This window comes from Mesorhizobium sp. M1004 (assembly GCF_040318795.1).
GTDB lineage: Bacteria > Pseudomonadota > Alphaproteobacteria > Rhizobiales > Rhizobiaceae > Mesorhizobium.
The window spans coordinates 1-115,343 of record NZ_JAMYNB010000005.1; the positions used below are offsets into that span (position 1 = coordinate 1).

90 protein-coding genes and 1 pseudogene (1 of these 91 running past the window's edge) are annotated in these 115,343 nt (G+C 60.8%); 54 read left to right on the forward strand and 37 right to left on the reverse strand.

The features are described from left to right. Nucleotides 1-1,019 precede the first annotated feature (1,019 nt). From NKH54_RS11610 to NKH54_RS11625, 4 genes are all read left to right on the forward strand, one after another. Nucleotides 1,020-1,199: a hypothetical protein gene (locus NKH54_RS11610; protein WP_023715472.1), complete on the forward strand. Its 180-nt coding sequence runs from the start codon at nt 1,020-1,022 to the stop codon at nt 1,197-1,199. 320 nt (nt 1,200-1,519) lie between these two features. Next, nucleotides 1,520-3,823 (forward strand): peptidase domain-containing ABC transporter, encoded by a 2,304-nt coding sequence (locus NKH54_RS11615; RefSeq protein ID WP_023730059.1) that lies wholly within the window; start codon nt 1,520-1,522, stop codon nt 3,821-3,823. Between the two features lie 84 nt (nt 3,824-3,907). Then, nucleotides 3,908-5,269, forward strand: coding sequence for an HlyD family type I secretion periplasmic adaptor subunit (locus NKH54_RS11620; protein WP_353028253.1), 1,362 nt, complete (start codon nt 3,908-3,910; stop codon nt 5,267-5,269). Between the two features lie 28 nt (nt 5,270-5,297). Then, nucleotides 5,298-7,031: a tetratricopeptide repeat protein gene (locus NKH54_RS11625; RefSeq protein ID WP_023730061.1), complete on the forward strand. Its 1,734-nt coding sequence runs from the start codon at nt 5,298-5,300 to the stop codon at nt 7,029-7,031. A 909-nt stretch (nt 7,032-7,940) separates the two neighbouring features. Here NKH54_RS11625 and NKH54_RS11630 read toward each other — a convergent pair. Next, nucleotides 7,941-9,449, reverse strand: a complete 1,509-nt coding sequence (locus NKH54_RS11630; protein ID WP_353028255.1) for a phosphomannomutase/phosphoglucomutase — start codon at nt 9,447-9,449, stop codon at nt 7,941-7,943. A gap of 353 nt (nt 9,450-9,802) precedes the next feature. Between NKH54_RS11630 and NKH54_RS11635 the strand changes: the two genes are divergently transcribed. Next, nucleotides 9,803-10,048, forward strand: coding sequence for a DUF6894 family protein (locus NKH54_RS11635; RefSeq protein ID WP_156941379.1), 246 nt, complete (start codon nt 9,803-9,805; stop codon nt 10,046-10,048). 388 nt (nt 10,049-10,436) lie between these two features. Here NKH54_RS11635 and NKH54_RS11640 read toward each other — a convergent pair whose 3' ends face one another. After that, nucleotides 10,437-11,837, reverse strand: coding sequence for a hypothetical protein (locus NKH54_RS11640; protein WP_353028256.1), 1,401 nt, complete (start codon nt 11,835-11,837; stop codon nt 10,437-10,439). Between the two features lie 597 nt (nt 11,838-12,434). Here NKH54_RS11640 and NKH54_RS11645 point away from each other — a divergent pair. The 3 genes from NKH54_RS11645 (at nt 12,435) to NKH54_RS11655 (ending at nt 15,691) form a co-directional block, all read left to right on the forward strand. After that, entirely contained in the window at nt 12,435-12,659 is a 225-nt protein-coding gene (locus NKH54_RS11645) for a hypothetical protein (RefSeq protein ID WP_023730066.1), read from the forward strand. Nucleotides 12,660-13,187: 528 nt separating this feature from the next. Beyond that, a complete protein-coding gene (locus NKH54_RS11650) occupies nt 13,188-13,937 on the forward strand; it encodes a LuxR C-terminal-related transcriptional regulator (protein ID WP_353028257.1) in 750 nt (249 codons plus the stop codon). A gap of 326 nt (nt 13,938-14,263) precedes the next feature. After that, nucleotides 14,264-15,691, forward strand: a complete 1,428-nt coding sequence (locus NKH54_RS11655; RefSeq protein ID WP_023730068.1) for a glutamate-1-semialdehyde 2,1-aminomutase — start codon at nt 14,264-14,266, stop codon at nt 15,689-15,691. A gap of 301 nt (nt 15,692-15,992) precedes the next feature. Here the strand turns inward: NKH54_RS11655 and NKH54_RS11660 are convergent, their stop codons facing one another. Genes NKH54_RS11660 through NKH54_RS11670 form a run of 3 tightly spaced genes read right to left on the reverse strand, consistent with a single transcriptional unit; the run spans nt 15,993 to nt 18,750 of the window. Further along, nucleotides 15,993-16,646, reverse strand: a complete 654-nt coding sequence (locus NKH54_RS11660) for a PIG-L deacetylase family protein (protein WP_023730069.1) — start codon at nt 16,644-16,646, stop codon at nt 15,993-15,995. Further along, nucleotides 16,643-17,458 carry a sugar phosphate nucleotidyltransferase gene (locus NKH54_RS11665; RefSeq protein WP_023730070.1) on the reverse strand — a complete coding sequence of 272 codons (816 nt, stop codon included), beginning with the start codon at nt 17,456-17,458 and terminating at the stop codon, nt 16,643-16,645. The genes NKH54_RS11660 and NKH54_RS11665 overlap by 4 nt, the downstream gene beginning before the upstream one ends. After that, nucleotides 17,455-18,750, reverse strand: coding sequence for a class I SAM-dependent methyltransferase (locus tag NKH54_RS11670; protein WP_023730071.1), 1,296 nt, complete (start codon nt 18,748-18,750; stop codon nt 17,455-17,457). Before NKH54_RS11670 ends, NKH54_RS11665 begins: the two co-directional genes overlap by 4 nt. Nucleotides 18,751-19,066: 316 nt before the next feature. On the opposite strand from NKH54_RS11670, the gene rfbC reads away from it, so the two are divergent. Then, nucleotides 19,067-19,618: a dTDP-4-dehydrorhamnose 3,5-epimerase gene (gene rfbC, locus NKH54_RS11675; protein ID WP_023730072.1), complete on the forward strand. Its 552-nt coding sequence runs from the start codon at nt 19,067-19,069 to the stop codon at nt 19,616-19,618. On the opposite strand, the gene NKH54_RS11680 is transcribed toward rfbC, so the two are convergent. The 5 genes from NKH54_RS11680 to NKH54_RS11700 form a co-directional block, all read right to left on the reverse strand. Then, on the reverse strand, nt 19,613-20,929 hold the full coding sequence (locus tag NKH54_RS11680; RefSeq protein WP_353028258.1) for a DUF4910 domain-containing protein: 1,317 nt from the start codon (nt 20,927-20,929) through the stop codon (nt 19,613-19,615). The genes rfbC and NKH54_RS11680 overlap by 6 nt on opposite strands. Before the next feature lie 5 nt (nt 20,930-20,934). Next, the gene (locus NKH54_RS11685) at nt 20,935-21,996 is read right to left on the reverse strand and encodes an NAD-dependent epimerase/dehydratase family protein (RefSeq protein ID WP_023730074.1); all 1,062 of its coding nucleotides are present in this window, start codon (nt 21,994-21,996) and stop codon (nt 20,935-20,937) included. 200 nt (nt 21,997-22,196) lie between these two features. Then, nucleotides 22,197-23,531, reverse strand: coding sequence for a glycoside hydrolase family 140 protein (locus NKH54_RS11690; protein ID WP_353028260.1), 1,335 nt, complete (start codon nt 23,529-23,531; stop codon nt 22,197-22,199). 33 nt (nt 23,532-23,564) lie between these two features. After that, nucleotides 23,565-24,995, reverse strand: a complete 1,431-nt coding sequence (locus NKH54_RS11695) for a DUF4214 domain-containing protein (RefSeq protein WP_023730075.1) — start codon at nt 24,993-24,995, stop codon at nt 23,565-23,567. Between the two features lie 240 nt (nt 24,996-25,235). Then, nucleotides 25,236-26,306 carry an acyltransferase family protein gene (locus NKH54_RS11700; protein ID WP_023730076.1) on the reverse strand — a complete coding sequence of 357 codons (1,071 nt, stop codon included), beginning with the start codon at nt 26,304-26,306 and terminating at the stop codon, nt 25,236-25,238. Between the two features lie 286 nt (nt 26,307-26,592). On the opposite strand from NKH54_RS11700, the gene NKH54_RS11705 reads away from it, so the two are divergent. After that, complete coding sequence (locus NKH54_RS11705; protein ID WP_353028261.1) at nt 26,593-28,050, forward strand: oligosaccharide flippase family protein; 1,458 nt, start codon at nt 26,593-26,595, stop codon at nt 28,048-28,050. A gap of 66 nt (nt 28,051-28,116) precedes the next feature. Here the strand turns inward: NKH54_RS11705 and NKH54_RS11710 are convergent, their stop codons facing one another. The 4 genes from NKH54_RS11710 to NKH54_RS11725 form a co-directional block, all read right to left on the reverse strand. Next, nucleotides 28,117-29,046, reverse strand: a complete 930-nt coding sequence (locus NKH54_RS11710; protein WP_353028262.1) for a glycosyltransferase family 8 protein — start codon at nt 29,044-29,046, stop codon at nt 28,117-28,119. A gap of 80 nt (nt 29,047-29,126) precedes the next feature. Next, nucleotides 29,127-30,107, reverse strand: a complete 981-nt coding sequence (locus NKH54_RS11715) for a glycosyltransferase family 2 protein (protein WP_353028263.1) — start codon at nt 30,105-30,107, stop codon at nt 29,127-29,129. Between the two features lie 96 nt (nt 30,108-30,203). After that, the gene (locus tag NKH54_RS11720) at nt 30,204-31,517 is read right to left on the reverse strand and encodes a polysaccharide pyruvyl transferase family protein (RefSeq protein ID WP_353028264.1); all 1,314 of its coding nucleotides are present in this window, start codon (nt 31,515-31,517) and stop codon (nt 30,204-30,206) included. Between the two features lie 259 nt (nt 31,518-31,776). After that, entirely contained in the window at nt 31,777-33,042 is a 1,266-nt protein-coding gene (locus NKH54_RS11725; RefSeq protein WP_023730081.1) for a glycosyltransferase family 4 protein, read from the reverse strand. Nucleotides 33,043-33,232: 190 nt separating this feature from the next. On the opposite strand from NKH54_RS11725, the gene NKH54_RS11730 reads away from it, so the two are divergent. Beyond that, complete coding sequence (locus NKH54_RS11730; RefSeq protein ID WP_353028265.1) at nt 33,233-34,372, forward strand: glycosyltransferase family 4 protein; 1,140 nt, start codon at nt 33,233-33,235, stop codon at nt 34,370-34,372. Here NKH54_RS11730 and NKH54_RS11735 read toward each other — a convergent pair. Next, on the reverse strand, nt 34,357-35,586 hold the full coding sequence (locus NKH54_RS11735; protein WP_353028266.1) for a glycosyltransferase: 1,230 nt from the start codon (nt 35,584-35,586) through the stop codon (nt 34,357-34,359). The genes NKH54_RS11730 and NKH54_RS11735 overlap by 16 nt on opposite strands. Before the next feature lie 257 nt (nt 35,587-35,843). Between NKH54_RS11735 and NKH54_RS11740 the strand changes: the two genes are divergently transcribed. Together NKH54_RS11740 and NKH54_RS11745 are read left to right on the forward strand one after the other, a co-directional pair. Beyond that, nucleotides 35,844-36,716: a glycosyltransferase family 2 protein gene (locus NKH54_RS11740; protein WP_023730084.1), complete on the forward strand. Its 873-nt coding sequence runs from the start codon at nt 35,844-35,846 to the stop codon at nt 36,714-36,716. Nucleotides 36,717-36,730: 14 nt separating this feature from the next. Beyond that, nucleotides 36,731-38,041 (forward strand): polysaccharide biosynthesis/export family protein, encoded by a 1,311-nt coding sequence (locus NKH54_RS11745; protein WP_084569915.1) that lies wholly within the window; start codon nt 36,731-36,733, stop codon nt 38,039-38,041. Nucleotides 38,042-38,609: 568 nt separating this feature from the next. Here NKH54_RS11745 and NKH54_RS11750 read toward each other — a convergent pair. The 3 genes from NKH54_RS11750 to NKH54_RS11760 form a co-directional block, all read right to left on the reverse strand. After that, nucleotides 38,610-39,413 carry a sugar transferase gene (locus tag NKH54_RS11750; protein WP_353028267.1) on the reverse strand — a complete coding sequence of 268 codons (804 nt, stop codon included), beginning with the start codon at nt 39,411-39,413 and terminating at the stop codon, nt 38,610-38,612. Between the two features lie 150 nt (nt 39,414-39,563). Continuing rightward, nucleotides 39,564-41,420, reverse strand: a complete 1,857-nt coding sequence (locus tag NKH54_RS11755; RefSeq protein ID WP_353028268.1) for a GumC family protein — start codon at nt 41,418-41,420, stop codon at nt 39,564-39,566. Between the two features lie 177 nt (nt 41,421-41,597). Beyond that, a complete protein-coding gene (locus NKH54_RS11760) occupies nt 41,598-41,936 on the reverse strand; it encodes a hypothetical protein (RefSeq protein ID WP_353028269.1) in 339 nt (112 codons plus the stop codon). Nucleotides 41,937-42,661: 725 nt separating this feature from the next. On the opposite strand from NKH54_RS11760, the gene NKH54_RS11765 reads away from it, so the two are divergent. From NKH54_RS11765 to NKH54_RS11800, 8 genes and pseudogenes are all read left to right on the forward strand, one after another. Further along, nucleotides 42,662-44,929: an AGE family epimerase/isomerase gene (locus NKH54_RS11765; RefSeq protein ID WP_502907515.1), complete on the forward strand. Its 2,268-nt coding sequence runs from the start codon at nt 42,662-42,664 to the stop codon at nt 44,927-44,929. Between the two features lie 867 nt (nt 44,930-45,796). Further along, nucleotides 45,797-46,513, forward strand: a complete 717-nt coding sequence (locus NKH54_RS11770; protein ID WP_352637689.1) for a Crp/Fnr family transcriptional regulator — start codon at nt 45,797-45,799, stop codon at nt 46,511-46,513. 1,180 nt (nt 46,514-47,693) lie between these two features. Next, a pseudogene (locus NKH54_RS11775) lies at nt 47,694-48,046 on the forward strand (hypothetical protein). Nucleotides 48,047-48,281: 235 nt separating this feature from the next. Then, the gene (locus NKH54_RS11780; RefSeq protein WP_023693482.1) at nt 48,282-48,758 is read left to right on the forward strand and encodes an Hsp20 family protein; all 477 of its coding nucleotides are present in this window, start codon (nt 48,282-48,284) and stop codon (nt 48,756-48,758) included. A 74-nt stretch (nt 48,759-48,832) separates the two neighbouring features. Continuing rightward, nucleotides 48,833-49,342 carry an Hsp20/alpha crystallin family protein gene (locus NKH54_RS11785; protein WP_023696160.1) on the forward strand — a complete coding sequence of 170 codons (510 nt, stop codon included), beginning with the start codon at nt 48,833-48,835 and terminating at the stop codon, nt 49,340-49,342. A gap of 169 nt (nt 49,343-49,511) precedes the next feature. Beyond that, nucleotides 49,512-50,180 (forward strand): NADH dehydrogenase ubiquinone Fe-S protein 4, encoded by a 669-nt coding sequence (locus NKH54_RS11790; RefSeq protein WP_352840017.1) that lies wholly within the window; start codon nt 49,512-49,514, stop codon nt 50,178-50,180. A gap of 203 nt (nt 50,181-50,383) precedes the next feature. Continuing rightward, entirely contained in the window at nt 50,384-50,881 is a 498-nt protein-coding gene (locus NKH54_RS11795; protein ID WP_023710477.1) for a 2,4'-dihydroxyacetophenone dioxygenase family protein, read from the forward strand. Nucleotides 50,882-50,951: 70 nt separating this feature from the next. Then, complete coding sequence (locus NKH54_RS11800; RefSeq protein WP_245263955.1) at nt 50,952-51,689, forward strand: SDR family oxidoreductase; 738 nt, start codon at nt 50,952-50,954, stop codon at nt 51,687-51,689. A 1,355-nt stretch (nt 51,690-53,044) separates the two neighbouring features. On the opposite strand, the gene NKH54_RS11805 is transcribed toward NKH54_RS11800, so the two are convergent. Further along, nucleotides 53,045-54,139, reverse strand: coding sequence for a mandelate racemase/muconate lactonizing enzyme family protein (locus tag NKH54_RS11805; RefSeq protein ID WP_023726630.1), 1,095 nt, complete (start codon nt 54,137-54,139; stop codon nt 53,045-53,047). A 187-nt stretch (nt 54,140-54,326) separates the two neighbouring features. Here NKH54_RS11805 and NKH54_RS11810 point away from each other — a divergent pair, with 187 nt between their 5' ends. From NKH54_RS11810 to NKH54_RS11835, 6 genes are all read left to right on the forward strand, one after another. Beyond that, a complete protein-coding gene (locus NKH54_RS11810) occupies nt 54,327-55,076 on the forward strand; it encodes an FCD domain-containing protein (protein ID WP_023682469.1) in 750 nt (249 codons plus the stop codon). Further along, nucleotides 55,073-56,692 (forward strand): GMC family oxidoreductase, encoded by a 1,620-nt coding sequence (locus NKH54_RS11815; protein WP_353028271.1) that lies wholly within the window; start codon nt 55,073-55,075, stop codon nt 56,690-56,692. The genes NKH54_RS11810 and NKH54_RS11815 overlap by 4 nt, the downstream gene beginning before the upstream one ends. Nucleotides 56,693-56,795: 103 nt before the next feature. Then, nucleotides 56,796-57,776 (forward strand): ABC transporter substrate-binding protein, encoded by a 981-nt coding sequence (locus NKH54_RS11820; RefSeq protein WP_023672664.1) that lies wholly within the window; start codon nt 56,796-56,798, stop codon nt 57,774-57,776. Between the two features lie 60 nt (nt 57,777-57,836). Then, nucleotides 57,837-59,381, forward strand: a complete 1,545-nt coding sequence (locus NKH54_RS11825; RefSeq protein WP_023682466.1) for a sugar ABC transporter ATP-binding protein — start codon at nt 57,837-57,839, stop codon at nt 59,379-59,381. Then, on the forward strand, nt 59,378-60,382 hold the full coding sequence (locus tag NKH54_RS11830; protein ID WP_023682465.1) for an ABC transporter permease: 1,005 nt from the start codon (nt 59,378-59,380) through the stop codon (nt 60,380-60,382). The genes NKH54_RS11825 and NKH54_RS11830 overlap by 4 nt, the downstream gene beginning before the upstream one ends. 3 nt (nt 60,383-60,385) lie before the next feature. Further along, nucleotides 60,386-61,351 carry an ABC transporter permease gene (locus tag NKH54_RS11835; RefSeq protein ID WP_023672667.1) on the forward strand — a complete coding sequence of 322 codons (966 nt, stop codon included), beginning with the start codon at nt 60,386-60,388 and terminating at the stop codon, nt 61,349-61,351. 199 nt (nt 61,352-61,550) lie between these two features. On the opposite strand, the gene NKH54_RS11840 is transcribed toward NKH54_RS11835, so the two are convergent. Beyond that, entirely contained in the window at nt 61,551-62,951 is a 1,401-nt protein-coding gene (locus tag NKH54_RS11840) for a Do family serine endopeptidase (protein ID WP_353028273.1), read from the reverse strand. 445 nt (nt 62,952-63,396) lie between these two features. Between NKH54_RS11840 and NKH54_RS11845 the strand changes: the two genes are divergently transcribed. The 3 genes from NKH54_RS11845 (at nt 63,397) to NKH54_RS11855 (ending at nt 65,620) form a co-directional block, all read left to right on the forward strand. Continuing rightward, a complete protein-coding gene (locus NKH54_RS11845; protein WP_023682462.1) occupies nt 63,397-64,008 on the forward strand; it encodes an ATP-dependent Clp protease proteolytic subunit in 612 nt (203 codons plus the stop codon). 69 nt (nt 64,009-64,077) lie between these two features. Beyond that, nucleotides 64,078-64,506: a GFA family protein gene (locus tag NKH54_RS11850; protein WP_050485925.1), complete on the forward strand. Its 429-nt coding sequence runs from the start codon at nt 64,078-64,080 to the stop codon at nt 64,504-64,506. Between the two features lie 46 nt (nt 64,507-64,552). After that, on the forward strand, nt 64,553-65,620 hold the full coding sequence (locus tag NKH54_RS11855) for a M42 family metallopeptidase (protein WP_023682460.1): 1,068 nt from the start codon (nt 64,553-64,555) through the stop codon (nt 65,618-65,620). Between the two features lie 129 nt (nt 65,621-65,749). Here the strand turns inward: NKH54_RS11855 and NKH54_RS11860 are convergent, their stop codons facing one another. After that, entirely contained in the window at nt 65,750-66,574 is an 825-nt protein-coding gene (locus tag NKH54_RS11860) for an SIR2 family NAD-dependent protein deacylase (RefSeq protein ID WP_023682459.1), read from the reverse strand. Between the two features lie 935 nt (nt 66,575-67,509). Here NKH54_RS11860 and NKH54_RS11865 point away from each other — a divergent pair. Both NKH54_RS11865 and NKH54_RS11870 read left to right on the forward strand, forming a co-directional pair. Then, the gene (locus tag NKH54_RS11865) at nt 67,510-67,680 is read left to right on the forward strand and encodes a hypothetical protein (protein ID WP_023672674.1); all 171 of its coding nucleotides are present in this window, start codon (nt 67,510-67,512) and stop codon (nt 67,678-67,680) included. Between the two features lie 39 nt (nt 67,681-67,719). Continuing rightward, nucleotides 67,720-68,217, forward strand: coding sequence for a hydrolase (locus NKH54_RS11870; protein ID WP_023682458.1), 498 nt, complete (start codon nt 67,720-67,722; stop codon nt 68,215-68,217). 197 nt (nt 68,218-68,414) lie between these two features. On the opposite strand, the gene NKH54_RS11875 is transcribed toward NKH54_RS11870, so the two are convergent. The 3 genes from NKH54_RS11875 to cphA are packed head-to-tail and all read right to left on the reverse strand — an operon-like array spanning nt 68,415 to nt 72,912. Next, nucleotides 68,415-69,239, reverse strand: a complete 825-nt coding sequence (locus NKH54_RS11875) for a cyanophycinase (RefSeq protein WP_023682457.1) — start codon at nt 69,237-69,239, stop codon at nt 68,415-68,417. Then, nucleotides 69,236-70,135, reverse strand: coding sequence for an isoaspartyl peptidase/L-asparaginase family protein (locus tag NKH54_RS11880; RefSeq protein ID WP_023682456.1), 900 nt, complete (start codon nt 70,133-70,135; stop codon nt 69,236-69,238). Before NKH54_RS11880 ends, NKH54_RS11875 begins: the two co-directional genes overlap by 4 nt. Next, complete coding sequence (gene cphA / locus NKH54_RS11885; protein WP_050586853.1) at nt 70,135-72,912, reverse strand: cyanophycin synthetase; 2,778 nt, start codon at nt 72,910-72,912, stop codon at nt 70,135-70,137. The genes NKH54_RS11880 and cphA overlap by 1 nt, the downstream gene beginning before the upstream one ends. 658 nt (nt 72,913-73,570) lie before the next feature. Here cphA and sdhD point away from each other — a divergent pair. Beyond that, nucleotides 73,571-73,960, forward strand: coding sequence for a succinate dehydrogenase, hydrophobic membrane anchor protein (gene sdhD / locus NKH54_RS11890; protein ID WP_027050929.1), 390 nt, complete (start codon nt 73,571-73,573; stop codon nt 73,958-73,960). Between the two features lie 103 nt (nt 73,961-74,063). On the opposite strand, the gene ctaD is transcribed toward sdhD, so the two are convergent. Continuing rightward, the gene (gene ctaD, locus NKH54_RS11895) at nt 74,064-75,722 is read right to left on the reverse strand and encodes a cytochrome c oxidase subunit I (RefSeq protein WP_023682453.1); all 1,659 of its coding nucleotides are present in this window, start codon (nt 75,720-75,722) and stop codon (nt 74,064-74,066) included. Nucleotides 75,723-76,034: 312 nt separating this feature from the next. On the opposite strand from ctaD, the gene NKH54_RS11900 reads away from it, so the two are divergent. The 5 genes from NKH54_RS11900 (at nt 76,035) to NKH54_RS11920 (ending at nt 81,064) form a co-directional block, all read left to right on the forward strand. Next, nucleotides 76,035-76,862, forward strand: coding sequence for a DUF2243 domain-containing protein (locus NKH54_RS11900; RefSeq protein WP_023696175.1), 828 nt, complete (start codon nt 76,035-76,037; stop codon nt 76,860-76,862). Nucleotides 76,863-76,892: 30 nt separating this feature from the next. Then, the gene (locus NKH54_RS11905; RefSeq protein WP_023693465.1) at nt 76,893-78,269 is read left to right on the forward strand and encodes an NAD(P)/FAD-dependent oxidoreductase; all 1,377 of its coding nucleotides are present in this window, start codon (nt 76,893-76,895) and stop codon (nt 78,267-78,269) included. Nucleotides 78,270-78,512: 243 nt separating this feature from the next. Then, on the forward strand, nt 78,513-80,024 hold the full coding sequence (locus tag NKH54_RS11910; protein ID WP_023693464.1) for a protein adenylyltransferase SelO: 1,512 nt from the start codon (nt 78,513-78,515) through the stop codon (nt 80,022-80,024). Between the two features lie 651 nt (nt 80,025-80,675). Then, nucleotides 80,676-80,861, forward strand: coding sequence for a hypothetical protein (locus tag NKH54_RS11915; RefSeq protein WP_023688550.1), 186 nt, complete (start codon nt 80,676-80,678; stop codon nt 80,859-80,861). Between the two features lie 2 nt (nt 80,862-80,863). Next, nucleotides 80,864-81,064: a hypothetical protein gene (locus tag NKH54_RS11920; RefSeq protein ID WP_081727376.1), complete on the forward strand. Its 201-nt coding sequence runs from the start codon at nt 80,864-80,866 to the stop codon at nt 81,062-81,064. Nucleotides 81,065-81,664: 600 nt separating this feature from the next. Here NKH54_RS11920 and NKH54_RS11925 read toward each other — a convergent pair. Both NKH54_RS11925 and NKH54_RS32495 read right to left on the reverse strand, forming a co-directional pair. Further along, nucleotides 81,665-81,823, reverse strand: a complete 159-nt coding sequence (locus NKH54_RS11925; protein ID WP_023672685.1) for a hypothetical protein — start codon at nt 81,821-81,823, stop codon at nt 81,665-81,667. Nucleotides 81,824-82,008: 185 nt separating this feature from the next. Continuing rightward, nucleotides 82,009-82,515 (reverse strand): DUF982 domain-containing protein, encoded by a 507-nt coding sequence (locus NKH54_RS32495; protein WP_373432840.1) that lies wholly within the window; start codon nt 82,513-82,515, stop codon nt 82,009-82,011. On the opposite strand from NKH54_RS32495, the gene NKH54_RS11935 reads away from it, so the two are divergent. The 5 genes from NKH54_RS11935 (at nt 82,501) to NKH54_RS11955 (ending at nt 90,137) form a co-directional block, all read left to right on the forward strand. Further along, a complete protein-coding gene (locus NKH54_RS11935) occupies nt 82,501-83,562 on the forward strand; it encodes a glycosyltransferase family 4 protein (protein ID WP_023672687.1) in 1,062 nt (353 codons plus the stop codon). The genes NKH54_RS32495 and NKH54_RS11935 overlap by 15 nt on opposite strands. A 43-nt stretch (nt 83,563-83,605) precedes the next feature. Continuing rightward, nucleotides 83,606-85,768, forward strand: a complete 2,163-nt coding sequence (locus NKH54_RS11940; RefSeq protein WP_023688553.1) for an amylo-alpha-1,6-glucosidase — start codon at nt 83,606-83,608, stop codon at nt 85,766-85,768. A 144-nt stretch (nt 85,769-85,912) separates the two neighbouring features. Then, on the forward strand, nt 85,913-87,694 hold the full coding sequence (locus tag NKH54_RS11945) for an alpha,alpha-trehalose-phosphate synthase (UDP-forming) (RefSeq protein WP_027049439.1): 1,782 nt from the start codon (nt 85,913-85,915) through the stop codon (nt 87,692-87,694). Continuing rightward, on the forward strand, nt 87,691-88,479 hold the full coding sequence (gene otsB / locus NKH54_RS11950; RefSeq protein ID WP_023672690.1) for a trehalose-phosphatase: 789 nt from the start codon (nt 87,691-87,693) through the stop codon (nt 88,477-88,479). Before NKH54_RS11945 ends, otsB begins: the two co-directional genes overlap by 4 nt. 200 nt (nt 88,480-88,679) lie before the next feature. After that, nucleotides 88,680-90,137, forward strand: a complete 1,458-nt coding sequence (locus NKH54_RS11955; RefSeq protein WP_023693457.1) for an NCS1 family nucleobase:cation symporter-1 — start codon at nt 88,680-88,682, stop codon at nt 90,135-90,137. 110 nt (nt 90,138-90,247) lie between these two features. Here NKH54_RS11955 and NKH54_RS11960 read toward each other — a convergent pair whose 3' ends face one another. From NKH54_RS11960 to tpiA, 5 genes are all read right to left on the reverse strand, one after another. Then, nucleotides 90,248-90,784, reverse strand: a complete 537-nt coding sequence (locus NKH54_RS11960) for a DUF1697 domain-containing protein (RefSeq protein WP_353028274.1) — start codon at nt 90,782-90,784, stop codon at nt 90,248-90,250. A 24-nt stretch (nt 90,785-90,808) separates the two neighbouring features. After that, complete coding sequence (gene pyrG / locus NKH54_RS11965) at nt 90,809-92,446, reverse strand: CTP synthase (RefSeq protein WP_081725397.1); 1,638 nt, start codon at nt 92,444-92,446, stop codon at nt 90,809-90,811. Nucleotides 92,447-92,600: 154 nt separating this feature from the next. Further along, nucleotides 92,601-93,719 (reverse strand): L,D-transpeptidase, encoded by a 1,119-nt coding sequence (locus NKH54_RS11970; RefSeq protein WP_023738727.1) that lies wholly within the window; start codon nt 93,717-93,719, stop codon nt 92,601-92,603. Between the two features lie 201 nt (nt 93,720-93,920). Next, nucleotides 93,921-94,409: a preprotein translocase subunit SecG gene (gene secG, locus NKH54_RS11975; protein ID WP_353028275.1), complete on the reverse strand. Its 489-nt coding sequence runs from the start codon at nt 94,407-94,409 to the stop codon at nt 93,921-93,923. A gap of 181 nt (nt 94,410-94,590) precedes the next feature. After that, a complete protein-coding gene (gene tpiA / locus NKH54_RS11980) occupies nt 94,591-95,361 on the reverse strand; it encodes a triose-phosphate isomerase (RefSeq protein WP_023819952.1) in 771 nt (256 codons plus the stop codon). A 147-nt stretch (nt 95,362-95,508) separates the two neighbouring features. Between tpiA and NKH54_RS11985 the strand changes: the two genes are divergently transcribed. The 5 genes from NKH54_RS11985 to NKH54_RS12005 are packed head-to-tail and all read left to right on the forward strand — an operon-like array spanning nt 95,509 to nt 100,953. Continuing rightward, a complete protein-coding gene (locus NKH54_RS11985) occupies nt 95,509-97,404 on the forward strand; it encodes a peptidylprolyl isomerase (protein WP_353028276.1) in 1,896 nt (631 codons plus the stop codon). Between the two features lie 31 nt (nt 97,405-97,435). Continuing rightward, nucleotides 97,436-98,446, forward strand: a complete 1,011-nt coding sequence (gene trpD / locus NKH54_RS11990; RefSeq protein ID WP_353028277.1) for an anthranilate phosphoribosyltransferase — start codon at nt 97,436-97,438, stop codon at nt 98,444-98,446. A 3-nt stretch (nt 98,447-98,449) separates the two neighbouring features. Next, the gene (gene trpC, locus NKH54_RS11995; RefSeq protein ID WP_353028279.1) at nt 98,450-99,262 is read left to right on the forward strand and encodes an indole-3-glycerol phosphate synthase TrpC; all 813 of its coding nucleotides are present in this window, start codon (nt 98,450-98,452) and stop codon (nt 99,260-99,262) included. 2 nt (nt 99,263-99,264) lie between these two features. Continuing rightward, on the forward strand, nt 99,265-99,747 hold the full coding sequence (gene moaC, locus NKH54_RS12000; RefSeq protein ID WP_352915680.1) for a cyclic pyranopterin monophosphate synthase MoaC: 483 nt from the start codon (nt 99,265-99,267) through the stop codon (nt 99,745-99,747). After that, nucleotides 99,748-100,953, forward strand: a complete 1,206-nt coding sequence (locus NKH54_RS12005) for a molybdopterin molybdotransferase MoeA (RefSeq protein WP_353028280.1) — start codon at nt 99,748-99,750, stop codon at nt 100,951-100,953. It abuts the gene before it with no gap. 44 nt (nt 100,954-100,997) lie between these two features. Here the strand turns inward: NKH54_RS12005 and NKH54_RS12010 are convergent, their stop codons facing one another. Beyond that, the gene (locus NKH54_RS12010) at nt 100,998-101,834 is read right to left on the reverse strand and encodes a hormone-sensitive lipase (RefSeq protein WP_488473701.1); all 837 of its coding nucleotides are present in this window, start codon (nt 101,832-101,834) and stop codon (nt 100,998-101,000) included. A 160-nt stretch (nt 101,835-101,994) separates the two neighbouring features. Between NKH54_RS12010 and NKH54_RS12015 the strand changes: the two genes are divergently transcribed. Both NKH54_RS12015 and kynA read left to right on the forward strand, forming a co-directional pair. Beyond that, nucleotides 101,995-103,620 carry an AMP-binding protein gene (locus NKH54_RS12015; RefSeq protein WP_353028281.1) on the forward strand — a complete coding sequence of 542 codons (1,626 nt, stop codon included), beginning with the start codon at nt 101,995-101,997 and terminating at the stop codon, nt 103,618-103,620. Next, nucleotides 103,617-104,453: a tryptophan 2,3-dioxygenase gene (gene kynA / locus NKH54_RS12020; RefSeq protein WP_031262369.1), complete on the forward strand. Its 837-nt coding sequence runs from the start codon at nt 103,617-103,619 to the stop codon at nt 104,451-104,453. Before NKH54_RS12015 ends, kynA begins: the two co-directional genes overlap by 4 nt. A 105-nt stretch (nt 104,454-104,558) precedes the next feature. On the opposite strand, the gene kynU is transcribed toward kynA, so the two are convergent. Then, a complete protein-coding gene (gene kynU, locus NKH54_RS12025) occupies nt 104,559-105,803 on the reverse strand; it encodes a kynureninase (protein WP_502907504.1) in 1,245 nt (414 codons plus the stop codon). Nucleotides 105,804-105,971: 168 nt separating this feature from the next. Here kynU and NKH54_RS12030 point away from each other — a divergent pair, with 168 nt between their 5' ends. Continuing rightward, nucleotides 105,972-106,736, forward strand: coding sequence for a GntR family transcriptional regulator (locus tag NKH54_RS12030; protein WP_353028282.1), 765 nt, complete (start codon nt 105,972-105,974; stop codon nt 106,734-106,736). A gap of 203 nt (nt 106,737-106,939) precedes the next feature. Continuing rightward, a complete protein-coding gene (gene lexA, locus NKH54_RS12035; protein ID WP_023724387.1) occupies nt 106,940-107,722 on the forward strand; it encodes a transcriptional repressor LexA in 783 nt (260 codons plus the stop codon). Here the strand turns inward: lexA and NKH54_RS12040 are convergent. Together NKH54_RS12040 and arr are read right to left on the reverse strand one after the other, a co-directional pair. After that, nucleotides 107,716-110,172 (reverse strand): ComEC/Rec2 family competence protein, encoded by a 2,457-nt coding sequence (locus NKH54_RS12040; protein WP_353028283.1) that lies wholly within the window; start codon nt 110,170-110,172, stop codon nt 107,716-107,718. The two genes, lexA and NKH54_RS12040, sit on opposite strands and share 7 nt — an antisense overlap. Before the next feature lie 112 nt (nt 110,173-110,284). After that, the gene (gene arr, locus NKH54_RS12045) at nt 110,285-110,701 is read right to left on the reverse strand and encodes an NAD(+)--rifampin ADP-ribosyltransferase (protein WP_023696562.1); all 417 of its coding nucleotides are present in this window, start codon (nt 110,699-110,701) and stop codon (nt 110,285-110,287) included. A gap of 462 nt (nt 110,702-111,163) precedes the next feature. Between arr and gltX the strand changes: the two genes are divergently transcribed. Together gltX and gltA are read left to right on the forward strand one after the other, a co-directional pair. Further along, complete coding sequence (gene gltX, locus NKH54_RS12050) at nt 111,164-112,588, forward strand: glutamate--tRNA ligase (protein ID WP_023726645.1); 1,425 nt, start codon at nt 111,164-111,166, stop codon at nt 112,586-112,588. A gap of 181 nt (nt 112,589-112,769) precedes the next feature. Next, entirely contained in the window at nt 112,770-114,101 is a 1,332-nt protein-coding gene (gltA, locus tag NKH54_RS12055; RefSeq protein ID WP_023671037.1) for a citrate synthase, read from the forward strand. 150 nt (nt 114,102-114,251) lie between these two features. Here gltA and lpxB read toward each other — a convergent pair whose 3' ends face one another. After that, nucleotides 114,252-115,343 carry the 3' portion of a lipid-A-disaccharide synthase gene (gene lpxB / locus NKH54_RS12060; protein ID WP_023700725.1) on the reverse strand. 87 nt of this gene lie beyond the right edge of the window, so 1,092 of the gene's 1,179 nt are visible here — the last part of the coding sequence; the start codon falls outside the window, past its right edge; the stop codon is at nt 114,252-114,254.

A 115,343-nucleotide genomic window follows, 5' to 3' on the forward strand; every position in this document is an offset into this window, starting at 1 on the left:
GCTCTACTGGAGCGACTGGCTCGACCGGAGCGACTGGCTCGACCGGAGCAACCGGTGATACCGGCGCGACCGGTGCAACGGGCTCGACTGGCTCGACTGGTGCCACCGGAGCCACAGGTGCGACCGGCGATACGGGAGCGACGGGTTCGACCGGCGCCACCGGCTCTACCGGAGCGACAGGCTCGACCGGCGCCACCGGCTCTACTGGTGCGACAGGCTCGACCGGAGCAACCGGTGATACCGGCGCGACTGGTGCAACCGGCTCTACTGGAGCGACTGGCTCGACCGGAGCGACGGGCTCAACCGGAGCAACCGGTGATACTGGAGCGACGGGTGCCACCGGCGCGACTGGTTCAACTGGTGCAACCGGAGCGACCGGAGCAACAGGTGATACCGGGGCGACTGGCTCGACCGGAGCAACCGGCTCTACTGGAGCGACTGGCTCGACCGGAGCGACTGGCTCGACCGGAGCAACCGGTGATACCGGCGCGACCGGTGCAACGGGCTCGACTGGCTCGACTGGTGCTACCGGAGCCACAGGTGATACCGGGGCGACAGGCTCGACTGGTGCAACGGGCTCTACCGGATCTACTGGTGCGACCGGCGCCACAGGTGCAACTGGCGACAGGGGAGCGACAGGTTCGACTGGTGCAACGGGCTCCACGGGAGCAACCGGTTCGACCGGAGCTACTGGCTCGACTGGTGCAACAGGCTCTACTGGCTCGACCGGAGCGACTGGCTCAGCCGGATCGACGGGAGCGACCGGAGCGACCGGCCCGGGCGGTGACACAGGTGACCACCACCATGGCAATAACGGCTTTGGCAACGGAGATCAGGATGCACCTGGTAATTCCGGGAACCATAACAATGCCGAAAACGGTCCTGGTCACAAAGCCAACGTCACGACCAATACGCTGGGCCTAAAGGACTCGACGCAGTTCCTGCGATCCGGCTCGACCGACAGTGGTGCCGTCAGCCATGCGTCGTTCCGGCAGCTTGTTGGCCTGGCGGCCAGTTCGGTGACGACCGACCTCCTGAATGTCCTCAATACGATCAGTGGATTTGGTCAGAACCAGAACAAGCCGTTAGGTGCGAGCACCGACCTGATCTCGGACAAGACCAAGCAGGGCGCCGGCTACGCCAACACCGACGACACAGTGAAGAAGGCTCTGAAGGATATTCTGAAGCCGCATGAGTGAGCAGTGAGTGAACCTGGACAGGAAATGGTCCAGATTAAACCAGGCGCGCGGGCTTCGCTGGAAAGCGGACCCGCGCGCTGATCATTCCAGGTTATTGGGTTCCCGACCATGGTCAGCCACCATGACCACACAGGACGAAACGTACGCGCGGACTTCGCGGGAGAGCGGAATTCGCGCGTTCATCATTTCCAAACAGGGATTGGCATCAGAGTCGCGTGGCCGGTCGGTTCGAAGTATAATGCGGCGTTGCCGGAAACCTCGGCAAATACCTCGGCTTGGGCATTTTCGAACCCTCGCCCTGCGTACCGGATGAGAAGTCCATGGTAAACGTGCCCGTAAACGCCGAAAACCAGCCGGCCTCGATCCGTGCCGACGCCGAAGGCGACGTCGCAGCGCGCCAAGCGGGCGGCCACAACGCGGCGACGCGGACCCCCGGCGGTCCCGCCGAGCGCGACCAGATCGGGCCACGCATCAAGGCAGTACTGCAGGCCGCGCGTTATCATGGCGTCGAACTCGACCCCAACGAATTCAGGACCGCGAGGGCGGTTCCGACCGCTACCGATCTCTCCGAATGGGCGCAGACCGCCGGCATGTGGGCGCGTGCCCTGCGTATCCGCTGGTCACATCTTTTGCGCTTCCAGGATACCGGACCGGTCGTGCTGTTGTTCAGCGATGGCGGCGCGGCCCTCCTGACCGGAGCGAGTGCGGAGCGCAATGTCGTCTTCCTCAAAAGTGCCGACGCGCCGGACGACGGTGAGGCCACCCCCATCGACGAGCTTCGGCTGTCGCGGGTGTGGACGGGCGAGGCGGTGCTGCTGCGCGCGACACGGTCGCACGTGGCGGCGGATGCGCCTTTCACCCTTCACTGGCTCACCCAACTGGTGCGGCTAGAAAGCCAGCCCCTGCGCGACATAGCCATTGCCTCGTTCACGCTGAGCATTCTGACCATCCTGCCGCCACTCATCGTAATGACGCTGGTCAACAAGGTGCTGCAGTTCAACAGCATCTCGACGTTGCTGCTCTTGTCTGCGGTGATTGCCGTGGTCTTCGCCTATGAGACACTTCTTGGCCATGCGCGGCGACTGATCATCAACGTCGTCGGCGCCCGTCTGGACACCAAGCTGCAGTTGCACGTCTTTAGCCGGCTCTTGCGCCTGCCGCTCGACTATTTCGAGCGTCATCCGGCCGGCGAGACGATGTATCATCTGGCCCAAGTCTATCGTATTAGAGAGTTCCTGACCGGAAAACTTCTCAGCACGTTCCTGGATCTGATCACATTGTGCGTGCTGATACCGGTCATGTTCTACATCAACGCCACGCTCGCCTGGGTGGTAATGGCGTGCGCGGCCGTGATCATGCTGATCATCCTTGCCTTTCTCAGACCGCTGCGCCGCAGATACCAGCGAGTGGTCGAAGCCGAGACCTGGAAGTCGGCAGCGCTTGGCGAGACTGTCGTCGGCATCAAGACAGTGAAGGCGCTCGGCCTCGAGCCGCAGCGCAAGGCGCTCTGGGATGAGCGCGTAGCGGAAGCCGGAAAGGCTCGCCTCGCATTCGGGCAGCTTGCAAGCTGGCCGCAGACGCTGGTCACGCCGATAGAACGCGTCATGGTGCTCGGCACCATGCTGATCGGCGCCTATCTCGCATTGAACGACCGCTCGGGCTATATGGTTGGCAGCCTGTTTGCCTTCATGATGATCTCCCAGCGCGTAGCGCAGCCGCTGGTCGGCCTGGCCCGACTGGTTGAAGACTACGAGGAGGTCGGTGCAGCTATTGGCGAGGCGGCCTCGGTTCTCAACCGGCCGCTGGAGAGCAGTTCGAATTCCACCGGCCTGAGACCCAGGCTTGTGGGCGAGGTCACTTTCAGCGACCTGACATTCAGCTACATCGCTACAAAGACACCGGCGCTTGACCGGGTCAGCTTCCACATTCCCGCCGGCAGCATGTTTGGCATTGTTGGGCGTAGCGGTTCGGGAAAATCAACGATCGCGCGCCTCCTACAGGGAATCAACCGCGACTACAGTGGCTTCCTCAAACTTGATGGCGTCGACCTCAAGGAGATCAACCTACGCCATCTTCGCCAAGGGCTCGGCGTGGTCCTGCAGGACAATTTTCTCTTTCGCGGGTCGATCCGCGATAACATCATCGCCGGGCGTCCAGGCTTGACGCTTTCCGATGCCATGCGCGCCGCGCACCTCGCCGGCGCCCAGGAATTCATCGAGCGCATGCCCAATGGCTATGACACCTATATCGAGGAAGGTTCGCCCAATTTGTCAGGCGGTCAAAAGCAGCGGCTGGCGATCGCACGCGCCCTCATCCACGACCCGACCATTCTCATCCTCGACGAAGCGACCAGCGCGCTCGACCCGGAGAGCGAGGCAGTGGTAAGCGCCAATCTTATGCGCATCGCCAGCGGCCGCACGATGATCATCGTTTCGCACCGGCTGTCCTCGCTAACAGAATGCGACAACATCCTTGTTATGGATCAAGGTAAGGTCCTTGACGTCGCGCCGCACTCGACACTGCTCGAGCGCTGCGCGCTGTATCGCCAGCTGTGGTCGCAGCAAAACCGGCACCTCGACGGCCGTCATGGCCGCCCGGTCGCCATCCCACCGCGGTTGGTTTGACGATGCCACGACTCAGATGCGCTTCAGGTCCGGTAACCCATGAGTAGCACCTCTCTCATCACCCTCCCCTCTCGGCGGCATCGGATGGAAACGAGGGATCTGACGACGCCAGCCATACTCGAATTCCAGTGGCCGTCGACGGCTGTCGCCAATGCTCCTATTCCGCAGGCGGCGCGGCGCATCGTCTGGATCATCGCGAGCTTGGTCATCGCGCTGATCGCCGTGGCCGGACTGATACCGGTCGATCAGGTTGTAACGGCCAGAGGACTCGTGGTGTCAAAATCGCCCAATATGGTCGTGCAGCCGCTGGAGACGGCGATCGTGCGCTCGATCGACGTTCGTGAGGGACAGCACGTGCAGGCCGGTCAAGTGCTTGCTCGCCTTGATGCGACTTTTGCTTCTGCCGATCTGGCGTCGCTCGGGATGCAGGTTTCGACACTTGAAGCTGAAGTCGCGCGGTTGAAAGCGGAAGCGGACGGCCAGACCTTCAACTATGACGGTCTCGACCCAAGCTGGACCTTGCAGGCATCGATTTTTGAGCGCCGCAAGGCGGTCTATGACGCCAAGGTCGAGAATTTCGACCGGCAGCGCGACGAACTCAGTTCCGTAATCTCGCGGTCGCTATCGGATGCAGATGGCTACCGCCAGCGGCTCGCGGTCGCGGGCTCGATCGAAGAGATGCGCAAGCAGCTCGAAGCAAGGCAGGTGGGCAGCCGCCTCAACACGCTGCTCGCCGAAGATAATCGCGCGGAAATGTCCCGGGCGCTCGGCAATGCCGAGCAGACCGCGCAAGCCGCAAAGCTCCAGCAGGCGGCGGTGGCCGCCGAGCGCGACGGCTATATTCAGGGCTGGCGAGCGGATGTTTCACAGAGCCTATCCGAAGCCAGTTCGCGCATGTCGGACGCCCGTGAACTTCACAACAAGGCAAAGCTGCGTAAGCAATTGGTCGAGCTGAAGAGCGAAGCAGACGCGATCGTTCAATCCGTGGCCAAGGTCTCGGTCGGTTCGGTCCTGCAGTCCGGCGAGCGCTTGATTACGCTGGTGCCGGCCAACGCGCAGCTTGAAATCGAGACAAACATCGTCGGCCGCAGCAGCGGCTTTGTGCATATCGGCGACCCGGTGGTCATCAAGTTCGATACCTTCCCCTATTCGCAATACGGCCTTGCTCATGGCACCGTGCGGACGCTCAGCCCTGATTCCTTCTCTGCGCAGGATCAGGCGCGCGATCCGAACAGCTCACTGGCCTTGCTGCCTTCGGACGCCGAACCGTTCTATCGAACGCGGATTTCCATCGACCAGGTCGCCCTCCACGACGTGCCTGCCGGTTTCACCGTGAGCCCTGGCATGCCGGTGACCGCCGATGTTAAGGTCGGCCGCCGCACAGTGCTCAAATATATTCTCGGTGTGATGCTCCCGATCGGCCAGGAAGCCATGCGGGAGCCATAGCGCAGGGTGTTTTCGGAGGCTCGGATCGATGACAATCCTGGATCGGCTGACTGTTTTTGCCTCCCCGGCGGCAGCGTTGCGCCGAGCGATCCAGCTCTCTGACAGCGGCAAGCCCGCAGAAGCCTTTCCGCTGATGGCGACCGCGGCGCGCGCGGGGGTCGTCGAGGCCGAGTACCGGGTCGCGCGTTGCTATCTCGAAGGCTCGGGTGTGCCGCCAAGCCGTAAGGAAGGGGCGCGATGGCTGCTGCGGGCAGCCAACCACGGGAGCGCCGATGCGCAAGCGCTGCTCGCTGCTCTCTACCTGACCGGGCTGGTGGCTAAGGAAGGCGACGGAAAGGGCTCCGAATCCGACCAATTGTTCATGGCGGATTCCTCGGGCAAACCGGACTTCACAGCGGCGTTCGATTTCGCCACCAAGGCGGCTGAGGCGGGCTCGGCCACCGGACAGGCGATCCTCGGCTATATACTTACCAGCGGTCCCAAAGCAATGCGCAATGCAGATGCGGCGCACCGATGGTACGAGAAGTCGGCTTCTGCCGGCTGCGCCGAGGGGTGTCTCGGCTTTGCCCTGTCGCTCGCCCGTAGTGGCAAACGTGAAAACAGGGTCAGGATTGCAAACGAGGTAAGACGCGCCGCCGACGCCGGTCTGCCGACCGCAATCTACCTTCTCGCGATCCTTACCGAGCATGGGCTCGGCGTCGTGAGCGACATCAACGCAGCCGTTCAACTCTATCAGGCTGCTGCAGAAAAAGGCCTTCCCTCCGCTCAGTTCCGGTTGGGAATGGCACTGATTGATGGTGCATTTGTCGACCAGGACATATCTGCTGGAGAGGCGTGGATGCGGCGCGCTGCATTGGCGGGCAATATTGAGGCTGCCTATCTCCTTGGCGATCGCTATGTGAAGACGCAGCGGCCGGATTTTGCAGAATCCGCAAACTGGTATCGGCGGGCGGCCGAAGCGGGCCATCAGGCCGCCGCCCGCGCTTTGGCCTCGCTTTATTTGACGGGCAACGGCGTGGCTCAGGATCTCGAAGAAGGGGCACGCTGGCTGCGCGCCGCTGCACTTGGCGGCAATCAGGAAGCACAGGTCGATCTCGCCAATCTTGTTCTTGAAGGAGCCGGCGAGCCGGATGATCGTGCAAGCGTTGCCGGATGGTTCGAAGCGGCCGCTTCATCGGGGGACCTGATCGCCGCATTCAATCTTGGGCTCTGCTTCGCCAATGGCGTTGGCGTCCGCCAGGACGAGGGCCAAGCGGCGCAATGGCTAAGGCGCGCGGCTGAAGGTGTCGCCGAGGCGCAATATATGTACGCCCGTCTCCTGCAAGATGGACGCGGCGTGGTGACCGACCTATCGCAGGCCCGCCTCTGGTTTGCTCGGGCGGCCAATGCCGGCCTGCTCGACGCCCAGGTGGCGCTTGCCGAGATGCTGCTCAATGGCCGCGGTGGCGCGCGTGAGCCAAAGGTTGCTATGCAGCTGTTCCAGGGGGCAGCCGCCGACGGCCACGCCGGGGGGATGTTTGCACTTGGTGCGCTGTACGCAGCCGGCCAGAGCCTACCGATCGACCAGGCGGAGGCGCAGAAATGGTACGCCGCCGCTGCTGGACGTGGGCACGGCCAAGCCCAACTCATGCTCGGGCGTTATTTGTCAAGGGGTATCGCTGGGGAGCGCGATCCTGCAGCCGGTCGCCTTTGGCTCGAGCGAGCGGTCGCACACGGTATCAATGAAGCGGCCGAAGAACTTGCCGAGCTCGCCTCTGGTTGAGCCTTGCCAAGCCTTGCCAAGAACAATCAGGCCCATCAGCGGGATTGCCCGCGTAGGCGCCTTGAGCTTTCTTCTTTGAGAACCCCACAGATTGTGCACAGTTCCTGCCCGGATTGCACTCCGTGAGCGATGCTGCCCCGGAAATGGCAAGTCTCAGACGGCTGGTGCGCCGTTCATAGTCCGCCGGACGAGAAGTCCATATCAAACAAAGAGTTTCAGATTTCTTGTTTCCGCCCACTTGCCCCATCACGCGGCCAAAGCTGATGCTCACATAAAACTACCCGTCGCGCGGCCAGCCCTATAGGGGAGTACAGTTCCAGGTGACGGTTGACGAATGAGGCCACCAGAAGCAAGTAGATCCCGGAGTTGGTCGGCAAAGGTCGACCGCCAACGCAAATGCACTGCCGATCATTTGCTTCGGGATGCACGATCCAGCTGTGCCCTGCCCCCAAACAGCAGAGCGAAACGGTAGAGTTTAGTCCGGGCCTGACCTGTTTCACGGTCTCGTATTAAAGGGCGGCAGAGCGCGCGCGAAAGTGCTTCCGCTCGCCGTTCGTCAATCTCCAGCATCACATTCTCGCACGTGTCTGAAACCCCACAACCAGGGCAGGTCAAGCGATTGAATCCTTGCGTCTCATCGCCGACAAGAGGAAGTTTGCACCTATTGCAGCCGAACTGCGGTGTGTATCCGATCACGGTGGGTCTCCCAGCGGCGGCCAAGATTTCACCGGACGCCGGGATAGGCTACGCAATTACTGGGCCACACGCAGGTGACCCACCACGGTACACCTTTGGCGTCGCGAGCTTCACCAGAGCGCGCACTGGACTGCGAGAATTGCAAGACCCCACAGTCCCGATCGATCAGGCAGAAAAGTGCGCCCAAGTCCCAGCCTGGCTCCTTACGCCTTCTCAGAAAGTCTGGTTGTAGGCGCCCACTTCCGGACTGCGGAGCAGCACGGCGTTGACGGCCTCGAACATCTCCCGGCGACGCAGCGATGAAACCGGGCTTTCAACAACCACGACAAGCTCAGGCTTGTTCGATGACGCACGCACCAACCCCCAGGTGCCATCCTCGGCGACGAGGCGCACGCCGTTTATGGTGATCAGATCAGCGATCTTCTGGCCGGCGAAGGTCGCATCGTCCCGCTTCATAGTCTGGAACTCAGAAACCACCCGCTCCACGACGCCATACTTCACGTCGTCCGCGCAGTGCGGCGACATGGTTGGCGTACCGAAGGTCAGCGGCAGCGTGCGGTAAAGGTCGGCCATCGAACTGCTGGGGCTGCGATCGAGCATTTGGCAAATGGCGATGGCAGTGATCAGCCCATCGTCGTAACCGCGACCAACAGGCGGGTTGAAGAAGAAATGCCCGGATTTTTCGAAGCCTGCAACGGCCCCTAGCTCGGCGACACGACGCTTGATGTAGGAGTGCCCGGTCTTCCAGTAATCGGTGACCGCACCATTGGCTAGCAATACGTTATCCGTGCGGAACAGGCCGGTGGACTTGACGTCGACGACGAAGGTCGACCCGGGATAGAGCAGCGAAATATCCCGCGCGAGCATCACACCGACCTTGTCCGCGAAGATTTCGTTGCCCTCATTGTCGACAACGCCGCAGCGGTCGCCATCGCCATCGAAACCCAGCCCAAGATCGGCGCCGCTCTTCAGCACCTTGTCCTTGATAGCATGCAGCATCTGCATGTCTTCGGGGTTTGGATTGTAGTTTGGAAAGCTATGATCGAGTTCGACATCGAGCGGAACCACCTCGCAGCCGATCCGTTCCAGCGCTTCAGGCGCAAAGGCGCCAGCAGTGCCATTGCCACAGGCGACCACGACCTTGAGCTTCTTCGAGATACGCTTGTCCCGGGTCAGATCGTCAAGATAGGTTTCTCGGAAATCGGAAACGAAATCATAGGAGCCGCCGCCAAGAAGATCGAAGTCGCGGGCCAGGACAATTGTCTTCAGCGCTGTCATCTCCTCGGGACCGAAGGTCAACGGCCGCGCCGCACCCATCTTGACGCCGGTCCAGCCGTTTTGATTGTGCGAGGCGGTGACCATGGCGACCGACTGCGTGTCGAGCGCGAACTGGGCGAAATAAGCCATCGGCGACAAGGCTAGACCGATGTCCCTCACCTTGGCGCCAGCGGCCATCAACCCGGAGACGAGTGCCAGCTTAATAGACAGCGAATACGACCGGAAATCATGCCCGGTGATGATCTCGGGTCCAGCGCCGAGACGGCGGATCAGAGTGCCGAGCCCCATACCAAGCGCCTGGACGCCGATCAGGTTAAGTTCGGGCGCGACCTGGCCAAACCACCAGCGCGCATCATATTCCCTAAACCCGGACGCCTTGATCAACGCCGAAGTTTCAAATTCGAACGTGTTGGGCCGGGCTTCGTCTACAAAACTCAGAGGCAAGACAGGAAACTCCGAACGACACAAATGCGGTTGGCGAGGCGGTAGCTTACCAGAACCGATCTTCAGGCCTACCTATCAGTTTGGTTGACCCTTTCACGACACGGTGGTCCGGCGAGCGTTGTTGTCGGCTAACGACTGGATCGCCGCCCTCCAGCGGCTCGCGACGTCGTGTTTTCTGCCGGGCATTATCTTTTTTAATATTTTGTGATCGCCCTGAGTCGAGTTCTCCACAGCCGCGTCCAATTGACCATCTGCAGTTGCTAGAATGCTGCCGAAGAATGCCTTAAACAGTCGCGGCCCAGACGGAAACCTTCTGCTCTGACGAGCACTTTGTTATTAAGCACGGACGCAAAATGCCGCTGTTTTTCTTCGATGTCCGGGACGGCAAATCCCATTCTCCCGACACAGAGGGCACCCACTACGATGGGGCGCTTGAGGCCCGGGTAGACGCAGTTAGAATGCTGGTCGCCATGGCACAGGACGAAGTTCAGGGCGAACTTCAAAGCAAACTTTCGGTAACTGTTTCTGACGAGAGCCGTCGACCCGTCATGGAAGCAAATATCGACTGCAGCATAAAAGTCTTCGAAAACTCCCAATAACTCTGGCTACTTCGCTCCTTGGGATGGCCCTCGCGTTACGGCACCGATCACTTTAGATGTAAAATTCACGCCGCGCTTCTCGAGCGGAGTAGCCGGACCTCCTGATCCAGCGACATGACCACATTGGGCGCCGCTTTGCCGCCGATGCCCAAGCAATCCTTTTGGCAAAGATAGATCAGCGAAGATGACGCGCTTTGTGGTTTGTTGTGGGACGCAACCGCTTCTGCAACTCTTCGATACAGCAGTACCACGCTTCTAATGCGGTTTGGCGGCAGCCCTTCTGCTCTTCCAGGCAAACGCCGCGGCAGGGATATGGCATTCGAGCGGGCGGCCGTCCGTTAATCGACATTGCCGTCGACATTGAACAGAACTGGCCCCTGGCACATCACTAGGAACCTTTGCCGCCGCGAAGCCAATTCGGCTGAACCTGAGTACACGACTTAACCGTGCCGTGGCCCGACGCCGGGGCGTTTCGTTCGACCATGACGCGCCGAGCACGGGCTCTCGTGGCGCAAACGACTGCAAGTGCGATGAAGAAGAGGAGGCCTGGATCAGCGCTGCCACCCGACACCGACATTGCAATTATGCTTGCAAGGGCAGCATTCCTGACGCTCGCCACGACTGCATCTGTCTCTGGATCCGCCCATTCCCGAAGCGCGCCCAAGCCCCTTGCCACGACACAGAGCAGGACAGCTATCATCAGCGATCCGAAGAAACCCAACTGCGAAAGGACTGCGATCGGCCAACTCGATGCCCTTGAACTGCCGAAACCAACGCCCAGTCCGCTGGTATCGAGAAACGACTGCAGGCTCTTCACATTCCAATAGGTTCGCTCATGGCCTGATGCGGAATCAGCTTTGTTGATGATGGTGCTGTTGATCAGGCTGACGAACGGATCCAGCGCGTCGGCTTTGTAAAGACCAATGCCCAGTATGGCGGTCCCGCCCACTACCATGAGAGCTATTATCAGTATCTCTTCACGCGCAACTTTTCCCCTCATGACTGAGGATAGCATAGACAAAGCAACGGGAATGCATAGCAGTGTCAGCCCGACGTAAGCGGTCGATGAGGTCGACAGAATGGACAGGAAGAGCAGGATGCCAGACAGCCATTTAGCAAGCTCTGATTTCGTCTTTCTCCAGTAGCTGTAGCAGAATGCCAGGCAGGCGAGAGAAACGCTGGCGAACGAAGAGGCCTCCGAAAAAGGCCCGGTAATCCGCACGAATCCTACCTCCAGCGCGTTCGATATGATCGCATAGTTGGCGGTTCTGACCGGGGCCAGCAGGTCTCCCGCTCCCATGTTCTTGCCGATGAAATCGATCAACCCCATCCCCGTATGCAGGCCGCACCACAAGAAGAAGCCGCGCCGGATTTGGACAATCCGGTTGGAGTGCAGCAGCAGGGCACAAAGGGCTATCGCAGCTAGTCCACCAAGAATGAAATAGCCCGTCTGAGAAATGTTGCCTGAAACGGGCGCCAAAGAATCTTCCACGACTGTGCCGCGGGTCTTGGACTGCACGAATACGGCGGTCTGCCCCGCAAAGAACCTAGGAAACAGCCATGATCCGATAATGGCGTAAAGCATGAGGCTTGTAAGAATCCAGACCGGCCTGATGGTTCCGAACACCAATCCAAGATCAAACCAGACACGACGTCTCGCGGCGACAGCTGTGACGAGCAAGCCGGCGAATAGGGTGTAGATCAACGGGGATGACCCACCCAGAAAGCTCAGGGTCCCGACGGCCGTCGCGCCGAAAGCCTGGGAAGCGATCAAGCCGATGATCAGCATTCCCCTCGAATAGTAGGCAACGACCAAAATAGCCGCGCATATTAGCAGTCCCGGCAAAGATACCTGCATGCCGCTCGAGTTCCCGCTTTGGTTTGGCTACGTGACGCGGATACAGCAAGCTGTCCGATCGCTGATCTTTCGGCAGGTGAATATCCCGGGCAAGAGAGTCAAAGGGGGTAGCCTTGACCTGCGAAGGGCGATCGCACAAATACTCCCTCACCTGCCTTTCGTTTCATAATGAAGCCGGCGGAACGATCAGCATGAGCTGCAAGCTGAATGGCCGAAATGTCCGGGCTGCTGTCAGCGTCGCCTAGAAGGGCACAGGTGGTGGGATTGGTCCTACAGGCAGGAGGGCGCGGCGGTAGAGTGGTTGTGATGTGACGACGGCGCCCTGATTTTTCCTGTACCCTCCTGCAAATGGCTATCCCTTGGTCCCGGCACGCCTCCCAAAGAACGGGTCGACCAGGGAGGTCGGTCGTCTTACTACAATCGCAAGCAGTTTTTGCTTTCAGCCGAAAACCTGTGTTGATGATGAGGGGATGGGAGGCTGGCAACGGGCGGGTTGTTTAGAGTTCCATCTAAAGGAGGAGAGGAGATATGACCACCCAGGTTGTGTATCGCATGTTTGGGCCCAAGCAGGTCAGGCAACTCAAGGAAGTTTACGAGTGTGCCCGGGCCGTGAAAGCCAAGTACCCCGAGGGCCATATTGCCAGCAAAGCCGCCAAAAGGCTGATCGACGCCTTCGAAGCCGAAATCCACAATGCCGGATCCGTTCTGGATGTGTCTTGGCTGACGGAGGCTGATGCTCAGGGAACAGCCTGAGCCCGACCTTCATGACGCGCAGGACTGTGGCGTGACGCAGACGCTGGCGTTTAGATATCGCTGCCGGCAGCTGTGTCACCAGCGCGGCTGTTGGAGATAGGATGCAAGCAGCCTCAGTTCCGTATTCCGGGTGAGGACCTGGCGAGGCGGAGCCTCGCCGGATCGGTTCAGAACGAGAGCATTGTAGGTCGCGCGATATTCTATGCCCACAAGATTTATCGGCTGGCCAAAGTCACGTCTTCCGTCTTTATAAAATGGCAGCACCGCGGCGGGGCTGCCCCTCAGCAGTTTTCGCCGAATCAAAAATTTACCAAAAATTAACTTATGTTAGCTCCCGCTTGTGAATAGCCCATAAGCTACTGAGGTTGTTCTAGTTGGGATTAAGGACAGCAGTGGGCCGCAGGTTGGGCAATCCCGGCCAAAGCTCTCACAACGGGCGGGCATTAACTGGACTTTCTGAAGTACCGAACAATGAGGGGCCAATTGGCCGCCGCAGGGCGGTTTTGTGGGAAAAGGGTGGGTAAGAGTATGGGTTCTACAGTAGAACTGGAAAGATACACTTTAGCAAATCAGGCAGAAATCCAGGCAGGCGGGACAGGAGAAGTCCACGAACAACTAAGCAGGGAATGCCTCCTCATCTTGGACGGAAGGGCTCTGGACCGCGAATGTCTTGCATCGGCCCTTGAAGACCACGGGCTCGGCATGGCCATAGAAGCCATGGGTTCGATAGATGAGTGGCGCGTGAGAGAGGGGATGAGCGTTGCAGCCATTCTTTTCAACCTGGGCGGCCGGAAAGTCACCGACCATGGCATCGCGGATCAGATCAGGCGCATTTCGTCAGAATTCAAGTCGGTACCTGTGGTGATCTTGGCCGACACAGAAGACCTTGCACAGATACTGACCGCTCTCGAATGTGGCGCGCGTGGCTACATTCCGACCTCCGTCGGGATCGACGTCTGTGTCGAGGCCATCAATCTTGCGGCGGCAGGAGGCATCTTCGTTCCGGCAAGTAGTGTCCTGTCCATGCGGCACCTGATAGATTCAGGCACTCGTGAAACACCTTTGACGGGCATGTTCACGCTCAGGCAGGCTGAGGTCGCCCAAGCGCTCCGACGCGGCAAGGCGAACAAGATCATCGCCTATGAATTGAACTTGCGAGAGAGCACCGTGAAGGTGCACATCCGCAACATCATGAAGAAGCTCAAGGCGACCAACCGCACGGAAGTCGCCTACAAAGTCAATGATCTCTTCGCGGAGGGGACTTCGGCTGAAAGCTGATTGCAGTTAACGCGGCCCTCCTTTTTCGGAGGGCCGCGTTCACACTGTCCTGCCTCAAACCGCGGTTGCTCGCGAAAGTCGAAGACTTTAGACGGAGACAATGGCCACGCTCCGCACGTTACCGCCCGGAGCGCAAAACCCGCGCCGCATGACGGGATGCTCCAAACCGTCTGGATTCAGCCGATCTGCAGTCCTGAAAATCGTCATGGGGCGCCAAGGCACAATCGCACCGTCCATCCACCAAAAGTGCTAAACCGGTGACCTTATGGAGAGCGCGAAAGTCCGGGGTCGGACATCTAGACTTCTACCAAACTGGAGTGGTCCGCATGTCTGAGCAAAGCCTCTGTTTTCGCAAATCCGCACGCCTTCAAGAACGCGGCCGTGAACTGATCCCGGGCGGCAGCCACACCTATGCGAAGGGCGAGGATCAGTATCCCGTTCTCGCGCCGGGCTTCATCGAACGTGGTCTGGGGTGCCACGTCTGGGATGTCGATGGTAACAAATACATCGAATACGGCATGGGCAACCGTTCCGTCGGGCTGGGGCATGCCTACCCAACTGTGCTCAGAGCGGTGGAGACGGCACTCGGGAGCGGCTCCAACTTCACGCGGCCCGCAAGCATCGAAGTTGAGTGCGCCGAAACGTTCCTGGAACTGATCGGCGCGCAGATGGTAAAGTTCTGCAAGGACGGATCGGACGCGACTTCAGGGGCCGTCCGCCTTGCCCGCGCCTACACGGGTCGTGATCTCGTCGCATGCTGCGCCGACCACCCCTTCTTTTCGACGGACGATTGGTTCATCGGGAGTACACCGATGAATGCGGGAATTCCGCAAGCGGTCCGAAACCTGACCCTCACTTTCCGCTACAACGACATCGCCAGCGTAAAGGATTTGTTCGAGAGGCACCCGGGCAAGGTCGCCGCCCTAATCCTCGAACCTTCTCGTGGCGACGATCCGGCGGACGGCTTCCTGCACAACGTCCAGCGTCTTTGCAAGGAAAACGGCGCGCTGTTCATTCTCGACGAGATGATCACCGGGTTCAGGTGGCATGCAGCGGGAGCACAGAGGCTCTATGGCATCGAACCGGACTTGTCTACATTCGGCAAGGCCCTGGGCAACGGATTTTCGGTCTCGGCCCTGGCAGGCAAACGCGAATATATGCGGCTCGGTGGGCTCGAGCATACGGACCGCCCGCGGGTGTTTTTGTTGTCGACCACTCATGGGGCGGAAACCCATGCGCTGGCCGCGGCAATCGCGACCATGCGGACTTATCGGGAACAACCCGTCATCGAACACCTGCACCGTCAGGGAACGAAATTGAAAGATGGGATCACGGACATTGCCAGAAGCCATGGAGTCGATAAGCACTTCAAGGTTGTCGGCCGTCCCAGTTGCCTAACATACGCCACGCTCGACCAAGACGGCAAGCCCTCGCAGACCTTCCGTTCCCTGTTCCTGCAGGAGACCATCAAGCGCGGTGTGCTCATGCCATCGCTCGTCGTCAGCTACACTCACGACGACGCGACCTTGATGAAAACCATAGATGCCGTTGATGGCGCGCTAGCCGTGTACGCGCGGGCCCTGGAATCGGGAGCAAGCCACTTTCTGGTCGGCCGCCCCTCGCAGATTGTCTTTCGCCGCTTCAACGATAGCGATGAACTGGCACACATTCCAGCAGCTTCGCAGAACACTCACCGAACAGCCAGTGTGACCAATCGGCAATCAGAAACCCACCGCCTCGTGGCGACCTCATGACGTAGCGAGACCGTGCTTTTTTCCTGTCTTGATGCGTGTCGGCACCACGAGGATGTTCCCGAACGCAAAGCGCCAGCTTCCAACATGCAAAACGCGCGGAAAATGAAGGGCGATCCGAGCGGGCTCGCTTATCCGCATGTCGACCTTCAGCGGTGGCAGGCTCTGCGCAACTTGCACACCCGACCCGCATCGAACCTCGTGCCCCGACCGATTCGCAGCCCGCAGCCCTTCTCAGAATCATGTTCCCTTGGATTGGGTAAGGAGCCCGACCTTCGATAAGCGCTCAAATTCAAAAAGCCTGCTAAAGAAGTCTGGCCTTTCTGAGCGTAAACGCCTCGGCGAAATGTTCGGGCGCCCGGCACTCCATCCCGCGTAATCTTGCGAGCGCGGCGAATGTCTCACGGTCGAACCAGTCCTTCGAGCGCTGCGTCCCGAAGTGCTCGTGCAGAAGCTCGATCTTGCGTTCCAGCACGGCGGCTGTAAGCGGCACGTAGGCATTTGGCTGGCAAAGATCGCCGTCCCATTTGGGAATCTCATATTCGATCACGAGATGATCGCGGAAGACATTCCAGGTCAGTTGGTTGACCTCGCGGTGGTCTTGATGGGCATCGAACCTCGCGTGGGTCAGCACCAGGTCCGGCTGGACGCGAGATCTTAATTTTATCAGCCACTGCTTTATTGCCCTGCTGTGGGCCGGAAAGTAGCTGTCTTCGAAGTCTGCGATGTCAACTGTGGACGACTCCGATCCTTTCAGGAACGCTTCGGCCGAAGCGCTGGCCTCGGCCGCCCGCTGGCCGCCGGCGCTTAGTACACACCAGTGTACCTTAAGTTTGACCTCAGACGCGATCAGCTCAAGGATAGTGCCCCCGGCGCCGATCTCGATGTCGTCGGAATGGGCACCAAGGCAGAGGATCGAGAGTTCCTCCCCGCGACGCGCGAGGCCAAGCCCTCTCATGACGCGGCCATCACCATGCTGCGCCTGGCTTTTTCGGCGGTGACCTTTCTATTCCACGGCATGTCGCCCCGCTCGACCATTTCTTCGAGCGATTGCCAATCGCGCAGCGTATCCATCGACCGCCAGAAGCCACCGTGCTTGTACGCCATAAGCATGTTGTCATCGATTAAGCGTCTGAAGGGTTCAAGAACGAGCTCCTCGCCCTCGCGCATATAGTCGAAAATTTCGGGGCGGAACAAAAAGTAACCGCCGTTGATCCAGATTTCCGAAGTATCCGTCGTGCGGAACTCACGCACACGACCGTCTTCTGCGATATCGGCCAAATGGTATGTCAGTGGTGCGCGCACCGCGAGAAAGCAGCCGACCTTGCCGCTGGCTTCGAATTTCGCGATCACGTCATGGAGATCGACATTGGTCAGGCCATCGGAGTAGTTGGCCAGGAACATTTTTTCGTTCCTGACTTGGTCCCTTGCGGCCCAGAGGCGTTCGCCAATATTCCGCCAGACCCCGGTATCAAGCAGGGTAATGCTCCAGTCCTTGACTTGGTCGCCGAGCAGTCTTACGTCCTGACCTCCCTGCGTGACCACGCAATCGGAAAAGGTCTGCGGCCGTGTGTTGAGGAAGAACTCCTTGATGACATTGGCTTTGTAGCCTAGGCATAAGACGAATTCGTCGTGTCCATAATCGCTATACCACTGCATTACGTGGCGCAGGATCGGCTGGTGGCCAAGCGGGATCATCGGCTTCGGGATGCTGTCGGAATAGTCCCGGATCCGGGTCCCGCGACCGCCGCAGAAAAGGACAACTTTCATTTCCGTACCTCCGACGGGTCGATCACCGCCACAAAAGGAATTGGGACCACAAACCTTGCACCCCAGGCAGCGACATGGTGCATCTGTTCAATGATCTCGTCCTTCAGGTTCCACGGTAGTATCAGGATGTAGTCTGGCCGGACCTCGTCGATTGCCTCGACGGATTTAATCGGAATGTGCATTCCCGGGGTGAAGCGGCCATGCTTGTAGGGATTGCGGTCGACGGTAAAGTCAAGGAAGTCGGTGCCGATGGCGCAGTAATTGAGTAGCGTGTTGCCCTTGCCCGGTGCGCCGTAGCCGCAAATCTTCTTACCCTCGCTTTTGGCCGAGATAAGAAACGCCAAGAGGTCACGCTTCGCGCGCCGAGCCTTCTCGCCGAAGGAGGCATAGGTAACCATCTCCGTCAGACCGTGCTGCTTTTCGCGGTCGAGAAGTTTGGGCACACTGTCATCCACGCGCCAACTACTGCCCTCATGGGCGAGATAGACGCGCAGGGAGCCGCCATGGGTGGACAACTCCTCGACGTCGATCAGCCGCAGTCCGTGGCGAGCCGCCATCATCTCGATCGTCAGCAGCGAGAAATATGAAAAATGCTCGTGGTAGATGGTGTCGAACTGGTTCTCCTTCATCAGCCGCTCGATGTGTGGAAACTCTAGAGTGACTACGCCCTCCGGTTTGAGCAGGATCGCCATCCCAGCGACGAAGTCATTGAGATCTGGCACCTGCGCCAGGACGTTGTTGCCGATGATGAGGTCCGCGCGAAGTCCTTCGCACACCATTTGATTTGCCAGCCTGACCCCGAAGAAGTCGACCCGGGTGGACACGCCCTTCTCGATCGCGGCGCGCGCGACATTGGCTGCCGGCTCGACGCCCAGCACAGGAACGCCGAGTGGCAGAAAGTGCTGCAGCAGGTAACCATCGTTACTGGCGAGCTCCACCGCAAGGCTGTCGGAGCCAAGCCCAAGACGCCTTGTGATCGCCTGGCAATACACTTTCGAATGAGCCACCCAGCTCGTCGAGAACGAAGAGAAGTAGGCATATTCGCTAAAGATCGTCTCGGGGCTCATATACTCCTTGAGCTGCACCAGATAGCACGTGTCGCAGACAAGCACGTTGAGGGGATAGTAAGGTTCCATCTGGTCAAGCTGGTCGGCCTGGAGGAAGCTCTCGCAAGGCGGCGACATGCCCAGATCGACCAGAGTATGGCGCAGGCGCGACCCGCAGAGCCTGCAACCGACTTTCCGGCTTGCCGCACTATGATCGCGAACGATTTCGACTGCCTGGATGTTCATTCCCCTGCTCCTGGTTTGAAAAACGGAGACGCCGTGCCCTACGCAGAACCTATGCCTGCCGCGCCTCCGAAGGCAGATGGCCACAGGTTAGAATCCCAGCCCCGCCTGGTTCGATTTGCCTATCCGTCGGGTGCCTTAATCCTAAAAGCGAGCGGGTGGCGGCAACGCCGTCGCTAAGCCCGCCGAAAGGGTAAAGCTGTCATCTTGATGTACCGCTATCGGAGAGGCCACCTAAGGCTTAGGTAGCCCTTCCAGCGTGGGCTGGCGACGCTGACAATTGGCGCGCCGGTCTCGCTCGGCACCGGGGATCCAAGGCATGCAGTTTACCGAAACGGGGCTTCAAGGTGTCTGGCTGATTGAACCTACACCGATGGTTGATGACCGTGGTTTTTTCACCCGTCTTTTCTGCGAAAAGGAGATGGCTGATTGCGGTCTCGCGACCCGCTTTGTCCAGCACAGCCGGTCCTGTTCGGTCAAAAAGGGAACTCTCAGGGGGTTACACTACCAAGAGGAGCCCTACGCCGAGGTCAAGCTGGTCTCCTGTGTCCGCGGCGCGATTTTTGACGTCGTCGTGGACCTGCGTCCGAATTCGCCCACACGCCACAAGTGGCTTGGCTTCGAGCTGACGTCCGAAAACATGAAGCAGGTCTATATCCCTGCCGGATTCGCCCACGGCCTGCAGACCCTTACAGATGGCACCGAAGTCTCGTATCTCATATCGCAGTTCTATACGCCCAACGCGTCGACGGGCGTCCACTACAATGACCCGACCTTTTCGATCCGCTGGCCATTGATGCCGACAGCAATGTCGGAAAGGGACAAGACCTGGCCCCTTGTCAGACGACGAACCGACGCATCGGTCTCATGAGGCTGCTGACAAAAGGCCATGTTCCGATAGTAGTCTCGCGGAGGCCGCCAGTTCCTTGAACGGCAAGTTCGAACGCTCCGCCATGGAGAGAAGCGAATGCTGCCCGTCGGCGAGGTTTAGCACCCATAGCAGCGAGATCGAGGTTGCGCCCGACGACTTCTGCCCTCCCACTGCTGCATAAAGGCCGCGCTTGCCGAGTTGCGGTTCCCCCTTCGGCAAAAGGTTCAACGGCGTCCAGTCCTCTTCGACGATATCGATTACGTCCGTGAGAACGCGGAAGGAATCCTCGAGATGCTCCGGCCTGATGAAGTCAAGATTGTCGGCCGACGTATGGTATTCGGGAAATGTGCCGTGGACGCTCCGCTGGAACATGCCGACCGGAAGATTGAAGCCAGGCGAACAGTATTGCCTCTCGTCATAGCCATAAGGCGAGAAATCCATCAACTTTGCCCCCGCTTGTCGCCCAAGCACGTGTGCCATGGCGCGATCGATAAAGGCATCACCGCGGCGGCTGCGCTTGTATACCGGGCTTCCTGCGTCACCAACGCATGACAGCACCAGACCGTGGTCGATGAGACATGTCCGGTTCTCGTTGCGCGACAGCCAGGCAAGCGCACCGATCGTGCCCGGGGCGAATAGGAAACGATAGCTGTATCGTGTGCTCCTTCCCTTAAGACTTCTCGCGAGCGCCGCCAGCACGGCCAGGCTCGAACAGTTGTCGTTGGCGAGTGAGGGATGGCAAATGTGCGCTGAAAACAGGAATTCCCGTTCTGTTTGCCCGCGGTGCAGGTATTCCCCGTAGGTGAGGCTTCCGTCTTTGAGTTCGGCATCGATCTCCACCCGATACAGACCGTCCGGCATGTTGGCCACACGGTCATGGGCGGCGCAGAAGCCCCAGGTCGGGGTGTAGTAGGAGGTGCGGTAGGGAATCACCTGCGGCTGTTCGGGCAGCGTATGGATATGTGGCCTCAATTCGTCGAGCCGCAGGATCCCCTTGAAGGGCAAGCTGTAGTTGACAATGTGCAGGTTGGAGTCCGCAAAATCGACCACCGTTTGTCCGTCCGGGCCTGTGATGCTTGCCGAGCGGATGTTCCATTCCTTGGGGATGGTCCAATCGAAAACCTGCGTCCCTGTCGGCACTTCGTGCCGTTCCAAGTCGATGTGCCCTGACATTACGTCCAGCGTTTGTCGCACGCCGTCTCCGCTAATGCTCCTGCAGATCGGAAACAGACGTTGGACCAGGGCATAGATTTCGTCACCGACGCCGGTTGGCGGCGGCGAGCTGAGCCCCTCGGGGTTCACCTGTTTCATCCGGCTTATCCGGCCGCCGCCTCCAATGTCTTAGAGGCTCCAGCGACCCGCATCCGCTGGTCCAGGAGTCCACTGGCCAGGAGATGTCTGATGTGACCTATACGCTGGAAGCGAGGCCCTTCGAATTCCTCGAGGGTGACATTCGACTTTCGGTAGGCATGGTAGAGCTGCACGGCCCCTTGGCGCGCATCCCATTGCGGTTTGGAAGCAGGAAGTACAAGCGCGATCTTGTCGAAGTTGACGCGATAGGAGCGCTTGTCGGGTCCGGCATCGGACGCGAACTCAAGCCGGCAATCCGGTACGACCTCGGCGACAATCTCGGCGATGTCCCGGATCCTGTAGTTGTGGTCCGTGCGTCCCACATTGAAGGCCTCGTTGTGAATGGTCTCGCGGGGCGCTTCCAGCCCGGCAATAAACGCCCTGGAAATGTCCTCGATGTGAACGATCGGCCGCCACGGCGTTCCATCGGACTTCAGCAGGATGACGCCCTTGGTGACTGCCCAGGCGACGAGATTGTTCAGCACGATATCGAAGCGGAGACGGGGAGAGAGGCCGTAGGCCGTGGCGGGGCGGAAATAGGTGGGAGAGAAGCTGCTGTCAGCCAGTTCGGAAATATCCCGTTCGGAAAGCACCTTGGACCAGCCGTAAGGCGTGACCGGATTCAGCTCGCCCGTTTCGTCGACCATTCCGTCGCCCGCCTGTCCGTAATTGCTGCACGATGAGGCAAACAGGAAGCGCGACACGCCGGCGTCCTTGGCCGCCTTCGCGAAGCCGACGCTGCCCTTATGGTTGATTTCGTAGGTGATGTCCGGATCAAGGTCGGAGAGCGGATCATTGGAAAGAGCGGCAAGGTGTATGACGGCATCGAACCCTTCTAGGTCGCGCGGGTGCACGTCCCTGACATCCTTTTGGATCCACGCGATTGAAGCCCGCTCGCCCCCCGCTGCAAAGGTGCAGCGCCGGTAGAGATCGCTGTCATAGCCCGTCACCGAATGCCCGGCACGCAGCAGCATCGGCACCATCACCGAGCCGATATAGCCTTGATGGCCGGTTACCATGACTTTCATCGCGCACCTCTTCTCAAGCCGATAGTGATCGCCAGGAAGCTACTTGGCCTTGAAGGAATGGGGGAGAACGCCAATGGACGACCAGCATGCCCTGTTCGAGGAAGCGTCGCCGCCGCCTACCGCTTTTACAGTGGGGCTCGTCTACACCTTCCGGAGGAGTTGGCGCAGCCTACCTTTGGGTTGCCGCACGCCGTCCGCGTTCATTGGCTTTGCGCCACGGGGCTTTGTGGTATGAGTTCCAAAATCCAGTCCCTATATCCACGGCTGTTGAGTTCCTGCGGCTTGAAACCTGTTCGCTGCGCCTTGAGGGGCGAGCCTTCGACTTCCGTCACTTCCCCGCTCGTGGGATCGCGCCAGAGGGCGCGGACAGAAGTCGCCGAAATCCGAGCAAGGTTTACGGTGATGGCGTCATTGGTGGGCATGTAGACGACGGCATAGGAGCCGTCCCCTGCTGTGGCGGCGACTGCTCTGCCCATGTCATTGCCCATGCCATCGACCAGCAATCTGTTCTTGTTGTCAGGTTCAAGAAGCCACCACTTTCTCGACGAAAAGAAAGCGAAAAGAACCTCCATGCTTTTTGCGCCGGGACTGTCGAGAGCCTCCTTCCACCCCATGGTTGGCCGAAACAGGCCAGGCCCCTCGAAATGCCAAATTGGGTTGTTGCCGTAGAGGTGGCCAAAAGCGCCCGAGAGGATCGCCTGGTAGGCCTGAATTCGGATTCGATACTCATCGGCGCCGTATTCGAATTCGTAGGCGGTCTCCATAAGGAAGAAGGGCATGCCCCTGCTGAGATTGTACTCCCTGATCGCGGACGTATAGACCGGGCCGTATGTGAAGACGTTGTTTACCTTAAGCCATGGTTCGCGGCCCCAGAAATCGAGCGGCACCGTATCGGAACCGCCGTGCACAGTGCTGAGGGCATCGGGATCCTCTTCCATGATGCCCTTGGCAAGAGCCCTGACGAGATCCTTGTCAGCAGGGTCGTAGTCGCCGCCATTAACCCACATGATGTTGTCGAAGTGCCGGTAGCGCCGCCCGATAAAGTGGCCGAAGGTGTTAAGCCTACCTCCTCCCGCCGCGGACATTTCCTGATACCAACCATCTGTGCCACCACCATATCCAAGATATGCCGGAGCGAGCAGCACCAGGAATCCAAGGTCGCATGCCTTCTGCAGAATGCGGTCGGCATGAGCAAAATACGCGTCGTTGGGAGCAACGAAATCGCCGTTGTCGGTGAACGGCTTCGCGCCATATGCGTTCGCAGGCGCGTTTCGGGAGAACCGGTGTTCGAGAAGGTTGACCAGCACGGTGTTGAACCCGCGCGCCTTGCGGTCTTCCAGGTAAAGATTCGCGTCCTCTTCAGTCAGGTCGCCGATCAGCGACCATGGCGAGTCGCCTTGCATGAAGAACGGATGGCCGTCCCTATCGACCGGGTAGCGCTTTCCAGGTTCGACGCGAAGCGGGAATTTTGCTCCGATCTCGCTTCCGCAGGCCAGGCTTCCCGTCGCCACAGCGACCAGAAGGGCGCCAGCCAAGAAAAGACGCTGTGCACACCGTGCTGACATCGTTCACCCCGGGTTCGGCACAACGGACACTTCCCGAATGGCAGCGTGTTTGGCATTGAACTCGCTTGAGTTGATGATGCCCAAGGCCACGTCTTCACGTCTCATGGTCCCGGCACGCAATTGCCGGGCATAGGTTTCCATCCCATAGTCATCGGCGGGACGGTCCAGCAGCAGCAGGTAAAGAAAACTGATATAGGCGCGGTCGGTCAGGCCGATCGTGGCATATCTGGTCTCGAAATCGTCCGTGCGCATCATCTCTATGATTATGCCTGCGAGTGTGCTCTCCCCGCTCTCGAGCGCTGCCGACCACCGATCCAAGCTGGCACCGTCACTCTCGTGTCGAAGTACGAGGCAGTAAGCGAAGGCTGCCTGCCTGACATATTCGGACTTGTTTGCGGCTGTGCTCTCGGGATCGCACTCGCGGTTAGGCTTGGGCAGCGGCTGCGGGCCCCGTGTGAAGTCACGAACCGTCTTGTAGGCAGGCTTTGGCTCGCCGATCCTCCATTTGCCGTCGGAAGCCGCGATGAGCCGCACTAGGCCCATATTGGCTTCGAAGCTGGGTGCCCAGTAGGTTTCATCGAACAGTTCGTAGATTTGCGCAGACTCGACCTTGTACTTCTCGCCGAGTTGGCGAAGGCGCGCCATCGTCTGCTTGATGCCGTCGGCCTGCTGCCGCTCGCTGCGCTGACTGCCATAGGGATTGTTGAATTCTGTCACCCATATCGGCTTGCCGTAGCCTGATATTTCGCGGAAAGCCCATTCCGGATCATCGCCATACATGTGCCAGACCGAGATGTCCCAAACGATCCCGTCCTCTTTCATCCGCGCGAACGCGCCTGTGTGGCCCCATCCGGCGGTGCCGATCGCCTTGCGGATGCCGGGATCGGCCCGTGTCATCCCTTCCGACAGGCCCTTTAGCGCGGCACTCACCTTGACCCAGCGCGGGCCATAGTAGTCTAGCGCTCCCGTTCCCGCCCCAGGCCCCCATCCACATGGATACTTAGAACCGTCGTCGCGGTTCTCGCACGGCTTTATGATGGCAAAGTTCTCTAGCTCGTTGCCAAGTTCCCAAACGCGGATATCGGCCTTGAACCTTGTGCCGAGGGCAATCGCCAATTTCCTAGTCTTGGCATGGATCTCGTCTGGACTGTCCTTGTCCAGATCGATGGCCGGCGTGAGGACCGGCAGGATCTCGATCCCCCTTGCCTTTCCGGCGCCCACGAGTTCGGCAAGCACATTTGCGTCGTCCTCGCCCGTCACGTTGACCCTGTAAGACTTCAGACCAAGGTCCTTGATGAAATCCAGTTGCTTTTCAATGGCGATGCCCGGATAGGCAGTTATTGGATGGCCATTCACGCCCCATAGGACGTCGGCGCAAGCGGGCGCGGCTGTCGCCACCAGGAAAACCGCGGCGGCTTTGAAACGAAAGGTCATGGCAAGACTCGCCTCCCGGTGAAAAATCCAGGCTCGATAGTCGGGAGGGCCACCGCTTGGCGCAATCTGCCAATAGGGGTGAACGGAGGCTTCGCCCTACCCCTTTCGGAGGTCGATGCCTACCCTTGCGAAACGGTTCTAGGTCGCGTCTGCCCTGTCGTTCCGTTGGCCTGCGGATAACCTGACATTCCTTGCGGCCCGATCCGCCGCTATACACGATCATAACGCCAGTGACCCGACTCACAATGATACATTTTTTGCCTCTAGAAGCCCGCGCCCTGGCTGGCGGCTCGTGAGCTTGCGGACGAAGTGAAGAGTTGGCCTTTCCACAAAAATGTGTGCCACTACACCGACAATAAGGCATAAGAATACAACTGCGGGAACGAAGCCGACTTGTGACATTCCTCCGACAAATGTCGACTTGATCAGCCAACCATATGCGATCATGACAAATACATGGGTCAAATAGAGCGCATAAGATGCATCACCGAGCAGGACTGCTGCACGTCCAGCTTTCGAGTGCGGTAGCTTGAGCTTCAGAAATGCAGCCACTATCACAGCTGCCGGAAAACCCCACACGACGAGCCGAAAAGCTTCGGACATGGAACCAGTCTGGTCCGCAAATATGGGACCAACAACAATGACTAGAAGCGCGAGAACGCTCAGCGCGATCGGGACGTTCCAATTCTTGGCGGAAGAAAACAACAAAGCCAGAGCAATACCAAAACAAAATTCCAGCACTAACGGACTGCAAATGAAAACCGAGAAGGTCGAATCCCGAATTAAGTGGCCCACCAGGATCCCGCCCAGCATAATGCAAACCGTCGAGATCGAGGTTCGGAGCTTTTTCCTAAAATTTAGGCAAACCGCAAAAATTATGTAGAAATATAGCTCGTACGAAAGAGTCCATGCAACATATACTAACTTGTCGCCCGGGAGAATAAATATGGAATTTATCAGCGTGTACGAATCAACATGTTTGTTCTTCAGGAACCCTATTGTGCACATCGCCACGATGGCAGCGCTGCAAATCCAATATAACGGGAATATGCGCGTTAAACGCTTGACGAAGAAACGTGACGGAGATTCCGAAGACCGGCTGGGCGGAAAACTCACGTACACCATGATAAATCCGCTGATTACAAAGAACAGATCTACTCCCGCTCCTCCAAATGAGCGCGTCCACGCGGGGCTGAACCGCCCAACGCCCGATCCATCCGACATGTCGAGCGTGTGGCGAAAGATGACGCCAAAAGCGGCGATGGCGCGAAGTAGTTGAAGTCCATATATGTCGCGATTTTGTTGGTCCATCACGTTCCGCCGGATTCAGAACAATATGGAGCACCCTAGGTGCCTCCTGTGGTAATTCCAACGCATACCTCCGGTGGATAAGGTTAGGACTTTTTTGCGCCCGGTTTTAACCAGCCCGATCAAACTGACTGATGGGCGGCGCGGCCAGAGCACTCGATGGTCTGTCTTTCTGCTACCACTTTAGTCGGTGGTCCATCCCTAGCCTATTGGACGTCCTGACCTTCCACCCTGTTTAAAGGACTATCCATGGTGGCGCACGCGGCCGCGCCGCCGGGAAAGGACATCTATGCTTTCGGTCAAACGCGCACTGTTGATGAGCGTGGGGGAACGCTACGTCTTGCTCGTGATGAACTTTATCAGTGCAGCCTTCATCTCCCGTATTTTGACGCCCCAGGAGATCGGCGTATCGGTGATCGGCATGGCCATTTTGGCGATAGCCCTGTCCATAAGGGAGTTCTCCAGTTCGAGCTTCCTCATCCAGCGCAAGGAACTGAGCCGCGAGGATATTCGCGGCGCTTTTACAGTGACGTTCATCCTCACCGGCTCCATTGCCGCCGCCCTCGTCGCCGCTTCACCATTTCTCGCCTCGTTTTACAACGAGCCGAACCTCGTTCCCTATTTCAGGGTCATCTCTGTCTGCCTCTTCGTCGACGCCTCGTTCACCTTGATAACCGCTCTCTTGCGGAGGGAAATGCGGTTCGGCAAGATCGCAGCGATCGACATAGCGGGAGCCGTGACAAACTGTGCAGCGACGATTGGACTGGCATTGGCAGGCTTCAGCTACATGAGCTTCGCTTGGGCTTGGCTGATCGGCAGTGGTATTGCAGCGGGCCTCGCCTTCGCGCTCTGCCCCCATTTCTGGATGTTCAGGCCATCCCTGGCCAACTGGCGCGGGATGATCTCATTCGGGGGATACAACGGTGCTATCGCAATACTTTTCCGCATGTTTGACGCCCTTCCGCTGCTCCTCCTGGGCCGCTTCGTGTCGCCGAATGCAGCAGCCCTGTTCAGCAGGACGCTCTGGATCGGGCAGATACCCGACAAGCTAGTCATCGGAGGTGCGATAGCGGTCGTACTGCCCGCCTTCTCGGCCGAGGCCAGGCAAGGCAGGGATTTGAAACGTCCATATCTTTCCGCCCTTTCCCTTATCACCGCGCTTCACTGGCCGGCGCTCCTGGTGCTGTCGGTTCTGGCGTACCCGACCGTCGACATCGTGCTCGGTCACCAGTGGACCGAGGTCGCGCCGCTGGTCCAAATCGTCGCGATCGCGCTGCTTTTTTCCTTCAGTTTCGAACTCAATTACCCGGTAATGGTAGCCATGGGAGCGATCCGCGACTTGTTCATCCGGGCGCTGATCGTCTTCCCGTTTTCAGGCATTCTCCTCTCCCTGGCCATTGTCTTCGGCGGATTGCAGGCAGCGGCCTGGTGCCTGTTGATGACCGTTCCGTTCCAGGCATATCTTGCCCTCAGCTTCGTGCGACGCAGGCTGGGACTGAGCCGCAGGGACATCGCCGCGGCGTTGTGGAAAAGCGCCGTCGTCGCTTTTGCGAGCGCGGTCCCACCCCTGGCAGCCATCGGGGTATCCGGTTCCGGATTCTATCTTTCCACCATGGAAGCCATCATAGCGGGATGCTTGGCGTTGGGGGGATGGGCAGCCGGATTGATCATCACGCGACATCCTCTCCTTAACGAGATCATCAAGATTTCCCCTGCACTCCGACGTGCGCGGGTTTCAGTGGGTTGATCGGCAGCTCCCGGCACGCGAGACGCAGTCTCGCCACCCGGGTACTGCCGATAGGGACGGAACACATCATACTGCCAGAAATTGGTCAATCAGCCGCGAAATCTTGTTTCGCTCGGCACTCCTACGCACTCGATTGGCCCAGTACGGCAAGGTCAAATAGGGCGGCGGAATCTCCAGACCGAGTTCCCCGCACTCACGCGCAATGCGGCCGAGCACGGACCGCTCCTTGCTGTCGATACGGTGCGCGCTCGCCGGGAGGAATTTTTCCGGTCCCGTGTAGTGCCGGATCAATGCCCGATCCCAATAACTCGTCTGGAATGCCGACTTCTGCACATTGAATTCCACAGGCAGCGTCTCCCACCTCCGATTGGCGGCAATGTTCAAGGCGCATTGGTCGATGTGGATGCATGACCCGTTCCAATAGGGACAAAACTCCGCATGTGTCTGGATGAGGGAATCGTAGCGTTCAGGAATTCCCGAGCAAATCCATCGGGAGACGTTCAGGATAATCAGCCCGGAGTTGAAGTAGCGCCGCTCCAGCCCGTGCTTTTCGCAATTTTCGAAAAATGCGGGATTGTCGAAACCCGTGGATATGGACAAGTCAGGCACGGCCGCCAGAGGTTGTGTTTTCGGGGCGGCATCTGCCAGATCAAGGGGCCGCATGACGAGCGTATCATTGTCAAGGTAGCAGACGACATCATGTTCGCCCGAAACCGTGGCGATGGCTTCGATTTTTTCATATGCCGTCGATGTTATATGGCCATGACCGGGCAAACCCCGGCCGGCGGTTGAAAGGGTGTGGGTCGCCAGACGATGGCCCCTCGCCTGGAGCACCCCGAGCACCGCCGGTGGTGGAGCCGAGCGGAATCCGGATTGAACGATATGGATGTCTATCTCTCGCGCATGGCTCAACCCCAATGCCACGGCGCTGGCATAGGTCAGGTCGTCGCGCCTGCCGTCGGTCAGGTAAATGACACCGATGCGCTTTCCGGTCATGGGTTATCCTCCGCGCGGATGAAACGGGGCTTTACGACCCGAAGTGTGCTCTGGGACGGGGCTACCTGCCTGCTGCGTCGCTACCAATGTCGGCTCCACGCCTCCGCAAGGCGCGATCGGATGTGGGCTACTGGATTAGGCAGACGGACCAAGTAGTCGATCGGCGGGACGTAGGCCAGGCTGGGCGAGAGTTCCGTCGCAAACCGCAGGAGATCAAAACCAGCTGCCCGCTGGCCGCGGGCGATGTGCGATAGACCAGACCAGTATGCCCGCTTGCCGAGGTTTCGATAGACGCTTCGCCGTAGGTGTTCCGCCCCAGGCATGCAGGCTGCTTCGTGCGAAAAGAAGCTATCGAATGTGAGCTTCTTCTCGACAATGTCGCGCTTGAAGTCTTGCCAGAACACCGCCGACAGATTCGCGCCGTGCACCCTCCTTATTCCATGGATCGCGTTTGTTACCGCCGCCCTGCGATTGAGCGAAAGCCGCAAGAACATCTCCAAGTCCTCGCTGTAGGCTATCTCCGACCTGAAATGGCCGACCCGTTTGAGATCGGAGGTTCTGATGAGCGCTGCGCCACCCCCGAAAAGAACCTTGCTTGGAAGGGACCGCTCCAAAGCGAACGATTCCGTCAACAGAAATCGCCAGTCGCCGACGCCCGAATTCTCCACGACCGGGAAGGGTGACGCCTCATGCCAAACCAACTCGGCTCCGCACGCAAAGGAAACGTCGTGTTCTTTTTCGAGGACCGAGAGGGCGCGCTGAAAACCACCCTCAACAAGAAGATCGTCGGCACAAACTATGGCAAAATACTTCGATCCAGCCCAGTCTACACCTTCGTTGCACGATGCATGCAGGCCGAGATTTCTCTCACGTGCGATGACTTTTATGCGCTTGTCCCGCTTGGCCAGACTCTTTGCAACGTCGACACTGTCATCTGTGGAAGCATTGTCGACGATCAGAATCCTGATGTCTTCCACCTGCTGCCGCACGATACTTGCGACAGCCTGGGGCAAGTAGCGCCCGTAGCAGAAATTTGGAATCACAATGTCGATCAGTGGCATGGATCAGCCTTCGCAAAGTTGTTGGGCCTAGAAACTTCTCGAGACGGTAACCTAATTCGGTTTGCATCCGCGGATCCGTGCCTCGCCCATGCGGACTCAGGTCAACATCACTGGGCGAGACACTGCACGGGCAAACACCTGTGTTCGCAGGAGAACTTCCTGATCCTCAAGCTGTTGCCTGTATCGCAGTACGGTTTCGCGCACCTGCCGCGCTCGCAATTCCTTTTCCGCCAGGAGTGCATCCAGCCGCGACTCGAGCCATTCTACGCTGAAGGTTTCTACGCTGGTGCAAAAGTCCGACAGACCGGTATCGGCCGCAAGAGCATCATGCTTTTCGAGGTATCCCAGAGATATGACTGGAAGACCCACCCGCAGGGCACAGACGACATTGTGAAATCGAGTCGCGACGACAACGTCGGTCATCTGCATTTGCGCCATAACGTCATGAAGCGATGCAGACCGGGTGTAGACGACTCCTGCCAAATCAGCATCAGATAGGAGGCCCCGAAGTTGTTCGATGACATCGACCACCGCCACCTCGTCATTGTCCTGGCCGAGGATAAGTCGAACGGCAAAGCCCCGCATCACGATGCGTGCGACAAACTCCCCGAGCTTGGAAATATATGCGTTGTAGATCAATGCGCTTCCGCCCGTGCGGCCTCGGTAGTTCATGACGCCCACGCCAACGACGGTGGCTGCCGATATCTCGCGCTCGACCGGTGGAACTGCGAGGCCAAAAGCAAGATCGGGGAAAGTCCGATCGCTTGCGACATTGACGCCGAGGGATCGGACGAAATCGCGCGAAATTCCGTCCCGAAACGAACGGTATGATGCGCAGCGCGCGGCCCAGGCAAAGAACACACGACTGAGGGGATGGTAAGCAGGCCCGGCTCCAATGCTCGCAAATGCGACCACGCAGCCACGCAACCTCGCCATCAGCAACCATTTGGCAAAAAGGTAGGGCATGCCAAATGGTGTGTCGCCGAAATCATCGAACGCACCGGTTCCGGGTAGCAGGACGGCATGAAAGCCACGGAGCTTGAGAAAGGCTCGGACCGGTCCCAACATCTTGTACGGAGCCCGACCCAGGGTGCGGTTCGCCCGATTGAGCCAACGCGCCTTGATATCTGGCCGCGTCAGCTTGATGGTTTCTATCCCGAAGACTTTCTTGACGGATTCGGGCGATGTGCAGATTACAGCAAGCTCAGCTTCGGGGCAGATTCGCCGAAGCGTGCCAATCATCGCCTCGAGCGAACCGTCATTGCCAAAATTTCCAACACCGAACTGCCCTATTAGAGCGATCCGCAATCGCCTGCCACTCGTTGCAGTTGGATGCCCCGTGCTGTCCTTGGCGCGATGATGCTCGTAGGGTTCAAGCACGGTTCCAACTTGCGCATTCTGAGACTGCATAACGAAGCGTTCGCTCTCAATTTTCGATAACAGAAGTTCAGGCGTTAATTCGGTCTTTGCGATCGGTTTCGATCGCCAACACCCTAGAATCATACCCTCGTTTCCGCGCTTCAACTTATGGGTTGCGAGACACCCCTTTTTGGCTGAGGCGTTGCTTCTGGGAGAGACCTCCTCTGAGAGCAACGCCAATTTCCTCCGACTTGGAAGGATCCAGAAAGGTTGACTTCTTCAGAGGGGCTTGTTCCAAGATCGCAACCGTTCAACTGTCGAATTCTCCGAAATCAGCATCGACCTGAACCATCAGCTCGAGGTATTTCCAGGCGATCCACCGCCAGGAATAGCTATGAGCCCTGCGGTGTCCCTTGGTCACAAACCCCTCCCGCAGGCTAGGATCCGTCATCAGGCGGCGGATGGCTTCGGCCCATGCATTGACATCGTCGGGGTCGGCGTAGAGCGCCGAATCCTCGCATATTTCGGGCAGACACGGCGAGGTTGAGGCCACGACGGGGCAGCCCGATGCCATCGCTTCTACGGCGGGCAGGCCAAAGCCCTCGATCCGAGAGGGGAACAGGAAGCACAGGGCACCTTCGAGCGCCTTCTTGAAATCGTCGTCAGCGATCCGCCCAAGAAGAACGATGTTTGCTGGCAGTTGTTGGACGTGGCGCAGGATCGTGGTCTCGTCGACGTCGCCGGGCATCCAGAGGTCGAGGCCCATCCCGTCGAGAACCGGGGCGAGTCTGGCAAGAAGCTCCATGTTCTTGTATTCTAGATCATTCCTGCCAAGGCAAAGGACATATGGCCTACCCCTGTCGACGGCCAGTGACGATTTCCTGGCATCCCACCTCTTAGCATGGTCGCTGCCGTTGTAGGTGACAACGATATTTTCCTCTCGTGCTATCCCGAATTTGATGAGGTGACTCCGCGCCAGTTGCGAGACCGTTGTGATGCGAGCAGCGCGCCTGCCGAGCGCTGGAAGAAGGAGGCGGTGTGCCCAGCGGAAGCCGCGCGCATAGCTCGACGGCATCAGCCTGGTGTGCATGTCATGGATGCATGCGATCTGTCGCCTCAGCATGACGGGAGCGAGGTTGCAGAAACTCAGCAATCCCCCGGGCACGTGCCAGGGCAACTGCGCCTGCACCCAAAATTGCGGAAGTCGTGGCCTGTTGAATTCCGGAACGATCCGTACGCTGATGGAATTGAGGGGAAAGGGTTCGGCAAGCGGAAGTGGGATCACAAGATCGATTTCCAGATCGCGACCAAGAGGATGCCCTTCCGAAATAAGGGCGTCGAGAGCCATGGTCACCTCGCGAGCATAACGGGCTACTCCGTTATGGCGAAGCGTCGTGAAGTCTCCGTTTATCGTCCAGCGCCGCCTCGCCCCCTCTTGATCCGCCGACCTTTGCTCAGATTTTCCGACCAGGTATTTGGAGTCTTCGCCAAGCGATCCTGCCAACAGCTTTCCGGCGTGACCATTCAACTGCGTTGGTGACGGCGATTCCGTCGCCTCGAATTCGAAATTCCCCATATCCCTCTCCGGTCCACCCACACCCGTGCTCAGATTAACATTGTCGGCGGTGCAAGGCCCCCAAACGTTTGAGGTAGGTATTGCGCCGCCCTCGCCTAGCCGGATGACCCCCTCTCCACCGAGATGACCTAATGGCCGTAGTGACCGCGCACGTTTCGCCGCTCAAACTGAACGTCTCAAAGGTAATGGCATGGCACGACGCTGGACGATCAACGGGCGCTTTCTTTCCCAGGCGACAACGGGCGTCCAACGTTATGCGCGTGAGGTCGTCCGTTCGCTGGACAATTTGATTCAAGAGCGGGTGCCACTCGCTCGCGACCTTCACGTCCAGCTGCTCTGTCCACCTGGATCCGCGAACTTCCCCCTCTTTTCCGTCGAACGCCGCGAAATCGGCGGCGCGGTCGGGCATGTTTGGGAACAGGCGCGACTTCCCTTCGCTCTCGAGGGCGGCGGTCTGCTCAGCCTCTGCAATACCGGACCGCTGCTTTCCCGTAAGCACATCGTTTGCATTCATGACGCAAACGTCTGGAATGCGCCACAGAGCTATTCCCGTGCCTTCAGGAACTTCTACAGAACGTTGTTGCCATACCTCGGCAAGACGGCATGGGGCATTTCGACCGTTTCCGATTACTCGCTGGGCGAGCTGGTCCGCCGCGGTGTCATCCCCGCGCAACGGGCCTTCGTAGCCCCCAACGGCCATGAGCATGCCTTGCGATGGGCGCCTGAACACTCGATCAGGACACGACTGGCGGCATCGCCGGAAACCATCGTCATGATCGGCAGTGCCGCACCTCATAAGAATATGAGACTTGTCCTGAACATGGCTGACCGCCTTGCTGAAGCGGGGCTCAGGATCGCGATCGTTGGGATCTCTGATACGCGGGTTTACAGGTCAGGTGCAACCAGCGCCAACGCCCAGAACATCCATTGGCTCGGGCGCATTGCCGATGGCGAGTTGGCCGCCCTTCTCGCGGACTCGTTATGCCTGGCTTTCCCCTCCCTCACGGAGGGCTTCGGCCTTCCCGCGCTAGAGGCAATGGCCATCGGCTGTCCTGTGGTGGTTTCCGACCGCGCCAGCCTGCCTGAAGTCTGCGGCAATGCAGCGCTGTTTGCATCCCCTGACGACCAGGACGCATGGTTCAACAGTTTCGTGCAGCTTCGCAGTTCTCGATCCCTGCGGGGGCAGATGATAAGCAAGGGTAGGGCGAGAGCCGCGGCATACAGCTGGAGGGCGACGGGCCTGCGTTATCTCGAGGCGATGGCGGCCGCAGACGGCGTCGACATGGAAATAAAAAGTCGTCAGGGCTCGCGAATTCACATGATCTCGTGAAGGACCTGGACGGCGCGCACCGATTCCAGGATAGCGCTGTCGAAGTTCTCCTCAGAAAAGCGTCCGGCATTCTTGGCGCAGGCGCTGGGCGCTATGGCATGGCTGTTTTGTTCGAATCGTTCGACAGCCTGCTTGAGGTGATCGACGGTCTGGGCCTTGAACAGTACGCCTGTCGGCTCGTGGGATGATCCCAGGCGTTGCACTATATCAACCGCCCCGCCACGGCCGAATGCGATCAGCGGCGTTCCACAGGCTTGCGCTTCGGCCAACGCAATGCCGAAGTCCTCGCAGCCAGCGAAGACCATGGCCTTTGCCCGCGCCAGCGTATCAACGTATTCTTTGCGGGGTAGGAAGCCGGAAAACGTGATGTTGGACCCAGCCAGCGATCGCAAGCTGGCGGATTGCTGTCCTTCGCCAACGACAACCAGCCGCCGCGACGGCATTTCGTTGAAGGCCCTGATGACCAGGTCGGTGCGCTTGTACGGGGCCAGGAAAGATGCCGAGACGTAGTAGTCATCCTTGTCCTCCACACATGGCAGTTCCGCCAGAGAGACGGGCGGGAAAACGACTCGTGCGTCCCGCCCGTAGATGTGCTGGATCCGGGAGCGGACATAATTCGAATTCGCCAGCATCAGGTCAGGACCATGCGCGGTCCTGGTATCCCACGTCCTCAGCCGGTGCAGCATGTAACGATAGAGCATTCCCTTGGGACCGAAGCCCAGATTTCCCTGCTGAAGATACGAGAACTGCTCGTCCCAGGCATAGCGGACTGGGCTGTGCACGTAACATAGATGCGGCTGATCCGGCCTCGTGATCACGCCGCGCGAAAATGCGGCCGAAGATGAGATGACCGCGTCGTAACCTGTCACATCGAACTGCTCGATCAGGAAGGGACAAAAGAAGAAGAGAGACCGGTAGAATTTCCGCACCATGGGGATACGGTTGGCCGCCGACGTATGGAATTCCACGTCCCTGAAATATTGCTCCTTAACCTCCGCGGGCAAGAAATCGAAAAGCGTGAAGACTTCGGCGTTCGGAAACTGCTTGCAGATTTGCGCTAGAACCCGCTCTCCTCCCCGGAAATTTGGGCACCAGTCGTGGACGACCGCTATTCTTGCGTATTTGTCGACGCTCCCGAGCGCGGGCGGCAACTTCTCGATTGGCAAATTGACCTTGGCGGCGATTGCCAGGTCGGAAGAACGTTCCTGGAGCATGGTTCCCCTCTTGCCTCAAGCCAGCAATCCTCATCCCGACAGTCTCCTTTCCATGTCACGGCTCCTGCAAGTTGTCCGATCGGTTACAGATTGCCCGGGGCGCGGGACGGCCTAATGCTTATGGTTGTGGGACTTGCACCCGGAATACGCCAAAAGCCTATGTTCTGAGGTAGACCACGGTTGTCCCTAGTCTTTTATGCAGGCTGTCCAGGTCTGTTCGCCGTTGTAGCGTCGGGAACGCCGAACATGGACCAGGCATGAGACTCGCAGTGATTATCCCAACCCTTGGCCGCCCCGGGCAGGTCGCGCGCCTGCTTGGCTATTTGCGTGGCCAGCAGAGACTTCCCGACGAAGTCATATTGTCGGCGCCCGACGCGACGCATGTCGAATTGCCGGGAGACTGCTCCTTTCCTGTATCGTGTGTTTTCGGGCCGAAGGGGTTGGCCGCCCAGCGGAACACGGCTCTTGCACCGTCGCTGGCGCGTTTCGACATCATCACGTTCTTCGACGACGATTTCGTCCCATCGGCCGAATACCTGAAGCAGATCGAAGAAGCTTTTATGGCAAATGACGGATGGGCGGTGGTGATGGGCAGGGTCGTCAGAGATGGGGCCACCAATGCTGGCCTCACCTGGGAAGATGCCGAAGCCGCTTTGCGGGCAGCCGAGGGCATCAGAGATGTTGGACCCTCTGTGGTTGACCATGTGGGTGCATACGGATGCAACATGTCCCTCCGTTCCTCGCTTGTGGGTGATTTGCGTTTCGACGAGCGCCTCGTGCTATATGGCTGGCAGGAAGACATCGACTTCACCAGCCAAATGAGATCCAAAGGGCGTGTCGTCTGCGTGACCTCGATCACGGGAGTCCATCTAGGTATCAAGACAGGTCGCGTCAGCGGAACCCGATTAGGCTACTCCCAGGTTGCGAATGCGATCTATCTGATCAGGAAGGGGTCCGTGCCGGCCTCTTTCGCGCTTCCCCTTATGCTCAGGAATATTGCGGCCAACGTGGCAAATAGCCCTTGGCCCGAGCCGTATGTCGACCGACGGGGCAGGCTCAGGGGTAACCTGCTCGCCATCTTGCACGCGGCCATTGGACGAATCGAACCCGAGTACATCTTGAAACTTTGACGACGGGAAAGACAATGCGCAGATGGTTTTTGACGATGGCGTCTGCTTCACTCGCTGCGGCGACCGCCGGCCTCCAGCCTTCGGCGGCCGCCGAGTATCTCCTCGGACCTCAAGACAAGGTCAGGCTCAAGGTTTATGAATGGCGAGCATCACGTGATGTGATTTTCGAATGGACGTCTCTCAACGACGCTTTCGTGGTGGGCGCCGACGGGACCCTGTTCCTTCCGTTTGTCGGGCAGATACGCGCGCAGGGCACCGCTCCCGGTGATCTCGCACGCGCCATCGGCGATCGGTTGATGCAGAAGATGGGTCTCGGCCGCCAGCCGGATGTCGCCGTCGAGATCGTGCAGTACAGACCGTTTTACATCGTCGGCAATGTCAAGGCCCCTGGGGAATTTCCTTATCGGCCCGGGCTGACCGTGCTGCAGGCGGTGGGGATCGCGGGCGGTTTGCCAATACGCGAGGACGACATATCGAGGCTCGGGCGGGAAGTCATCTCGGGCCAGGGCGAGGTGGGCCTACTGGCGCTGAACAACGTCAGCCTTCTTGGCCGCAAGGCGCGCCTTGAGGCCGAACTGGCCAGCAGCGACGAAATCTCTTTTCCTGCGGAATTAAAGGTTAGGGCTTCCAACCAAACAGTCGCGTCGACAATGGACCAGGAGCGGAGGATTTTTGCCATCCGCAAGGATGCGCTGACCACACAGCTCCGCTCGCTGAACGATCTCAGAGAGTTTCTGGAAAAGGAACTGGACTCCCTTGGGCAGCAACTGACGTTCCACGACAAACAGATCGAGTTGGTTCAGAAGGAACTCGCGAGCGTTTCGACGCTTGTCGCGAAGGGGCTGGCAGTTGCACCGCGCGAGCTTTCCCTGGAGGGGACGGTTGCGCAAATGCAGGGGGACAGACTGGCTGCCGAGACCTCGCTCTTGCGCGTGAGGCAGGAGATTAGCAAGACGGACATAGAGATTCTCGACCTCGGCAACCGTCATGCCAGTGAAGTCGCTGAAAGTTTGCGGGAGACGCAGATGCAGCTCAATGAAGTAACCAGCAAAGCCGATACCGCGGTGCAGTTGCTCCACGAAACCGAGATAGCAGTCCCCGCCTTGCTCGCCCTCAGGCAACGCTCCGAAAGTGCCAAGCCTGTCTTCAAGATCGTTAGGACGACGGATAGCAGCACTGCGGAACTCCCGGCCGAGGAAACGACACCAATCGAACCCGGCGACACAGTGAAAGTCGAGATCCCGTCGCCGGAGTCAGGTTTGGCTATCCTCCCGGCAGGCGGTGGCCTTCAGGCCGAAACGGTCCCGATCCAGGGCATCAATTGATCAAGTCTCCGATTGCGCCAGGTCTACTGATCCGGCTCGCTGATCAAATCAACCCCGAAACCAATGCTCGACGCTCCCGATCGCGGACGCATGATGGCATGAGGTATTGGGCACTGTAACCTTGGCTCGCCGAAACCGTTCCCGAACAAGAGGCAGAGGCAAGGCTCAACCCATAAGCTGACCATCTACGCAATGCCATCCGGCCACTTGCCATGATCTTTGAGGCCGCATATCAGTGAGCACCCTGGGCCCTGAGGCCCCGGACGGAACCCTCTGCCGCAGTGAGCTGATCCGTCCTGCGGGTGCCCTGGAGATTTCGGTGCTCATGACTATAATAGCCCTAGCGGCTGCAGGCGTTCTGATGGGGCTGTGGTTCAAGGCTCCCGCCCTTATCGCGGCGACCGCACTGCTCCTCATTGGAAGCTTCGCCTGGAACGGATTTGGATTTCCGGGCCATGTGACCGTCTTGAAATTCCTGATCCTGGCATTTGTATTGGCAGGCGCATACACAGTAGGGCTGTTTCTCTCCGTCCGTTGGACGCAAACCGGGGGGTGATATGTCCGGACTTCAGCAAGCCCTGTCGAAGCGCATCACCGCGAAGACAGTCCTGAACAGGATCACGATGTCGAACCAGACCGACCAGTTCCGAACATACTGGCTATCCAGCGCTACGCGCGTGGCATAATCCACGCTGCTTCTTCCGCTCACCTGCCACAAACCGGTCAGTCCCGGCCTCATGCGAAGATATTCACCTACGTGGTCGCCGTAACGCTCGAGTTCCTCCTTCACGATGGGCCTTGGCCCCACGCAGCTCATATCGCCGCGAATGATGTTATAGAGCTGTGGGAGTTCATCGAGGCTCGACTTTCGCAGCATTCGCCCGAGGAATGTCACGCGGGGGTCGTCCTTTATCTTGTGGGTCTTCTCCCACTCCATTCTCATATGAGGATTGGCTTCGAGATAGGCTTTCAGAACGTCTTCCGAATCGGCGACCATCGAACGGAATTTGTAGCAATTGAACGGCTTCCCGCCGAAGCCGACCCGGCTGTGCGAGAACACCGCCGGGCCTCCTGTCGTCATCCTGATTAACATAGCAACGACGATCATCACCGGCGCGGCCCCGACAAGCGCCGTGACCGCTATAATCAAATCGAGCATTCGCTTCAAGAGACCTCCGACAGGAGGATTAGTCGAGCCTGCCCTAAGGGTGGGCGGCAGATCCATCCACAACGCCCCGCCATTTTCATGGTCTGGGGCGGAAACAACATGCATGACCGGCCGGTTGTCGACTGCCATCGGCATCGATGGCTGGCCCCAAATCGGGGGCGCGAGATGTGACTGCTTCTCTAAGGCGTTTGTCATGACGATCATTGTTTTGATTTGCTCGACTCTGACACTTTCCCAATCTCGGAGGCTGTCGGCAAGAAAGGCAAAGGAGGTAGCGCCACACTCTCCCCACACTACCACTAATGCCGAGGAGTGACCCTCTCGCTTTGCCAGCAGTCGAAGGCGGTCCCCCTGTCAAGCCTTGTGGTGAATGGATGTCATCGCCCGAGCGTTCGCCAGAAGCGCACCAAGCACATGCGTCCTGCTGGCCTGCAACGTCCGGACCAGTTCGCGCAGCGTCTCGACGTGTGTCTTGCCCCATTCGGCAACGATGACGACACCGTCCAGAACGGATCCGACAATCAGTTCGTCGGCTCCCGAGGCTAGTGTCGGCAGATCAACGATGACGACGTCATAGGCGGCAAGTTCGCAATTGGCGAGATCAAAAGCTGTAAGCTCCGAGAGGAATGCCTCCATATTGCGTGGGATCAACAGATTTCCGCCGTCCACCACCGAACTGGGAAGCATGTCGAACGGCCGCCCAGGAGCGCGCACGATATTGAGTCGAATTGGGTCCTGGCTCTGTTTGTCGTACGCAATCGAACGGCCTAGCAGCCGCATGGTCGTGGCCGACCGGCGAACATCGGCGTCGATCACCAATGTCTTCAGGCCCGACATCGAGTAAAGCGTGGCGAGATTGCTGGCGACGGAGCTCTTGGGGCTGGCGTTGGACACGGCAGTTAACCCGAGGAATTTGACTTGATGGTTGGTCTCCGCAAGGCTGATTTCGGTCCGTGCTTTCCTGAGGCACTGGCTGTATCGTGAGTGGGGACGTCTTTGCACCTCGTCAACGTGACTGGAACCCATCCGCCTGCTCGTCAACGGCAACTCTCCGATGCATTCGATACCCAGGTTATCCCGGATGTGTCGTGGCGATCGGATGGTCCAATCGAGCATCTGCCTCACAAGCGAAACCCCGATGCCGAAAATGGTTCCGGCGATCGCGGCAAAGGCGAGCACCAGTTTCGGCCTTGGAGCGCTCGGAAAAAGCGGCGCTGTCGCGGCCGTGATCACCCTCGCGTCGGCGACCGGATACGATTGCTGGCTGACCGAATTGGTGTAGGCCTGGAGGAAGCTTTCGTACATCTTCTGATAGGTTTCGGCGGTCACCTCGAGCTCTTCAAGCGTCGGCACAGCGTTGACCCCGTCAATCGAATTGCCTTCTTCGCTTTTGGCTTCGTTGACGACGCTGTAGTCGTGCCGAGAACGGAATTCCTGAGCCTTCGCCATCGCCGCGTTCATCTGAGCACGAAGCTGCTGAAGACGCTTCTCGAGCCACGCGCCACCTTCTCTTGCGCCGTCAGCCTTGGTTTCGATCTGTTCACGCACAAAGGCATCGGCGGTGGCGTTCGCAATATTGGATGCACCCTCGGGATCAACAGACGTGAATGAAATGTCTATCGCGTAGGAAACACCGACCCTGCGGATATCGAGGCTGTCGCGGAAGGTCGCCATTGTGCGCCGGAATTTTTGGTAGTCGGTCAGTGACGGGGTGGGTTCTGGCATGCCGAAGCCGAAATAATCCAAGAGCGACGTGACCCTGGTGCTTTTCTGGACTCCGAAAGCCTCAACCAGGACGGTTTTTAGCTTTCTGAATCTCTCCGCTAAGATCGGAGCGTGTGGACGATTGAAGTTGGGGTCTTCCACGAGTTTCAGCTGGTCGATGACCATCGCGGCTATTTTTTCCGACTGCATTACCGCGATCTGGCTTTCCACCTGCGCGGTGTCCAATGATAGATTTACTTCTCCGCCCTCCTGTAGATGTTGGGGCAATTTCGGCTCGATCAGGATCTGCGCGCTGGCGGTAAAAACCGGATCGGTGGTCGAGTTGTAGAACCACGCTACCAAGAGCGCGATGCCAAGGCAGGCAATGATCGTTGCGACGTAACGCGTCAAAAACCTTGTTATATCAGCGAGGCCGATAAACTCCTGGGCTACCGAAACCTGCTGGTTCGTTGTAGTCGGCCATTGGTGCGGCAACATTCGGTCCATTCAACTTCTCCTGCAGCCGTGCGGGAATTCGAGCGCGCCCGCCGTCCTGACACAGGCGAAGCATGATGTCCGGCCGATTTCTGCATTAAAAGCTGAGGCCCCGCGAAACAGATTGCGGCAAAAGACTACGCCGGCGGGAGGGAAGGTAAAATGCCGCCAATTGGCGTAGGGGCTACGTCATATGGGAAGGAGGATGCACTGCAGTTCCGCTCGCGTCTTTGAGAGAAATGACATCTGCTGTTCCAACGAGACCTGCCGTCTGCGGTTCAACATCACGCTGCGTGTGAGGGTATCAATCCTCGCGGACATGCTTTCGAGGTTTTCGCCGTTTTCCATCGCCTGCAGAGAGAACGCGGCGCAGTCCGTCATCGTTTTCCCTAATGGATGAAGGTGCGTCGCTTCCCGGACGACTTCGACCTGAATGTCTTCAAGAAGGCAAACTAGGCGTCCGAAACGCCTTTCGTCGACATATCCGACATATTCGCGGAACGGCAACCTGAATGCAGTAAACAGCATCTTGCAGCCCAGCCTTGATTCAGCGCCCGAGTCGGACGCACGCTCCAGAATACAAAGCCTCCGCGCTTGGGCGCGATACATCCTTTTGGCCGTCGATTGGCATAGCCTATTGGATGACGGCATGCGAATCTGGGCCTCAGGGCCTACCCGAATTCCTGACGAAGCCGGCGACCGACAGCGTGCTAAGGGTTTCGATTATTCTCGCGGCGCAATTTTCGGAGCGGAACGTGCCCTTCAAAAAAGTTAGCCAAGTCAGACCGAATAGCGTTCGTCTCCGCAATCAATGCTCTCATCGATCTCACCGGTTCGCGGGAACACGTGTGCTGATTCAAGACTCGATCTCATGGCCGCGCAGGCGCTTGGCATGGGGTTTGGCTTCGTGATTGCTAACTGGGCTGGGGGTCGAGCGTCGTCACGGGCCATCACTTTGGCAGCCGACTCATGGTCGTCAACATGGCGCCTGATCGGCGCTGTGTGTTCAGAGGTCGGAGTGGCGTTTTCTGCCAATGCCTGCTTCGCCGAATTCGCTGTCAATTCTCAACCGGTGACCATGGTCACGGCTTCGTGCCGATTCCTGTTGCGAAGCTCCGTCTCGTTGAAACGACCGTGCGAGATGTTCGATGCTCTCAATCTGCTTCCGCGCAAAAATCAAGAGGTCGGGAGCCTGTAGCCAGGCATTTCTGAGAAGGAACTGGATCGTGGCATACAAGCTGGTGAGTTTTGTCATGAGTGGGGGCGTGGGCGCGCGCCTGTGGCCGCTCTCGCGGGAAGACAATCCCAAGCAATTCCACGACCTTTCGGGCGACGGGTCAATGCTCGCAAAGACTGTCCGGCGTCTCAAGGCGCGGCCCGAGAATCAGACACCGATCTACTTGATAGCTTCCGAACGACATGCCGATCGAGTCATCTCAGACGTCGCTTCGCTCGGCCTGAACGGCGGCAGACCGATTTTCGAGCCTATCGGTCGCAATACCGCCGCGGCGGTCGCCATAGCCACCCTGCAGACGATCTCGGAACATGGCGGCGACGCTCTTGTGCTCGTGGTCCCCTCCGACCATGAGATATCGACCGAAGCGCAATTCTGGGACACCGTCGAGTCGGGCGTTTCTGCCGCCGATTCAGGAAGCATCGTTGTCTTCGGCATCAAGCCAACGCATCCCGAAACCGGATATGGCTACATCGAGGTTGCAGCAAACGACGATCGGGTGGCTGCGGTTTCGCGCTTCGTCGAGAAGCCAAATGCCGAGACAGCGCGCGGATACGTGTCGTCAGGACGATTCTACTGGAACGCAGGCATTTTCCTGTTTCGCGCTGACGCGATGCGGCGGGCATTTCTGGATTTCCAACCGGACATCTGGAACACTGCGGAGCGGGCACACAAGACCGCGCGGGTCGACCTCTCCGGTATCTATCTGCCCCAGGGCTTTTACTCGGCCGTTCCCTCCACTTCAATCGACTATGCGGTCATGGAGCATGCACGCGATATCGCGATGGTTACGGCTTCCTTTCGCTGGAACGACCTTGGATCGTGGCAATCGCTGCTCGAAGCCAGCCCGACGGACGGGGACGGCAATGTCGTCATGGGCGACGTCGTCGCCATGAATTGCGACACTTCCTACCTTAGAAGCCAAGGAAGGCTGCTAACGGTCGTCGGAATGAAGGGGGTGGCGGTAGTGGCGACACCGGATGCGGTATTCGTCGCCCCCGTCAGCCACAGCCAGGACGTGAAGATGGTCGTAGAGCAGCTTGAAAAGAGCGGACGGCTCGAGACGAAGTACACGGCATCAGAAGACCGGGTCATCATCAGCGGTTCGTGGCGCAAACGGGTCGAACATTGGCTCTTCAATGAGACCCTGCCGCTGTGGTCCACCGCGGGGGTCGATGATGTGTACGGGGGCTTTCACGAGGCTCTCGGTTTAGACACGAGGCCTTTGGGCAGGCCCAAACGCATGCGGACGATGGCTCGCCAGATCTACGCTTTTGCTGTGGCCAAGGAACGCGGATGGGCCGGACCGGCCGACAAACTGATCAACCATGGCATCGACTTCATTGCGAAACATGGGCGTACCAACCGCGGCGGCTGGGTGCGCACGTTAAACGCCAATGGCACCGTGGCTGACCCTGCGGAGGACGCGTACGATCATTCCTGCTTACTCCTAGCGCTTTCCCACGCTCACCGATGCGGCCATCCCGACGCCTTGCAACTGGCAAATGAGACATTTCACTTCATTGACACCCATCTCGAAGACCATTGTCTGAACGGCTTTCTGGAGACCTCCGGCTCGAATGGTATGCGATTTTCGAACCCTCACATGCACATGCTGGAAGCCTTCCTTGCCTGGCATGGCGTTACTGGCGACCGGACATATCTGCGTCGGGCCGCACGCGTCGTTGATCTCTTCCGCTGCCATTTCTTCGATCAGGAGAGCTGGACTGTAGGAGAAAATTTCGACGTCGACTGGCTGCCTTTGCCTGGAGAAAGCGGACAACGGACCGAACCTGGCCACCATTTCGAATGGGCCTCACTCCTCATCGATTTCGCACAAGCAAGTGGGCAAAAAGATTTGGCCAATTACGCACGAAAGCTCTATTCGTCAGCGATCGCCAGCGGATTGAATCGTGCAACCGGTCTGGCTTATGCGGCTGTGTCGCGGCAAGGAATGCCCATCGACCGGCTGTCCCGCAGTTGGCCACAATGTGAGGCCGTCAAAGCTGCCATTGCCTTGGACAAGATGGGCGGCCCTGATCTAAAACCAGAGATCGAAGCTCGTGTCGCCCGCCTCTTTCGATGGCATATTGATCCCGCGCCTCTTGGCTTGTGGATCGACAGGATTGACGAGCGCGGAAGGTCACAGGCAACGGAGGTTCCCGCTAGCATATTCTATCACTTGGTAACGGCGCTGATGCAGTATCTGGACAAGACCGAAGGCCAAATCGAACCTTTCCGGCTGTCAGCTTTGGACGAGGGCAAGAGCGTCCTGGCGCGAGCTTAGTGCCACACCTGTGCGACTTTTCGTCATCATCAGGCCAGGATTGGGGAAACTTCGACCGAGGCAGAACCGATGCCCTAGCCTACGTATCTGAAGATGAAGAGACCCATCCAGGAAGGCAAGCGGCGACACCCGCCAGTTGGGCAAGAGAGGCGACTGAATTTCTGCAAGATAGAAACTTTTCGACCTTTTGCGAATGCGACGTCCGTCGCGATAGCGACATTGTGGTGTCCCAAGGTTGACGTACCAGCTACGGCTAATTCGGTATGTTTTGCCTCTGTGTCGTCGCTGCAAAGCGGGATAGCTTAGTTATTAGACTTGTCTAAAGACACACATCGATTGAGCCCTCCAACCTCTCCCGTCTCGGGCGCGATCAAGTTCTCGAAGCGAGGTGATTTTGACCTACACAACCTTCTTGTCCGGACAGTTTGAGAAGTACTATGGCAAAAAAGAAATCGCGTACAAGGCCCAACAGTGATCTCTTGAAACTACTAGCCACCAGGCCACGAGCGGTTGCCCTTGCTGCTCTTCACGTGAGTGAATCGGTGCTACTTGAACTTGAGGCATCGGATTTATTGTCCTCAGCACAGATCAGGGGACTGCTCAAGGATGCATCGAGGACCTTGCGGAATGCCGCCGGTCAAGTGGACAACCGAAGCTGCTTCATCGCCAGCGAAATAGTCGAGTCCATACGAGAAAACTTTACAAAAAACAAAACGTAGCCGCGGTTTTTCGCGCGATTCCATTCTTTGCTTTCGCGTGCAGACGTTTACAGATCCTGCCGGCGACGCAGAATAGGTACTCATCACATCAAATTTGATGTACATTTGACCCCAAGGGGCAGAAAGGAAGACATTGGGCGGGTTGTGAATGTCGAACGTTACACATTCTTTGCGCGGAAACGAGAAACGGCCCTCATACATCGGGTTTAACGATGACGATGCGGCGCTCATAAAGACGCTGGGGTTCGTGCCGAAGCGCTATTCTCCGGAGACGGTCATCTTCAGTCAGGGCGAGGACAACGATCGCGTATTCATAGTCGAGTCGGGCTGGGGTTGCATTTCTCACCAACTCGCAGGCGGGCAGCGACAGATTCTGGATTTTGCCCTGAGAGGCGACATAGTCCTGTCCCGGTCGTACACGGGTGGCGCTCTTGAAACGTTTGTTGCTCAAACTGAACTGTGCGTCTTGGTGGCGTCAACCAAGACATTTACTCTCGCGGCTATGAAATCACCCCATCTTTTTTCCCTAGTTGTGGAGGCTCTTGGGCACAACGGAGCCGTCATCGCTCAACATCTCACCAATGTAGGACGACGCAGCGCGTTAGCGCGCACAGCGCATCTGTTCCTCGAACTGAGAACCCGTCTGGAACTGATAGGCGCTGTCACCCACAACAGCTATGAGTGCCCCCTGACCCAGTACGATCTCGCGGACGCCCTGGGCCTTACTCCCATTCATGTCAACCGGATGCTCCGCGAACTTCGCGAGCGTAAGTTTCTCGAATTCCGACAAGGCCGTGTCCGCGTGCTCGATTTGCTGAGCATCACAAAATTCGCGGGCTTCGAAACCCGATATATCCGCGATTGAGCATCTATAGGAGAGACTGCGCTCCCAGTCCTGGGCAAGAGCGCATTGCTGGCAGTTGCGCCGCCAAGGTACGTCACCTGACGGGTCACAACCTGGGAAATGGCCGGTGCGGTTTGCGGTTTGGGGTAAGTGTCCGCACCGGCCGTTGCGGTGGGGCATTGAGGTTCCTCCCGCAGGATTCCGGATCTCCAGGCCCTTCGTGAAACGCCGCTGGTTGAGACTCCCCCTTTCTTGTGAAATCGGCCCGGTTGCGGAAAAAGGATTGGAAAGCTCTCTCCCATGCGGGCAAAGCGCGTTTACCGTCGCGGCGCACCCGAAACACGCGGGGAGCCTCGGGCCATGCTTGGTGTCGCCGCCGCCAAGCTTGATGAGCGACCCGAAGTATCCGATCGCACATGCTGAATCTCCAATGTCGCAGTTTGAGCTACAGGAACACGCAAATTCGGGCTGAGGCGCGACCCAAAAAGGGCGAATTAGATGCCTTGAGGACCGCGGACCGTCACGGCGGACATCCGCGTTGGAGCGGTCAATATCGTCGGCAAAAGAGCGTCCGAAAAAGGGCTATCGGCGACTCTGTCGTGGGAACGAAAAAAGAAGAGAAGCAGAACTTTCGTGTGCTATTTTTGCACACGAACTCCATTAACCATTTGATTTTACTTAGATATCTTCCCCATCCATCATCGGTGCAATAGCCAGTCTATGATCTTGATTCTTCAGCATCTGTTTAACATCAGAACCTTAGAACCTGCCGCACGCGCTGCGTCAGCGAGACCTTCCTGCAACGCGACGTTGCGCGGCGCCGGGGCACCGACACCAAGTCGATCGCAGTGAGACGCCGACAAAGCCCTGTTAGCGCGCCTGAAGCCTTCGGCGAACTCATCGACCTCCATATCGACGACATGTGCGATGTAGGCAAGTCCCCTCGCCGCTCCAAGGCCGCAGCCCTCGCTATGCTCCGAACATCTGGGGAAGTGCAGCATCGCCACCCTCGATCGCGAACGGCTCGTTCGCTTCGGTCGTGATCGAGCCGCCCAGGGTGCCGGACGATGAGTCTCGGTATCGACATCACCTGGGGAAAGTCGTTGAGCGTCGTTCCTGGATGATCTGCCTGGTCGTGATCGACAGCCGCTGGCGAGAGCCGCCAAACACGCATGAGATTGTCTGAAGCGGAGGACCATCCATGGAAGGACCCATTTCGAGCTATTTTGCATCGATTGAACCCGTGGCCCCCGACGTTTTCTGGACCGCTTGCTGCATCCGGCGCGGCATTTCAAACATCCCCACGACGTTTTGGCCGACGTTGCCCTGGCTGTTCAGGAGTAGCGCGCCATTCTTTCGTCATGGGCGTCGGATGCCTGCGCCGTAGAATCCGTGCCAGCGCTTCGCATGCTGCCGGGAGCGGGTGAACCGGTCAGCTTCGACACGATCATGGATGCGTTGCAACAGTTGGATCAATCGGATGAGCGTGCCGGTCCTGACTGCAGCGACAGCGCGGCAGTGGCCGCGTTCGTACCATTCGTCGATTGGATTTAAGGGCGACGTCGTTGTTCTTGCACCATGGACCCGTCGGCGAGTGACCCCGCCGGCGGAAGGGGTGGCATTGGTGCGTTCGCCCAGATTGCCGATGAAAATTTTCCTATTCTTGCTCTTGAAGGTGTAAGTCGCGATTCTAAATGATGGTCGCCGGCCGCCCAATGGGGCCGGCAACACCAGGCGGCAAGGCTCTTGGCGCCTTCTGTTGTCCATGTTGCTCAAGGAGGATGTGGCTATGAAGACAAACCTCGATTTTACCCCTCTATACCGGTCCAGCATCGGCTTCGACCGCATGGTCGACATGCTTGAAAGTGCGAGCCGTGTGGCCTCGTTCGACAACTGGCCGCCCTGCGATATCGCCAAGGTTGATGATGATCAGTATCGCATCACGATGGCGGTCGCCGGTTTCTCGCAGGACCAGCTGACCGTCACCCACCAGCCCAACATGCTGGTTGTGAGCGGGTCGCAATCCGGCGATGAGAACGGCCGGTATCTGTACCGCGGCATCAACGGGCGCGCTTTCGAGCGTCGGTTCGAACTGGCCGATCATGTCAAAGTCGAGGGCGCCAGCCTTGAGAACGGGCTGCTGAGCATCGATCTCAAGCGCGAGGTTCCCCAGGAGATGAAACCGCGCAAGATCGAAATCTCCAGCGGGGCTCCCATGCCGAAGATCGAGGCGCCCAAGGTCGAGACCGACAAGCTGGCCGCCTGAGCAATCCACCATGAAGGCTTTCGCTTGAGCCGGGCGTCCCGCCCGACTCAGAGACCTACAAAAGGAGAAAGACAATGAGCGTACGTGACTTGATCCCATGGGGCCGGGGCAACGGAAACTCGGCGCCCAGTCTCTTCCCCGACGGAGATCGAGACCCCTTCGTCTCCCTCCACCGGGAGGTAAACCGGCTGTTCGATGACGCCTTCCGCAGCTTTGGCGCCAGACTGCCGGCCTTCGGTCCCTCTTTCGCCGCCAGTTGGCCGAGTGTCGAAATCTCCGACACGGACAAGGAAGTCCGCGTCACGGCGGAAATACCTGGCCTGGACGAGAGCGACATAGAAGTCCTGCTGGAAAATGGGGCGCTCAAGCTTAAAGGCGAGAAGCGTTCCGAGACCGAGGACAAGGACCGGCAGTTCTCCGAGCGCTTCTACGGTCGCTTCGAGCGCCTCATTCCGCTCGGCTACGAGGTTGAAGAAGACAAGGTCAACGCCGCCTTCAAGAACGGGGTGCTGACCGTGACGTTGCCCAAGACCGAGCGGGCGCAGGCGAAGGCCAAGCGGATCGCAATCAACGGGAAGAACTGACGGATGCAGTATGGGTGGCGGCCCTTACGGCCGCTGCCCGTGCGACCCTTCATAACGGGAGGGACAGGCAATGGAGACAGTTCAAAGCAGCGACAACAGAAACCTAACCAAGACGTCCGTCCGGCCGGACAATGACAATCGGCCTCGTCTAGACGGGCCGGCTTTGTCAATGGGACGGTCAGTGTTTCCGGACGGCGCAACGGCGCGGATCTACCAGCCATGCCGCCCGGCCATGACCTCGGCAAAGCCCCGCAAGGCCTGGCGATTGGTCTTCGAACGCCGCACAGCCCCGTTCATCGAGCCGCTGATGGGCTATACCGGTGGCCGGGACACCCTGACCCAGGTTGAACTGAACTTTCCGACGCTGGAAGCGGCGATCCGTTATGCCGAGCGTCAAGGCCTCAACTATGTCGTGCAGGCTGCACCTCCTGCTTCCCAGGCCAAGGTCACGCGCCAGCATGCATCGGAGGAGAAACAGGCCTTTTCCGACCTGGTTTGGCAGCGGCTGCAGTTGGCTTGGCTCCAGGCAAGCCACGGCTATGGCGCCGGTGCACAGGCAGCGCACATACAGACGGCGCTTTCGGAGCCCGAGACATTCTACGCCTCTCCGATGGAGGTTGTGGATGACCCAGTGCTAGCACCCGACGAGAAACGCGCCGTGCTCAAGAACTGGGCCTGGAACGAGTACCTGATCGACCTGGCCACCGCCGAAGGCATGCCGGAAAATGCACGCCCGTCGCGATTGGACGAGGTCGAACTCGCCTTGCTGGCCTTGGAAGTCCGAAACCGGGGCTTCCAGACCAGGACCAGCCCGGTGCACTCCCGGATAGCCGCATGATAAGGCAAGAAGGAACCCACTGATCGTCTTCGACGCCCAACGGACCATCCCGAAACCCTTCCCGCTTGCGGTCGCGGCAGCGGGCGGGCGCGCGCCGACAACTTTCCCAATGCGTGGGCGCCCGATTGCGCCTCGGCAGAACTCGGCCCAGTTGTTAGGATCGCGCTGATATGGACTCCAATGAATTGGCGACAGAGGTTCCTATGTATCAATCCTTCAACGGCTCCGCCCATCCCCTGGCACCGAAAGAGATCGCGATCGCCGCCGTCCCCGAAGACGAGCGTGTCTGGGTCCCACAGGCGGAGGGCGTGTGGTTCCGACCACTTATGCTCAACACAATGCAAGGGCAGTGGTGCAATCTGCTCCGCGTACGCCGGGCCGGGATATTAAGCCGTCATCTGCATCCGGCCCCCGTGCATGGCTATGTGATCAAGGGGCGTTGGCACTATCTTGAACACGACTGGGTGGCAGAGACGGGATCTTACGTTTTCGAGCCGCCCGGTGAAATCCACACGCTCACGGTTCCAAGCGACGTGCCCGAGATGATCACCTTCTTCAACATTTCCGGCTGCATGGTTTACCTGGACAAGGATAACAAGCAGATTGGTTTCGAGGACGTTTTCACCAAGATCGACATGTGCAGAAATCACTATGCGAGCGTGGGTCTCGGTGACGATTTCGTCGATCAATTCGTACGGTAGACATCCGCCCGTTTGCCTTCCGCTGCGGTGAGTTCGCGGTCCGCCACAGAGGCGAAACGAGGAGATATTGGTGACCGACTCCATATGGGCCATGCCCTTCTTCGCGGGCAAGACCGTCGTCATTACCGGAGGCACGACAGGTATCGGAAACGGCATCGCCATGGCGTTCGCCGAGGCCGGGGCAATTGTCCACGCGACGGGGGCCACGGCCGCCGAGGTAGCGGCCGCTCGTGCATACGGCACCGCCGTCTCGTATTCAGTACTCGACGTCCGGGACATGACTGCGGTCGAAGGATATTCCAGTCAGTTCACATCCGTTGCAGCGCTCGTAAATTGCGCAGGGGTAAACCTGCGCGCCGCCGAATTCACTGTCCAGGGTTTCGAAACGGTGGTCGATATCAATCTCACCGGCTCCATGCGGAGTGCGAGCGCGTTCCGAGGGGCACTCTCGAACGGGGGCGCCATCGTCAACATCGCCTCGATGTTCGCGTTTTTCGGCGCGGCTCATGCCCCGGCTTACGCCGCATCCAAGGGCGCCATCGTGCAACTTACCAAGTCGCTCGCCATCGCCTATGCCGGGGATGGCATCCGCGTAAACGCATTGGCGCCTGGCTGGATCGAGACCGCCATGACCGCCGCGCCACGGGCCGATCCAGTTCGCAACGCGGAATTGATGAAACGCACTCCGATGGGTCGCTGGGGTACGCCGGGCGACCTGACCGGCCCCGCCTTGTTCTTGTGTTCTCCGCTCGCGGGGTTCATCACTGGGGCAATTTTGCCGGTTGACGGTGGCTATCTCATTGCGTGAGGCGTTGGCTATGCTGCGCGACCGATCTCCAAGCCTGTGTCGTCGAGATCAAGATCGAACGCGACCAATCGACCATGCCTGACCGCAATTGCCGCCACCAACTCCGCAAGCTCGCCATCCGTATGCTCGCAAAAAGCTGCCTGTTTCCTGACAATCGTGACCGCATCCCGGGTCGATACGACAGAGAACGGCCTCCGGGATCTCACGAATGATTCCGCAACCTCCGCGACGGATGAAGCTCGGTCAAAATTATCTTGCATAGTTGCACCTCTGTACGACGCTAGCCCAAGCTCGGCCCGCGCAAATTGTTCCCATTGGCCTAATGCAGCCTGGTTGGCATCCGGCTTGGGCTCCTTTGTGAGCGAAGGCCGGGAGCAACGCGACATGGCCGTCGCCGTCTGCCTTAGACAGTCGGCTGGACGCATTCGTCTCCGAATGCGGACACGGGGCCGGACGCCTAAAAACGAGGAGGATCAGATGTGTCCAAGCCGCTCGCCAAAGTTTCCGATCCTCGGACCACCGCAGTTCCGCGCAACAAGTCGCCGGGAGACCTGTTTGCTCGCGTTGATTGCGGTCGACTGACTCCTGGCTCATTCGCCGCCTCGCCGGCTGGCTCCGGTCGGCCGGCTTCGTCCGTCTTCGTCATCGCTGGCCGGCGGACGATCCAATCCACCAAACCGGCTTCGGTCTCCTCGCAGGTCACGAATTCGCGCACCAGACTTCGCGCCAGCTCGCGCCATTGACACTCGGGCACGTTCATCTCCGCGATCAGATCTCGGCATGCAGCGCGTATGATGTCGGCATCGAAGGCTGACACGGCGACAGGACCACGGTCTGCATTCTTTGCTCGAGGAGTGTCGTCGCCCTGACGTTCGCGAAAGCGCCTCAGCACCTCGCGCGATGCGGCGATCGCTTGTCGGGTTTGACTCATAGCCTCGTAAAATCCAACTTCGCGGACCAGTGAGCGGTGCCGTGATAGAATGAAGTCCTCCATAACCGCATGCGCAGTGTCCGTACGCCTTGCAACCATCGCCGCCTCCCTGCAGGCGCACCCAATGCTTGCAGCTTCTGCCGGTGTTCGGGCGGCCGCCTGCATTTGTCGTGTCGCTGCTATGATCGCGTGAGTTAAAGCCGGTGAAGCGTCGCTGCAATTACAAATGTAAGTGTGGCATCCGATAAGTGGTATGCCCGCTGGCTGCGGCGGCGGCGAGTTCGTTCTTCAGACGGTCGAAGTCTTCCTCGGCGAAGCGCTCTCCGCGTTGCCGGAACGAGGAAGCAGGATCTGGACAAAATGCATGCGGCCGCCTCCAAGATTTCTAAACGGCAGCGACAGGCACCATGTTCCATGCAAGGCGCTATTGGCGAAAATCCGCCAATTTCCGCCAGTCGAAGACAACGCCCACTCCAGGCTCGTCGGGTGCTATCGCCAAACCATCCTGAAGCCTCAGCGGCTCAGTGGTATAATGGTCAATATCAAAACTATGCGCCTCCACCCAGCCGGCATTTGTCTGACCTGCAACGAGGCTGACATGAAGTTCCTGCATCCCGTGACTGCAGACCGGAATGCCAGCCTTGCGTGAGAGCGCTGCCACGCGCAGCCAGCCGGTGACCCCGCCGCAGTTGGAGGCGTCGGGTTGGATGTAGGCGAGATTCGACCAAGCGAAGGCATGCTCGAACTCCTCGATGACATGCAGGTTTTCTCCCATTGCCAGGGGCATTCCGGTCGCCTTGGCAATGCTGGCGTAACCCTCATAGTCGTCGGGTATGATGGGCTCCTCGAACCACAGCAGATCGTAGGCGGCGAATGCTCTCGCTGCCTCGATCGCTCGCGGGACGTCGAGCGCGTAGTTGGCGTCAACCATAAAGGTGATGTGATGTCCTATGCGCTCGCGAACTGCTTTCACCCGGGCCACATCCTCGGCCAGGTCGTCCTTGCCGACCTTGATCTTCACCCCGGTGAAGCCGGCATTGAGATAGGAATCGATGCTGGCCAAAAGCTGATCGAGGGTAAAGTTTAGGTCGATGCCGCCGCGATAGGCCTTGGCACTCTTCCCGGCCCCGCCCGCCATCTGCCAAAGCGGCAGGCCGCTACGCCGGCCCCTGAGGTCCCATAATGCGATGTCGATCGCCGAGATCGCGAAAGAAGCGATGCCGCCGCGCCCGACATAGTGGATGTGCCAGAGCATGCCGTCGTAGATCGTGTGGATTTGCGTTGCGTCGCGTGCCTTGAGGAACGGCGCGAGGTCGTGATCGATCATTGCCTTGATCGCATAGCCGCCCTTGCCGCCGGTGTAGGTGTAGCCTGTGCCCTCGGTGCCGTCGGCAAGCCTCAGCGTGACGGTGACCAGCTCGAAATGCGTGTGCGCGCCGTGCTTGGCATCGGTCATCACCTCACGCAGTGGGACCCGAAACAGCCGGGTCTCGACTTCCTTGATTTCGGTGCGGCTCATGCTGCGCTCCATTCACGTTTTTTCATCGGACCATAATTGCACCGGCAGCGCTGACTGGCAACAATGTGGCTGATCTTTCAGCGGTTCTGAAGCCAATCCGTCATTTTTGGTCCTACAAAAGCATCAATCCGCTTGTGCTTTGGTCCGATTTACCTTCTAATAACAGGACCATCTGGGAGGAAAAGGCTTGCTGGATACGGAAGAGCGTCCTGAGATGCCCGCGGCTATTCTCGCCGCCCGCGCGGCCGACGCGATGGTGGCCGGCATAGAGGCCGACATCACGTCCGGAAGGCTTGGCGACGGCAGCTACCTGCCGGCCGAGCGCGAACTGATGATCGAGTATGGTGTGGGCCGGGGCGTTGTGCGTGAGGCGATTGCGCGCCTGGCCAGCCGCGGCCTGGTGGAAGCGCGTCCGCGGTTCCGGCCCGTGGCGCGCCGGCCTGGCCTGGATGCCGCGCTCGGCGCCCTCGACGGCATTGTAGGACATCTGCTGAGCGACCAGGCGGGCGTGAAGAACCTCTACGACATGCGCGTCTTCCTCGAGGCGTCGCTGGCGCGCAACGCCGCCATCCATGCCCGCAAGGATGACGTCACAGCCCTGAGGGCGGCGCTGGCGATGAACGAGGCGGCCATCCCGGATTCCGAGAAATTCTATGCGACGGACGTGGCGTTCCACGCAGCGCTCTATGACATCGCGCGCAACCCGGTGCTGCCTGTCGTGCACAAGGCATTTACCGCCTGGCTGTCGCCGCATTGGATGCGCATGCCGCGGTCGCCTGAGCGCAACCGCGTGAATTTCCTCAGCCATCGTGAAATCTGCACGGCCATCATTGAGCGAGATCCTGACGGCGCCGAGCGGGCGCTGCTCAACCACCTCTCGGCGGCATGGGAGTATGTCCGCGGTACATTCGAAAGCCGTGAGGCGCCGGAAGCATGACGCAGTCCTACGACCATATCGTGGTGGGCGGCGGAGCAGCCGGCTGCGTCGCGGCGGCAAGGCTTGTCAAAGCGGGACGGCGAACCCTGCTGCTGGAGGCCGGCCATTCCCATCATCACCCCTTGCTCGACATGCCGCCCGGCATCTTCAAGATGATCAACGGCTCGAAATTCATGCGCTATCACCGCACCGAGCCGCAGGCCCATCTCGACGGCCGCGTCCATGAAATCTCGCAAGGCAACGTGCTGGGCGGCGGCACCTCGGTCAACGCCCAGGTCTACATGCGAGGCCGCTCGGCCGACTATGAGGAGTGGGACGAACTGCTGCGCGGCAACAATGCCGGCGTGCGCTGGAACTGGCAGGCGGTGCTGCCGCATTTCACCGGCATGGAGGGAAACAACCGCCTCGGCGGCGAACTGCATGGAAGCGAAGGTCCGCTGCTGGTCTCGGATCCAGGCCACATCGATGATGTTTCCCGTTGGTTCGTCCAGGCCGTCCAAGGCCTTGGATTGCCGTACAACCATGACTTCAACGGACCGTCGCAGCGCGGGGTCGGCTTCTACCAGTTCATGAACCGGCGGGGAAAGCGAAGCAGCGCCGCCTATGCCTTCATCGAGCCGCTGACGAATGATCCCAAGCTGACGCTGAAACTCAATTGCACAGTCAGCCGGCTGCTGATCGAAAAACGTCGGGTCACCGGCGTCGTCTACTCGGATGCGTCGGGCGCCGAGCATACCGTCCATGCGGATGCCGACGTGATCGTCTCGTCCGGTGCCCTCGTCTCGCCGAAACTGCTCATGCTGTCCGGCATCGGCCCCGCCGAGGCGCTTGCCGGGCACGGCATTTCCTGCGTCGCCGACCTGCCCGGGGTCGGCGAAAACCTGATCGACCATCCGGAGGTGCCGATCATCGCCACCGCAAACGGCCCATACGGCTATTTCAGGCAGGGCCAAGGCTGGCGGATGATCAGGAACGGCCTGCATTTCAAGCTCTTCGGCACCGGCACGATCCTGTCAGCGGGGGTGGAGGCCGGAGCCTTCGTCAATCCGGCCGATCCCGAGGGCGAACCGACGATCCAGGCCTTCTGCGTGCCGCACGTCTATCTGGACCGCGATATCCTGACCTTGGTCGAGAACACCTATGGGCTTACCGTGACGACAGTGGTGGTGAAGCCAAAGTCGCGCGGTTTCGTAAGGCTGCGTTCGGCGGATCCGAAGGACATGCCGATCGTTTCGCCGAACCTCCTTAAACATCCCGACGACATGAGGGAAATGATCTCCGGCCAGCGTTATTTCCTGCAGGCTTTTCAGACCAAGCCGCTCGCCGATCGGGTCAAGGCCATTGCCGTGCCAAGCCAGGATGATCTCAGCGACGAAGCCATGACAAAGCATTGCAAGCGCTTTGTGAAGACCAACTACCATCCGGCCGGGACATGCCGGATGGGCTCGGACAGCGACCGGATGGCGGTGCTGGACGCGGCGCTGCGCGTGCGCGGAATAGACAATCTGCGGGTTGCCGACATGTCGGCCTGCCCCAACATCAATGCCGGCAATACGGCGGCGCCCGCCATGATGCTGGGCGACCGCTGCGCCGACTTTATTTTGGAGGCGGCATAGCGCCTGATCCAGCTTCCCGACGGCGTCATCGCCGAAGCCGTCTGGGCCGATATCGTGAGGAAATTACACAGTCGCTGAAAGCGACAATAAAGGAGGAAAGAGCATGATCATTACCCGTCGAAAACTACTGGTTGGCTCCGCCGCCGGCGCGGTCGCGCTGACACTCGGCTCACGCGCCTTCGCGGCGCTCCCGCCACTCGCCAAGAAGGACAAGTACAAGGTCGGTTTCGCCCAGACGGAAAGCAACAATCCGTGGCGCCTTGCCGAGACCAAGAGCATGCAGGACGAAGCCGCCAAGCTCGGCCATCAGCTGGTCTACACGGATGCCGCCGGTTCGTCGGCCAAGCAGGCCTCCGACGTGAACTCGATGATCGCGCAGGGCGTCGACGCAATCTTCCTGCCGCCCCGCGAAGACAAGCCCCTGGTGCCGGTCATTCTTGCCGCGCGCGATGCCGGCATACCGGTGTTTCTGGTCGACCGCGACGTTGATCACACCATGGCCAAGCCGGGCGAGGATTATGTCTGCTTCATCGGTTCGGATTTCATCGAGGAGGCGACCCGCGTCGGCGAATGGCTGGTCAAGAACGCCAATGGCAAGTCGAAAATCATCGAGCTGGAAGGCACGACCGGAGCCTCGGCCGCTACCGACCGCAAGAAAGGCTTCGACGATTTCATCGCCAAGCACTCGCAGTTCACCATCCTGGCATCGCAGTCCGGCGACTTCGCTCGTGACAAGGGCCGGCAGGTCGCCGAGACGCTGCTTCAGGCGCACCCTGATGCGGATATCATCTACGCGCACAATGATGAGATGGCGCTGGGCGCCATCGCCGCTTTGGAAGCAGCCGGCAAGACCCCGGGCAAGGATGTGCTGATCTTGTCGATCGACGGCGAGAAGGAAGGCGTCCAGGCGATCATTGACGGCAAGATCGGCGCTATCTGCGCTTGCAGCCCGCTGTTCGGGCCGAAGGCCTTCGCTACGATGGCCGACTATGCGGCCGGCAAGAAGATCCCGCCGTTCATCAAGAACGAGGATGCCTTCTTCGACGCCACGAACGCGAAGAAAGACTTCGATATTGCGTTCTGATATCCACTCTCTTTCCAGCTGCCCTACCCGCTCCGGCGGGTAGGGTTTGGGAGTTTGACGATGACCGCTCAGCCGGACCAAGCCGCGCTGCTCCTGGACATGCGTGACATCCAGAAGCGTTTTGCCGGCATCCCTGCCCTGGCCGATGCCTCGCTCCAGGTTCTTCCGGGCGAGATCCACGCACTCATCGGCCAGAACGGTGCGGGCAAATCGACACTTATCAAGGTGCTCACCGGCTATTACCGCCGGGATGCGGGCCAGGTGCTGTTCGAACGGAAGCCGTTCGAGGTTGGGTCTCCGCATCAGGCCCAGGTCAGCGGCATCAGCACCATCTACCAGGAGATCAATCTGGTACCGCTGCGCTCGGTCACCGAGAACATCTGCCTTGGACGCGAGAAGCGCCGCCGCGGCCTGCTCGACTGGAGCGCGATGCATGCGGAAGCCGAGCGCCTGCTCAGCCGCTTCTCGATCGGCATCGACGTGCGCCGCCCGCTCAGCGATTTCAACACCGCCACGCAGCAGATGGTGGCGATCGCCCGCGCCATCGGCTTTTCCGCCCGCCTCGTGATCATGGATGAGCCGACCTCCTCGCTGGACGAGCGTGAAGTCTCGGTCTTGTTCAGCGTTATCCGTCAGCTCAAGGCCGACGGCGTCTCCGTTCTGTTCGTCAGCCACAAGCTCGACGAGTTGTACGAGGTCTGCGACCGGGTCACGATCATGCGTGACGGCCGCACGGTGCGAAGCGCGGCGATGAGCGACATCGGCAAGCTGGAGCTGGTCGCGGCCATGCTCGGCCGCGACGTCGCAGCCGTCGAAGGCCACGCGACCGCGTTCGGCGAGCGCGATCGGTCGAGGATCGGTGATGTGCTGTTTACCGCGCAAGGGCTGGCGGCCGGCCAGTTGGTCCGTGACGTGAGCTTCGACCTGCGCCGCGGCGAGATCGCCGGCTTTGCCGGCTTGCTCGGCGCCGGCCGCACCGAAACAGCCCGCCTCGTATTCGGCGCCGACCGCCGGAGCGCAGGCGAGATGACGATGGAGGGCGCGTCCTACCATCCCGCACGTGCCGCCGATGCCATCGCCGCGGGGATGGGCTTCTGCACCGAGGACCGCAAGGCCGAGGGCATCGTGCCGGAAATGACCGTCGCGGAGAACATAACACTGGCACTGCTGCCGAAAATCAGCCGCAATGGCATCCTGAACGAGGCCCGGCAGAAGGAGATCGTCGAGCGCTTCATTCGTGAACTCGACATCAAATGCTCGGGGCCCAACCAGAAGGTCCGCGAGCTGTCGGGCGGAAACCAGCAAAAGGTGCTGCTTGCCCGCTGGCTGGCGATGAACCCGAAGCTGCTCATTCTCGATGAGCCGACGCGCGGCATCGATGTCGGGGCCAAGGCCGAGATCCAGCGCCTCATCCGCAAGCTTGCCGATGACGGGCTCGGCGTGCTGATGATCTCCTCGGAACTCGAGGAAGTGATGGAAGGAGCCGACCGCATATTCGTGCTGCGCGAAGGAGTGAGGGTGGCCGAACTGGAAGGCCAGGCAGCCAACGAGGAGGACGTGCTCGCGGCGATGGCGCATGGCGGCGCGGCGAAGGAGGCAGCGTGAGCGATCTGGCCACACCATCCGCAGCCAACGACGCTGGAAACCGCCGCTTTGATGTGTTCGGTTTCCTGGCGCGCTACGGCACGGTGATCGCGCTTGTGCTGCTGGTGGTCTTCAACCTTGCCTATACGCGCAATTTCGCGACTCTGCAGACACTCAACGTCAACCTGACCCAGGTCTGCACGATTGTGATCGTCGCGGTGGGGATGACCCTGGTGATCGCCACCGGCGGCATCGACCTGTCGGTTGGTTCGCTGATGGCGATCTCCGGCGCATTGGCGCCGATGATCTTCATGGGCACGATCTTCCCGGTCGGAAACATCTATCTGGCGGTAGCCGTCGCGATGATTGCCTCGATCCTCGTCGCCGGCCTGTTCGGGCTGTTCAACGGCTGGTTGGTCTCGCGTTTCCGCATCCAACCGATCGTCGCAACGCTCGTGCTGTTCATCGCCGGGCGCGGGATCGCGCAGGTCATGACCAACGGCAATCTGCAGACCTTCCGCGTGCCGCAGTTCCAGTGGATCGGACTTGCCCGCCCGCTCGGCATTCCCGCGCAGGTCATCATCATGGCCGTGCTGGTTGCGGCGGCCGCTTGGGCCCTTCACCGCACGGTGTTCGGGCGAAGCATCCTGGCGGTCGGCGGCAATGAAAAGGCCTCTGAACTCGCCGGCATCGCCGTATCGAGGATCAAGCTCGCTGTCTATGCGATCAGCGGCCTGTGCGCGGGGCTGGCCGGTCTCGTCGTCATTGCGATCAACTCCTCCAGCGACGCCAATCTCGTGGGGCTGGGCATGGAGCTCGACGCCATCGCGGCGGTCGCGGTGGGCGGCACGCTGTTGAGTGGCGGAAAGGCCACAATCATCGGCACCCTGCTGGGCGCACTGACCATCCAGTTGGTGCGCTACACGCTGCTTGCCAATGGCGTGCCCGACGCCGCTGCGCTCGTCGTCAAGGCCGGCATCATCGCATTCGCCGTCTGGCTGCAGCAGCAACACCGGGTGTAATCCATGAACAGCGCCAGACTGGTTCGCATCATCGGCACTTACGGTGTCGTCATCGCGCTTGCAGCCCTCGTCCTGTTCGGATTCCTGCGCTACGATCGCTTCCTGGGTCTCTTCAACGTGATGAGTGTTCTGCGCTACAACTCGATGTTCGCGCTCGTCGCGCTCGGCATGTGCTTCGTGATCATGACCGGCGGCATAGATCTGTCCGTCGGCTCCGTCGCCGCCTTGGGCAGCGTCGCGTCGGCCCTGGCGAGCCCGCACGGCATCGTGGCAGGCCTTGCAGCGGGCGTTGGCGCCGGCCTGGCAGCCGGGCTGATCAACGCGCTCCTGGTTACGCGCGGCAACCTGATGCCTTTCATCGCCACGCTTGCCACCATGCTGGCCGCAAGCGGCTCGGCGCTGCTTCTGGCCGGCAACCAGACCGTTTCGGTGTCTTACGATTCGGGTTTCACCGCCATCGGCCAAGGGAATTTCTGGATTTTCCCGATTCCGGCAGTCATCGCCCTGGTTGCCTATGCCGTCGGCTCAGTGGTCCTGAACTACACCAGCACGGGACGGACGGTGCTGGCCATCGGCGGTGGCGAGGATGCCTCGCGGCTGATGGGGCTGCGCACTGACCGCGTCAAATTTCTCGTCTATGTCGCAAGCGGGTGCCTGGCCGGGCTCGCCGGCGTCGTCCTCGCTTCTCAGTTCGGCGCAGGCCAGCCGATCGAGGGCGTCGGCTGGGAGCTGTTTGCCATCGCAGCCGTGGTCGTGGGCGGGACGCTGCTGACCGGCGGCTCGGGCTCGGTGTTGACCACGCTGGCCGGCGTGCTGTTGCTCGGGATCCTTTTCAACGTCCTGAACTTCGAAAACGGCATGGGTTGGATTTCGCTGTCAGCGTACTGGCAGTCGGTGATCCGCGGGCTGTTTTTGCTCGTCGTCGTCCTTCTCCAGGCACGGCTTACGGCAAGGCGCGAAACTGCCTGAGGATGGCGAGCACACTCGAGCACGACGAGCTCAAAAGAGCTCTGACGCTGCAGAATAAGTGCGCGTTGCGCGCCCGGCCAATGAGCGCATCCCGCAAACTTTCTGCGGCGATGCTTCCCCGTTGCACCTGGGCTCCGGCGCCTTTGGAGCGGATTCGCAAGCGGATCCTGGTGCAGTCACATGGCCGTCCTGGAGACGGTCATTTCCCGGCGACCGCCACGAACACGGACTGCCCCTGCCTTTCCAGCCGAAACAGGATGGGCTTGCCCTGCCGGCGAGAGTTCGCCCACTCCTCGACGATATCCGAAGGCTCCGTCACGCGGCGATCGTTGGCCGATATGATGACATCGCCCGGCTGCAATCCGCTCCGGGCGGCAAGGCCATCGGGAACCACTTCCACGACGAAGACGCCGGTCGTTCCTGATTTGATGCCTAGCTGCTGACGCGCCTGATCCGGAATCGGGCTGAGGGACAGGCCGAGGCCTTCGGCCGCCGACTTCTTGTCGGGAACAGCGCCGGTCTTCACCTCCGCATCCTTGCGCTCACCGATGACAAGCGCGATCTCCTGGTCCTTGCCGCCGTTACTCCGTGTCAGAGTGGCCTTGCTGCCAGGCTTCTGGCTAGCCGTCGCAAGCGTGAGGTCATGGACACCCTCAATGCCCTTGCCGTTGAACCGGGTGATCACGTCACCCGGCTTCAAGCCGGCTTTCTCCGCCGGGCTGCCGGGCTCAACCGAAGCAACCAGCGCGCCCTTGTCATCCTTAAGCCCGAGGGCCTCAGCCAGCGACGGCGTGATGTCCTGCAGGCGGACCCCGATGAAGCCGCGCTCGATCCGGCCGGTTCGGATCAGCTGGTCGGCGATGCTCTGGGCGGTGCGCGATGGCACCGCAAACCCGATTCCGATGCTGCCGCCCGACGGCGAGACAATGGCGGTGTTGACGCCGATCACCTCGCCACGTGCGTTGAACAGCGGACCGCCCGAGTTGCCTCGATTGATCGACGCGTCCGTCTGGAGAAAATCGTCGTACGGCCCGGCTTGAATGTCTCGCGAGCGGGCCGAAAGGACGCCGACAGTGACTGTCCCTCCGAGCCCGAAGGGACTCCCGATCGCGATTGTCCATGCGCCCGGCTGCATTGCATCCGAGTCGCCCCATTTGGTCGTGGTCATGTTGGGCCGCGGGTCGACCTTCAGCACCGCTATATCGGTGGCGGGGTCACGGCCGACCAATTGCGCCGGCGCCGTTTCCTTGTCGGAAAATACGACATGGATCTCTGTCGCATCGGCAACGACATGGTTGTTGGTGACGATGTAGCCGTCGGCACTGATCACAAATCCGGAGCCAAGCGCCTCCCTCACCTGCGGCTGAACGGGTCCGAGGCCCTGGCCATCGAACGGACTTGTAAAGTCGCCCGCCGTCGTCTGGTCCTGGACAACCTCCCGGGTCGTGATCGCGACCACGGCCGGCAATTTCTGCTGGATGATCGCTGTGAAGTCGGTCGGGGTATCCTGGGCCAGGACAGGCGCCACGCCACTGGCCGAGAGCATCAGCGCAATCGCGATCAAGCGCGTTGCAAATCGTCTTTGCATATCGTGAGACATTGCTGGACCTCCTGCCGGACAGCCCCGGCCGCTCGGCCGCGCCGCGCGGAGCCGGTGCTCCGGACGCTAGAACTGCCAACAAAGCTGTTTGTTTCAGCCCCCCGGAAAAATGGCACGGCCAGGAAAAATAGCCCGACCGCGAGGGTCCGGAAGGCAGCAGCCGGGAATCATTGAGGCCGTCGAGTTGAACCGTCCACAGGACTGGTCCCGGACGTGGCAGAAATCAGCAAAGCGACTTCGTCAGCTCCGGCAAATGCCCGATATGCCCATGGAGCCAACCTAGCGGCTGAGGTGCCTCTACCGGGCCTGGTGCGAAAAGGATCTGCAATGAAAGAGGGAGCTCCACAGCCGCCGAGAGACGCGGCTGTGATCACCACCGCTCGAACTCCCTCAAGGGAACAAAAGGGTACCAACTAAGTTCGGCCCCCATAATGAGGATGCCTATATGGACCTGTTGCCCCAGTCTGCCGAACACACCGTCTCCCCGCCGCCCGCTCCAGACCTTCACCGGCTTTTGTTCGATCCAAACTTGCGTATACACGGCTTGATTGATGACACTGTTGTCACCAAAGCCTTGGACGATTTGAAAGCCGTGCGTTCCGGGGAAGACGATCTCTACGTTGAAATCGACACGCCCGGAGGCGACGCCGACGGCGCGCGACGTCTAGCTCTAGAGTTCAAACTTTTTCTGAAACACTCGGGCCGCAACGGCTACATCATTGGCAAGAATACGGTTTACTCTGCCGGGGTAACGGTCCTTGCCGCTTTCCCGAAAGCCTGCAGGTTCCTTTGCCCGCAAGCAGTCCTGCTGATTCATGAAAGAAGGCTTGAGAAAGACTTGGTTCTGAATGGACCAATTCGAAGCTGTCTTCAGATCGTTCGCGAACAACTTGCGCTGTTGGAAACGGCAGAGCGACTCGAGAATGAAGGGTTCGCCGATCTCGTCCAAGGTTCTCGAACATCGCTGGAAGAGCTGCGCGACCATGCCTTGACCAACTGCTACCTGATGGCAGCCAGAGCTTTGGAGTTGGGCCTTGTTGAAGACATTGCCGATTAACTTGACGCCTCGGATGCAAACGGCAGAGCCGAGTCCAACACGCTTCCCTCACTCATGGCTCCGGCGACCATGAACGGCAAGGTTGAAAAGATAGAGCGGACCGGCGGCTGTCTTTGCGGGTCTGTGAGGTATGTTGTCACCGGCGCGCCGTTGCGCGTTGGCTTGTGTCATTGCCAGGATTGCAAGAGAACCAGCGGCAGCACCTACAGTGCCTTTGCCGTGTGGCCGCGGTCGGCTTACCAGTGCAAGGGCGAGCTTGTTGCATTCAACGGCAGAGGTTTTTGTCCGGCATGCGGGTCGCGCGTGGTGAACCTCCGCGACGACGAAGCCGAGATCATGATCGGCACTCTCGATGATGCGCCAAACGACCTTCTCCCGGCATACGAGCTTTGGACCCCCCGGCGCGAAGCCTGGCTCCACAACCTGCCTTGGGCTGACCAATTCGCGGGCGATCGCACCGAAGAAGGCCAAAATTGGCGCGAAGCCCGACGAGTATGACCATGCTCGAATGGCCCTCCACCCATGAACTGTGAAAGTCAGCTTCATGCGCGATGAATCACTCAAGTTCTTGAAGAAAATTGTGGCGACCCCGTCGCCGAGCGGCTTTGAGCAACCTGTAGCGGAGCTTTTCCGCGAGTATGTTCGTCCGTATGCCCACAGGTTGACGACGGACGTCATGGGCAATGTCACAGCGATCATCAATCCTGAGGCGTCTATGCGCTTCATGTATGCCGGGCACATGGATGAGGTCGGCTTCATCGTCCACTACATCGACGATGACGGTTTTCTGTTCTTCAGCACCATAGGTGGAACGGACGTTGCCACTGAAATCGGCCAGCGTGTCTGGGTGCACGGCAAAGAGCCGATCCTGGGGGTCGTGGGTCGCAAAGCAATCCAGACCTTCAAAGCCTCTGACACGTCTCAAACACCCTCGCTGATGGAACTGTGGATCGATATCGGCGCGAGTTCGCGAGAGGAAGCGTTGAAGGTCGTAGAGGTCGGCAGCGCGGTGACTATCCATGGCGAGTTTGCAGCGCTCCAGGGCAACCTTGCTGTCGGACGAGCGTTCGACAACAAGGTCGGCCTCCTCATCGGCGCCGAGGTGCTGCGCTGCCTCTCTGAGGAGGGAGGCGTTCACCCCGGCGTGGGGCTCTATATCCTGGGTACGGTTCAAGAGGAAATCGGTTCCCGAGGCGCGATGACCTCGGCGTTCAATATCGCGCCTCGAACCGGCCTCGCAATCGATATGGGCGTGGCGATGGACTATCCGCGCGCTCGCGCCGAGGATCAGGGCAAACTGGACCTTGGGAAAGGGCCGGCAATCACTCAAGGCGCGAACACCAACCCGGTGGTGTTCAATCTGCTGAAGTCGGTGGCCGAGAAAGAGGGCCTGCCTTATCAGTTTCAGGCGGTGGGCAGCTCAAGCCCTACCGACGCGCGTGTCATGCAGCAGAACCGCGGCGGCGTCGCGAGTGGGGTGCTCTCCGTGCCTTTGCGTTACATGCATACCCCGTCCGAAGTTGTTTGCTTGGATGATGTGCAAACGACGATTGACTTGGTTTGTGCATATTGCCGGCAATTGACGCCGGAGATCGACTTCACGCCAAGATGATCGCTGCGGGATTGATTGTGGAAGTCGTGGCTCCAACAGTCGCCGATCTGGCGCCTGTCGGCCACCGCCCGGTTCGTCGGTCACCGCGCACCTGCGAAAACCCAACCACGGTCCACTGGGGAGCGCGCCTCAGGTCACCGCGACCGCTTCCACCAAACGCCTGAGGAAATCCGTCAGACCGGCTTCAGGATCATCACCTGCGCCAACGAGCACCGAAATACCCCAGCGCCCAAGCACGGCCTCCTCCACAGGGTTGCGGCTGGGCATGAAGATGAACGAAGGGGGACGATCTTTCTCATATCCAGACCGGTGCCAGGTTTGCCAAAGCCGGTGCAACAGCAGCCGGATGTTTGGATCGGAGAGGCTATAGCCAATGAACAGGATCGTGCTGCCGAGAGCGTCGGAGCGAAAGCGGACATCAAGGGGAGAATTGAAGGACAGGCGGTCAAGATAGTCGGTTTCGGTGAGGACAAGGGAAGAGTCCTCGTCAAAGTCGCCGTGAAATTTCACGATGTGCGTTATGCCTCGACGGGCCTGCGCAACGTGCCGTGCGTTGGCCACTTTCACGTACTCTCGACCGTGGATTTCAAAAGCGAGTTCCAGGTTCCGGTCATAGTTCGTCGTATAGATGACGGGAAAATCGAGCGTCACGATGAGACGGTGCAATTCCGATTTCTCGATCCGTTCCTTGGCGACAGACCAGTTTCTGTCCATCCAACTGCGAAGTGGTCCGATGCTGCCATGCTTGATCCGATAGTATTCGGCCAAGGTCTGAAAACGATCGCGTCGCGTGGAAAATTCATCGTCGACGCCGAGCTCCTTTGCCATTCGCTCGATGAGCTTCTCCCAAGACGGAAGTCCGACGCTGATCGATACCCCCGCCCCCACAAACAAAATTGCGCTGCGATGACGAATTGCATTGGCGAGCGAATTTATAGGATCATCATCGTTCATGGATAGGTCCTCCGAAGCCACTCGCGTGGGCCGGACCTAAAGGTGCGTGCCCCGTGAGCGGATCGTGGACGCGGCCCCGCAATTCGAGCCAGCACGGCGCACTGCGGGAGCATCGTGCTCCGCCCTCATCGACGAAATCGGATCGACCACGCACCAGCCAGCCCAGAGGGGGCGGCCCTTGCAGTCCTGCCGAGCCGCTTGCCACCCGAACCGAGGTAGCGGCCGCGAGGACACTGGCTGTGAACTGGAACCGGCGGTGTTGCGGTTTACTGGCCACGTTGATTCAGTTCTGCGCCAGCCATATTGCGCAAAACTCTATCGAGTTTCGCATTCACCAAGAGGTTGCGCCGCTTCGCGCCGATAAAGATGGCGAGAGAGTAAATCATTGTAAGAACAGAGATCATCGTCATTCCGGCCTAAACATCAGCGGCCGGAGATGTTCCATGCGCCCGGAAATATTCCAGTGCAGGTGTTTTTAAATCGCCGAAGCTACGCGCTCAATGCGCGGTTGGTTTCGTGTCCAGGGCGGACGAATTAGCGCAAGGCGGTATTCATCCTCCCACATCGGCGGCGGACTGAAGCGAAATGCTGGTTGTGTCCCCCAGAATTGCAATGAAACGCCGATGCTTTGCATGCGGCCCGGAACAAATGCTCGCTTGCACAGTTCGAGCCATGCAGCGGTCGACCCCCGCGCTGCAAGATCGGTAGCCCGATCGCCCGCGCCGGCCCCTCCCACGGCGCGGGCTTTCGTTTGAATTCACGCTGTCGGGGTTGGAGTCGCTCCGCCGTTGTCGCGAGCCGGCTGATATACGCGCTGTCCGGGGCTCGCGGGATGCCGGCGACATCGGCATTCGCGCAGTCCGGCAGGTCAGCCGATGCACGGGAACAACGCGGCACTGTGATGGTTTGGTGGCCTCGGAAGGTGGCAGAGAACGATGGGCAAAAAGCCCAAACAGCACGCAAAATCCACGGCGGATCGCGAAAAGGCGATCGAGGCGCTCTACTTCGCGCGCAAGTGCGGCCTTACGAAGGAAGAGGCACTCAAGATGCTTAGGGAAGCCCCGATCGGGATCGATGATGAAGCCGAAGAGCGCTCCGGCAGTTAGACGCGATCGCCGGTCGCGCGTCGCAGCCGGCCGCGGCGCATGATCTTCTTCACTTCCGATACGCATTTCAACGATCCGCGCATTCTGCGCCTCGACCGGCGTCCCTTCGCCTCGTTGGTCGATCATGACCAGGCGCTGGTTGCGTTTTGGAACGAAACGGTTGGCCCGAACGACGAGGTCTGGCACCTCGGCGATTTCGCCAAGGGTCCAGCCGAGACCGTGTCTTCACTGCTGTCGTCTCTTAACGGGTCCAAGCACCTGATAATTGGCAACAATGATGGCGCCGCCACCATTGGCGACCCGGCCTGGGCGAGCGTGCACCACTACATGGAGCTTCTTGTCGAGGGCAGCTTGCTGGTTCTGTGCCACTATCCTTTTCGCACCTGGAACCAGATCGGCAAGAGGTCGGTAAACCTGCACGGTCATTCGCACGGTCGTCTGAAGCCGATGACGCGCCAGCATGATGTCGGCGTCGACGCATGGGGGTTTCGTCCGGTAACCTTTGCTGCCATTCAGGCCAGTCGCCGGCGGGGTTAGCCCGACAGAACGCCGGGCGAGCGAAGGTCTTCAGCTTAGCGGGATTGGAGCCGACGAGAGGCCGTCTGTAATCCTGCCGGACCCGCAACAATGCGACAATTCTGGTTGGGCGACTTCAAATAGGAGAACTGCTTCATATATGCGGTTTTCGCGGTACGCGGACCGCGCCGCACCATCAGCTTGAGTGTGGCGAAGTCTTACGGAAGCCCTACCGGCCGTCGCAGCGCGAGATCGAACCCGTCGCCTGAGCTCAGCACGTGAACCCTAAGATCATGGATGGAAAGGGCGGCATCAGGCTCACCTTCCGCGATGTTGGAATGCGTCACGCCGGCTGCATCGACCAGATAGACAGCGCCGCTGCCGATGACCTTGAACATCTCGCCCTTCACCACGATCGCGGTGTCTTCATCGATGCCGATGCCGAGGACGCGCGGGTTCTGCGACACCGCCCCGATGAGCCGCCCAATGCGGCCCCGTTCCGCAAAGTGCTGGTCGATAATTACATTCGGCAGCAGGCCCAGTCCCGGCGCCATCCGAATGTGGCCGATCCGAAAGGAGGCTGCGTTCGGCCCCTTCACCATCATCGTGTCGCTCATGACCGACGCGCCCGCGGAGGTGCCGGCAATGACGCCGCCGGCTTCATAGATTTCGTGCACCCGCTCGTCGATGGGCGTGTCGCCGATCTGGCTGGTGATCCGGAGTTGGTCGCCGCCGGAGAAGAACACCGCGCTCACGTTTGCGAGCGCACTTATTTTCTTTTCATGAGCTGCCTCGAGGCGGTCGTTGACGTAGAGTTCGATGACATCCTTGATGCCCAGCTCACCGAAGGACCTCTGATACTTCTCGAGATAGCCATCCGGCTCATGAGACGCGATGGTGGCAAGCACCAGGCGGCCGTTCGGAACCAGGCTCGCTACCTCCTTCAAGATGACACGATCGCCATCATGGTCCTCGTGGCCGCCGATGATGACGAGCGTTCCAGCTTTACCGTTCGAGGATCGTTTTTTCTTCTTGTCGGTCATTTGCCCACGTCTTTCTTGCGCAGGAAAACGTGCGGGTGGTTGTCCTCGCTGGTCATGAAAGCGACTGCGAACTCCCTGCTGTTATGCGCCCATCCAGACACGCCGGTCGCGGTAAGCACGATGGCTCCGGCTTCGCCGCCGATCGCCTCGACTTCCTTGAGCGCGGGATTCAGCACCTGCTCCAGGCCGCCTTCAGCCTGTCCCGAGGACAATGCCTGCCGCGCCGAGAGTGACTGCATGACACGGGCCGCGAGAGCCTTTCGCGCAATATGCTCACCGTCTCCCGAGAAGGCGACGGCTCCCAACCGGTTGTCGGCATAGTAGCCGCAACCGGGTTGCGGAGAATCCCCCACACGACCCGGAGCACTGCCGTCCAGTCCGCCGGTCGAAGTGCCCACGGCGATGTCCCCGTACTGATCCAGGGCAACCACACCGATCGTATCCTTCGCCTCCGACTTGCTGGAGGCGTCGCGCTGCTGCGGCGTGATCAAATCCGCCGGATCGCAAAGCTCCAGCTGCTTGTCGGCGGCGAAACGCCGGGCCCCCTCCGACGCCAGCAGGATCGGCTCCTCATGCAGCATTGCCTTCGCGACACTGATTGGATGGCGCACGCCCTTGATCACTGCGACGGCACCCACATTGAAGTCCCTGCCCTCCATCAGGCCAGCGCACATCTCGACCTCGCCGTCCGAATTGAGGGCACTTCCATATCCCGCATTGAACGTCGGGTCCGCCTCGAGGATGCGACCGGCCGCTTCCACGGCATCGACCGCCGTTCCGCCGCCGGCCAGGACGGCCCGACCTGCCTCGAGTGCCTCGATGCATCCGTTGCGATGCGCCTCCTCCTCTTGCGGATCGATCTCCTTGGCGCCGCCGTGCAGGATCAGCGACCACATCAGCCAGCCCTCAGATGGCGAATATGGGTCTGATCGGGCCCTCCCCTCGAAGGCGTCGCGCCTCCGAAGCCGGTTACCTGCCGCCACACGGCTTCAACGTCGTCGACGGTCAGCACGACAAGGTCGTTTTCCCGTGCAAGCCTGAGACACACGTCGACGGCCTCCTTCTCGGGACAGACGGCGTGAATGCGGCCTGGGGCGCAGCCGGCGTTCAAGGCACCTTCCCGCAGCAAGCCGGCGATCGCTCCGGGGGCTCGGCCGCGCAGCTCCTGCTCATCCTCCTTGAAGACGATGACGTCGAATATCCGCGAAGCGATCGCGCCCATCTCGCGTATGTCGCAATCGCGGCGGTCGCCCGGTATGGCGACCAGGCCGATCGTGCGCTGATAGCCGCGCCTCATGTGGGAAACGAGCTTTCCGAGCGCCTTCAGCCCCTCCGGATTGTGCGCATAGTCGACGATGGTGCGGAAACCATGTCCGTCGAAGACGTTGAGGCGACCGGGAGATTGCTCGAACGAGGTGCCAAACTCGGCCAGCGCCGCCCGGATCGTTGCCGCCGGAACGTCGTGGCAATGCGCCATGGCGACGGCTGCCAGGCTGTTGGCAACGTTGAATTCGGCCGAACCCTCGAAGGTCGCGGGAATTTCGTCGACGCTCATCAAGAACATCGATTCCCCATCCTCGTGGATGAAAATGTCCCAGCCGTCGCTGCTGGGCTCCCGCGTCACGGCGCGGCCGCCTTCCGCCAGGTGGCTGCGCAAGAAACCGGGCCACTCGCTCCTGCTCGCCAGCGAGAAGTAGCAGATCCTGCCGCCGGCATCGCGCGACATTGCGGACGTATGGACGTCGTCGGCATTGAGAATGCTCCATCCGCCGCGGCGGACGGACTCGACCACGACCGATTTCACCTCCGCCAGGTCCTCGATTGTGTCGATGCCCCTCAGCCCGAGATGATCGCCGTGGACGTTCAGCACCGCGCCAACATCGCATGCATCGAAGGCAAGCCCTTCGCGCAGGATGCCGCCGCGTGCACATTCCAGCACCGCGACATCGACACCCGGCTCGCGCAGCACGATCCTGGCGCTCTGCGGGCCTGAGCAATCGCCTGTGATGATTCGTTCGCCGTTCAGGTACACGCCGGTGGTCGAGGTGAGCCCGACGGTTGCGCCATTCGCCTGCAGGATGTGCGCCAGCATTCTGGCAGTGGTCGACTTGCCGTTGGTCCCGGTGATCGCGAAGATCGGAATCCGGCCGTCCTTGCCGCCTTTGAAGAGAAGATCGAGCACGGGCCGTGCGACGTTGCGGGCGCGCCCCGACGAGGGTTCGAGATGCATGCGAAAGCCAGGACCGGCATTCACCTCTATGATGCCGCCGCCGGTTTCGCTCACCGGCCGTGAGATGTCGGGACAGACGAAGTCGATCCCGGCAATGTCGAGGCCGACGATCTGTGCCGCCCGCCTGGCGATCAGCGCGTTTTCGGGATGGATTTCTTCCGTTCGGTCGATCGCGGTCCCACCGGTGGAGAGATTGGCGGTGGGCCGCAAGAGCACCATTTGACCCGGCGCTGGAACGCTCGCCAGGGTGAGCTGCGATTTTGACAGGAAATGCTCGACACATTCGTCGATCTCGATGCGGGTCAATACCGAGGAATGGCCCTCTCCCCTTCGTGGGTCGCGGTTCGTCTCCTCGACGAGCTCGGCGACAGAACTCCGGCCATCGCCGACCACATGGGCCGGAACCCTCTCGGCGAGCGCCACCACCTTTCCGCCGATCACCAGGATCCTGTGGTCCGAGCCGACGAAATGCTGCTCGACTATAACGCTACGGCTGTGTTCTCGCGCCTGTTCGAAGCCCCAGCGGACCTCGTCTTCTGTTGCCAGACCGATGTTGACGCCGCTTCCATGATTGCCATCGAGTGGTTTGGTGACCACGGGGTAGCCCAGCCGTGCTGCCGCCGCGACTGCGTCCTGCGCCGATCGCACCAGCTCCCCGCGTGGCACCGGCAGGCCGGCCTGTTGCAGCAGGAATTTGGTCAGGTCCTTGTCCGAGGCGATCTCGGTCGCAATCTCGGAAGTGAGGTCGCTGCAACTGGCGCGGATCCGCTTCTGATGCTTTCCGTGACCAAACAGCACGAGGCTGCTGTCGTCGATCCGCGCGGCGGGTATGCCCCGCCTCTCGGCCTCGCGCACCAAGGAAGCAGTCGTAGGCCCCAAGGCACGCTCGGCGGCCAGACGCTTGAGCTGCTGCAGCCTGGCTGCGAACTCGAATGGCCCCTGCGTTTCCGCAATGTCGCCGAGCCCCTCGACACCATGCAGATTGGCCGGCAGCAGGCTGTCCACCAGTTCGAGCGCGACGCGTCCGGCGAGCAGCCCGACAAGCTCATCCTTGTAGGCGAACATGACGTTATAAGTGCCGGGACTGCCTTTGACCGACCGTGTCTTTCCTCGTGTCACCCGGTGACCGAGCATGCTCTGCAGTTCCAGGGCGACATGCTCGACGACGTGGCCGAGCCAGGTTCCTTCCTGCATGCGGCGGACGAAGCCGCCGGCGGCGCCATAGCTGCAGCCATGGCCCGCAAGGCCGGGCAACAGTCGGACGATTTGTTCGGAAAACCCGGGCAGTTTGTCTGTCGGGAACGCCTCAAGGGCTCCGAGGTCGATCCGAATCTGGACCATTGGCGTCATACTATAGAGGTGCGGCCCGCGAAACACGCGGGCGTCCACGACGCGGATAGGGCGAAAACGCGAGGCGCCCCGATGAATTTCTTTGTCCGACATAGTCCGTTTCTCCTGACTAACTCCGCAACATCCGGAGGATCGGTTAGTTCCCGGCTCTTTCAGCCCAAATATTTTTGCAGGAGAGAGAAACAAAAGTGGCCGTTAACATATGTTGGCCCAAGAACACCCTCTGGTCATCTCGGCCACGTGCGGTCGCTGTTCTGAGGGCTACTTATCTCTCGGGACGAGGCGGGCCAGGCATTCGCTCGTTTTCACAAGCATTCGCCGGGCACATCGCGCCCGTTGAGCTAGTGCCCGGCTTTAGCTCATGGCGACCCATTGTGCGGGTCCAGCACTGAGGCATTAATCTTCAGCACGCCTTCGGCACCCGGGAACATTTCCAGACGCGTCAGGTTTGGAACCATCCTTGCACCGGAACTACAGCCATGCAGAGTCGAAAATCGGTGAAGGCCGCGCTCGTCAAGGAGATCGACGCGGTCCGCCTTCGTATCTCGCTGCTTGAAAGCGAGCTATGCAGAGATGGCAGACCCAGGCAAATTGGATGGCGTTCAGGATACGAACTGAACGCCCACAAAGCCCGCCTTGTTCGACTGGAGACCGTGCTTGCCCACTATCCGTCGGCACCGACGGCCCGGGCATCGAAACAGCAACAGCTTGAGTTGCGCGCAAGGCAACCAAGTAGTTTTGGGGAAACGCCATGGCTGACAGACCCTCAATCAGAACTCCGCTAGCTCGAGTGCGGGGGCTTGGATCGGCGAAACACGGAACCGAAACGTTCATGCTGGAGCGGCTGACATCTGCTGCCCTGTTGATCCTTGTCATTTACATCGTCGCGGTCGTTATAATGCTGGTCGGTGAGCCTCGAGACGCCGTCCTCAGCGTCGTAGGATCGATCTATGTCGCGCCAGCCCTTATTGGCTTCATTCTCGTAAGCTGCGTTCACATGCGGCTTGGAATGCAATCGATCATCGAAGATTACTGCCATGCCACCGTGCTCAAATCGCTTCTTCTGATCGCCAATTGGTTATTCTGCTGGGCAGTCGCGCTCGCAAGCTTGTTCGCTGTGCTGTTAATCAGCTTCAGATAGCGATCCGGTTCTCAGCTGCAGCCAACGTCTGCCACCAGCAGGCTGAAGTTCGCCTCAGCGGCGAACCGGGCTGGCTTGCGCAAAGGAGTTCGACAACCCGGCCTCATCTGATTTGCGGCAGCCTGTCCCATTGATGGAAAGGGGGTGGAGAGGTCAGCTCCCACTCCAATGTGGTAGCTCCTGGCCCCCATGGGTTCATGCCGGCGGCTCTTTGCCGGTAGAAAGCTTCCAAGATGCCGAAGAGGAAAATCACGACACTCGCGGCCGACAGGTACGATCCATACGAGGACACCATGTTCCAGCCGGCGAATGCGTCGGGATAGTCGACATAACGACGCGGCATGCCAGCCAATCCAAGGAAGTGATGGGGGAAGAAGACGAGGTTCACGCCGACGAAGGTCGTCCAGAAATGGACCCCAGCCAGAAGCGGGTTGTAGAGATATCCCGTCATTTTCGGAAACCAGTAATACCAGCCCGCGAAGATGCCGAAGATCGCTCCCAGTGAAAGTATGTAGTGGAAATGCGCGACGACGAAGTATGTGTCGTGCAGTTCACGGTCGAGGCCGGCATTTGCGAGTTGAACGCCCGTCACCCCGCCTACGGTGAACAGGAATATGAAGCCGAGGGCCCAGAGCATCGGCGTCCGCAGGCTGACCGAACCGCCCCACATGGTTGCAATCCAGGAGAACACTTTTATCCCGGTCGGCACTGCGATCACCATCGTGGCGAAGGTGAAGTAGCGCTGCGTGTCGAGGCCTATCCCGCTGGTGTACATATGGTGGGCCCAGACGACGAAGCCGATCACCCCGATCGCCACGATTGCGTAGACCATCCCGAGATACCCGAAGATCGGCTTTCGCGAGAAGGTCGAGATCACCTGGCTGACGATGCCGAACGCCGGCAGGATCATGATGTAGACTTCCGGGTGGCCGAAGAACCAGAAGAGATGCTGGTACAGCAGCGGGTCGCCTCCGCCGTCCGGCGCGAAGAACGTGGTTCCGAAATTGCGGTCGGTCAGGAGCATGGTGATGGCGCCGGCCAGCACCGGCAGAGCCAGCAGCAGCAGGAAGGCGGTGATGAGGATCGACCACACAAACAGGGGCATCTTGTGCAGGGTCATCCCCGGCGCGCGCATGTTGAAGATGGTGGTGATGAAATTGATGGCTCCCAGGATCGAAGAGGCGCCCGCAATGTGCAGAGACAGGATGACCAGATCCACGGCGGGACCGGGATGGCCGGAGGTCGACAGCGGCGGGTACAGGAACCAGCCGGTCCCAGGGCCATAGCCGCCGGGGACGCTGGGCATGAAGATCGACAATAAAAGCAGCATCAATGCCGGCGGCAGCAGCCAGAACGAGATGTTGTTCATGCGCGGGAAGGCCATGTCGGGGGCGCCGATCATGATCGGAACCATCCAGTTGGCGAAGCCGCCGATCAGGGCGGGCATCACAGTGTAGAAGATCATGATCAGCGCGTGGGCCGTGGTGAAGACGTTGTAAAGCTGCTTGCCGGCGTCGATCGCCGCGTCGCCCTGGTAACCGTAGATCATCGACGCCAGTCCGGGGAAAAACTGGATCCCGGGTTGCTGCAGCTCGATTCGCATGCTCACCGACAAGAGCATGCCGATCACCCCCGCGATGAAAGCGAAGACCAGATAGAGTGTGCCGATGTCCTTGTGGTTGGTCGAAAACAGCCATCGGGTGATGCCGCTCGGCTGATGGCCGTCGAGACCGCCCGGATCTGCCGCCGTATATTCGTTCATGACCTTCTCCGCTTGAGCCGTCCGTCGCCAGCATCGAACCGTGCTGGAACTTGATTGTTCCCTCCACCGAACCGACAGCCAGGAACATTCCACGGAAGCCGCTGTTAGGTTCCGCGCGGCCGACCCTGCGCGGCTGAGGATCGACGTCCATGCTGGCGATAATTGCTGCGACACTGGTTCTGACTACGGTGGTTGGTGGGCTGATATCCGCCTTCTGGCTCGAGGCGCGTCATGGTCTCCATGACCCCATGCCGCCGGACATGTCGGTGCCCAGGCAACTGAACGCCCCGGCCTGGAGCCGGTGGTCCTGACATGGACGCGATCACCGCGACACTCGACCCGAGAACGCGAGCCGGCTGGCTGCTGCTCGGCTTCGCGCTCGGCGGTTTCTTCGACGGCATCGTCCTGCATCAGATCCTGCAATGGCATCATCTTCTCTCGGGCGTCGCCGATCCGGTGGGTTCCGACCTGCGCTTCCAGATCATGGCCGACGGCCTCTTCCATCTTTTCATGTATGTGCTCGCCGTCGCCGGCACGGTGCTGCTGGTGGCCGCGAGGGCGGCCGGCGCGCGGCCCGGGACCACCACGGAGATCCTGCGGCTCGCCTTCGCCGGGTTCGGCGTCTGGCATGTCGTCGATGCCGTCGTGTTTCACTGGCTGCTGGGTCTGCACCGGATCAAGATGAACAGCGACTTGCCGCTCGCCTGGGATATTGCGTGGCTGGTCATCTTCGGCATCGTGCCGCTTGTGTTGGTGCTGGTGCTGCCCAACCGCGGCGGACCGGCACGCGGTGCTTCGGCAGCGCTTACCAGCATCGTCCTGCTCGCGGGATTGGCAGCCGGCGCCGGCCCGTTCTTCAACGGTGCCGCCAATTCCATCATCGTCTTTCGGGCCGGGATGGAACCGGCGGCGATGATGCGGGCCGTTGAAGTCGCCGACGCCCATCTCAAATGGGTCGACGCCAGCGGCACCATCTGGGCGGTCGACCGCGTCTCATGGCGCGGGTTGGTATCCCTTCACGCGCGCGGCGCCCTTGTGGTCAGCACGACGCCTGTCATTGCCGGATGCCTCGCCTGGACCGATGCCGCCGGAATGAGCAGTAGCTCCAGCCAGCAGCGAGGCACTCCTGCCAGGCTATGACTTCCGGACAGGGATAGGGGAGTATCAAGCATGCAGTTCGCCACCGAGAGCAGCCACGGCCGGAGCCTGACACCGCGCATCGTCGTGGTCGGCGGAGGCTTTGCCGGTCTGGAGGTTGCCAAGGCGCTTGGCAAGGCGGAAATCGGGGTGACGATCATCGACCGCCACAATCACCACCTGTTCCAGCCCTTGCTCTATCAGGTTGCAACCGCCGCCTTGTCGGCGCCTGATATCGCCGAGCCCATCCGCAAGATCCTGGGCCGCTATCCCTCGGTTCAGGTCCTCTTCGGCGATGTCACCGAGATCGGCACCGAGGCCAGGATACTGGTGCTGGCCGATGGGACCACGGTCCCCTACGACATCCTGGTCTTGGCCACTGGTTCGCAGCCATTCTATTTCGGCCAGGAGAGCTGGGCTCGGGTTTGTCCCGGTTTGAAGACCATCGAGGACGCGCGCACGATCCGGTCACGGCTGCTGCTATCGTTCGAGCACGCGGAACGGACCACCGATCCAGTCGAGCAATCCCGGCTGATGACGATCGCCATTATCGGCGGCGGCCCGACCGGTGTCGAACTGGCGGGCTCGATCGCCGAACTCAGCCGGCACACACTGGCGCGCGACTTCCGCAACATCCGGCCCGAGAAGACAAGGATCATACTGGTAGAAGCCGGCGAGCGTCTGCTCGCCGGATTCGCCCCGGAGCTTTCCAGATATGCACGTCTGCGCCTTGAAAGCCTGGGCGTCGAGGTCGCGCTCGGCAACCGGGTCGAGGCGATCGAAGCGCATCAGATCACCGTCGGCGGCCAGGTGATCCCGGTGGCCTTGACGCTCTGGGCCGCCGGGGTGGCGGCTTCTCCGCTGGTCGCCCAGCTTGGTGTCGGGCTCGACCGCGGCGGTCGGGTGAAGGTCGAATCCGACCTGCAGGTCGTCGGCCATCCCGATGTCTTCGCGCTTGGCGACGTCGCACTGGTCCTCGATGGGAACGGCCAGCCATTGCCGGGTCTTGCCCAGGTCGCCAAGCAGCAGGGCGAGCACCTCGGCAAGGCACTGGCACGCCGGATAGATGCTGGCGATACGCTGCCCGCTTTTGTCTTCAGCAATCGAGGCAACACGGCCATTGTCGGCCGCCACGCTGCCGTGTTCGAATCGGGCAGGCTGAAACTGAAAGGCTGGTTCGCCTGGTCTGCCTGGGCGCTCATCCATGTCTACCTGCTCGTCGGTTTTCAGCACCGCGTTCAGGTCTCGATCCAGTGGCTCTGGCGCTACCTAACCTATGAGCGTGGCGCCCGGCTCATCGCCGAGGAGCGAGTCGAACCGGGTTCGAAATCATCGCCGGGAGCGGCCCCGAGAGAGCCGCTGCCAACCAAGGCAGACGCCGCCCCGGCATTGCACGCCCGCACTGACTAGATTGCCGGGTGCTCAGTTCGGAGACAGTGGCGATGCGGGGGTCAGCTCTGGATTCCGCCACGGCCCGTCGTCCCACGGCAGCCCGAACCTCGATAGTTGAGGCGGGTGGTTCCCAGCTTGTATCCGGTGCCGGCCTGATGGATCCGGATGGCACCAACGACGTTGCGTCCCTATATGAACAAATGAACACAGGCTCCTCGAAACGGGATCTGTTGAACCCCTCCTCTTCAGAGACAGCTCGTCATGACGTCACCTGCGACTGCTGAACAACCCCCGGTCATTCAGACGGGGCTTCCCGCCCTGAGCAACAGCTATGCGCAATTGCCGGAGCGCTTCTTCGCGCAAACAGATCCGAAGCCGGTGTCCGAACCGCGGCTGATCCGGTTCAACCGGCACCTCGCGGAGGAACTCGGGCTCGATGCCGACCAGCTTACCAGCCCGGATGGAGTGGCGATGCTTGCCGGCAACAGATTTCCGGAAGGGTTGCAAGCAATCGCCCTGGCCTATGCGGGCCACCAGTTCGGAAACTTCGTGCCTCAGCTTGGCGACGGGCGCGCCCTGCTGCTTGGCGAAGTGGTGGACGTCAACGGCGTTCGCCGTGACATCCAGCTGAAAGGATCGGGACCAACGCGGTTCTCGCGCAACGGCGACGGCCGCGCCGCACTCGGCCCTGTCCTGCGCGAATATGTCGTCAGCGAAGCGATGGGGGCGCTCGGCATTCCGACGACGCGAAGCCTTGCGGCGGTGCTCACCGGCGACCCGGTCTATCGCGAGGTCCGGCTGCCCGGCGCCGTCCTGACACGGGTGGCGGCAAGCCATATCAGGATCGGCACGTTCCAATATTTCGCCGCGCGCCACGACACCGAGGCGCTCAAGATACTGGCCGACTATGCCATTCAGCGTCACTTCCCACAGCTGGCGGGGGAAGCACGGCCGTACCGGGCTTTGCTGGAGGCCGTTGTCGCCGCACAGGCGGACCTGGTGGCGCGCTGGATGCTGGTCGGCTTCATCCATGGCGTCATGAACACCGACAACATGTCGATCTCGGGCGAGACGATCGACTATGGCCCATGCGCCTTCATGGACGCTTACGACCCCAGCGCGGTGTTCAGTTCGATAGACCGCGCCGGTCGCTATGCCTATGCCAACCAGCCTCGTGTCGCCACATGGAACCTTGCGCGCTTTGCCGAGACCCTGCTGCCGCTCATGAGCACGGACGAGAATGAAGCAGTGTCTGAAGCGGAAGAGGTGCTGAGGTCGTTCCAGGCCTCCTATGAGGCTGTGTTGCAGCGCGGCTTCCGCAGAAAACTCGGACTGCTGACCGAAGCGGAAGGCGACTTGCAGCTCGCTGCCGACTTTCTGGATGTGCTGGCTCTCGGCGAAGCGGATTTTACGCTCGGCTTCCGGCGCCTGGGCGATGACCTCGACGCTGCGGACGGCCAAGGCACGGCGCGGCAGTTGTTTAAGGATCCAGGTGCATTCGATGCCTGGTCGGCGCGGTGGCGCCAGCGCATCGCAAGCGAGGGCGACACGGCCACGCGCCGTTCTGCCATGCAATCGGTCAATCCCAAATTCATCCCCCGCAATCATCGCATCGAGGCGATGATCCAGGCGGCGTTGGGCGGCGACTTCAGACCGTTCGAGGAGATTCTGGCGGTCGTCAGCCGTCCCTTCGATGAGCAGCCGGGAATGGAACGCTTTGCTGAGCCGCCACGCCCGGATGAGCGCGTCCTGCAGACATTCTGCGGTACATGAGACATTCGTGATGGTCGCTTAACATGTGCAAATGCGGAAGACCCATTTGCAAGCTATCGTCACGGGCACTCTCGTAGGGGCTGAGCTATGACGATCATAGAATTGGCATTCGAATTGCTGGCACGGAAGCTCGTAGACCGTACCGGAATATCAGACGAAGATGCTCGAGACCTTGTCGCAGCCATGGGAGCTGACTGGTCATCGCTCGTGCGAGCAGCGAGGGCGATCAAAGAGACTTAGGTCTTTTGACGTCGTTTTTGCTGCCACCAGCTGCGGGCAGATCGGACCAGAGGCTGCTGCCGCGATCCAGGCGCGACACCGCGCTCGTCACCGATCATGTCAGCAACGTGGTCAAGCACTGTATTTCGGTCGCTCCAAATCGACCGGATACAACACGCTGCTCTCATGAAAGCCACTGTGGCCCGCTACGCAAGTCGCCGGAAGCTCGCAATAAACTGCGATAGCAGCCCAGGCTTAGGATTTATATTGCAGGCCCGCACCACTGGCGGGGCGACGCGGGCGGGCCTTCGTTGAAATCCGCGTTGGGAGTCAGATTCCGTCGGCACCGAAATCACAGGTGCTGACGAAGCAGACGGAACTTCCCCCCACGATCACGGTTTCGAGTCACGAGACCAACCCAAGGAGATGCAGATGTCGAGCAAAATGCCGCCCGTGCCGCCTGAGAACCAGAGCCAGAAGGGTCGAGGAGAAGGGCGACAGGTTAGCCACGATGATGCCCAGCACGGCACTCACGGAGCGCCGGATCCGGAGCGCCAAGGGCAGCAAGCCAACACCAAGGTCAACACCACTCATCAGGGCCGTCAGCAGGATCGGTGATCATGTCCACATCGAAGAAACACCCGAACACGATCCGGCAGGGCGGGCCAGGCGCATCGCACGAGAACGCCAGAAAACCCCTGCGGGTCAACAAACCCCCGGCGGATGAAGACCGTCGATCCAAAAGCCGAGTTTCAGGGGGTGGCGGTGAAAAGGACAGTCATCATTCGCACAATCCAGCCAAGAAGGGTAGCAACAGTTGAACCCACGGCTTTGTGAATGATTGTGCTAAAGCGCGCCGCGTGTGCATGTCATTGTCTCACAACCGAGCCTTTTTTTGAGTGACATGCATAGCCGGACCAGGGTGAGGATCAGCGAGTCGAGACGCCCGGAAAAACCGGAGGCCGTGGGCCCGCACCACTGGCGGAGCGATGCGGGCCCGGCCAAGGGTTACGGCCCTCGACCAGCAGCGAGGGGCTCGCTGCCGCATGCAGAACAAGCCCCGTAATTTCAGGTTCCGCTAATATACAAAAAAGCCGGCCACCTTTCGGCAGCCGGCCAGTTCCAACAGAACAAGGGAACGTGCACTGATGGGGCAGTGCAACGCCCGAAGTGTTTCGAGGCGACGATGTTCCACCGGAAATCCACGGATTCGCCGTTTCGATCTACATTGGCCGGATTGAAAGATCTTTGACGATCTCTCCCAAGTTCTCGCGGAGCCCGGTCCGACGTGTGGCGCCCTGTCTGCGTCTTGGCTCTCTATGCGGCCAGCAAGCTCATCTTTGAAGAATGCCCGCCGCGACTGCCGCGCGCGTCAAACACCGGCGTGCAATTGGTCGAGCGCGCGGCAGACCGGGGACGCGTCAAGTCGAGCGTCGGTCGACGTAGGTGTAGACGCCGGCCCCAATGGCGACCGCGCCGACCGTGATCACGATCGATGGCGCGCCCATCAAACTGGCAAAGACCGCCCAGATGAGGGCGATGACGATAGCGCCGAGTGTTCCCAGGATCAGTCTCGGCATTGTCTACCCCTCCACGTTCGGGCCGCCCGTGGATGGTCGTCACCCACCGGTCATGCGAAACGCCGCATGAAAGCACAGTGTGGCCCATGAGGTGAAGGGCCGCGCCGGAATACTCCGGTGCGGAAAAGATGATGCCCGCGCCGCCAAAGCCCGGGTGTTCAATAGCCAAATGGCTGGACCGGCGCCTAGCGCCTCAGCGCGTGGACTTCCGCCATGCTTTCGCCGCCCATCGGCAGGGCCATGTCATCATCGAGCAGCCGGGTGATGCGGGCAAAGCCCGTAAACGCCTTCCTGGCTGCTTCGGCCGACATTCTGCCCGACAGGGCCGCGGAGCAGCAATTCACGGCGCACTGATACACAGGCCCACGCCGTCCCAATGGCCATTTCTGCAAAAAGACCATCGCTTCGGCAACGCTATCGACTTCCTCGACGGGGTGTCCCTGCCCGCGCGCAATGCGCACGGGCGTAAAGAAATGCAAGCGGTCCATTTTGTTCTCTCCCTGGTCGGCCGCAGCGCGAACCAACCCTACTAAATTCGCGGATGGCGCGTTTGTTCCGCTTATTGCAAAAAAATCTGCGCTGGTGGGCTTGGGTTGCCGACGCCCGCTTTTGTCCGGAACGTTAGGCCGGCTGATGCATTTCGCTCTCGTGATTGCCTTGAGGGACACGTTCAAACCATGCGCATAGCCCATGTCGCCCCTTTGCACGAATCGGTGCCACCCCTTCTCTATGGCGGCACCGAGCGCATCGTTTCCTATCTGACCGAAGGGCTGGTCGAACTCGGCCATGAGGTGACGCTGTTCGCCAGCGGCGACAGCCGGACGTCGGCCAGACTGATACCAGGTCGCGAACGCGCGCTACGCCTCGATCCGCGTCCACTGAAATCGGACACGGCGGCGCATCTTGCGATGCTTGCCGATGTGAGGAACCGAGCCCACGACTTTGATATCATTCATTTTCATCTCAGCCATTTCCTGCATTTCTCGTTCTTCGAGACCATGCCGGACAAGACGGTGACAACGCCTCATGGCCGGCTCGATTATGTCGATCTGGCGCCAGCCTATGAGCGTTTTCCGCGCTTTCCGCTGATCTCGATCTCGCATAGCCAGAAGACCGGGCTTGCGAATGCCAATTGGCTGGCCACCATCCATCACGGGCTGCCGACGGGTCTCTATCAGCCAACCTTCGAGACGGCGGCAGGCGAACCATACCTCGCCTTTCTCGGCCGGCTTTCGCGCGACAAGCGGCCGGACCGGGCCATCGACATCGCCTTGCGCTCGGGCATGAAACTCAAGCTGGCGGCCAAGATCGGCGACGATGATCGCGCCTATTTCCATGAGACGATCGAGCCGTTGATCGATGGCGACCGCATCGACTATGTCGGCGAGATCGCCGAGAGTGAGAAGACTGAATTCCTCGGCAATGCCGCTGGTCTGCTGTTTCCGATAGACTGGCCCGAGCCGTTCGGCCTTGCCGCGATCGAGGCGATGGCGTGCGGTACGCCAACCATCGGCTGGAACTGCGGTGCGTTGCCGGAAGTCATCGACCATGGCGTTACCGGATTTGTCGTCGATTCTCTCGACGCCGCGGTCGCCGCGGTGCCGGCCTTGCTGCAACTCGACCGGCGAAAGGTGCGCGCCGTCTTCGAAAGTCGGTTCTCCGCCAACAGGATGGCGCGCGACTATCTCACTGCCTATGCGCGTCTCATCGGCGCCCCGGCTGAATCGAAAGCGTCGTGAACGACGGCGGACGTTCCGAGCCCGAAACAGAGATTTGTGACTGATGACCGAACTTGACGAGCGCAAGCTCGACCCTGCCGTGGCCCTTGCCTCCCTGGACGAAACCGCGCCGCGCGAGCCGCACCGGCTGTTTGCCCTAAAGCAAGGCGACTGTTTTGCCGTGGCCGATGCCTACGGCGATATCAGGGGTGCGGGCGACGGTTTCTTCCGTGACGACACCCGGGTGCTGTCGGAGTTCAGGCTCACCGTCGGCGGCCGGCAGACATCGCTGCTCGGCGCCTCCCTCAGCCAGGACAATGTGCTGTTCACCAGCAATATGACCAATTTGCCGATGCAAAGCGTCGGTGGCCGCGACATCCCGCAGGGCGCCATCCATATCGAGCGCGTCAGGCTGTTGTGGCAGGACCGGCTGTTCGAGCGCATCACCCTTTCCAACTACAGCCAGGAGCATTCGGCAATCCGCGTCTCGCTGCATTTTGCCGCCGATTTCCGGGACATGTTCGAGGTCCGCGGTTCGACCCGGCCGAAGCGCGGAATGGCGCATGCAGCGGAGATCGAGCCTGCCTCGGTGCTGCTGCGCTATGACGGACTGGACGGGCTGGCGCGGGTGTCGGCGATCTCGTTCTCGCAGCCGCCAGACCAGTTGAGCGCCGAGCGCGCGGATTTCCTCATCGCAGTGACCAAGCGCAGCAGCAAGATGCTTTACGTCGAGGTCGGCGCGGAACTGACCGAAACGCCCGACCGCGACCGCTTCCGGGCGGCCGCGGCGCGCGCCCGTTTCGGCATGCGGGCCAAGCGCCGCCATGGCGCGACGGTGCACAGTTCGGGTCGCGTCTTCAACGATTGGGTCGAACGCGCCCGCGCGGATGTCGCCTTGCTGACCACCGAGTTGTCGACCGGCCCCTACCCCTATGCCGGCATCCCCTGGTTTTCGACGGCCTTCGGCCGTGACGGCGTCATCTCGGCGCTGCAGATGCTATGGCTCAACCCCGGCCTGGCGCGCGGCGTGCTTGCCTTCCTCGCCCAGCACCAGGCGACCGAGACATCGCCTTTCAGCGACTCGCAGCCCGGCAAGATCATGCACGAGACGCGCAAGGGCGAGATGGTGGCGCTGCAGGAACTGCCTTTCGGCCGCTACTATGGCGGCGTCGATACCACGCCGCTCTACATCCACCTCGCCTGCGCCTATGCCGAACGCACCGGCGACATGGACTTCATCGCCAGCCTGTGGCCGTCTCTCTGCGCCGCCGCCAAGTGGACGGAAGAGGCGAGCCGCGCAACCGGCTTCGTCACCTATCAGCGCGCTGCCGAATCCGGCCTTGCGAACCAGGGCTGGAAGGACAGCTTCGACTCCGTCTTCCACGCCGACGGGCGCATTCCCAAGGGGCCGATCGCGCTGGTCGAAGTGCAGGGTTATGTCTTCGCCGCCTTCAGGGGCCTTGCCGCTCTCGCCCGCCGCCGGGGCGAGTTCGCGCAGGCCGAGCACTGGGAAAATCGCGCCGAAGAGATGCGGATCGCCGTCGAGCGTGATTTCTGGCTGGACGATCTCGGCTTCTATGCGCTGGCGATCGACGGCGCCGGAGAGCCGTGCAAGGTGCGCACCTCGAATGCCGGACACCTGCTCTATGTCGGCCTGCCCGAACCGGCGCGGGCTAAGATGGTCGCCGACCAGTTGCTTTCGGCTTCCTTCCACTCCGGCTGGGGGGTGCGAACGCTTTCCGACGACGCTGTGCTGTTCAACCCGATGTCGTACCACAATGGTTCCATCTGGCCGCATGACACGGCGATGTGCGGCGCCGGCCTGGCGCGGTTCGGCGAGCGTGACAGCGTGGTGCGGCTGATGAGCGGTACGTTCGAATCGGCAGTGCATTTCAACATGCGACTGCCGGAACTGTTCTGCGGTTTCACCCGCTCGCCGGGCGAAGCGCCGATCGCCTACCCCGTCGCCTGCCTGCCGCAAGCGTGGTCGGCAGGCTCGGCCTTCATGCTGATGCAGGCGTGCCTCGGTCTGGAAATCGACGGCTGGAACGGCGAAATCCACGTCACTCGACCCCGTTTGCCGATCGGCATCGATACGCTGACGCTCAGGCATCTGGGTGTCGGCGAAAAGAGGGTCGATCTTACCTTCCAGCGCGTCGGCGACCGCGTCGTCGCCTTTCTCGCCGACCGCCATGAAGGGCTGGTTCCGCTGATCGTGCGGACATGATCTGAACGGCCTTCAACGGGAACCGAACCCAGGGTTTGTGCGTTGCGAAAAACACAGGTTCTCACGGGCGATCGTCGGCTGCGAACACTCAAATGGAACCATGAAGAAAAAGGCCCTGACGGCCAAAATTGAGTTGGAATTGGAATGACTGATTATGGCATGGCCCTGCTCTGGGTCTTGATCCTTGCAAGCCTTGGCCTTTCGATTCTAGCCGTTCTGTTATCGATCTCCAGGCAACGTCGTAGCCATAGCTTGACGGTTGCACCGACTGCCGGCGAGGACGTCGCATCGGAAGCGACGCGCAAGGTTTTGCGGGAGTTCGAGAAGAATGGACAATCTCCCGACGCGGCGCTGGTGAACTGGTCGCCCGACACCTTGCGTAAGATACTTGCCGACGACCTGCCGGACGCGCAGGTCATCGTCGTCTCGAACCGAGAACCCTATATCCACAACATCAAGGACGACGGCGTCGAGCTTCTGGTGCCGGCCAGCGGCCTGGTGTCGGCGCTTGAGCCTATCACCCGCGCCTGCAGCGGCACCTGGATCGCCTATGGCGGCGGAACGGCGGATCGTCTGACGGTCGATAGCAACGATCGGGTTCAGGTGCCGCCGGACAATCCGTCGTATACGCTGCGCCGCGTGTGGCTGAGCGACGACGAATATCAGGGCTACTATCTCGGCTTTGCCAATGAAGGGCTTTGGCCGCTCTGCCATATCGCCTTCACCCGGCCGGTCTTCCGTGCCTCGGACTGGGAGGCCTATGAGGCCGTCAACCGCAAATTCGCCGATATGGTGGTTGCCGAGGCGCGCAATGAGCGGCCGATCGTGCTGGTTCAGGATTACCATTTCGCGCTCCTGCCGCGCATGATCCGCGAGCGCCTGCCGGAGGCGATCATCATCACCTTCTGGCACATCCCGTGGCCGAACTCCGAAGTGTTCAGCATCTGCCCATGGCGCGAACGCGTTCTTGATGGACTGCTCGGGAGCTCGATCATCGGCTTTCACACCCAGTTTCATGCCAATAATTTCACTGAAAGCGTAGACCGGTTCCTGGAAAGCCGCATCGAGCGCGCCGACGCCGCGATCTCGTATGGCGGGCGGACGACCCTGGTGCACGCCTATCCCATCTCCATCGAATGGCCGGCCGAACTCCTGGCCAAACTGCCACCGGTCGAGGAAAGCCGCGCCCGCCTGCGTGAGCGGTTCGGCCTGTCGGCGGACGTCAAGCTGTGCGTCGGCGTCGAGCGCCTGGACTACACCAAGGGCATCCTCGACCGCTTCCATGCGCTGGACGAATTGTTTACGCGCCACCCCGAGTGGATCGGCAAGGTAGTGTTCCTGCAGATTGCTGCCCCAAGCCGCGGCACGCTGCCGGCCTACCAGCAACTGCACGATGAATGCATGCGCTATGCCAACGAACTCAACCAGCGCTACGGTCATGACGGGTACAAGCCCGTGGTCATGGTGGCTGAGCACCATTCGCAGCAACAGGTCTATGAGATCTATCGCGCCGCCGACATCTGCATGGTCACCAGCCTGCATGACGGCATGAACCTCGTAGCCAAGGAATTCGTCGCCGCGCGTGACGACGAACAGGGCGTGCTGTTGCTCAGCACATTTGCCGGCGCGTCGCGCGAACTGCTGGAAGCACTGATCGTAAATCCTTACGACGCGGCGATGATGAGCCAGGTGCTGCTGCAGGCGCTGACCATGTCACCGGACGAACAGCGCGAGCGCATGCGCCCGATGCGGGAAATAGTGCGCGACAACAATGTCTTTCGCTGGGCCGGCAGCATGCTGCTCGATGCGGCGCGCCTGCGCAAACGCGGCGACCTCGAAAGAGCGACTAGTGTCGCCGAGCGGCCCGCAAACACCGACACCAACATCGTCTCGCTGTTCGACCGCATGCGGAAGGTGGCGTCATGAATAGCCTGTCAAAAGCACCGGGCCTGCCAACCGCACCCGACCTGCCGGAAGGACAATGGGCGCTTTTCCTCGATATCGACGGCACGTTGCTGGAGCACGCGGCGCACCCCGACGCCGTGTCCGTAAGCGACGAACTGCGCAACCTCCTCGGCGTCGTCGATGAACGGCTGGACGGCGCTGTCGCCTTTATCACCGGCCGCTCGGTCGAAGGCGCCGACCGCCTGTTTCATCCGTTGAAGCTGCGTGTTGCCGGTCTCTATGGGCTGGAACACCGGCTGACGCCGGACGGCCCGGTCGTTACCGCCGATGCTCCCGCCGATATCGCTGCCCTTGCCGACGCCATCGAGGCCGAACTGGATGACGGCCTTGTTCATATCGAGCGCAAGGGTCCGATCCTCGCCATCCATACGCGTGCGGCGCCGCATCTGCTGGCCAGGGCAACGCATCTTGCCGAACAGGCATTGACCGAGCTTCCCAAGGGCTATCGGGTTATCCCGGGCAATGCCGGCGTCGAACTCATGCCGCTCGAAGCAGCCAAGGGCGCTGCCGTGCGGCGTTTCATGGCAATCCCGCCCTTTGCCGGACGGCGGCCGGTCTTTCTCGGCGACGACACCGCCGACGAAAACGGTTTCGAGGCGATCAACGAGGCCGGCGGCATCTCGATCCGGGTCAAGCCGCGTGGGCCGACCGTGGCCCAATACAGGCTCGATGATGTCACCTGCGCGATAGCTTGGCTTGCCGCCAATTTCGACGCATCACCGGCCCTCAACCGCAAAGCGTCCTGATCCCTGCCGTCTGCGGGTCGAATCAAGATCGCCGTGATTGCGCCGACCTTCGCCAAAAGCCGATCGATAAGCGCTGTTCTCATTGAATATCTTTAAGGCCAAAGCCGGCAAATGGATTGCTTGCCGGTTCCCCTGCGTCAGGCATAACCTGCGCAGTCGACGCGTGAGGGCGCGTGCGGCATCAAGGGGAGGACATCGCAGTGACCATACAAGGCGCATCACCCGATCTATACAATGAGGATCTGGCTCCGGCCAAAGTCCGAAACTGGGGGCCGTTCTCGATTTTCAACGTCTGGACGTCGGACGTCCACAGCCTCTGGGGCTATTATCTCGCCGCAAGCCTGTTCCTGTTTTGCGGCGGCTTCGTCAATTTCATCATCGCCATCGGCATCGGTTCGCTGATCATCTACGCGCTGATGAACATGGTCGGCTATGCCGGCGTGAAGACCGGCGTGCCCTACCCCGTGCTGGCGCGCGCGTCCTTCGGCATCTGGGGCGCCAACATTCCGGCCCTGGTGCGCGCCATCGTCGCCTGCTTCTGGTACGGCGCGCAGACGGCAGCGGCATCGGGCGCGATCGTGGCGTTGCTGATCCGCTCGCAATGGTTCGCCGATTTCAACGCCAACACGCATTTCCTCGGCCATACGGGTCTGGAAGTGATCTGTTTTGTGGTCATCTGGGCACTGCAATTGCTGATCATCCAGAACGGCATGGAAACGGTGCGCCGCTTCCAGGATTGGGCCGGCCCGGCGGTGTGGGTGATGATGTTGATCCTGGCGATCTATCTCTGTGTAAAATCCGGGAGATTTGCCTTTACCAGCGACATCCCGATGGATGTGCTGCTCGACAAGACAAAGGATGCCGGCGTACCCGGAACCCCTGGCTCCTGGACGTCGCTGTTTGCGGTGGCGGCGATCTGGGTCACCTATTTCTCGGCGCTCTATCTCAATTTCTGCGATTTCGCCCGCTATGCCCCAGACAAGGCATCGCTGCGCAAGGGCAACATCTGGGGCCTGCCGATCAATCTCATCCTGTTCTCGCTGGTCGCCGGCGTGACCACCATCGCTGCCTTCGACGTGTATGGCGAAGTGCTTCTGCATCCCGACCAGATCTCGGCGAAATTCGACAGCTGGTTCCTGGCAGCGCTTGCAGCCCTGACCTTTGCCGTGGCGACGCTCGGCATCAATGTGGTGGCAAACTTCGTCTCGCCGGCCTTCGACTTCTCCAACGTCTTTCCGCGGCAGATCGACTTCAAGAAGGGCGGCTATATCGCGGCCGTAATCGCGCTGGTGCTCTATCCCTTCGCGCCGTGGGAAGGCAGTGCGGCGTCTTTCGTCAACGTCATCGGCGCGACGATGGGGCCGATCTTCGGGGTGATGATGGTCGACTACTATCTGATCCGGAAGGGCGAGGTCGACGTCGAGGCACTGTACCGCGAAGATGGCGAGTTCCGCTTCCAGGGCGGCTGGCACATCAACGCCTTCATAGCCGCCGGCATCGGCGCCATCTTCTCCTCGGTCCTGCCGAACTTCACGAACCTGCTACCGGCATGGTGGGGCGTTTATGGCTGGTTCTTCGGCGTCGGCATTGCAGGGGTCATCTACTACGTCCTTCGCACCGCCGCCCTTGGCGCAGGGGCCAGGACGGCAAAGGCGTGAAATGAGAGATAGGGAGTAGTCAGTAGTCAGTAGTCAGTAGTCAGTAGTCAGTAGTCAGTAGTCAGTAGTCAGTAGTCAGTGGGAATAGTATAATCCCTACTCCCTACTCCCTACTCCACCATCTCAGCCAATCTCCGCACCGTGTTCCAGTTGCGTGCGGTGCCGATGCCCATGCGCTTGTGGTTCATGGCAGCGAGCAGCCGCGAGCTTGGCCGCTCGCGCGAAAAGACGACCCAGATGTCGCCATCGACCGAAGCCACCTTCTCGTCCTCGGCGGCATAGGCCTGGAGCGCGGCCACACCATCCGCTGGCGCTGGCTTGCGCATCACCCGCACAGCCACCTGATCGCCTGCCTCGGCAGAGTCGGCCGGGAATGGGTTGCCGGCGGCAAGTTTCAGCCAATCCTCGGCAGTGCGCACGATGATGACGACGTTGCGGCCGAAGGTTTTTTCGAAGGCCGTTTCCAACTGCTGTTCCAGCTTGGCGATACCAGTCGCCCGTGTCTCGAAGACCAGATTGCCGGTCGCCACCAGGGTGCGCGGGTTCTTCAGCCCAAGCTGTTCAGCCATCGCCTTGAGGTCGGCCATGACGACCCGGCGGCCTTCGCCGAGGATAATGCTGTAGAGCAGCGCAACATAGGTCTGCATCAGCTGCGAAACCTCACCGTGGCCCTAGACCAGTCGCGACTGGTCCACCGCGGCCGAGATGAAGCTGGCGAACAGGGGATGCGGCTCAAGCGGCCGGCTCTTCAGCTCCGGATGGTACTGGACGCCGATGAACCAGGGATGGTCGGGGTATTCGACCGTTTCCGGCAGCACGCCGTCGGGCGACATGCCGGCAAACACCAGGCCGCAATCTTCCAGCCGCTCCTTGTAGTCGATATTGACCTCGTAGCGGTGGCGATGGCGCTCGGAAATCTGGGTGTCGCCATAGATGTCGGCGATCTTCGAACCCTTGGCGAGTTCAGCCTGATAGGCGCCAAGCCGCATGGTGCCGCCGAGATCGCCCGTTTCGCGGCGCTTCTCCAGCATGTTGCCTTTCAGCCATTCGGTCATCAGGCCGACGACCGGCTCGTCGGTCGGACCGAATTCGGTCGACGAGGCGTGTTCGACGCCGGCCAGCGAGCGCGCTGCCTCGATGCAGGCCATCTGCATGCCGAAGCAGATGCCGAAATACGGCACCTTGCGCTCGCGGGCGAATTTCGCCGCCAGGATTTTGCCTTCCGAGCCGCGCTCGCCGAAGCCGCCGGGCACCAGGATGCCATGCACCTTTTCCAGCCACGGCGTCGGGTCTTCCTTCTCGAAAATCTCGCTCTCGATCCAGTCGAGCTTGACCTTGACGCGGTTGGCCATGCCGCCATGCGACAAAGCCTCGATCAGCGATTTGTAGGCATCCTTGAGGCCGGTGTATTTGCCGACAATGGCAATCGTCACCTCGCCCTCCGGATTGTGGATGCGGTTGGACACGGCCTGCCAGGGCTCCATGCGCGGCTTCGGCGCCGGATCGATACCGAAGGCGGCCAGCACTTCCGAATCGAGCCCTTCCTTGTGGTAAGCCATCGGCACGTCATAGATGTGGGGCACGTCGAGCGCCTGGATGACGGCACTTTCGCGCACATTGCAGAACAGCGACAGTTTTCTGCGCTCTTCCTTGGGGATGGCGCGGTCGGCGCGGACCAACAGGATATCGGGCGCGATGCCGATGCCGCGCAGTTCCTTGACCGAATGCTGGGTCGGCTTGGTCTTCAGCTCGCCGGCCGTGGGGATGTAAGGCATCAAGGTCAGGTGGACATAGACGGCGTTGTTGCGCGGCAGATCGTTGCCGAGCTGGCGGATCGCCTCGAGAAACGGCATCGCCTCGATATCGCCAACCGTGCCGCCGATCTCGCACAGCACGAAATCATAGTCGTCATTGCCGTCGAGCACGAAATTCTTGATCTCGTCGGTGACATGCGGAATGACCTGCACGGTGGCGCCGAGATAGTCACCGCGCCGTTCGCGCTCGATAATGTTCTTGTAGATGCGGCCGGTGGTGATGTTGTCCTGCTGGTTGGCCGAGCGGCCGGTGAAGCGCTCGTAATGGCCAAGATCGAGATCGGTCTCGGCGCCGTCATCGGTGACGAAAACCTCGCCATGCTGGTAAGGCGACATCGTTCCGGGATCGACATTGAGATAGGGATCGAGCTTTTTGATGCGTGCGCGATAGCCTCGCGCCTGCAAGAGAGCCCCAAGGGCCGCTGCAGCGATGCCTTTTCCAAGTGAGGAAACCACGCCGCCTGTGATGAATACATATCGCGCCATGGGAGTCATCGCTTAACGCGGCCGAATTGATTCCGCCAGAGAAAAAACCGCCGCTGAGGCTTTTTCCAGAGAAGGCGCGATAGTCCCGAGGTTCGAGACTGGTGTTTTGGTCAAAACAAAAGGGCCGGCAAAAGCCGGCCCTTTCGGCAGGTTTGTGAAAGCGTCAGATGATGACGACCTTGGTGCCGACCCTGACGCGGCTGTAGAGGTCCATGACGTGCTCGTTGATCATGCGGAAGCAGCCATTGGAGGCGCTGGTTCCGATCGACTGCGGCGCGATGGTGCCGTGGATGCGCAGATGCGTGTCCTTCTTGCCGTCGTAGAGATAGATGGCGCGGGCGCCGAGCGGGTTCTGGCCGCCGCCGGGCATGCCGTCCTTGTACTGGCCATAATGCTTGGGTTCGCGCTTCTGCATGTCGAGCGTCGGGATCCAGCGCGGCCATTCCTGCTTGTCGCCAACGGCAACCTTGCCCTTGAACTGCAGGCCTTCGCGGCCGACCGCGATCGCATAGCGGCGGGCGGTGAAAGCCGATTCGACGAGGTAGAGGCGGCGCGCGCTAGTATCGATGACGATCGTACCCGGCTCATAGCCGCTGAATTCGACGTCCTGCGGCACGAATTCCGGCTTCACCTTGAACTGTTTCTTGGCTTGCCGCTTGGCGAGAGCTTGGTCGAGCGCGCGCGTTTCGGGGAGATAGGCAATCGACGAGGCAGAGGACGTGCCGCCGAACAGGCCGGCGAACAGTCCGCCGCTCGTCGGCTTCTGGCCTGGGGCCTCGCTGCGCAATTCGCCATTATTGCCGGTCAGCGCGATATTCATCGCTTCGGCCGGAAGCGGTTCAGCCGATTCGATCGGCTCGATCGGCGCGATCGGGTCAACCGGAGCGATGATCTTGGTGGTCTTCTTGCCTGGCTTGGCGTCGGCAACCACGACCGGCTTGCCCTTGCTTGCCAGGAACGCCTGGCGCTGGGCATCGGCCCTGGCTTTCGCCGCATCGCGCATCGCCAGCTTGCGGGCCTCGAGCGCCTTGACGCGGGCGAGATCCCTCTCGGCGGCGATCTTGTCTTCGAGCTTGCTGATCTGAGCCAGATCATCCGGGCTCGGGTTTTTCTTCTTCTTGAGAAGCTTCAGCTGCGTCGCATCGCTCTTGGCGGCGACGTTGATGACAGCGGTTTTGCCAACCGCCTGCGGTGAGGTCATTGCCGGAGTGCCGGCGAAGACCGCGGAGCTCATGCCGAATACGGCACAAAACCCCATGAAAATGAAGCTGCGAAGCTGCATGGCGAAGATCCGATCGTTCAATGCTTGTTGCCCACGGCGTCGCCCGGCGCCCCCCAAGGGCGCAGAAAGTGCCGCCGGCAATCTATAATCGAAGTGGCGTACGGGCCTCAAGCACGGGGTGCGGTCGAATCTTCGTGATCGTGTGCCATTTGCCGCGACTGTGTTGAAACAACAACAGATCGCGGCATCTGACGCTACCGACTACTGGTTCGGAACCTGCGGTGTCACCGGGAAGGTAACGCCATTGGTAGCCGGCGGCGCAGCCGAATCGGTTGCAGGTGGCGTCGCCGGAGATGGAGCCGTCGCCGGGGCCGTGGTGGCGGGCGGCGTCGTGGCGGCGCCGTTGGCCGCGGGCGCGGCCGGTGCGGTGTTGCCCGAAGGCGGCGTCGGCGCCGTCGTGCCGGGCAACTGATTGAGCACGCCGTTGCCGCTGTCGGCCGGCACGCGGTCGAGAATGTCGATCGGTTTTTCGCCATAGCGGGCAACGATCGAGAGTGTCAGCGACGTCACGAAGAAGGCCGCGGCCAGGATCGCCGTCGCCCGCGTCAGCGCATTGGCGGCGCCACGCGCGGTCATGAAACCGGAACCGCCGCCAATGCCGAGACCACCGCCTTCGGAGCGTTGCAGCAGCACGACGCCGACAAGGGCGAGCACGACCATGAGGTGGATGACGATCAGTACGGTTTCCATATTTTATCCTGGCAAGCCCTGCCGCTCCCTGGCGATCAGGGCCGGTGATTTGGAGGCGGCTCCATACAATGCTTTAACGGCCTTTCCAAGCCCGTGGCCAGAATATGGGAAGCAATGCGCCCTTTGCAAAGATTTCCGCCGAACTGCTGCGTTCATAAGTCGATGACCGAAATTCCGGGGCCTACGCGATATTCTGGTATGCCTCGGCGATGGCGAGAAAGTCGGACGCCTTCAGGCTGGCGCCGCCAACCAGCGCGCCATCGACGTTTTTGACGCCCAGCAGTTCGACTGCGTTGGACGCCTTGACCGAGCCGCCATAGAGAATGCGCATCTTGCCGGCCACGACTGCGCCGAGCGCTTCCGCCAGTTTTTGGCGGATATGTGCGTGCGCCTCCGCCACGTCTTCGGCGGTCGGCGTCAGGCCGGTGCCGATAGCCCATACCGGCTCGTAGGCGATAACGGTGTTGGCGGGCGTTGCGCTCGGTGGCACCGAGCCGGCGACCTGCCGCGACAACACGTCGAGTGCTGTGCCCGCTTCGCGCTCCGCCTTGGTCTCGCCGATGCAGATAATGGCGACGAGCCCTGCCCGCCACGCCGCCGAGGCCTTGGCGAGGACGATGGCATCGTCCTCGCTGCGCTGTTCGCGGCACTCGGAATGGCCGACAATGACGTGGCTGGCGCCCGCATCCTTCAGCATCTCGGCTGAGACACAGCCGGTGAAGGCGCCGCTTTCCTTGATGTGGCAGTCCTCGCCACCGGCCCGCACCGGCGTGCGCGACAGGATTTCGACGGCGCGCGACAGCAAGGTTGCCGGCACGCAGACCAATGCTTCGGTCTCTGCGTCGAGCCCGCTCATGAAGCCGTTGCCGATCATCCTGAGCTCGTTCAGCGAAGCGCTGGTGCCGTTCATTTTCCAGTTGCCGGCAACGAGCGGTCGAATTCCTGGCGTCATGGGGATCTGGTTCTCCGGGCGACATTGGGGTCTCGCCCTCCCTATCAAAATCAGGCCACAAAGCAATCGACAGTGAGCCGGAAGGGCGCTATTGCGCTTGTTTCAGACTCGGGCGCACGCAAAACTGCGCAAAAATCGGAAGTAACAATGCTTGGTATATTAAGAAGCGCGGCAGGGACCTGGGTCGCGAAAGCCCTGCTGTCGCTGCTGGTGTTGAGTTTCCTTGCCTGGGGCGTCACCACGCGGATGACGGGCGGCTTCCTGGCCGGCCATCATGCGGTGATCACCGCCGGCAGCACCACCGTGTCGATCACCGAGTACCGCCTAGCCTACGATCGCCAGATCGCCATGCTGCAACAGCAGATCGGCCAGCGCATCAGCCGCGACCAGGCCAAGGCCTATGGCATCGACAACCAGGTGCTGGCTCAGTTGGTGTCCGGCGCCGTCCTCGACGAACAGGCGCGCAAGCTCGGGCTTGGCTTCTCCAAGGACAGGCTGGCCGAACTGACGCGGCAGGAACCCGCCTTCCAGGGCCCGAATGGCCAGTTCGACCGCCGGCTGTTCGAATCCCGCCTGCGCGAACTGGGAATGCGGCCGGAGGATTATCTGAAGAACCGGGCTCAGGTGGCGGTGCGTCAGCAGATCGTCGAAGCGGTTTCGGACGGGCTCAAGGCTCCGGATACCTTCTTCAAGGCAGTTGCGCTCTATCGCGGCGAAGACCGCACCATCGACTATCTGATCTTGCCAAAGGCGTTGGTGGAGCCCATCGAGGCGCCATCCGACAGCGTGCTTCAGGCTTATTTCGAGGCCAACAAGAAAACCTACGCGGCGCCAGAATACCGCAAATTCTCCTATGTCCGGCTCGAGCCCGAAGACATCATGGATGTCGGCGCCGTGACCGACCAGCAGGTCAGCGACGACTACAACAAGAACAAGGGCCGCTACACCACGCCGGAAATGCGCACCATCGAACAGCTGGTGTTCCCTTCCGCGGACGCCGCCAAGGCGGCATCCGATTCGCTGAAGACGGGCGCCACTTTCGACAAGATCGTCACCGCGCAGGGCAAGACCCCGGCCGACACGCTGCTCGGCACGCTCTCCAAGGATAAGATCACCGACAAGGCGGTCGCCGATGCCGCATTCGCGCTTGCCGTCAACGAAGTCAGCCCGGTCGTCCAGGGCGCGTTCGGTCCGGTGCTTTTGCGCGTTACCGAGATCAAACCGGAAACGGTGAAGCCGCTGGCGGAAGTCTCAGACCAGATCCGCAAGGATCTGGCGCTTGGCGAAGCAAGCCGCATCCTGCTCGACGTGCACGACAATTACGAAGACACCCGCGCCGCCGGCAGCACGCTGGCCGAAGCCGCCGCCAAACTCAAGCTCAAGGACGTTACCGTCGAGGCCATAGACCGCACCGGCCTCAAGCCGGACGGCACCATCATCAAGGACCTGCCGGCATCGCCGGACCTCATCAAGGCGGTGTTCGAGGCCGAGCCCAACACCGAGAATCAAGCCCTGACCACGCCTAACAACGGCTTCGTGTTCTATGAACTGACATCGATCACGCCGGCTCGCGACCGCACGCTGGACGAAGTCCGCCAGCGCGTGGTGGCGGACTGGACGACAGAGGAAACGACCAAGCGGCTGACCGCGAAAGCAGACGAACTCGACAAGCGCCTCAAGGCTGGCACCACACTCGACGTCATCGCCGGCGAACTGAAGCTTGAAAAGCAGACCAAGCGCGGCGTGAAGCGCGAGGCCGACGATGTCGATTTCGGCAAGGAGGGTGCTGCTGCGATGTTCGGCGTCGGCGAAGGCGGCACCGGGCTGATCCCCTCGCCCACCGGCGACGGCCAGATCCTGTTCAAGGTCGCCGAAGTGTTCGAGCCGGCCGGAGCCGACGCCAGCTCGGTACCCGACGATGCGCAAAAATCCTTCACGCAAGGCATGTCCGACGATCTGCTCGACCAGTTGGTGGCGCAGTTGCAGACGCAGTACGCCGTCAGCGTCGACCAGGCCGCCGTTGCCCAAGCCCTCGCCCAATGAATGGCCTTAGCCCAATGAACGTCTTGGCCCAATGAGCGCCCTGAAGACCCATATCGCCAAGGTCGCCACGGGAACCGGGCTTACCTTCGAGGAAGCGCGCGAAGCTTTCGACATCATCATGTCTGGCGACGCGACGCCGGGCCAGATCGGCGGCTTCCTGATGGCGTTGCGCGTGCGCGGGGAGACCGTGAGCGAGATTTCCGGCGCCGTCGCCACCATGCGTGCCAAGATGCTGCGCGTCGAAGCTCCTGAGGGCGCCATCGACATTGTCGGCACGGGCGGCGACAATTCGCATTCAGTCAACATCTCGACCGCTTCGGCCTTCGTCATTGCCGGCTGCGGCGTGCCGGTCGCCAAGCACGGCAATCGCGGCCTGTCGTCGCTGACGGGCGCCGCCGATGTGCTGGTCGCGCTCGGCGTCAAGATCGATATCCCGCCAGAGGTGATCGGCCGCTGCATCCAGGAGGCCGGCGTCGGCTTCATGTTCGCGCCGGCGCACCACCCGGCGATGAAGCATGTCGGCCCGACCCGCGTCGAGCTCGGCACGCGCACCATCTTCAACCTGCTCGGACCGCTGTCCAATCCGGCCGGCGTCAGCAGGCAGATGGTCGGCGTGTTCCTGCCGGAATGGATCGTGCCGGTGGCCGAGACATTGAAGGCGTTGGGCACCGAGCATGCCTGGGTGGTCCATGGGGATGGCTATGACGAAATCACCACCACCGGCGAAACGCACGTGGCGGAATTGGCCGGCGGCGAGATCCGCCATTTCACGCTCACCCCGGAAGCCGTCGGCCTGCAGCGCCACACCAAGGACGAGTTGCGCGGCGGCGACGCCGCCTACAATGCCACGGCGTTGCGCGACATGCTGAGAGGTGCTGCCGGGGCCTATCGCGATACGGTGCTGATGAACGCCGGCGCCGGCATGGTGGTGGCCGGCAAGGCGACGACGCTTGCCGACGGCATGGCCGCGGCCACACAGGCCATCGACAGCGGCCGGGCGCTGGGCGTGCTCGACAGGCTGGTCGAGATTTCGAACGGATGAGCCGTGGCTGACATTCTGCGCAAGATCGAGGCCTACAAGCGCGACGAGATCGCGGCGGCGAAGGCGCGGATACCGTTGGCCGAGATCAAGGCGCGAGCCAAGGATGCCGACGCACCGCGTGGCTTTCTGAGGGCGCTTGAGGCGAAGCGCAGATCGGGCAGCTTCGGCCTGATCGCCGAGATCAAAAAGGCAAGCCCATCCAAAGGCTTGATCCGTGCCGATTTCGACCCGCCCGCACTGGCGCAGGCCTATGAGAAAGGCGGTGCCGCCTGTCTTTCGGTGCTGACCGATGCGCCATCCTTCCAGGGCGCGCCGGAATTTCTCATCAGTGCACGGAAGGCAGTGTCCCTGCCCGCGCTGCGCAAGGATTTCCTGTTCGACCCTTATCAAGTCTACGAGGCTCGCGCATGGGGCGCCGATGCCATCCTGATCATCATGGCCTGCGTCGATGATGCCTTGGCGAGCGAATTGGAAGCGACCGCGTTCGAACTCGGCATGGACGCGCTGATCGAGGTGCATGACGAGGCCGAGACGCAGCGCGCGGTAAAACTCTCGTCGCAGCTGATCGGCATCAACAACCGCAATCTCAGAACATTCGAGACCAGCCTCGAGACCTCGGAACGGCTGGCATCGATGGTGCCGGGCGGCCGATTGCTGGTCAGCGAGAGCGGAATTTTCACCCACGACGATTGCTTCAGGATGCAAAAGACCGGCATCAGCACCTTCCTCGTCGGCGAGAGCCTGATGCGGCAAGAGGATGTCGCTGCGGCAACGCGGCTGCTTTTGACAGGCAAGGCGAAGGCAGAGGTAGCCTGACAATGGCAGCCGCCCTCACCCATCTCGGCGCCAAGGGCGAGGCCAACATGGTCGATGTCGGCGACAAGGCGGAGACGACGCGCACGGCGGTCGCCGAGGGCTTTGTCTCGATGCGGGCCGAAACCCTGAAGATGATCCTCGACGGCGACGCCAAGAAGGGGGATGTGCTCGGTACCGCGCGCATTGCCGGCATCATGGCGGCCAAGAAGACGCATGAGCTGATTCCGCTCTGCCATCCGCTGCTTTTGACCAAGGTGTCGGTCGACATCGAACCGGACACCACGCTGCCCGGCCTTAGGGTCACCGCGCTTGCCCGCGTCACCGGCAAGACCGGGGTCGAGATGGAGGCGCTGACCGCGGCATCTGTCGCGTGCCTGACCATTTACGACATGGCCAAGGCGGTCGACCGCGCCATGGTGATTTCCGGTATACAGCTGGTGGAAAAGACCGGCGGCAAGTCCGGCGACTACAAGGCGGGTTCGTAAATGGCGCTGGTTCCGGTCGCCGAGGCGCTTCAACGCCTACTCGACGGCGCTGTGGCGTTGCCCGGTGAAAGGGTCGCGCTGGCGGATGCGGCCGGCCGGGTGCTGGCGGAGCCGGTCGTGGCGCTGCGTACCCAGCCGCCTTTCAATGCATCTGCCATGGACGGCTATGCCGCACGGGCGCAGGATGTGGCGTCGGCCCCGGCGCGGCTTTCGGTGATCGGCATGGCGCCCGCAGGGCGAGGCTTTGAGGGCACAGTTGGTAAATCCGAGGCCGTGCGCGTCTTCACCGGCGCGCCGCTGCCTGAAGGCGCAGACACGATCGTCATCCAGGAAAATGTTCGCGATCTCGGCGGTGGCCGGATCGAGGTCACCGAACCGACGGCGGAGAACCGCAACATCCGCCGCCTTGGACTGGATTTTGCCCAAGGCGACGTGCTGCTGGAAAAAGGCCGCGTGCTCGATCCGGCTGCATTGTCCCTGGCGGCGTCGGCCAATCATTCCCGGCTGAACGTGGTGCAACGGCCGCTGGTCGCCATCATCGCCACCGGCGACGAATTGCTGCCACCGGGCAGCGAACTTGGCCCCGACCAGATCATCTCGTCCAACGCCTATGGCGTCGCTGCTGTGGCGCAGTCGGTCGGCGCCCGCGCCCTCGATCTCGGCATCGCTGCCGACCGCAAGGAGGCGATTGCGGCACTGGTGAAAAAGGCGGTCGCTGCGAAAGCCGACGTCATCGTCACGCTCGGCGGCGCTTCGGTCGGCGACCATGATCTCGTCCATGACGTGCTGACCGGCGAAGGCATGAAGCTCGACTTCTGGAAGCTCGCCATGCGCCCGGGCAAGCCGCTGATGTTCGGGCGGCTCGGCGATATCAGGTGCATCGGCCTGCCCGGCAATCCGGTGGCGAGCCTGGTCTGCTCGCAATTGTTCCTGAAGCCGTTATTGGCGCAGCTCGGCAGCCGTCCCCACCGGCAGGACATCCGCCAGGCTCAGCTTGGCGCCGCGATGCCGGCCAATGATCTAAGGCAAGACTATGTGCGCGCCGTGGTCCGGGAAGAAGCCGGCGCATTGGTGGCGACGCCGTTCGGCATCCAGGATTCCTCGATGCTGAGAATGCTGGCCGACGCCAACGGCCTGATCGTGCGCGAGCCCTTCGCTCCGGCGGCAGAAGCAGGCGCTGCTTGCAGCGTTCTGATGTTGCGCTGAGGGTCGCGCATTCAAGCCTTTAAATCTAACAGATAAACTGTTTGTTACTCCGCCAGCAATGTCCGCGTCAGCGGATGTGTCGGATCGGCAAGCCCGTCGACGATGCTGAAATGATGCCGGTCCGGCTCGACCACTGTGCTGGTCGTGGCGCCGAGGCCGATCCAGATGTTGGCAAGCAGCGCATTCTGGCGCAGGAACTCCGCCCGCTCGCCGCCGCCGGCCCAGCAGGTGATGCGCGCGCCCTGCATGGGGCGCAGCAGAACCGGGCTTTCGGCCAGTGCTTCCGCTTCATCGATGGCCAGTGTCGCGTTCATCCCCGTCCGCATGATCGGCCGCAGATCATGAACCCCGGAGATCGAGACGACATTGCGTATGCGGCCGGCCACATCGGCGGCCAGAGGCGTCGTTGTCGTCACCATCCTGGAGGCGAGATGGCCGCCGGCGGAATGCCCGGTCAGGATCACCGGCCCGCCGACCATCGTCGCCGCCTTGCCGATCGCCGCCGCGATTTCCCTGACGATGCCGGAAATGCGTATGTCGGGACAAAGCGTGTAAGTCGGCATTGCCACGGCAAAGCCATTGGCAACCGCGCCGTTGGCCAGATGCGACCATGGCTTGTTGTCGAACGCCTTCCAGTAACCGCCATGGATGAAGACGACGAGCCCTTTGGGCATGACATCGGGAAGGAACAGATCGAGCCTGTTGCGCGGGCTGTCGCCATAGGCGATGTCGAGCTTGGCCCGACCGGACGCCGACATTGTGTCGCGAAAAGCCTGTGCCGGTGTGTCCCACGCGGCCGGCCAGCGATTGCTGCCGGCAATGTTGTCGCCGTTGGCGTAGGCATTGTCCCAATCGGCAACACGATGTTGGAGCATCTGCATCCCTCCCGGATGGCTTCAGTTCAGTCGACAGGAATGGCCGCCGAACAGGGCGGCGTCAATCCTGCGACCTAAAAACATTTTAGGCTTGAAACAAATTTCGACTGGTGCGATCCTGCGCCTTGTTCAGCCATGGGCGCGAGGCAGACAGGGGCAGCCGAAAATGCTTGGGCCATCAGCGCATATCGACACATTCACGCGCGACAACCTGCCGCCGCCGGAGCAATGGCCGGAGTTTTTGCTCGACGGCTTCGACTATCCCGACCACATAAATGCCGCCGTCGAATTGACCGACAGGCTGGTCGAAAAAGGGTTCGGCGACCACACCGCGCTGATCGGCAATGGCCGCCGCCGCACCTACAAGGAACTGTCCGACTGGACCAACAGGCTCGCCCATGCCCTGGTCGAGAATTATGGCGTCAAGCCGGGCAACCGGGTGCTGATCCGCTCGGCCAACAATCCGGCCATGGTCGCCTGCTGGCTGGCCGCCACCAAGGTTGGCGCGGTGGTCGTCAACACCATGCCGATGCTGCGCGCCGGCGAACTCGCCAAGATCGTCGACAAGGCGGAAATCACGGTTGCGCTTTGCGATACAAGGCTGATGGACGAGATGACCGCCTGCGCCAAGGGCAGTGCGTATCTCAAGCAGGTCATTGGCTTCGACGGCACGGCCAACCATGACGCGGAACTCGACCGCGCCGCCCTCGACAAGCCGGTCACCTTCACTGCCGTCAACACCGGCCGCGACGATGTCGCCCTGCTCGGCTTCACCTCCGGCACCACCGGCGTGCCGAAGGCGACGATGCATTTCCACCGCGACCTGCTGATCATCGCCGACGCCTATGCCCGCGAAATCCTGGAGGTGACGCCCGACGACATCTTTGTCGGCTCCCCGCCCCTTGCCTTTACCTTCGGTCTTGGCGGGCTCGCCATCTTCCCGCTGCGTTTCGGCGCCGCGGCGACGCTGCTGGAACAGGCGACGCCACCCAACATGATCCACATCATCGAGACCTACAAAGCGACCATTTCCTTCACCGCTCCAACCGCCTATCGGGCCATGCTCAAGGCCATGGATCAAGGCGCTGACCTGTCCTCGCTGCGCGTCGCGGTTTCGGCGGGCGAGACGCTGCCGGCGCCTGTCTTCGAGGAATGGACTGAGAAGACCGGCAAGCCGATTCTCGATGGGATCGGCGCCACCGAGATGCTGCATATCTTCATCTCCAACCGCTTCGACGACATGAAGCCGGCCTCCACCGGCAAACCCGTCGGCGGCTATCAGGCACGCATCGTCGATGACGAGATGCGGGAGCTGCCGCGCGGCTCTACTGGCCGGCTGGCGGTGCGCGGCCCGACCGGCTGCCGCTACATGGCCGATGCCAGGCAAAAGGACTATGTCCGCGATGGCTGGAATCTCACCGGCGATACGTTCACGCAGGACGAGGATGGCTTCTTCCACTTCGCCGCGCGTTCCGACGACATGATCGTCAGCGCCGGCTACAACATCGCCGGCCCCGAGGTCGAAGCAGCGCTGCTCTCGCATCCCGACGTCGCCGAATGCGCGGTGACCGGCGCCGAGGACGGTGAACGCGGCCAGATCGTCGAGGCGCATATCGTGCTTGTGCAAGGTGTTTCGCCGGACGCATTGACCGTCAAACGCCTGCAGGACCACGTCAAGGCAACGATCGCGCCCTACAAATATCCGCGTTCGGTGAAGTTCATCGACGCCTTGCCCAAAACCCAGACCGGCAAGATCCAGCGCTTCCGGTTGCGCGCGGAGAAGATCAATTGATTAAGCCGAACGATCCGGCGTCCGATGGCGCGCAGATGTCGTTCAAGGAGCGGATGTCCTACAGCGACTATCTGCAGCTGGACAAGGTGCTCGATGCGCAGGCGCCGCTGTCTTCTGCCCATGACGAGATGCTGTTCATCATCCAGCATCAGACATCCGAATTGTGGATGAAACTGGCCCTCCACGAGATCGGCGCCGCGATCCGCTCGATCCGCGCCGACCGCCTCGAACCGAGCTTCAAGATGCTGTCTCGCGTCGCGCGCATCTTCGAGCAGCTCAACAATGCCTGGGACGTGCTGCGCACGATGACGCCAAGCGAATACACCGAGTTTCGCGACGCGCTCGGCCAATCCTCGGGCTTCCAGTCCTGGCAATACCGCGCCATCGAGTTCATGGCCGGCAACCGCAACCTTGCCATGCTCGGGCCGCACAAGCACCGGCCCGACCTTACGGACAGGCTGGAAGCCATCCTGGCCACGCCGTCGCTCTATGACGAGGCGCTTCTGCTTTTGGCGCGCAATGGCTTCGACATCGGCGCCGACGCCAGTCGCACGGACTGGCGCGAGACGCGCGTCGAGAACGAAGAAGTGCTGGCTGCCTGGCAAACCGTCTACCGCGACCCGCAGCGCTACTGGATGCTCTACGAACTGGCCGAGAAGCTGGTCGACTTCGAGGATTATTTCCGCCGCTGGCGCTTCAACCACGTCACCACGGTCGAGCGCATCATCGGCTTGAAGCGCGGCACGGGCGGCACCTCAGGCGCCTCCTATCTGAAGAAGATGCTGGAGGTCGTGCTGTTTCCGGAGCTCTGGACGGTCCGCACCCGACTCTAGAGCATTTCACCGTTTAACGGAAACGGCGAAATGCTCTAGCTCTTTGATTGACGCAATTTCGGACGGAAAACCGCTTCACACTTTTCCTGAAATTGCTCTAGTTTCTCACGTAACCGCGGTCTTCACCGCGAAGCGGGCGTCCTGCCAGGCGCCGGTGCGCAGAATATCCTCCAGGACTTCGACCGCCTGCCAGACATCGCCATATCCGACATAGAGCGGCGTGAAGCCGAAACGGATGGTCGACGGCGCCCGGAAATCGCCGATCACGCCGCGCTCGATCAGCGCGCGCATCACCTGATAGCCATGCGGATGGAGGAACGACACCTGGCTGCCGCGCTGGCTGCCGTCGCGAGGACTTTCCAGTTCAAGCCCGTAGGCGCCGCATCTGGCTTCGACGAGCTGGATAAACAGGTCGGTCAGCGCGATGCTTTTTCTGCGCACCGCCGCCATATCGATGTCGTTCCAGATATCGAGCGCGCCCTTGAGCGCCCGCATCGACAGCACCGGCTGCGTTCCGCACAGGAAGCGGCGAATGCCGCTGCCGACGGCAAAGCCCTGCTCGAAGGCAAAGGGCCGCGCATGGCCCCACCAGCCGCTGAGCGGCTGGTGGGCATCGTCATGGTGGCGCTCGGCCGCGTAGATGAAGGCTGGCGAGCCCGGGCCGCCATTGAGGTATTTGTAGGTGCAGCCGACGGCGAAATCGGCATTGGCACGGTCGAGTTCGACCGGCAAGGCGCCGGCGGTGTGGCAGAGATCCCAGATGATCAGCGCGCCGGCGTCATGTGCCTTGCGCGTCAGCGCCGGCATGTCGCGCAACTGGCCGGATTTGTAGTTGACGTGGTTGACCAGGATGACGGCAACGCTGTCGTCGATCAGCTCCTCGATTGCGGCCGCGTCGACGCCCTCCAGCCGCAGCCGCGTTCTCGGCCGGGTCGAGGCGACGCCTTCGGCCATGTAGAGGTCGGTCGGGAAACTGTCGCCCTCGGCAACGATGACCGACCGATCCGGCCGCATGCCGAGCGCTGCGTGCAGCAGCTTGTAGATGTTGATCGAGGTTGTGTCGCAGACCACCGTCTGCCCGTCAGCCGCGCCGATCAGTCGTCCGAGCTGATCTCCCAGTTCCACCGGCATGTTGAACCAGCCGGCCGTGTTCCAGGCGCGAATGAGGTCGTGCGCCCATTCCTGCGTGGCGGCCTGCTGCAATTCGCTGAAGACGGCTGGTGACGCGGCACCCAGGGAATTGCCGTCGAGATAAATCACGCCTTGCGGCAAGACAAAGCGTTCGCGCATGGAGCGCAGCGGATCGGCGGCATCCATTGCTTCGATTGCAGCGAGATCGGGTGTCATCATGATTCGGCGCCCCTCCATGGACAAACGCGCGCGGCGGAGCCTGCCCGCCCAAACATGCCGGCGATCTTGAGGGGTCGCCCTTGAACTGTCAAACATTATATATAATTCACCCATTGAAAGGCTTTGATATATAATGCTCAGTCGAGCGTTTATGTCTGATGGATCACGATGCTGGATGACGAGCAGACCTCGAAGACGGAAGTGGCCTATCGCCTGCTCAGGCGCGATATTCTTGCGACCCGGCTGGCGCCTGCCGCGCCGTTGAAGCTGAGCACGCTGCGCAACACCTACGGCATCGGCTGGACGCCGTTGCGCGAGGCGCTGTCGCGGCTGGAGGCGGAACGGCTTGTGACCGCCATCAGCAACCGCGGGTTTGCGGTCGCTCCCGCCTCTCGGGCGGAGCTCGAGGATTTGGCGCGTGCGCGGCTGGTGGTCGAACTGCCCCTGCTGGTGGAATCGATCGAGAAGGGCGACCGTGAGTGGGAAGACGCGGTCGTTGCCGCCCACTATCGTCTCTCACGGTGCGGGTCTGTTCTCGACGATCCATCGGATGATGCGGTCGACGCGTGGTACGAAAAACACGATGCCTTCCATGCGGCGCTGCTCAGTGCCGCGACATCCAGCTGGCTGCTGCGCTTCAATGCGACGATTTCCGACCAATTGCATCGCCATCACCGCTTTCTGGGTCTGGCCCCGACGCTGCGCGCCGCCGCCGGCCGCACGGATGGACACCGGAAGGCCGTGGCGGCCCTGCGCGACGCCGTGGCGATCGAACACCATACCGCCCTGATGGAAGCGGCCCTCGATCGCGACGTCGAACGTGCGAAAACTCTGATGACCGCTCACATCGGCTACACGCTGCAGGTCTATGCCCAGAGCGAACCCGGCGCGGATGCTGCGCAGCCCCGTCCGAAAAGGAAGCGGCGGTCGTAGCCGACGCGCAGGGCACTTTGGCTTCGTTTCACCCGTTGCCGGAAAATGGGCGCAGGCGGCGCTCGCAGCGCCGAACGTTACGCTGAACAAAACGTCAACACATTCATTAAACTTTAAAAGGTTGCGGAACACAACTGGAACAGATAGTGTTTGTTCTGGGTTTGTTTTTTCTGATTCTGATTTCAGAACCCTTGGGGGCCGCGATGCTGACGCGCAAACAACATGAGCTTCTGATGTTCATCCATGAACGCCTGAAGGAGAGCGGAATCCCGCCGTCCTTCGACGAGATGAAGGAAGCGCTCGACCTCGCCTCCAAGTCCGGCATCCACCGCCTGATCACGGCGCTTGAGGAGCGCGGTTTCATTCGCCGGCTGCCGAACCGGGCGCGCGCGCTGGAAGTGCTGCGGCTGCCCGACTCGATCGCACCAGGCCTCAATGCGGCGAGGAAGTTTTCGCCGAGCGTGATTCAGGGCAGTCTTGGTCAAACCGGCCAAGGGCAAGGCGGCCAAGGACAAGGCGCGATGGGCCAAGGCGGTCTCGGCCGCCAGATCAAGCCGGGCTCGCCGTCGCGTTCGATGTCGGCCGGCAATGACGATGCCGTTTCCGCGATTTCAATCCCGGTTATGGGACGCATCGCCGCCGGCGTGCCGATCGACGCCATCCAGCATCAGACCCATTCGATCTCGGTGCCGCCCGATATGATCATGGGCGGCGAACACTACGCGCTCGAGGTCAAGGGCGATTCGATGATCGAGGCCGGCATTTTCGATGGCGACACGGTCATCATCCGCAATGCCGACACAGCCAGCCCCGGCGAGATCGTGGTGGCGTTGGTCGACGATGAGGAAGCGACCCTGAAACGCTTCCGCCGCAAGGGCGCCTCGATCGCCCTGGAAGCCGCCAACCCGGCCTACGAGACCCGCATTTTTGGACCGGACAGGGTGAAGGTGCAGGGCAAGCTTGTCGGATTGATCCGGCGCTACTGAGCCGGCTTGGGTTTGTATTTTTCACGCTGGTTGTAAGGCGGCAGGCCGCGCGCTTCGCGGGAGAAGCGGCGTTGCTCGTGCCAGGGGCGATACGGCTTGTCGACAGCGAAGCGGATGGTTGGCGCTGCAGCTGCCGATTGCGGATCGAAGAAGACGGCGGCGCTGCCGTCGCGGGCCAGCTGTTTCTTCGTCACGACCAGCACCAGCGGGTCGCGGCACGGATTGTAGGCGGTGGCGTCATCGATGACGATCAGGCTCGCGAAGGCACAGGCCGGCCGCGCCGTCTTGCGGTCTTTCGCAAGCGCTACAATGGCTCCGGAAGGGTGCCGGGCGATACAGAGATCGCCCATGCAATAGAAGGGCGACCCGGGCGGCAGATCGAGCGGATCGAGATCGAACCGCGTATCTGTTGCCTCGAAAATCTCGGGCGGGATAATGGTTTCGGCCCGCAGCGCCCGTTTCCAATTGTCCGTGGTGAATTCGTTGGAGCGTTCGCGGTTGAGGGCGAGTTCGCCGCCACCTATCGGCATGGCCACCAGATGTGCGTCCTCGGATATGAGCACGTCGGGCGTAAGCACCTGCGGCACCGTCAACAGGCCGGCCAGCGCGAAAAGCACGGCCGCCAGCCTGAGCCAGGTGGTGGCCATGGTGGCGATGACGAGGGCGACCGCCACCAACAGCACCGAGCGGATGGAGATCAGCCCGACGGCGTCGACCGGCGAGCGCTCGGAAATCCAGGCCGATATAGCGATCATCGCCATCAGACCCTTGCCCATCACATAGAGGAACGGCCCGTCGGCGCCGAACGGCATCGCCAGTGCGCTGAGCACGGCAAAGGGCATGACGATCAACGAAACAATCGGCATCACGGCCAGATTGGCGATCAGGCTGAGCGGCGACACACGCTGAAAATGCCAGATGGCGAACAGCAAGGTTGCACTGCCGGCGATGATCGAGGTCATGGCGAGGCCGCCCATGGCCAGCGCGAATTTTCGCGACAGGAAGCCGACGAAGGAGCGCTTTGCCAGCGGCGTTCTCACCTTGTCGGCGCGGTAATCGGCCCAGCCGGCATAGGCGCCGACAAGGGCGGCGGTGGCGGCAAACGACATCTGGAAGCTGGGACCGACCACCTCGTGCGGCGACACCAGGATGACGGCAATGGCGGAGATCGCCAGATTGCGCATGGTGAGCGCGGCACGATCGAAGAGTACCGCGACCAGCATGACCGCTAGCATGATGAAACTGCGCTCGGCGGCGACCACGATGCCTGAAATGACGAGATAGGCGGCGATGGAGACGAGTGCTGCCACTGCTGCATATTTCTTGACTGGGCGGCGCGAAGAGAAATCGGGAAACAGCGCAAAGGCGCCACGCAGCAACGCCATGATGGTGCCGGCAACCAGCGCCATGTGCAGGCCGGAGATGGAGATGATGTGGTAGATGCCGGTGCGCCGCATCGCTTCGTTGACCTCGTCCGGGATGCCGGCGCGCACCCCGACAATCAACGCCGCGGCAATCTCGCCTTCGGCGCCGCCGATTTTGCCCCTGATATGGTCGGCAATGTTTTCGCGCGCGTTCTCGATTGCCGAGGAGAGCCGCGCGGTCAGCGGCGGCGGTCCCTGCGTAGCAATGGTTTTCGGATTGCCGAGAAAGAAGCCGCTGCCGCCGATACCGGTGAAATAGCTGTCGAAGGAGAAATCGTAGCTCTCCGGCCGCACCGGACCGGTCGGCGGCAACAGCCTGGCATAGCCGGTGATCAGGGAGCCGGCGGTCATATCGGCGGGAACGGTCCGCGCCGAGAGCCTGACCCGCTCCGGGGCGTAGCGCAGCTCGGGGTAAGCGGTCGAAACCACGTCGAGCGTCAGCCTGATGCGGCCGCTTTCCATCTGTTCGAGACTGACGACGCGGCCGGTCAGCCGTGTCTGAATCTCGGAGCCGAGCATCTGCGTTCCGGCGCGCCAGGTCTCGACTTTGGCGGCGACGACGCCGAGCGCGCACAGCATCGCGGCCATGCAGAACAGATGCGTCCTCGGCCGCGATCGCGTGGCGACAGCGCAACATGTCGCCAGCACCACAATGGCGATTGGCTGCGCAAAGCCGGGCTCGCCGGCCAGCGAGAAATAAATGATGACGCCGGCCGCCAGGAAAACCGGCACCAGCAGGAAGGCGACGCCCCGGTCGAGCTCCGTGTTGGCGGCCGCGGCAAGGCTGCGGCGGAGCGCGGGCCATGACGGACGGCGAAGCCGTCTGCGCAGGCGGGCGATAGATCCGGGCGCTGTGACTTGCGCCGGCAAGGCGTGACCGGGCAGCGCAGGCGCGACGCCGGGATGCGGCTCAGGCAGCGCGAGGGGCAGCGGCTCGGCATAGGGACTATCGGCAAACAGCGAGCGTTCGCTGACGCTTGCCTCGGCGCCTTCGCCTTCCTTCGTGCCCCGGCCACGTCCAGCCATCGGGTCTGCCCCTTGCGCCCCAGACCTCCTATGCTACATGAACGCGCAAAGCGCGAAAGTCCGTGCGGTCGCGTCCACCGCGCCGGAATTGACCATCACTCGCCAAGGACGCTCAATCCTCAATCATATCCCGGCCCTCCGCCCTCAGGCGAGCAAGCCCATCGTGCATTGCCTTCAATTGTTCGGGTGTATGACCCTGCCATTCAGCGAGCTCCCCCAGGATGAGTAACGGATCACGGGAGCGGTAGGATTTCGTCGGATTACCGGGAAATTTTTTATCGGTCAGGTTAGGGTCATCCATGAAAAACCCCGTCGGCTTTACGATGTAAATCCTTTGACGACCGTCACCCGTTGCAAGCTCTGCTCCCCAGATGGCGGCTTCCAGTGTCTGGGTGAAATAGATCCATGACAGTGGTTTACCTCTGAAATTGGAAGGGTGGCCGACGCTCAGCAGATCCCCGGGTTTCAAATCCGCCCGGGTGCCATGGTAGAACGGATCACCCTCCGTATGGTCGGCGTTTCTGGTCATCGGTAGTCCTTCTTTCAATCATGCTTCCTTAGTGGCGAGACCGGACTGCACACAGTTGCGGTGTTCACGATAATGATTGCAGAAAGGTCAATATGCGTGACCAAGCCAACGCTGTCACGGCGGCTTTGTAGTCGGGCAGTGCCGCCTCCGTGAAGAAATGTCCGCTCGTCAGAGGAGGCTACCACCGTCGCAGCGATGTTCCAGGCACTGTGACGGACGCTGCAGCCGAATGAAACCCAGACATTGAAGCTGCTGCCAAATGAGGTTGCGCGGAGGTGCGAACAGATTTTGTGCTACAAGGCTCCGGCGCCCGTTGACGCAACCGATAATTGGCGACGTGCCCCGGCCTCGTCCAGCCATCGGGTCTGCCCCTTGCGCCCCAGACCTCCTATGCTACATGAACGCGCAAAGCGCGAAAGCCCGCGCGATCACGCCCCGCTTTCCAAGGTTCCCGAGAGTTCCATGTCCGACACGGTCGTCACCCGTTTTGCCCCCTCGCCCACCGGCTATCTGCATATCGGCGGCGCGCGCACGGCGCTGTTCAACTGGCTGTACGCCAAGCACACCGGCGGCACGATGGTGCTGCGCATCGAGGACACCGACCGCGAACGCTTCAACGAGGCGGCGACACAGGCCATTCTGGATGGGCTGACCTGGCTCGGCCTTTCCTGGGACGGTGAGGCCATATCGCAGTTCGAGCGCGCGCCGCGCCACCGTGAGGTGGCCGAGGAGCTGGTGCGCCTGGGCAAGGCCTATTACAGCTACGAGACGCCTGCCGAGCTCGAGGCGATGCGCGAGGCCGCACGCGCCAAGGGCCTGCCGCCTCGCTACAACGGCCAGTGGCGCGATCGTGCCCCCTCGGAGGCGCCTCCCGGCGTCAAGGGCGCCATCCGCATCAAGGCGCCGACCGAGGGCGAAACCGTGGTGCACGACCGTGTGCAGGGCGAGGTGCGCTTCCCCAACAAGGACCTCGACGATTTCATCATCCTGCGCTCGGACGGCAATCCGACCTACATGCATGCCGTCGTCGTCGACGACCATGACATGGGCGTCACCCACATCATCCGTGGCGACGACCATCTGACCAACGCCGCGCGCCAGACGGTGATCTACAACGCGATGGGCTGGGACGTCCCGTCGATGTCGCATATCCCGCTGATCCACGGCGCCGACGGCGCCAAGCTGTCGAAGCGGCACGGCGCACTCGGTGTCGAGGCTTATCGCGCCATGGGCTATCTGCCCGAGGCACTGCTCAACTATCTGGCGCGGCTCGGCTGGAGCCATGGCGACGACGAGATCATGTCGATCAAGGACATGATTTCGTGGTTCGACATCGGCGATGTCAACAAGGGTGCGGCGCGTTTCGACTTCGCCAAGCTCGAGTCAATCAACGGCGCGCATATGCGCAAGATGGCCGATACCGAGCTGTTCGACATTTTCGTCGCCACTCTGCCATACCTCGAAGGCGGATCTGCTATCGCCGCCCGTCTCGACGACGCCAGGAAGGCGCAGCTGCTGGCCGCCTTGCCGGGCCTGAAAGAGCGCGCCAAGACGCTGGTGGAACTGGCCGATGGCGCGGCCTTCCTGTTCGTCGAGCGGCCGCTGCCGATCGACGAGAAGGCGGCAGCACTGCTCAGTGCCGACGCGCGCGCGATCCTGCGCGGCGCACATGCCGCTTTGCAGACTGTTTCGGGCGATTGGTCGGCTGCCGCGGCTGAAGCCGCAGTGCGCGAGTTCGCAGCGGCCGGCGGCCACAAGCTCGGCGCCGTGGCCCAACCGCTCCGGGCGGCCCTTACCGGCCGTAGCACCTCGCCCGGCGTGTTCGACGTGCTTGCCGTGCTTGGCCGCGAGGAAAGCCTGGCGCGGATTGCGGATCAAATCGATTAGGAGCGAGCTGGCCCAAAAAGATTGGCATTGAAAGGCGGGTTTCGCAGTGCAACATTAGGCCTTGGCCCAATCAGGCACGCACCTCCCAAAATGCGGTGGCGAGTTCGCGCATTCCGGTGATTTCGACGTGTCGTTTGCAGGAATTGCCTTGCCGGCATGAGGAACATGAAGGAGTTTGAGAATGAGCGAAGCTGCGACGAGACTGGAAACCGGCAGCAAGACGACGCACCCGTCGACTGCCACGCTCGAACTGGCCGGCAAGACGCATGAATTCAAGGTGCGAAGCGGGTCGGTCGGGCCCGACGTCATCGACATCGGTGCGCTCTACAACACCACCGGCGCCTTCACCTACGATCCCGGCTTCACTTCGACGGCGAGCTGCGAGTCGGCGATAACCTTCATCGACGGCGATGCCGGCATCCTGCTTCACCGCGGCTATCCCATCGACCAGCTGGCCGAGCATGGCGACTTCCTCGAAGTCTGCTACCTCCTGCTCTACGGCGAACTGCCGACCAAGGCACAGAAGGACGATTTCGACTACCGGGTGACGCGCCACACCATGGTGCACGAGCAGATGTCGCGCTTCTTCACCGGCTTCCGCCGCGACGCGCATCCGATGGCTGTGATGTGCGGCGTGGTCGGCGCGCTGTCGGCCTTCTATCACGACTCCACCGACATTTCGGACCCGTATCAGCGCATGGTCGCCTCGATGCGGCTGATCGCCAAGATGCCGACGATTGCGGCCATGGCCTACAAATACCATATCGGCCAGCCCTTCATTTACCCGAAGAACGAGCTGAACTTCGCCGCCAACTTCCTGCATATGTGCTTTGCGGTTCCGTGCGAGGAATACAAGATCAATCCGGTGCTGGCGCGCGCCATGGAGCGGATCTTCATCCTGCATGCCGACCACGAGCAGAACGCCTCGACCTCGACCGTGCGGCTTGCAGGCTCGTCGGGCGCCAATCCGTTCGCCTGCATCGCCGCCGGCATCGCCTGCCTGTGGGGCCCGGCGCATGGCGGCGCCAATGAGGCGGCGCTCAACATGTTGGGAGAAATCGGCCATGTCGACCACATCCCGGAATTCATCGCCCGCGCCAAGGACAAGAACGATCCGTTCCGGCTGATGGGCTTCGGCCATCGCGTCTACAAGAACTACGATCCTCGTGCGAAAATCATGCAGAAGACGGCGCATGAGGTACTCGGCGAACTCGGCATCAAGGACGATCCGCTACTCGACATCGCCATGGAGCTGGAAAAGATCGCGCTGACCGATTCCTACTTCATCGAAAAGAAGCTCTATCCGAACGTCGATTTCTATTCCGGCATCACGCTGAAGGCGCTGGGCTTCCCCACCACCATGTTCACCGTGCTGTTCGCGGTCGCCCGCACCGTCGGCTGGATCGCGCAGTGGAAGGAAATGATCGAGGACCCGCACCAGAAGATCGGCCGCCCGCGCCAGCTCTATACCGGCGCCCCGGAACGCGACTACGTGCCGATTGCGAAAAGGTGAAAGAGAGTGAATGGTGAATGGTAAGTAGTGAATAGCATGTAGTAAGTAGCAGGTAGTAAGTAGCAGCTTGATTATAGCGAGAGCGCATTAATCACTATTCACTATTCACTATTCACTATTCGCTATTCACTATTCATCGTTCACTCCTTACTAAGCCCTATTCGCTCTCCCGATGTGGCGAAGAACGACATCGGCGGCGATGTCGCCGGAGGGCCTGTCGGTGGCCATGCGTCTGGCAACCTCGCCAAAGCCGTCCTTTTGCCAAGCGCGGTAGGCGGTGTCTGAGAACAGTGCCTCGAGCTGCCGCGCCAGATAGTGCGGCCGCACATACTGGTTGTAGCTTTCCGGCACGACCGGCCGGTCGGCAATAAGGTTGGGCAAAGCAGCGCTCCACACCGTGATCAGGCTCTGCGCCATCAGCATGATCGGATCGAACTTGTAGCAAGAGACCATCGGTACACCCGACATCGCCAGTTCCAGTGACACCGTTCCAGACGCGATCAGCGCCGCATCGGCCTTGCCGAAGGCCTGCCATTTGCGCTCGGGATCGAGGATAATTTCCGGCTCCTGATCCCAGCGCGCCACCGATGTTTTGACCAGTTCGGCGACATGCGGCACCGTCGGCAGCAACAGCCGCAGCCGGTGGCCACGCGCGCGCAGCGCCGACACCGTCTCGCCGAACGGACCGATAAGCCGGCTCACCTCGCCGCGCCGCGACCCTGGCAGGACGAGCAGCGTCTTGACGTGATCGGCAGAGAGATCGCGTGGCTGGGCTTGCGCCCTGGCCGCGCCCTGCACGCCTGGATCATGCGTGAGGCGATGTCCGACGTAAGTGCCGGGCGGGCCGCCGAGACGGCTGAGCTCCTTTACCTCGAAAGGCAGGATGCACAGTATGTGGTCGACATAGGGCTTCATCGCGGCCGCCCTACCCGGCCGCCACGCCCAGACGCTCGGGCAGACATAATGGACGATCGGGATCGACGGATCGGCGGCGCGGATCTTTTTGGCGACGCGCAGCGAGAAATCGGGGCTGTCGATGGTGATCAGACAGTCGGGTTTTTCGGCGGCGACAGCACTTGCCGTCTGGCTGATCCGCCGCATCAGGCGCGGCAAGTCACGCAGGATGGCGCTGAGCCCCATCAGCGCGATCTCGGCGCCGTCGAACAGCGGCGCCAGTCCGAGCGCCTGCAGATGCCGCCCGCCAGTGCCGACGAGTTGCACCTCGCGCCCGGTTATGCGCTT

Bases quoted from the DNA above. Each gene is read 5' to 3' on its own strand.
- NKH54_RS11900 (WP_023696175.1), top strand. From the start codon at position 76,035: ATGGACGCGATCACCGCGACACTCGACCCGAGAACGCGAGCCGGCTGG.
- otsB (WP_023672690.1), top strand. From the start codon at position 87,691: ATGAATAGCCTGTCAAAAGCACCGGGCCTGCCAACCGCACCCGACCTG.
- NKH54_RS11620 (WP_353028253.1), top strand. From the start codon at position 3,908: ATGGAAACGAGGGATCTGACGACGCCAGCCATACTCGAATTCCAGTGG.
- kynU (WP_502907504.1), bottom strand. From the start codon at position 105,803: ATGATGACACCCGATCTCGCTGCAATCGAAGCAATGGATGCCGCCGAT.
- NKH54_RS32495 (WP_373432840.1), bottom strand. From the start codon at position 82,515: ATGGGCTATGCGCATGGTTTGAACGTGTCCCTCAAGGCAATCACGAGA.
- NKH54_RS11920 (WP_081727376.1), top strand. From the start codon at position 80,864: ATGTCCACATCGAAGAAACACCCGAACACGATCCGGCAGGGCGGGCCA.
- rfbC (WP_023730072.1), top strand. From the start codon at position 19,067: ATGCAGTTTACCGAAACGGGGCTTCAAGGTGTCTGGCTGATTGAACCT.
- NKH54_RS11905 (WP_023693465.1), top strand. From the start codon at position 76,893: ATGCAGTTCGCCACCGAGAGCAGCCACGGCCGGAGCCTGACACCGCGC.
- NKH54_RS11835 (WP_023672667.1), top strand. From the start codon at position 60,386: ATGAACAGCGCCAGACTGGTTCGCATCATCGGCACTTACGGTGTCGTC.
- pyrG (WP_081725397.1), bottom strand. From the start codon at position 92,446: ATGACTCCCATGGCGCGATATGTATTCATCACAGGCGGCGTGGTTTCC.
- NKH54_RS11720 (WP_353028264.1), bottom strand. From the start codon at position 31,517: ATGCAGTCTCAGAATGCGCAAGTTGGAACCGTGCTTGAACCCTACGAG.
- sdhD (WP_027050929.1), top strand. From the start codon at position 73,571: ATGGCTGACAGACCCTCAATCAGAACTCCGCTAGCTCGAGTGCGGGGG.
- NKH54_RS11665 (WP_023730070.1), bottom strand. From the start codon at position 17,458: ATGAAAGTTGTCCTTTTCTGCGGCGGTCGCGGGACCCGGATCCGGGAC.
- NKH54_RS11745 (WP_084569915.1), top strand. From the start codon at position 36,731: ATGCGCAGATGGTTTTTGACGATGGCGTCTGCTTCACTCGCTGCGGCG.
- NKH54_RS11855 (WP_023682460.1), top strand. From the start codon at position 64,553: ATGCGCGATGAATCACTCAAGTTCTTGAAGAAAATTGTGGCGACCCCG.
- NKH54_RS11780 (WP_023693482.1), top strand. From the start codon at position 48,282: ATGAAGACAAACCTCGATTTTACCCCTCTATACCGGTCCAGCATCGGC.
- NKH54_RS11760 (WP_353028269.1), bottom strand. From the start codon at position 41,936: ATGCTGTTTACTGCATTCAGGTTGCCGTTCCGCGAATATGTCGGATAT.
- NKH54_RS11865 (WP_023672674.1), top strand. From the start codon at position 67,510: ATGGGCAAAAAGCCCAAACAGCACGCAAAATCCACGGCGGATCGCGAA.
- NKH54_RS11770 (WP_352637689.1), top strand. From the start codon at position 45,797: ATGTCGAACGTTACACATTCTTTGCGCGGAAACGAGAAACGGCCCTCA.
- secG (WP_353028275.1), bottom strand. From the start codon at position 94,409: ATGGAAACCGTACTGATCGTCATCCACCTCATGGTCGTGCTCGCCCTT.
- NKH54_RS11940 (WP_023688553.1), top strand. From the start codon at position 83,606: ATGACCGAACTTGACGAGCGCAAGCTCGACCCTGCCGTGGCCCTTGCC.
- NKH54_RS11935 (WP_023672687.1), top strand. From the start codon at position 82,501: ATGCGCATAGCCCATGTCGCCCCTTTGCACGAATCGGTGCCACCCCTT.
- NKH54_RS11945 (WP_027049439.1), top strand. From the start codon at position 85,913: ATGACTGATTATGGCATGGCCCTGCTCTGGGTCTTGATCCTTGCAAGC.
- moaC (WP_352915680.1), top strand. From the start codon at position 99,265: ATGGCAGCCGCCCTCACCCATCTCGGCGCCAAGGGCGAGGCCAACATG.
- NKH54_RS12015 (WP_353028281.1), top strand. From the start codon at position 101,995: ATGCTTGGGCCATCAGCGCATATCGACACATTCACGCGCGACAACCTG.
- NKH54_RS12005 (WP_353028280.1), top strand. From the start codon at position 99,748: ATGGCGCTGGTTCCGGTCGCCGAGGCGCTTCAACGCCTACTCGACGGC.
- NKH54_RS12010 (WP_488473701.1), bottom strand. From the start codon at position 101,834: ATGCAGATGCTCCAACATCGTGTTGCCGATTGGGACAATGCCTACGCC.
- NKH54_RS11805 (WP_023726630.1), bottom strand. From the start codon at position 54,139: ATGAGCCGCACCGAAATCAAGGAAGTCGAGACCCGGCTGTTTCGGGTC.
- NKH54_RS11790 (WP_352840017.1), top strand. From the start codon at position 49,512: ATGGGACGGTCAGTGTTTCCGGACGGCGCAACGGCGCGGATCTACCAG.
- arr (WP_023696562.1), bottom strand. From the start codon at position 110,701: ATGACCAGAAACGCCGACCATACGGAGGGTGATCCGTTCTACCATGGC.
- NKH54_RS11740 (WP_023730084.1), top strand. From the start codon at position 35,844: ATGAGACTCGCAGTGATTATCCCAACCCTTGGCCGCCCCGGGCAGGTC.
- NKH54_RS11660 (WP_023730069.1), bottom strand. From the start codon at position 16,646: ATGAGAGGGCTTGGCCTCGCGCGTCGCGGGGAGGAACTCTCGATCCTC.
- ctaD (WP_023682453.1), bottom strand. From the start codon at position 75,722: ATGAACGAATATACGGCGGCAGATCCGGGCGGTCTCGACGGCCATCAG.
- gltA (WP_023671037.1), top strand. From the start codon at position 112,770: ATGAGCGAAGCTGCGACGAGACTGGAAACCGGCAGCAAGACGACGCAC.
- NKH54_RS11870 (WP_023682458.1), top strand. From the start codon at position 67,720: ATGATCTTCTTCACTTCCGATACGCATTTCAACGATCCGCGCATTCTG.
- NKH54_RS11875 (WP_023682457.1), bottom strand. From the start codon at position 69,239: ATGACCGACAAGAAGAAAAAACGATCCTCGAACGGTAAAGCTGGAACG.
- tpiA (WP_023819952.1), bottom strand. From the start codon at position 95,361: ATGACGCCAGGAATTCGACCGCTCGTTGCCGGCAACTGGAAAATGAAC.
- NKH54_RS11640 (WP_353028256.1), bottom strand. From the start codon at position 11,837: ATGCTGATCATCGGCTTGATCGCTTCCCAGGCTTTCGGCGCGACGGCC.
- NKH54_RS11825 (WP_023682466.1), top strand. From the start codon at position 57,837: ATGACCGCTCAGCCGGACCAAGCCGCGCTGCTCCTGGACATGCGTGAC.
- NKH54_RS11655 (WP_023730068.1), top strand. From the start codon at position 14,264: ATGTCTGAGCAAAGCCTCTGTTTTCGCAAATCCGCACGCCTTCAAGAA.
- NKH54_RS11845 (WP_023682462.1), top strand. From the start codon at position 63,397: ATGGACCTGTTGCCCCAGTCTGCCGAACACACCGTCTCCCCGCCGCCC.
- NKH54_RS11715 (WP_353028263.1), bottom strand. From the start codon at position 30,107: ATGCCACTGATCGACATTGTGATTCCAAATTTCTGCTACGGGCGCTAC.
- NKH54_RS11750 (WP_353028267.1), bottom strand. From the start codon at position 39,413: ATGATCGTCATGACAAACGCCTTAGAGAAGCAGTCACATCTCGCGCCC.
- lexA (WP_023724387.1), top strand. From the start codon at position 106,940: ATGCTGACGCGCAAACAACATGAGCTTCTGATGTTCATCCATGAACGC.
- NKH54_RS11695 (WP_023730075.1), bottom strand. From the start codon at position 24,995: ATGACCTTTCGTTTCAAAGCCGCCGCGGTTTTCCTGGTGGCGACAGCC.
- NKH54_RS11755 (WP_353028268.1), bottom strand. From the start codon at position 41,420: ATGGACCGAATGTTGCCGCACCAATGGCCGACTACAACGAACCAGCAG.
- NKH54_RS11735 (WP_353028266.1), bottom strand. From the start codon at position 35,586: ATGCTCCAGGAACGTTCTTCCGACCTGGCAATCGCCGCCAAGGTCAAT.
- NKH54_RS11625 (WP_023730061.1), top strand. From the start codon at position 5,298: ATGACAATCCTGGATCGGCTGACTGTTTTTGCCTCCCCGGCGGCAGCG.
- NKH54_RS11815 (WP_353028271.1), top strand. From the start codon at position 55,073: ATGACGCAGTCCTACGACCATATCGTGGTGGGCGGCGGAGCAGCCGGC.
- NKH54_RS11795 (WP_023710477.1), top strand. From the start codon at position 50,384: ATGTATCAATCCTTCAACGGCTCCGCCCATCCCCTGGCACCGAAAGAG.
- NKH54_RS11635 (WP_156941379.1), top strand. From the start codon at position 9,803: ATGCCGCTGTTTTTCTTCGATGTCCGGGACGGCAAATCCCATTCTCCC.
- NKH54_RS11970 (WP_023738727.1), bottom strand. From the start codon at position 93,719: ATGCAGCTTCGCAGCTTCATTTTCATGGGGTTTTGTGCCGTATTCGGC.
- NKH54_RS11765 (WP_502907515.1), top strand. From the start codon at position 42,662: ATGAGTGGGGGCGTGGGCGCGCGCCTGTGGCCGCTCTCGCGGGAAGAC.
- gltX (WP_023726645.1), top strand. From the start codon at position 111,164: ATGTCCGACACGGTCGTCACCCGTTTTGCCCCCTCGCCCACCGGCTAT.
- NKH54_RS11915 (WP_023688550.1), top strand. From the start codon at position 80,676: ATGTCGAGCAAAATGCCGCCCGTGCCGCCTGAGAACCAGAGCCAGAAG.
- cphA (WP_050586853.1), bottom strand. From the start codon at position 72,912: ATGTCGGACAAAGAAATTCATCGGGGCGCCTCGCGTTTTCGCCCTATC.
- NKH54_RS11725 (WP_023730081.1), bottom strand. From the start codon at position 33,042: ATGGGGAATTTCGAATTCGAGGCGACGGAATCGCCGTCACCAACGCAG.
- trpD (WP_353028277.1), top strand. From the start codon at position 97,436: ATGAGCGCCCTGAAGACCCATATCGCCAAGGTCGCCACGGGAACCGGG.
- NKH54_RS11850 (WP_050485925.1), top strand. From the start codon at position 64,078: ATGAACGGCAAGGTTGAAAAGATAGAGCGGACCGGCGGCTGTCTTTGC.
- NKH54_RS12030 (WP_353028282.1), top strand. From the start codon at position 105,972: ATGCTGGATGACGAGCAGACCTCGAAGACGGAAGTGGCCTATCGCCTG.
- NKH54_RS11960 (WP_353028274.1), bottom strand. From the start codon at position 90,784: ATGCAGACCTATGTTGCGCTGCTCTACAGCATTATCCTCGGCGAAGGC.
- NKH54_RS11785 (WP_023696160.1), top strand. From the start codon at position 48,833: ATGAGCGTACGTGACTTGATCCCATGGGGCCGGGGCAACGGAAACTCG.
- NKH54_RS11985 (WP_353028276.1), top strand. From the start codon at position 95,509: ATGCTTGGTATATTAAGAAGCGCGGCAGGGACCTGGGTCGCGAAAGCC.
- NKH54_RS11880 (WP_023682456.1), bottom strand. From the start codon at position 70,135: ATGTGGTCGCTGATCCTGCACGGCGGCGCCAAGGAGATCGATCCGCAA.
- NKH54_RS11820 (WP_023672664.1), top strand. From the start codon at position 56,796: ATGATCATTACCCGTCGAAAACTACTGGTTGGCTCCGCCGCCGGCGCG.
- NKH54_RS11645 (WP_023730066.1), top strand. From the start codon at position 12,435: ATGACCACCCAGGTTGTGTATCGCATGTTTGGGCCCAAGCAGGTCAGG.
- NKH54_RS11685 (WP_023730074.1), bottom strand. From the start codon at position 21,996: ATGAAAGTCATGGTAACCGGCCATCAAGGCTATATCGGCTCGGTGATG.
- NKH54_RS11840 (WP_353028273.1), bottom strand. From the start codon at position 62,951: ATGTCTCACGATATGCAAAGACGATTTGCAACGCGCTTGATCGCGATT.
- NKH54_RS11615 (WP_023730059.1), top strand. From the start codon at position 1,520: ATGGTAAACGTGCCCGTAAACGCCGAAAACCAGCCGGCCTCGATCCGT.
- NKH54_RS11700 (WP_023730076.1), bottom strand. From the start codon at position 26,306: ATGGACCAACAAAATCGCGACATATATGGACTTCAACTACTTCGCGCC.
- NKH54_RS11910 (WP_023693464.1), top strand. From the start codon at position 78,513: ATGACGTCACCTGCGACTGCTGAACAACCCCCGGTCATTCAGACGGGG.
- NKH54_RS12040 (WP_353028283.1), bottom strand. From the start codon at position 110,172: ATGGCTGGACGTGGCCGGGGCACGAAGGAAGGCGAAGGCGCCGAGGCA.
- NKH54_RS11710 (WP_353028262.1), bottom strand. From the start codon at position 29,046: ATGACCGGAAAGCGCATCGGTGTCATTTACCTGACCGACGGCAGGCGC.
- NKH54_RS11860 (WP_023682459.1), bottom strand. From the start codon at position 66,574: ATGAACGATGATGATCCTATAAATTCGCTCGCCAATGCAATTCGTCAT.
- NKH54_RS11925 (WP_023672685.1), bottom strand. From the start codon at position 81,823: ATGCCGAGACTGATCCTGGGAACACTCGGCGCTATCGTCATCGCCCTC.
- NKH54_RS11650 (WP_353028257.1), top strand. From the start codon at position 13,188: ATGGGTTCTACAGTAGAACTGGAAAGATACACTTTAGCAAATCAGGCA.
- NKH54_RS11705 (WP_353028261.1), top strand. From the start codon at position 26,593: ATGCTTTCGGTCAAACGCGCACTGTTGATGAGCGTGGGGGAACGCTAC.
- NKH54_RS11680 (WP_353028258.1), bottom strand. From the start codon at position 20,929: ATGAAACAGGTGAACCCCGAGGGGCTCAGCTCGCCGCCGCCAACCGGC.
- NKH54_RS11670 (WP_023730071.1), bottom strand. From the start codon at position 18,750: ATGAACATCCAGGCAGTCGAAATCGTTCGCGATCATAGTGCGGCAAGC.
- NKH54_RS11730 (WP_353028265.1), top strand. From the start codon at position 33,233: ATGGCACGACGCTGGACGATCAACGGGCGCTTTCTTTCCCAGGCGACA.